Origin of the sequence: Gottfriedia sp. NPDC057991 (genome assembly GCF_042886615.1) — a bacterium.
GTDB lineage: Bacteria > Bacillota > Bacilli > Bacillales > Bacillaceae_G > Gottfriedia.
In genome coordinates this window covers 374,214-489,556 of sequence record NZ_JBHVQN010000003.1, presented here as the reverse complement: position 1 = coordinate 489,556, position 115,343 = coordinate 374,214, and the positions used below count along the sequence as shown (strand labels likewise).

The following is a 115,343-nucleotide window of genomic DNA, read 5'->3' as shown; positions in this document are numbered from 1 at the left end:
TTCATCGCCAACAACTGAAATTATCTTTGAAGAATGCCGTATCCCAGCTGAAAACCTATTAGGTGAAGAGGGTAAAGGATTTAAAGTTGCGATGCAAACTCTTGATGGTGGTAGAAATGGAATCGCTGCTCAAGCAGTAGGTATTGCACAAGGTGCTTTAGATGCGTCAGTTGATTATGCTAAAGAGCGTGTTCAATTTGGTAAACCAATTATTGCTCAACAAGGTATCTCATTTAAACTTGCTGATATGGCTACAAGTATCGAAGCTTCTCGTCTATTAACTTATCAAGCTGCATGGTTAGAATCTAATGGACTTCCATATGGTAAGGAATCTGCTATGTCTAAATTACTTGCAGGCGATACTGCAATGAAAGTTACAACAGAGGCAGTACAAGTATTCGGTGGCTATGGATATACGAAGGATTATCCAGTAGAACGCTTTATGAGAGATGCTAAAATTACTCAAATTTATGAGGGAACTCAAGAAATTCAAAAACTAGTAATCTCAAGAATGCTATAAAAATTAATATTTATTCTTCTTTTCGCTTTACGAATGATTAGGATCGCTTGGTACAAGGAATATGGATTGCCCTTTACCAAGTTTTCTTTTACAAAAAAAGGTAATTATAATTTCGGGGGATGATTAGTATGGTAGAAAAGTATCAAGCTAAGCACAAGATTCGTTTCGTAACTGCATCAAGCTTATTTGATGGCCATGACGTGTCAATCAATATGATTAGAAGATTATTGCAGGAAAATGGTGTTGAAGTTATTCATTTAGGCCATAACCGCTCTGTTGAAGAAATTATTAACGCGGCAATTCAAGAGGATGTACAAGGTATTTCAATTTCTTCCTACCAAGGTGGACATATGGAGTACTTTAAATATATGTACGATTTGCTTCAAGAAAGAGGAGCTGCTCACATCAAGTTATTTGGTGGCGGTGGTGGCGTAATTTTGCCTAAAGAGCAAGAGGAGCTAGAAGGATACGGAATCACTAAAATCTATTCACCTGAAGATGGCCGTATAATGGGTCTTCAAGGAATGATCAATCACATGTTACAAAGCACAGATTTTCTTCCACCTTTGAAGGACTTAGAAAACGTTCAAAAACTATCTGCTACAAATCATAAAGAAATTGCTAGATTTATTACTTTAGCTGAAAATAAAGGTTCTCTAGATTCAAGCTTAGAGATGGCTGCAACATTAGAAAAATCAGAAACTAGTAAAAGTGTAGTAATTGGTATGACTGGTACTGGTGGAGCGGGTAAGAGTTCATTAACAGATGAGCTAGTACGTCGTTTTATTCAAGAGTTTCCAGAAAAAACAATCGGTATTGTTTCAATTGATCCAACAAAACGTAAAACAGGTGGGGCACTATTAGGTGATCGTATTCGCATGAATTCAATTCACCATCCAAATGTTTATATGAGAAGTTTAGCTACTCGAGATAGTCAATCTGAAATCTCAAATGCATTAGAGGATACTATTTCAATCTTAAAATCAGCTGATTTTGATGTTATTTTTGTTGAGACAAGTGGTATAGGTCAAGGTGATGCTGCAATTACTCAGTACAGTGATATACATCTGTATGTTATGACAAGTGAATTTGGAGCACCTTCTCAATTAGAAAAAATTGATATGATTGATTTTGCAGATTTGATTGCAATTAATAAATTTGAACGTCAAGGCTCAGAAGATGCATTACGTCTTGTTCAAAAACAATATCAACGTAGTCGCCATCTTTTCCATGATGATATTGCTACAATGCCTGTATACGGAACAATAGCTAGCCAGTTCAACGATGCAGGAACTAATAATTTATTTTTAGCTTTAACAAAATCAATTGAAAAACACACTGCAAATGACTGGAATACGACATATATTAAGCCGGGTAATGTAGAGAAACAACATGTCATTATTCCAAGTAATCGTCGTTTTTATTTAAGAGAAATTGCAGAAACTGTAAGAAACTATCACGAAAACACTGAAGTTGAGGCAGCAAAAGCTTCAAAGCTTTATCAAATTGAAGGAACTCTGTCTGAAATAGAGTCACAAAATATTGAAGATGCAAAACCTACATTAGTAGATTTGAAAAATAAATTTGAAGCATCTCTTGCTCCATCTACAAAACAAGCTCTAAATCATTTTAAATTGATTAAAGAAGCATATTCACAAGATCAATTAATTCAAAAAATTAGAGATAAAGAAATTAAAGTTGAGTTAACAACTACAACTTTATCAGGCACAAAAATACCGAAAGTATCTGTACCTACTTATCGAGATTATGGAGATTTATTAAGATGGGTAGCGAAAGAAAATGTACCTGGATATTTCCCATTTACAGCTGGAGTTTTCCCATTCAAGCGTCAAGATGAAGATCCAAAGAGACAATTTGCTGGTGAGGGACCTCCAAGCAGAACAAATAAACGATTCCACTACCTATGTGAGAATGACCCGGCTAAACGATTAAGTACAGCATTTGATTCAGTAACTCTATACGGAGAAGACCCAGCAATCCGTCCTGACATTTTTGGGAAGATTGGTGAGAGTGGAGTAAATGTATGTACTTTAGATAATATGATTGAGCTTTACAATGGCTTTGATTTATGTAGTCCTTCAACATCTGTTTCTATGACAATTAATGGTCCAGCACCAATTATTTTAGCTATGTTCTTAAATACCGCTATCCATCAACAAGTTGAAATAAAAGAAAAAGAATTAGGAAGAATTTTAACAGTTGAAGAATTCACTGAATTAAAGCGAGTAACTTTACAAAAAGTTCGTGGTACTGTTCAAGCTGATATTTTAAAAGAGGATCAAGGGCAAAATACGTGTATTTTCTCAACAGAATTCGCTTTAAAAATGATGGGCGATATTCAACAGTATTTTATTGATAATAGTGTTCGTAATTATTATTCAGTTTCTATTTCTGGATACCATATTGCTGAAGCTGGAGCAAATCCAATTTCACAACTTGCATTCACTTTATCAAATGGATTCACTTACGTTGAATATTATTTAAGTCGAGGCATGAAAATTGATGATTTTGCACATAATTTATCGTTCTTCTTTAGTAATGGACTTGATGCAGAGTACTCTGTAATAGGACGTGTAGCGAGAAGAATTTGGGCTGTTACTATGAAAGAAAAATATGGTGCATCTGAACGTAGCCAAAAACTTAAATACCATGTTCAAACATCAGGTCGCTCATTACATGCTCAAGAGATGGCATTTAATGATATACGTACGACGTTACAAGCATTACTGGCTTTATATGATAACTGTAACTCACTTCATACAAATGCATATGATGAGGCTGTCACAACTCCTACTGAGGAATCTGTACGTCGTGCAATGGCGATTCAGCTTATTATTCAAAAGGAAAATGGTCTATCAAAAAATGAAAATCCAATCCAAGGATCATTTATCATTGAGCAGTTAACAGACTTAGTAGAAGAAGCAGTCTTAAAAGAGTTTGAGAGAATTAGTGACCGTGGTGGCGTATTAGGTGCGATGGAGCTTCAATATCAACGTAGTAAAATTCAAGAAGAGTCACTTTATTATGAAACACTTAAACATAATGGTGAACTTCCAATCATAGGTGTAAACTCTTACATCAATCCTAACGAACAAATGGAATCAATCAATACAATGGAAATCGCTAGATCAAGCTACGAAGAAAAACAATCGCAAATTGATCATGTAGAGCAATTCCAAGTAAAGCATAAATCAGATGCACAAGTTGCTCTAGAACAATTAAAAAAAGTTGCTCGTCAAAATGGCAATCTATTCGAGGAGCTAATGAATACTGTTCGCGTTGCTAGTTTAGGACAAATCACTCAAGCATTATATGAAGTAGGCGGACAATACCGTAGAAATATGTAAAAAAGGATTGCGAAAAGCCGCTTGTCTGCTTTAAGACAGCAAAAGGGGCATGTGACTGGAGCTAGGTAGAATGGGCGTCTTTTTAGACGCTCATTTTACTATTTTCGCGAAAAATTAGTCTAATATTGAAAAATATAGACAAGGTGCTAGCATATTTAACTTAGTTTTGTTTATAATGAAAGATATGTATTTTATAACTAACTAGTAAAATTTATACATAATGTTATTGAATTATGGTGAAAATATTATTTTTAAAGGAGTGCTTACCTTGAGTTTAAAGCAATACTCGGAAGAGCAATTAAAAGAATTATCGCTTATTGAATTAGCATATGAACTTTTTTCTGAAACAAAGGAACCTATTTCTTTTTATGATTTAGTTGACCAAATTGCAACAGTTTTAGGTGTAACTAGAGAGGCACTATTAGAAAAACTTCCTCAATTTTATACAGAATTAAATATTGATGGCCGTTTCGTATGTTTAGGTGAAAATCGTTGGGGATTACGTGCTTGGTATCCTTATGATCAAGCTGAAGAAGAAGTATTACCTGTTGCAAAACCTAAGAAGAAACGTAAACAAGTGGAAGAAGATGAGTTCGAAGATTATGACACATCTGAAGAAGATGAGTTTGAAGAGGAAGAACTTGAATTAGACGAGTTAGATGAAGATCTAGTTGATGATGAAGAAACTGATGAGTTTGATGACGAAGAAATCGATGAAGATGATGAAGACATTGAAATTGATGATGAAGATTTAGAGCTAGAAGATGAAGAAGATGAAGAAGATGAAGAATTAGATGAATTAGAAGAGGAAGAAAAACGATAAGTTCTTGACTTTTAAGTACTGAATGAGTAGAATTCTTATTGGGCTCTTTAAAAAGAACGAAATATATTTTGACGCTCCCTATTTTAAATAGGGGGCGTCTTTGTTTTTTTACAAATACTTAATGTAATAAAACAATAAATGAAATGTTTACTTTATATTCAAATGTTGAAAAATTGCATGAAAAAACCCAATTTTGGATGACAATAAAGCATGCATACAAAATGTTATTAAATAATTTTTTATAAAGGTTTAGCTTTGTAGTTTCTTGTAAGGAAAAATAAAATACGAATGCTAAAAATGAAAGGGGCTCAATTATGACAAAGTATATTTTTGTAACAGGTGGCGTAGTTTCTTCTCTTGGTAAAGGGATTGTAGCAGCATCTTTAGGACGACTACTAAAAAACAGAGGATTAAATGTAACAATTCAAAAGTTCGATCCTTACATTAACTTAGACCCAGGAACAATGAGTCCTTATCAACATGGTGAAGTTTTCGTAACAGATGACGGTGCAGAAACAGACTTAGACTTAGGACATTATGAAAGATTTGTTGATATTAATGTTACTAAATTCAACAATATAACTAGTGGTAAAGTTTATTCTACAGTTTTACAAAAAGAACGTCGTGGAGATTACTTAGGAGGAACTGTACAAGTTATCCCACATATTACAAATGAGATTAAAGATAAAGTTTTCCGTGCGGGTCGCGAAACGAATGCGGATGTTGTTATCACTGAAATCGGTGGAACTGTTGGTGATATCGAATCATTACCATTTATGGAAGCTATTCGTCAAATTAAAAGCGATGTAGGCCGCGACAACGTAATGTATGTTCACTGTACGCTTGTTCCTTATATTAAAGCAGCTGGTGAGTTAAAAACAAAACCAACTCAGCACAGTGTAAAAGAACTTCGAAGCATTGGTATTCAACCAAATGTGATCGTATTACGTTCAGAAACATCTGTACCTCAAGAAATGAAAGATAAAATTGCTCAATTCTGTGATGTGGATGCGAAAGACGTAATCGAATGTGTAGACGCAGACACTCTTTACGAAATCCCATTAGCTTTACAAGCACAAGGATTAGATAGCATCGCATGTAATCATTTAAAACTACAAACAAATGAAGCAGATATGACAGAGTGGATTGCTTTAGTAGATAAAGTTAAAAACCTAACTAAATCAACAAAAATCGCTCTAGTTGGTAAATATGTAGAATTACAAGATGCTTATATTTCAGTAGCAGAAGCATTAAAGCACGCAGGATTTGCTTTTGATAGTGAAATTGAAATTAAATGGATTAATGCAGAAGAAGTTACAACAGCTAATGTAAACGAACTTTTAAGCGACGTAGATGGAATTCTTGTACCAGGTGGATTCGGAGACCGTGGTGTAGAAGGCAAAATCTTAACTGCACAATTTGCTCGTGAAAATAACGTACCATTCTTAGGAATTTGTCTAGGTATGCAAATTGCGTCAATTGAATTTGCTAGAAATGTTTTAGGATTGAAAGGTGCTCACTCGGCTGAAATCGATCCTACTACTAACTATCCAATTATCGATTTATTACCAGAACAAAAAGATGTAGAAGATTTAGGTGGTACATTACGTTTAGGTTTATATCCATGTAAATTAGTTGAAGGTTCAAAAGCATTCGAAGCTTACGGAGAAGAAGTTGTTTACGAACGTCACCGTCATCGTTATGAGTTTAATAATGAATACCGTCAACAAATGGAACAAGAAGGATTTATCTTCTCAGGTACTAGCCCTGATGGACGTTTAGTAGAAATTATTGAGTTACCAAATCACCCTTGGTTTGTAGCTTCTCAATTCCACCCAGAGTTTATTTCTCGTCCAAATAGACCACAACCATTATTCAGAGATTTTGTAGGAGCATCACTACAAAACCGAGGCTAATGAAATAAAAAACACCCAACTGATTTTATTAAAATCATGTTGGGTGTTTTTGTTATTTTAGAATTATTTTTCAGTCGAAATCTGATAGGATTTCACTCATTGTAAGTAGTAGGCAATGATAAATAAATAATCCTGTGAGTAGGGTAGGTAAACAGATTCGGTCTCCCTCGTCAGTTGGAACAAGCTTTCTTGTTAATTCATAGTTAATAAATACATCAGCTAGTTCTGATAAATGGTCTTCTCCATTGATTGTGGTAGAGACAATCACTATTCCAATGTTTGAATCTGATAGTTTTTTAGCTAGAAGAATAGCTTCTTGATCATCCGTCTGTCTTGTAAATAAAAGTACTCGATCTACTGGTGATAATGACTGGATTTCGCCGTTAATCAATAAAGGTTTAATTGAGTTGTTTTGTTCTGCTCCATCAGTTATTTCGGATATAATACCAGCAAATTCTTTTGTGCCATGAACATAAACGCATCCTTCGCCAATAACTGCCTGTGCTAGGAACCGTGAAGCATCTTCAAATACTTCCTCTTGCTTAACTATTTTTTGAAAAACGCCATTCAATTGTGTCGAAAAAATTTTTAACATTAAGTAATACTCCCTCTTATAAAAGTATGGTCTAACCATTATACTGTAATTTAGATAGATACAAAAAATTTTAAAAAAGTAGTTTTTTGTAAAATTTTCAAACTAATGCAGGAAAAAAGGTTTTTAAGTAGAATGTAAAAATTTAGGGGAATTTGTGTTTTTTTAAGAACGCTATCTGGTTAAGAAAGGTGGTACTATTTTTGGGAAGTAAATTACTTATAGTAGACGATCAGTACGGAATTCGTTTGCTTTTACACGAAATTTTCAAAAAAGAAGGCTATGAGGTATTTCAGGCAGCTAATGGTTTTCAAGCAATTGATATTGTAGTGAAGGATTGTCCCGACTTAGTTATTCTTGATATGAAAATACCAGGTATGGACGGAGTGGAGATTCTAAAACGAATCAAAGAAATTAATAAAGATATTAAAGTTATATTGATGACGGCTTATGGTGAACTCGATATTATTGAAGAAGCTAAAAAATTAGGAGCACTACAATATTTTCCAAAACCATTTGATATTGATGAAATTAAAAAGGTTGTTAGAGAGCATACTTCACAACCACAATCTCAGCAGTAAAATAGCAGATGGGTAGCGGACCATCTGCTTTTATTTTTATCTATAAATTGAAAGCGTTTTCGGAAATACCGAATAAAGTCGGTTGAAATAGTGTTTAATTATCCAAAATGTGACGATAATACGAACATTAGATGATATTTGTTGTATTTTCATTTCATTTTTTGTATTCTTATGTTGTGATATAAAAACCTAATAATTTACATAATAAAGAACGATTTGTAGCATTCTATTCTTGTTAGTAAAATTATGGGTGCAGATTAATTTTCATAAAAGAGTATATAAGGAGGGCTTAAAATGCCTTTAGTATCTATGACTGAAATGCTTAATAAAGCAAAAGAAGGTAAATACGCTGTTGGTCAATACAATATTAATAACTTAGAGTGGACTTTTGCTATTCTTACTGCAGCTGAAAAAGAACAATCACCTGTAATTCTTGGTGTTTCTGAAGGTGCAGCTAAATACATGGGTGGATTTAATACTGTTGTAAAAATGGTAGAAGGTTTATTAATTGATTTAAAAATTACTGTACCTGTAGCAATTCACCTTGATCACGGTTCAAGCTTTGAAGCATGTAAAGCTGCAATTGACGCTGGATTTACTTCAGTTATGATTGATGCTTCTCATGATCCATTTGAACAAAACGTTGAAACAACTAAAAAAGTTGTAGACTACGCTCATTCTCATGGTGTATCTGTTGAAGCTGAGTTAGGAACTGTTGGTGGACAAGAAGATCACGTTGTTGGAGACATTATTTATGCTGATCCAGCAGAATGTAAAGAACTAGTTGAGCGTACTGGCATTGATTGCTTAGCTCCAGCTTTAGGTTCTGTTCATGGACCATACAAAGGTGAACCAAAATTAGGTTTCGACGAAATGGAACAAATCGGTAACGAAACTAATGTACCATTAGTTTTACACGGTGGAACTGGAATCCTAACTGAACAAATTCAAAAAGCAATCGCTCGTGGAACTGCAAAAATTAACGTAAACACTGAGAACCAAATTGCTTTCAATAAAGCTGTTCGTGAATTTGTTGCAAATGATGAAAAACAATACGACCCACGTAAAGTTCTTGGACCAGGTCGCGAAGCAATTATCGCAACAGTAGCTGGTAAGATCCGTGAGTTCGGTACTAGTAACAAAGCATAATATTTTAAGTTTTTTAGCTTAAAATATGATATATTATAATAAATTAAGCCGTCTAAATTATGTTTAGACGGTTTTCTTGTTTAACAAAGCTATTTTTAGCAATAAATTTATATGTTTTTTCATTTAGACTTGAAGATATAAGATAATAATGATTAGAATTAGTTTAGGTCTAGTTAAGAAATTACCAAATATCTAATTCTACTTTATTAACTAATCAAAATTTATTTAAAGGTTTTACTCAATATTTATTGAAATTCAAGATATTGTAATTAACCAAATTAAAAGCAAAAGTCTTTACATTAGACTGTAGCTCTCGTATAAACTAAGATTAGAGAAGTAGAATTTTGGAGAAAATAGGTAGAAACTATTCGACAGTTGAGAAGATTAAAAACTTTACTTCTCTACTATTTTCTTCTGCTCATTTAGAAGGGAGTATACTATGGAAAAGCTTGTATTAGAAGGCGGTATACCTTTAAAAGGGACAATTCGTGTTAGCGGTGCCAAAAATAGTGCAGTGGCCTTAATCCCAGCAACTATCTTAGCAAGCTCACCTGTAACACTTGAAGGAGTTCCTTCTATTTCAGATGTTCAAACACTATGTGACCTTTTAGAGGAAATAGGTGGTCAAGTAGAAGTATCTGATGAAAAAATAATGATTGATCCAACAAATATGGTTGCAATGCCACTTCCAAGTGGGAAGGTAAAAAAATTGCGAGCGTCCTATTATTTAATGGGTGCAATGTTAGGTAGATTTAAGCAAGCGGTTATAGGCTTACCAGGGGGATGTTATCTTGGACCAAGACCTATTGATCAACATATAAAAGGTTTTGAAGCATTGGGTGCAAAAGTAACAAATGAGCAAGGTGCAATCTATTTAAGGGCAGAAGAACTAAAAGGTGCACGTATATACTTAGATGTAGTTAGTGTTGGTGCAACGATTAATATCATGTTAGCAGCGGTTTTAGCAAATGGTAGAACTGTTATTGAAAACGCTGCAAAAGAGCCTGAGATTGTTGATGTAGCTACTTTATTAACAAGTATGGGTGCTAAAATTAAAGGTGCAGGTACTGATGTAATTCGAATTGATGGAGTAGAATCACTATCTGGCTGCACACATACAATTATCCCTGATCGCATTGAAGCAGGAACTTATACAATATTAGCTGCTGCAACTGTGCAAGAAGGGGACAAGGTTATTGTTGATAATGTTATTCCTCATCATTTGGAATCACTTATAGCAAAAATGAGAGAAATGAATATAGATATTGATACGAATGACGATCAAATTATCGTTTCAGGATCAAATAAAGAACTAAGATCAGTAGATATTAAAACTTTAGTTTATCCAGGCTTTCCGACTGACTTACAGCAGCCGTTTTCTGTGCTGTTAACGAAGGCGAATGGGACAGCCGTTATAACTGATACAATTTATGGTGCAAGATTTAAGCATATTGATGAGCTTAGAAGAATGAGTGCAACGATTAAAGTCGAAGGTAGTACAGCTATTATTTCCGGTCCTGCGCAGTTACAAGGCGGTCGTGTAAAAGCAAGTGATTTACGTGCTGGCGCAGCGTTGGTTATAGCAGGCCTAATTGCAGAAGGAAAAACAGAACTAACTGGTTTAGAACATGTTGACAGAGGATATGAGGATTTAGTTGAAAAGCTTTTAGGATTAGGAGCGAATGTATGGCGTGTTCAACTAACCAAGCAAGAAGTTGAACAATTAAAAAATGCGTAAGATTGGGTGTCTACATACTCATTAACATAATAAAGATAGTTTTCATTTACATCAAAGGGGGAGTTTTGAATGGAAAGAAGTTTATCAATGGAGTTAGTACGTGTTACTGAGGCAGCGGCACTAGCATCTGCAAAGTGGATGGGTTTAGGTAAAAAAGATGAAGCAGATGATGCTGCTACAACAGCAATGCGTGATGTATTTGATACGATTCCTATGAAGGGAACAGTTGTAATTGGAGAAGGCGAAATGGACGAGGCTCCAATGCTATATATCGGTGAGAAACTTGGTAATGGATATGGTCCAAGAGTGGACGTAGCAGTTGATCCACTTGAAGGTACAAATATCGTTGCATCTGGTGGATGGAATGCTTTAGCAGTTATTGCAATTGCTGACCATGGCAATTTATTACATGCTCCTGATATGTACATGGAGAAACTTGCAGTAGGGCCTGAAGCGGTTGGTAAAGTTGATATCAATGCATCTGTTCTTGAAAACTTAACTGCTGTAGCAAAAGCAAAAGGAAAAAATATTAATGAAGTCGTTGCAACAGTATTAAATAGAGAACGTCATGCGAAGTTAATTGAAGAAATTCGCTCAGCAGGTGCTCGAATTAAACTAATTAACGATGGTGATGTAGCGGGTGCGATTAACACAGCTTTTGATCACACAGGTGTTGATATTTTATTTGGAAGCGGTGGAGCGCCAGAAGGAGTTATCGCTGCAGTTGCTTTAAAATGCTTAGGTGGAGAACTTCAAGGAAAGTTATTACCTCAAAATGAAGAAGAGATTGAACGTTGCAAACGCATGGGCATAGAAGATCCAAACCGTATATTATATATGGACGATTTAGTTAAGGGTGACGACGCAATTTTTGCTGCTACTGGTGTAACTGATGGGGAATTATTAAAAGGTGTACAATACAAAGGGAATGTAGGATCTACGCAATCGTTAGTTATGCGTGCTAAATCAGGAACTGTTCGTTTTGTAGATGGACGTCACAGCCTAAACAAAAAACCAAACCTAGTTATTAAATAATCAAATCACTTAAAATCTTGGTTTTGATGAAGGATAATGATGAGTCAAAATTCTTTGTTAACGAAATCGGAATCTAGATATTAATTTAGTAGAATAATGACTCTTTCCTTTATTTACCAAGGGGAAGAGTCATTAAATAGTTTAGTCGAAAAATAGTTGGCATAAAAAACTCTTTCGAATTATAATCTCAATAGATAGTAAACCTATTAATTCTAATTACTTAGAATATTTTTAGGGGAAAAGGTTACACTAAAGAGTAATACTTTATGTAAGTTTCCTTCAAAAAACCTTCTAAATAACCTTCCGAATTAAGAAAACCCTAATTTGAACGAATAAAAGTAAAGAGTGGTGTTATATGAGTTTAACAATCTCTGCATTAGAAAACATGAAATTAAAAGATTTGTATGAACACGCGAAGGTAATGAAAATTTCGTATTACAGCAAATTATCGAAAAAAGAACTTATTTTTGCAATCCTTAAAGCGCAAGCGGAAAAAGACGGATTAATGTTCATGGAAGGTGTACTAGAAATTATCTCTTCAGAAGGATACGGATTCTTACGCCCAATTAATTATTCACCTAGTTCAGAAGATATTTATATTTCTGCATCTCAAATTCGTCGTTTTGATATGCGAAATGGTGATAAAGTTTCTGGAAAGGTACGTCCACCGAAGGAAAACGAAAGATACTTTGGTCTACTTCAAGTAGAGGCAGTCAATGGTGATGACCCTGAGAATGCTAAAGAACGAGTTCACTTCCCGGGATTAACTGCTTTATATCCTAATAGACAAATGAAGCTTGAAACATCTCCTGCTAAGTTTTCAACAAGAATTATTGATATGATTGCCCCAGTAGGATTTGGCCAACGTGGTTTAATCGTTGCCCCTCCAAAAGCCGGTAAGACAGAGTTATTAAAAGAAATTGCAAATAGCATCACGACAAATCACCCAGAAGCAGAACTAATTGTATTGCTAATTGATGAGCGACCAGAAGAGGTAACGGACATTGAACGTTCTGTAAAAGGAGATGTTGTAAGTTCGACTTTCGATGAAACTCCTGATAGTCATATAAAGGTTTCTGAATTAGTATTAGAGCGTGCTATGAGACTAGTAGAGCATAAGAAAGATGTCATTATTTTAATGGATAGTATTACTAGGCTTGCTCGTGCATACAATTTAGTTATTCCACCAAGTGGTCGTACGTTATCAGGTGGTATTGATCCTGCTGCATTCCATAGACCAAAACGATTCTTCGGTGCTGCACGTAACATCGAAGAAGGTGGAAGTTTAACGATTTTAGCAACGGCTCTAATCGACACTGGCTCACGTATGGATGATGTTATTTATGAGGAATTCAAAGGTACCGGTAATATGGAGCTTCACTTAGATCGTTCATTAGCTGAACGTCGTATCTTCCCAGCAATTGACATTCGTCGTTCTGGAACACGTAAAGAAGATCTATTAATACCAAAAGATCATCTGGACAAGCTATGGTTAATGAGAAAAACAATGTCAGATATTCCAGACTTTGTTGAACGTTATTTCAGAATGCTTCGTCAAACGAAAACAAATGAAGATTTCTTCAATACGATGACTGAAGAAAGTAGAAAAACGCCAGTCTCTCATAAATAGTTGGAAGATATAAGCAATCTGAAAGAGAAATAGTGGGTTGCATTCTCCCGGGTTAGTTGCTATAATTTCATTTGTATGTGAAATGTAAATTATGTGGTATACACATGGTTTCTTATAACTCTGATTTCAAGGATTTCAGGGCGGAAGGAGATGAAAGACATGAAAGCGAATATTCATCCTAATTACAAGAAAGTAGTGTTTATGGATATTAACACTGGTTTCAAATTCTTAAGCGGATCAACAAAATATTCTAACGAAACAATCGAATGGGAAGATGGCGAAACTTACCCTCTAATCAAAGTTGAGGTTTCTTCTGATTCACACCCATTCTACACTGGACGTCAGAAATTTGCTAACGCTGCAGGACGTGTTGAACGTTTCAACAAAAAATACGGCCTTAAGTAATATTGATGAAAAGCAGGCGAGTTATTGCTACTTTGCCTGCTTTTTTTACGCATTTATAGTCAAATAACATATAAGTTTAATTCAATTTAGTGAATTTTTATATAAATAATCAAGATACTTACACGAATTATAAATACTGATGAATTAACCGGCGTTTAAAATAAATAAATAAAATAGTCTTTGTACTGATATAGAAAGGTGAGACACATAATGTTCTTTATGATGAAAAAAAATGGTTGGATTGAAATGATTTGCGGAAGTATGTTTTCTGGAAAATCAGAGGAACTAATTCGCCGTGTTCGTCGTACACAGTTTGCTAAGCAAAGCTGTGTTACATTCAAGCCATCAATTGATAATCGATACAGTGAAGTAGAAGTGGTGTCTCACACAGGTATGAAAGTACCTGCTTATGCAGTAACACACTCATCACATATTCTTAAATATGTTACAGAAGAAGTTGAAGTAGTTGCAATTGACGAGATTCAATTCTTTGACGATGAAATAGTTATGGTAGTTCAACAACTTGCGAACTCTGGAAAACGTGTAATTTGTGCAGGTTTAGACCAGGATTTTAGAGGATTACCATTTGGTAAAGTACCTGAAATATTATCAATTGCAGAACATGTAACGAAATTAAACGCAGTTTGTGCTTCATGCGGATCACCTGCAAGTAGAACTCAAAGATTAATAAATGGTAAACCAGCTCTATTTGAAGACCCAATTATTTTAGTAGGTGCATCTGAATCGTATGAACCAAGATGTCGCCACTGTCACGAAGTACCAACAAAAACAATTCAACCAGTACTTCAAAGTCAGAACGATTAATTTTACAGTAGGTTGAAAATTAGCTATTAAGACCATATACTAAGAAATGTGGAGTAAGCTCGCACAGCTCTGAATGGAATATTATCGAAGAGCTAGCTTTCGGAACTGGACAATAATAATTGTGGATAAAGTGTTATAGGCGCTTTTACCTTAGAATTTAGAATTAAAGAAGCGATGTAGAATCGCTTCTTTCGATATATATTTAGAAACTATTTAAGACGAAAATGTCGAGGTGAAAATTATGTTTGATCGATTACAAGTTGTAGAGGATCGTTATGATAGATTAAACGATTTACTTAGTGACCCGGAAATTATAAACGATTCAAAAAAGTTACGTGAATACTCAAAAGAACAATCAGATATTCAAGAAACAGTTGATGCTTACCGTCAATACAAATCAGTTAAAGAGCAAATTAGAGATGCGAAAGCTATGCTTGAAGAGAAGCTTGATGCTGATATGCGCGAAATGGTTAAAGAAGAATTAAATGATTTAGAAAACGAATCAAAGGATTTAGAAGAACAATTAAAAATCCTTTTAATTCCAAAAGACCCTAACGATGATAAAAACGTTATTGTTGAGATTCGTGGTGCTGCGGGAGGAGACGAGGCTGCATTATTTGCTGCTACGTTATACCGTATGTACAGCCGTTTTGCTGAGGTTAACGGATGGAAAACAGAAATCATTGAAGGTAACTACACAGAGCTAGGTGGCTTTAAAGAGGTTATCTTTATGATAAATGGTAAAGGTGCATACTCAAAACTAAAATTTGAAAATGGTGCACACCGTGTTCAACGTGTTCCTGAAACTGAATCAGGTGGACGAATTCATACTTCAACTGCAACTGTAGCAGTTTTACCAGAAGCTGAAGAAGTTGAAATTGAAATTCATGAAAAAGATATTCGTGTAGATACATTTGCTTCAAGTGGTCCTGGTGGTCAATCAGTAAATACAACGATGTCTGCAGTGCGTTTAACTCATATTCCAACAAATACAGTTGTATCATGTCAGGATGAAAAATCACAAATTAAGAATAAAGAAAAAGCGATGAAGGTTCTTCGCGCTAGGGTTTATGATAAATTCCAAAGAGAAGTACAAGCAGAATATGATCAAAACCGTAAGCAAGCTGTAGGTACAGGTGACCGTTCTGAACGTATCCGTACTTATAACTACCCACAAAACCGTGTAACTGACCACCGAATTGGATTAACAATTCAAAAGCTTGATCAAATCGTTGAAGGTAAAATCGACGAAATTATTAATGCGTTAATTATGGATGATCAAGCAAAACGAATGGAACAAAGTCAATAATGACAACCAAGATATATGAAGCCCTAAAATGGGCTTCTTCTTTTTTACAAGAACACGGTCGTGATGAAAATGTGGGTGAAATTGTATTAAAACATCTTTTGAACTACAATCGAACAGAATTATTGCTAAATATGAGAGAAGATTTAGAAGAGAATGATTGGAAGCAGTTTCAAGAATTGGTTCATAAGCACATAGATGGCCAACCAATCCAATATTTAATAGGATATGAATACTTTTATGGCAGAAAGTTCTTCGTTAATGAAGAAGTATTAATTCCAAGACCAGAAACAGAGGAGTTAGTGGAAGGTGTTCTGCATCGTATTCAAAAGCATTGGAAAAATACAGAACAACTTGAACTAGTAGATGTAGGAACAGGTAGTGGGGCGATTGCAATCTCACTTGCGCTTGAAAATAAACAACTAACAGTTCATACAGTTGATATTGCAGCAGAATCTATTCAAGTTGCTGAACGAAATGCACAAGAGTTACAGGCAAATGTCCACTTTATACACAATGATTTACTGAATTACTTTATTGAAGAAAAGAAGAGAGTGGATATTGTTGTATCAAATCCGCCGTATATTCCGCATGAGGATTGGTTGGGTTTAGATGAAGTAGTTAAGGAACACGAACCATATCGTGCTTTAGTAGGTGGCGAAGATGGTCTAGATTTTTATCGTCGTTTTGCAAATGACTTACCTAAAGTATTAGAAGAAAAATCACTGGTTGCATTTGAAGTAGGAGTCAATCAAGGTGAACAGGTTGCAGACATTTTAAGGGAAGTTTACCCGAATTCGAATGTTGAAGTTGTTCTCGATATTAATGGCAAAGATCGTATGGTATATATGGTAAATGGCTAATTTAAATAGTGAATCGTAATGATATTGACTAGAAAAAGTCTATGTATTACGATTCTTTTTTTTGTGATACAGTTGTAAAAGATGAGGGGAATTTCAATCAAGAAAAAACAAAAACATTACGAAAGAAGATAGTTAGAATGAAAAAGTTTAAAGGTTGGATTGTATTTAATGGTCATATTACAGCTACAAAATTTACTGAACTTTTCGAATGGATACGTGATACAGCAATCACAAAAGGAATAGATGTTACTTTAGTTAAACATTATGAACTAATCCCAGTAATCGAAAAGGGTCAAGCGATTTTAAAAGGGAAATTCGCGAATGAGAAACCTGATTTTGTCATTTTTTGGGACAAAGATGTTCATTTAGCAAGGCATTTAGAGAATATGGGGCTAAAACTATATAATTCTGCGAGAACGATTGAAGTTTGTGATGATAAGGCTTTAACTTTTCAGGCATTATCGAACTACGATATTCCCATGCCAAAAACAATTACGGCTCCGCTGTTGTTCCCTAATTGTGATTTAACAAACTATGATTTTTACGATGAAGTTATACAGGAATTAGGTTTTCCTTTAATTATAAAAGAGTCATTCGGTTCATTTGGTAGACAAGTTTATTTAGTTGAGAATAGAGAAGATTTTTATAAAAAGGTAGACGAACTAAAGCACAAACCTCATATTTATCAAGAGTTTATAGAATCAAGCAGAGGGACTGATCTTCGCATCCAAGTAGTAGGTAAACAAGTAGTAACAGCAGTGTTAAGAAAATCAGAATCAGATTTTCGTGCAAATGTTACAAACGGTGGAAAGATGTATAAGTATGAGCCAACAGAAGAGCAGATCAATTTAGCGCTTAAATGTTCTGAAATATTGGGAGCCGATTTTGCAGGAATTGACTTATTGTTCGGAGAAGATGGAAAAACATATATATGCGAAGTTAACTCAAACGCACATTTCAAAAATATTTATTTATGTACAGACGTGGATACAACGAAATATATAATTGATTATATTGTCGAGGACTTGGAGAAAAACGTATGATTGGTTGGCTAATCTATTCCGAATCAGATGCAGAAAGAAACAGGACGTATATCGACTGGTTAGTAAGCGGAGCATTGGAAAATGGATTTGAGTTAAAGTTGCTATATACAGAAGATATTGTAATAGGTATTCGAAACGGTGTTAATATACTTTGTTATCAAGGTAAAGAGTTAAGTAAACCGGCCTTTGTAATCATGAGGACAATATCACAAATATTATCTTCCCACTTTGAAGAAATGGGAATCAGAACATTTAATAACCAGGCGATTTCAACAATGGCCAACCATAAGTTTCTAACACATCAGAAGCTTTCTAATCTAGGAATTCCAATGCTAGACACATTTTATTATAAAAAAAATACAATTACAAAATCTATAGATACAATTCATTTCCCTTGTGTGCTTAAAAACTGCACAGGAAGAGGCGGAAGTGAAGTATATTTTATAAATAATCAAGAAGAGTTACTTGAGACCGTACAGAACGTAAACTTTGATGAAATATTAATTCAAAACGTTGCAGAGCAATTAGGTAAGGACTTAAGAGTTTTCATTATCGGTAAAGAAATTGTTGCCGCCGTTTTAAGATATTCAGATAAAGACTTTCGAGCGAATTTTTCTCTAGGCGGAGGCGCAATACTATACGAACTTTCCAAAAATGAAAAAGAACTCATTCAAAAAATAGTAGATCATTTTGACTTTGACTTCGTCGGAATTGACTTCATGTTTGGTGCAAACAACCAACTAATCCTAAATGAAATCGAGGACGTAGTAGGAAGTAGAACACTATATACAGTATCAAACATTGATATTGTTTCGTTGTATATGGATTATATTAAAAAGCAGATAAAGTGTTAGAGAAAAAAGGAATTGTAAGATATCTAGGAAATAAAGAAAGTTTATTAAAGGTTTTTTCGGATTCTAAACCGTATATTTCACACTTTCCTTTTTAATAGATTGTTAATTAGTTAGGGTAAATCTATGAGTAAATCCGAAAGTAAGATGCTCAACGTCGATGGAGAAGGGGGCGGCTGGGATCCTGCGGTAAATGAACAGCTCAACATCTGCACAACGGAAAAAGGGCATCTTAAACTGGAAATCATCGTTTACTTCCTAATCCAAAAATGACACTATTAAAAAAATAGAATACTAGTGTTTAAGAAATAATCAAATTGTCTACACTGTTCCTAGAGGGATGGTGGAGAGAATGAAAACTAAAAATAAAACAAAAATAACATATAAAATTATTTCTTTATTTATCATATTATTAATTAGTTCATCAGTGTTATTGCCACTTCGAGATACAAATGCAAAAGGTAATGAAATGGTCGTAATTCCTAAGAAAGCTGTACGACTAAGAATTCTAGCAAATAGCGATTCTAGTGAAGATCAAGCTCTTAAACGTAAAGTTAGAGATGAAGTTAATGCTCAAATTAATACTTGGGTAAAAGATTTAACAACTTTTGAAGAGGGACAAAAGGTTATTAAAAGTCATATTCCAGATTTAAAAAAAACAGTTACACGTGTTATTCAAGAAGAAGGCTCAAATCAATCATTTACAATTACTTACTCTAAAAAAGTTAAATTCCCTACAAAATTATATGGTAGTTTCTTATATCCTGCTGGTGATTACGAAGCGGTTTTAATTAAACTTGGTGCAGGTCAAGGGGCAAACTGGTGGTGCGTATTGTTCCCACCATTATGTTTCCTAGATTTTTCAAACGGTGATGCAACTTTAAGTAAAGAGTCACTACAATCGCAACAAAAGGTTGATCATGAAACAAAAATCGAAAAAGAACCAAATAAAGAGTTTAAAAAACAAGCAGCATTACGTTTAAGCGATGATGATTCTAATGTTGCTACAAAACAAAACAATGAATCATCTTTACAGGATGATACTGATGTCAAGAGCAGTGAAGATGCGGTTGTAGCTTCTACTCTACCTAGTGATGATCCAAAAGATGATATTAAGGTAGAGAGCTTCTTTGTACAAATGTTAAAGCAATTATTTTAGTTCTAGCAATCTCCCTATGTGCATAAAGTATTACAAGCATACTAGGGAGGTTTTTTTTATGAAAATACGTTCAGCGATTCAGGAAGATTTTGAAACAATTTTTTCATTCTTGGGACAAGCAGGATTATCCACAAACGGACTTGAGGAGCAACAAGAATCTTTTTTCATAATGGAAGATGAGTTTGGGAAAGCACAAGCTGTAGTAGGATATGAGCAAGACGGAGAAGAAGCGTTATTAAGATCACTAGTAGTTGCACCTACCATTTACTCACAGCATATGGTACTCTTTTTACAAAGTGTTCTTGAAAAACTAAAAGAAGAAATGATTAGTAAAGTATATTTATTAACAAGACAGCATGTAGTTCAAGACTTATTCCTTTTACTAGGTTTTGGGCAAGTCGAACAGGAAAATGTTTCGAACAGTATCAAAGAAATGAAGCATTACCAAACTACTATTACGAATGAAGAAGTATTAGTTTATCAAATAGAACTATACACAAAGTTATCCACAAATTAGCAAGTTTTGTCCACAATTTGTGGATAAAACTTGCTTTTCATTCTTTGGATAATGTCTAAATTTGTAAAATATACACTATTATTCACTCTAGAGAGAGGTGCTACGTATGGAAACGAAAATATGGTATGTGGATAATCCTGTGAATAAAGAAGAAGTTTACCCACAGATTGTGGATGCAGCAAAAAATTTACAGTTAGGACAAGTTGTCGCTTTTCCAACAGAAACCGTTTATGGGTTAGGGGCAAATGCTCTTTCAGATGAAGCGGTACAACGAATCTTCCAAGCAAAAGGTAGACCAAGTGATAATCCCCTTATTGTACATATTGCCAACAAAGAACAGTTAGATAATCTAGTTGAAGAAATTCCATTAGATGCAAAAAAACTAATGGATGCTTTTTGGCCAGGACCATTAACGTTAATTTTAAAAAGTAAGAAAAATGTTTCAAAATATGTAACGGCAGGGTTATCTACTGTTGGAATTAGAATGCCTGATCATCCAGTTGCTCTAGCTTTAATTGAAGCTTGTAATTTGCCAATAGCAGCACCAAGTGCAAATACATCAGGGAAGCCTAGTCCAACGTCTGCTAAGCATGTATTTGAAGATTTAAATGGACGAATTGTAGGAATTGTAGATGGTGGTAGTACGGGTGTCGGGGTTGAATCGACAGTTATTGACTGTTCTCAAGCTATTTTTACAATATTAAGACCAGGTAGTATTACGCCAGAAATGATAAAAGAAATAATTCCTACTGTTGAAGTAGATCCAGCAACAATGAAGGAAAACGAAGCACCAAAATCACCGGGCATGAAATATAAACATTATGCACCAGATGCTCAAATGCATCTTGTAAATGGAAGTATTGAGTTTATGCACAAACTTATACACAATTCCAAAACAGAGGGAAAAAGAGTAGGGATATTAACAACGGAAGAAAATGCATCGCAATATGATGCAGATGTAATTCTTACATGTGGAAAACGTAGTGACCTATCAACCGTAGCTGCAGCATTATATGATTGTATTCGTAAATTTAACGAAGAACATGTTGATATCATTTATTGCGAAACCTTCCCTTATGAAGGTATTGGAATTGCCATTATGAATCGTCTGTGGAAAGCCTGTGGACATTCGGTGATTTCAGAATGTGAAATATAAAATAGTCAAATGTATCTTAAGGAACCTTATTGATCATATAATTCGGTTTTGATGATCTAAACATGATTTTAAATGTTAATATGATTGAGCAGATTTATAATATCAACAAACTCTAGTAATTGTTTATTCTTGAGAAGGTAAAAGTATTTAAGAGCTAATTTTTATTTTTATAATACGTTGATGTTCGATCTTAATTGACCTACAAACTGATTAATAAGCTGCTATGCTACTCTAAGTAAAAGGATATTAAATTAGGTTTTTAGTGTAATCTTTTATTGATGAATAAGTTGATTGGAACGGAAGGGTGCTCGACTCCTATGGGAAATGAGGGAAGGCTGAAGACCCCGCAGGCTTGCCGAGGAGGCTAAAGAATCTCGCCCCATGGAAAGCGAGATCCTGTAGTGGAAATCAACCTCATTAAACTCCTTTTACGAAAATTTGATAATTAATTGATAAGCTTGTTTTTCAACAGCGTATAATAGAAGCCCCGAATAGAGCTTCTATTATTTTTTTTAGGAAATGGCCCCTGCCCCTAATTTAAAATTAAATTTTATTAATTTCCCTCATATGATTTATAGGACGTGCATATCTTTTAATAGCAAGTCCTAGGGGGGAAAGCATGAGTAGCTCATTAATCAATGAACTAATTACATTAACTATTATGGGATCTGCGCTAGGTTTAGATGCATTCTCAGTTGGGTTAGGAATGGGAGTTATACAACTTAAATTTAAACAGATCATTAATATCGGTATTGTAATTGGACTCTTTCATGTAATAATGCCCTTATTAGGAATGATCATTGGATATGAGTTATCCGAGAATCTGGGACGATTTGCTGTATTACTCGGTGGATTCTTATTAATGGGAATAGGCTTTCACATGATCTATTCAACTTTATTTGGAAAAGAAGAAAACAAATATTCACCTACAGGAGTAGGTTTACTTCTTTTTGCATTTAGTGTAAGTGTGGACAGCTTTTCGGTTGGTATTAGTTTGGGAACATTCGGTGCTAAAACATGGCTAACAATTTTACTATTTGGTATTATCAGTACAATTTTAACTTGGGCTGGATTACTCTTAGGAAGAAGAGTAGAACAGGAACTTGGTAAATTCGGAGAACTATTAGGTGGTTCATTCTTATTGATTTTCGGAATAAAACTATTATTTTTTTCTTAACAGATACATATGGTGAATAAGAGCTAAGGATGGAGAAAATTGGAGACAATTGCCCCATCCTTTTATTTTTTAGTAAAATAGATTAAATAAAACGTTCAGATAAATGAGGGTGAGGTATTAAGATGAAAAATATATTATTTGTTTGTACCGGAAATACATGTAGAAGCCCAATGGCAGAAGCACTATTAAGATATCATGGTAATGAGTTCTATCAGGTCAAGTCTGCTGGAGTGTTTGCTATGTCAGGTGACCCTGCTTCTCAAAATGCAATATTGGCACTGAAAAATAAAGGGATAGAAACAAATCATTCCTCGCAGCAAATAAATGAAGATCTATTGGAATGGTCTTCGAAAGTCTTATCAATGACATTGAGCCATAAACAAATGTTAGTTTCTAAGTTTCCTCAGTACAAGGATAGAATATTTACATTTTATGAATATATAAACGGTCAAGCTAAAGATATTTCTGATCCTTATGGAGGGTCATTAACAACTTATGAAAATACTTTGAGTGAATTAGAAGAGTTGGTAAAACAGATTGTACAGAAACCAAACGTATATTAATTTAATCAGTGATTTGATGTTAATTAGATGCCCTAAATCTGAACAGAATAGTGTAAGATAGAAATTGAAGTCAATTCAATACGATAGAAAATTAATTCAAAGATATCAATACGGGGGTTATCTAATGAAAGTAGCAATAGCGTCTGATCATGGTGGATTAAATATACGACAAGAAATCATGAATTTAATGGATGAAATGGGCATTGAATACGAAGATTATGGTTGTGAGTGTGGGACATCTGTAGACTACCCAGATTATGCATTCCCAGTTGCACAAAAAGTTGCAAATGGAGAAGTAGACCGTGGAATATTAATTTGTGGAACAGGAATTGGTATGTCAATTGCCGCAAATAAAGTTGAAGGAATTCGATGTGCATTAGTGCATGATACTTTCAGTGCAAAAGCAACTCGTGAACATAATGATACGAATATTCTAGCTATGGGGGAACGAGTAATCGGACCTGGTTTAGCAAGAGACATTGCAAAAATATGGTTAACGACTGAGTTTGAAGGCGGTCGACATGAAAATCGAGTAAATAAAATTAAAGACTACGAAAAGAATCACCAATTATAAAAATTAAAGCCGCTAATCCAAAACATAATGTGAAGATTATCGGCTTTTTTAATAATGAGAAATGGAATGTTAGTCAATTTAAAGAATTATTCTACGAAAGGAGCAAAACAAATGAATGAAGAATTAAGGTTAGTAGCCGGGCAAATAAAATCATTATTAAACGAGCTAAATGATCATGTAAATTTCACAAGTGAGCATGTTTTAGTCATTGGATGTAGCACTAGTGAGGTTAGCGGACAAAGAATTGGAACTTCAGGAACAATCGAAGTAGCGGAAGTCTTATTTAATGAGATTAAGGCTTTTCAAGATGAAACAGGAGTACAATTAGCATTTCAATGCTGTGAACATTTGAACAGGGCATTAGTTGTTCAAAGAAAAACGGCAAAAAGTTTACAACTAGATGAGGTAACTGTGGTACCAGTTCGCACTGCAGGAGGAGCACTTGCCTCATTCGCATATAGACATTTAGATCATGCTGTAATTGTTGAACACATTAAAGCGGATGCAGGGATTGATATTGGCGATACTTTAATTGGTATGCATTTAAAGCACGTGGCAGTTCCTTTAAGAACAAGTATTAAACAAGTTGGACAAGCTCATATTACGGCGGCAAAAACTCGTCCAAAGTTAATTGGTGGAGCACGTGCAGTTTACGCAATAGATGAAGACGTTAAATAATGTGTTTTTTATTATAATAGAATAGTTAAATGTTAGTTAGTTGAAAGATATATCTTTCATTTTCAATACAAAACATGGTAAAATAGAAAGGAATTCGGTCGTTTTATCGAATAATATAGTAAATTTATACTAGTAATGTTCGTGTTTTACAAAAAGGGGGATATAACTGTGGAAAATTTAAAAAAGCAAGATCCATCATTGTATGAGGCAATACAGTTAGAGTTAGGTAGACAACGTACTAAAATCGAGTTAATTGCTTCTGAAAACTTTGTAAGCGAAGCAGTAATGGAAGCCCAAGGTTCAGTATTAACAAATAAATATGCTGAAGGGTATCCAAGCAAACGATACTATGGCGGTTGTGAATATGTTGATATCACAGAAAACATTGCAAGAGACCGTGCAAAAGAAATTTTCGGAGCAGAACACGTAAATGTTCAACCTCATTCAGGTGCTCAAGCGAATATGGCAGTTTATTTCACTATTTTAAAACATGGTGATACAGTATTAGGTATGAATTTATCACATGGTGGTCATTTAACTCACGGAAGTCCAGTAAACTTCAGTGGGGTACAATATAATTTCGTTGAGTATGGAGTAGATCCAGAAACTCAAGTAATTAACTATGAAGATGTATTAGAAAAGGCTAAAGCACATAAGCCTAAATTAATTGTAGCTGGTGCAAGTGCTTATCCAAGAGCAATTGACTTTAAAAAATTCAGAGAAATTGCAGATGAAGTTGGAGCTTACTTAATGGTTGATATGGCTCATATCGCTGGTTTAGTAGCAACAGGTCTTCATCAAAATCCAGTTCCATTTGCTGATTTTGTTACAACAACTACTCATAAAACATTACGTGGACCACGTGGTGGTATGATTTTATGTAAAGAAGAATTCGCAAAAGCGATTGATAAATCAATCTTCCCTGGAATTCAAGGTGGACCATTAATGCACGTAATTGCAGCAAAAGCTGTAGCATTTGGTGAAGCATTACAAGAAGATTTTAAAAAGTATGCACAAGCGATCATCGATAACGCTGCTCGTTTAGCAGAAGGCTTAAAATCTCACGGCTTAAATTTAGTATCTGGTGGCACAGATAATCACTTAATTTTAATTGATGTTCGATCATTAGAGTTAACTGGTAAAGTTGCTGAGCACGTATTAGATGAGGTTGGTGTTACATGTAACAAAAATACAATTCCATTTGATCCAGCAAGTCCGTTTGTAACAAGTGGTATCCGTATCGGTACAGCTGCTGTCACTTCAAGAGGATTTACTTTAGAAGATATGGATGAAATTGCATCAATCATTGCTGAGACATTAAAGAACCACGAAAATCAAGAAGTACTAGAAGCATCTCGTAATCGAGTTAATGCTTTATCAAGTAAATACGAATTATATCCAACATTTTAATAAATAAAGTATAAAGTAAGCTATCTTTAGAACAGTATTTTCAATTGCAAATAGCATCGAAGGTGCAGTTATTTTAAAGATAGCTTTATATTTTTAAAAGTTTGTGATAATGTTCACAAAAAGTTCGTTTAAACTTGTGAAAAGATTCACATTATCCATTGGAAATGGAGTACAATAACTCATGTAAACAGCAATTAAAAATTTATTCAAACGGAGGCAAAAAATTATGTTTATTAATTTTTTAAGAACTAATAAAATTGCATCTGGTTTCTTAACAATTATTCGTCTTTATTTAGGTTATGAGTGGATCCATGCAGGTTGGGGTAAGTTATCAGCTGGCAATTTCGATGCTTCAGGATTTTTAGGATTTGCAGTTAAAAATGCCACAGGTGAACACCCAGCAGTTCAAGGCTGGTGGGCAGACTTTCTAACAAACTTCGCAATACCAAACATCGATTTATTTAACTTTTTAGTTCCTATTGGAGAATTCGCAATCGGACTTGGACTTATTCTTGGATGTTTTACAAAAACAGCAATGTTCTTTGGTTTAATGATGAACTTCGCATTTATGTTTAGTGGTACAACTAGTACAAATCCACAAATGGTATTATTAGGAATCATTATTATAATTGCTGGTTCAAATGCAGGACGTATCGGATTAGATCACTATGTTAGCAAGTTTATTAATAGAAAAACTTCTTTCACTCCAAAAGTACCAGATCATAATTTAAGAAATGTATCTTAACTATACACACCAAAGAGGGAACCAATTGGTTCTCTCTTTGCGTATTAGATAAAAACTTCTCTGACTTATATTAATGATGAAGAGGAGTTTTTTATTCAAAATGGGTCAAAATAGCAATTAGATTAGTAAAAAAAGGAAATATTGAAGTTTATATGTAAAAAAGATCTAAATTAATTCTAAGTGATTGCATGATGTGGCTTGAATTATTTAACCGCTTTCGGTATTCTTTTTAAGAATAATAAATTACTAAGTATTTGCAAGGAGCGATAAAAGTGAGTAAAGTATACGTTTTTGATCATCCGTTAATTCAGCATAAAGTTTCTTTAATTCGTAAAAAAGACACTGGAACAAAAGAATTTCGTGCACTAGTTGATGAGGTTGCAGGTTTAATGGCATTCGAAATCACACGCGATCTACCACTACAAGAAGTGGAAATCGAAACACCAGTAGCAACTGCAAAGTCAAAAGTAATTGCTGGTAAAAAATTAGGGATTGTACCAATTTTACGTGCAGGTTTAGGAATGGTTGATGGATTCCTTCAATTAGTTCCTGCAGCTAAAGTTGGACATGTTGGATTATACCGCGATCCTGAGACATTAAAACCGGTTGAATATTACGTTAAACTTCCTACGGATGTAGAAGAGCGTGACTTCATTGTGATTGATCCAATGCTTGCGACAGGTGGATCAGCAGTTGAAGCAATCAACTCTTTAAAAACACGTGGTGCTAAAAATATTAAGTTTATGTGCTTAATTGCAGCTCCAGAAGGTGTTGAAGTTTTACAAAAAGCACACCCAGATGTGGACATTTACATAGCTGCCCTTGATGAAAAATTAAACGATCATGGTTATATTGTTCCTGGTCTTGGCGACGCTGGAGATCGTTTATTTGGTACAAAGTAATTACATTTAAAAAGCTTTCCTAGCATAGGAGAGCTTTTTTTAATTAATTAAAAGGGGTATAATAATTAAAAATTTGAACGTTAAATAAGGATTGGTAAGTTAAAGGGGATTAGGGAATGTCACTCGAAAAACAAAGGTTAATAATAGATGCTGCAAGACTATACTATGATTCTGACTTTAGTCAACAAGAGATCGCGACACAATTAGGAATCTCTCGTCCAACTGTCTCAAGATTACTCCAACAAGCAAAGGAATTGGGATATGTACGCATTCAAATTATTGACCCCCTAGAAGGCAATCAAGATTTAGCTCGAGAGTTAAAGAGGAAATATAATTTACAATCTGTTGAGGTTTGCTATTCACCAATTGATGACTACAATGAAGTTTTGCAAATAATCACTAAAAAAGCTGCAGATGTATTAGTAGATTTAGTCCATGATGGTGACGTTGTTGGAGTTACTTGGGGAACTACGATGTATCATATTGCAACGAAGTTAAGTAATAAACAAGTAAAGGGTGTAGAAGTAATTCAGCTAAACGGTGGAGTAAGTTACTCTAAAACGAATACTTATGCATCTGAAACGGTAAATTTGTTTGCTGAAGCATTTAACACCGTTCCAAGATATTTACCACTACCAGTTATATTTGATAATCCACAAGTAAAACAAATGGTCGAGGAAGATCGCCATATTGGTCGATTAATCGATTTGGGAAAACAATCAAATGTTGCAATTTTCACTGTAGGAACTGTTAAAAAAGATGCTTTACTATTCAGAGTTGGCTACTTAAACGAGAAGGAAGAGACGGATTTACAAACATTTGCTGTAGGAGACATTTGCTCACGCTTTTTTGATAAAGAAGGAAATATTTATTCTGAACTTCTTAATCGCCGAACGATTGGAATTGAGTTAGATGAGCTAAGAAGTAAAGAAAAGTCTATTTTAGTCGCAGGTGGAGAAAGAAAAATAAACGCTATTCACGGTGCTTTAATGGGTAAATATGCAAATATTTTAATAACCGATCAATTTACTGCAAAAAGATTGTTAGAGCAGGGATAAGAAAGGGAGAGGTAAAGTTATTAAAAGACTTTGCCCCTTCCCTCTGTCATGTTTTCTACTAGACAACCTTTAAAAAAAGGGTGTTCCAATAGTGGTTACCATAGAAATTAGATATTTTTACATTTAAAAAGGAGGCGTCTTTTGTGTCAGTTAACCTGACTTATGAGACAGCCTCTTTCTTTATAAAATAGGTAAAATTATCCTTGAACATAAGTTCAATTTGTATTTTACAAAATTTCATGGCGGTGTTATAGTAAAGACATATTCAAAGTAACATAGTAAACAAACATTATTTATAATAAAACCATTAAGGGAGCGACTATATATGAATTACGCAAGTTTAGTAGATCACACATTATTACGAGCTGACGCAAAAAGAGAGGAAATTGCAAAACTAGCTGAAGAAGCAAAAGAATTTAGCTTTGCATCAGTTTGTATCAATCCTACTTGGGTTTCTTATGCAAGTGAATTATTAAAGGGTTCTTCTGTAAAGGTTTGTACGGTAATTGGTTTCCCTCTAGGAGCAAACACTCCAGAAGTAAAAGCATTCGAAACTACAAACGCAATTGAAAATGGTGCTGAGGAAGTTGATATGGTTATCAATATTTCTGCATTAAAAGAAAAAAATGACGAGTTAGTTGAAAGAGATGTACGTGCAGTTGTTGAAGCTGCTAAAGGTAAAGCTTTAGTAAAAGTAATTATTGAGACTTGTCTTTTAACTGACGAAGAAAAAGTTAGAGCTTGTGAATTATCAGTTAAAGCTGGTGCTGACTTTGTAAAAACATCAACAGGATTTTCAACTGGTGGAGCAACAGTAGAAGACGTTGCATTAATGCGTAAAACTGTTGGCGAAAACGTAGGCGTTAAAGCTTCTGGTGGTGTTCGTAACTTAAAAGACGTAGAAAGTGTAGTAACTGCTGGTGCAAACCGTATCGGAACAAGTTCAGGTGTTAAAATCGTCCAAGGTGAAGAAGCAAACACAGCTTATTAATTTCAAAATAATTTTAAAATAAAAAAAAGTGAGTGAGTTATTGCTCTTTAGCTCTTACGTTGGTAATATGGTAAAGCGAAGACAAAACTCACACACTTTAATAAAGAATTACCTAACAATTCGTTAAAGGGTGATAAATATGAATACACAATCATTAATCAATGAAGCTTTAAAGGCTCGTGAAAACGCATACGCTCCTTACTCAAAATTTAAAGTAGGTGCAGCAATTTTATTAAATAACCAAACGGTCTACACAGGTTGTAACGTAGAAAATGCTTCTTATGGTCTAACAAATTGTGCAGAAAGAACTGCTATATTTAGTGCGGTAGCTGCGGGTAACGGTTTAGCAAAGATCGAATCAATCGCAATAGTGGGGGACACTGAAGGTCCAATTTCACCATGTGGTGCATGTAGACAAGTAATCGCAGAATTTAGTGATGAAAATACAAAAGTATACTTAACTAACTTAAAAGGTGACATCGCTGAAACAACTGTTAAGGAATTACTTCCTGGATCATTTAGTTCAAAAGATTTACAAGGTTAATCCTTGTCTGACATCTAACTTCTATATGATGTCTGACATCCAACAAATAAAAAGTTGTGTTCGTTTTGAAAGCGCTTATATTAAATAAAAATAAATTTATTGGATTTTCGGGGGAGAAACATGAAATATATTATAGCTCTTGTTGGACTACTAGTAGTTTTCGGTCTTGCTTTCATCGCTAGTAGTGATCGTAAAAACATTAAATATCGTCCAGTAGTAATTATGGTTGTTGTTCAAATCATATTAGCGTTCTTATTATTAAATACAGAAGTAGGTTTAATTTTAATTAAAGGAATTTCTAACGGATTTGGAAAGTTATTAGAATACGCTGGTGAAGGTGTTAATTTCGTTTTTGGTGGTATGGCAAATGAAGGTGCTTTCCCATTCTTCACAGGAGTATTATTACCAATCGTATTTATTTCTGCATTAATAGGTATTTTACAATTCACAAAGATTTTACCGTTTTTTATTAAATACATTGGTTTAATCTTAAGCAAAATCAATGGTATGGGTAAATTAGAGTCTTACAATGCAGTAGCATCTGCGATTTTAGGACAATCTGAAGTATTCATTTCAGTAAAAAAACAATTAGGTCACTTACCAAAAAATCGTTTATATACTCTTTGTGCATCAGCAATGTCAACAGTATCTATGTCAATCGTAGGTGCATATATGACAATGGTTGAACCAAAATATGTAGTAACGGCAATTGTATTAAACTTATTTGGTGGATTTATTATTTCTTCAATTATTAATCCTTACACTGTTACAGCTGAAGAAGATATCTTAACGGTACAAGAAGAAGAAAAACAATCATTCTTCGAGATGCTTGGAGAGTATATTTTAGATGGTTTCAAAGTAGCAATCATCGTTGCAGCAATGTTAATCGGTTTTGTTGCATTAATTGGTGGAATTAATAACATTTTTGATATGATTTTTGGAATCTCATTCCAAGGAATTTTAGGTTATGTTTTTGCTCCATTCGCATTCATTATGGGTGTACCATTTAAAGAAGCGGTGGATGCAGGTAGTATTATGGCAACAAAACTTGTTTCAAATGAGTTCGTTGCAATGATGGATTTAGCAAAACATGGTAAAGAGTTCTCAACTCGTACATTAGGAATTGTGTCAGTATTCCTTGTATCATTTGCTAACTTCTCATCAATTGGTATTATTGCAGGTGCAGTTAAAGGTTTACATGAAAAACAAGGTAATGTTGTAGCCCGTTTCGGCTTAAAATTATTATTTGGTGCAACATTAGTAAGTGTTTTAACGGCAATTATCGTAGGGATCGTTTTAAAATAATTTAATCCAAGCGTTTGACTTAGATCAGGCGCTTGTATTTTTTTTCTAATCTTAAAGTAGGAGGGTTGAGTTAAAAAGTGAATTTCTAACAATTTTCTTTTTAACAAGTCACTATGGGATCTGTTGGTTTACTTTTATCTGGTGCAACTCTGTTTTTAAATAGTCTTGTTTTATTAAATAAAGCGAATGCTAAAAGTGCAGCTTTATTAAACTTATTTGTAGGTACATTACAAATCGTTTTTCCTATCTATTTATTAATGCATTTAGGTGCAGGTAAGTGGGAATTATTTAATACGGCAAGCATTTTCTTTTTTGGTATTACTTATTTATATAATGGATTTACAAATCTTAAAGGTTTTAATGGAACTGGCTTAGGTTGGTTCTCACTTTGGGTATCAATCATGTCTGTACTTTGGGCTTTCGTGAACTTCGCTATTATTCATGATGTTGTCAATGGACTATTATGGGTTATGTGGGCATATTTATGGTATCTATTCTTTGCTGGCCTAGTATTAGGTAAGAAAATAGAACGATACACAGGAATTGTTGCAATGATACAATCTTGGACTACAATTACTCTTCCTGCATTTTTTATGCTTTTAGGGATTTGGCAGGAGACAGTAATTTCAAATGCATGGATCGTAGTTTTAGGTGCTTCGATTTTGTATTTTGTCATACATGAGGTTAAAGCGTATGTTACAAATAAAAGATTCCAGTTGTTTAACCAACCTGAATTAAAAAATTAATGATAATAAAAAAAGACTAACTTGTTAGGTAAGCTTAATGCTTTACCTAGAGTTAGTCTTTTTTTATTTTGAAAACTTTGTAGGTTCTAGAGAAAATTACCTTTTTATACATGAATGAACGATTAGTGAGAAAGCTAAAAAGAAAATATCTTATATAAAGGAGAACCTGCATTGAATGAAAAATTACTTTCTTAAAATAATTATTTGTTTAGTTTTTTTACTATTTCCATTTAAAGATGTTTATGTAAATGCACATGAACAACAAAAACAAGTAGCTTTAATTTCGGTTAAAGATGGAATGATTACACAGGCGATAAAATATATTGCTGAACGTTTCCCTAATGTAACCGTAAGACAACAATACACTGAGACGTACTATGGTTTTTCTGTATCGGGTTCTCTTGAAGAGTTATCACAGTTAGCTAAAATGCCGTTAGTAAAGGATATGCATTTTGTTACGACATATAGAGCTCATTTAGAAGATAGCATCCCTTTTATTGGAGCGGACGAAGCTCAATTATATAAGGATCAAAGGGGAAGAAAGATTACTGGTGAAGGCGTTAAGGTAGGAGTAATCGATACTGGTGTAGATTACAGGCATCCTGATTTGAAATCAAATTATGGTGGCGGTTACGATACGATTGATTTAGATAAAGATCCAATGGAAACTAAGCTTGAAGAAAAAAGTACATTTCATGGTACCCATGTAGCTGGAGTAATAGCAGCAAATGGAAAGAGAAAAGGTGTAGCCCCTAAAGCTACAATCTATGCATACCGTGCTCTTGGTCCTGGTGGCGTTGGTACATCTGAAACTGTTATGGCTGCAATTGAGCGAGCAGTGAAGGATAAAGTAGATATTATTAATTTATCATTAGGTAATGATGTGAACGGACCAGACTGGCCGACAAGTATTGCTTTAGATAAGGCAGTGGAGAAGGGGGTACTTGCAATTACAGCTGCAGGAAACTCTGGACCAGGATTATGGACTGTTGGTTCTCCAGCAACTGCATCAAAGGCTTTAACAGTTGGTGCGAGCTATCCACCTGTTCTTTTCCCATCTATACACGTAAAAAATAAAGAGACAATTATTAGTCCTATGATTGGATCTGCTAAATGGGGTAAAGGTTTAAAAGGGCGATTTGTATTTAAGAAATATGGAGAAAAGCGTGATTTAAAAAGAGTAAAAGACAAAATTGTCTTGCTTGAAAGGGGAAAAATCACATTCACTGATAAAGTAAAAAATGCTCAAGATGCTGGTGCAAAGGCGGTTATTGTCTTTAATAATATTGATGGAAATTTTATCGGACAAATTAAAGGGAAATTTACTGTTCCAGCTGCGACTATTTCAAGAAAAGAAGGCTTATTGATTAAGAAAATCATTGAAAAAAGTAAAGTGGAAGCTAAGACTGGACATGAGAAGAAGGTTGATATTCTTGCAGATTTCAGCTCTAGAGGGCCGGTAACAGGTACTTGGCAAATGAAGCCGGATTTATTAGCCCCAGGTGTACAAATAAAAAGTACAATTCCGGGTGGGTATTTAGCGCTTCAAGGAACGAGTATGGCAAGTCCACACGTTGCTGGAGCAGCTGCTCTAGTAAGACAGCTGCACCCAGATTGGAGTATGGATGATTTAAAAAGTGTGCTAGTCAACACAGCAACACCATTATATAAGAATAATAAAAAGATGTATCATGCGTACGAACAAGGGGCTGGAAGATTAGATATTGAAAAGGCACTTGAGACTGAGACAACATTATTCCCAACGTCTTTATCTTTAGGAGTAACTAGAAAATCAGATTTACAAGTAAAGAAAGATTTTGTCGTAAGAATATCCAATAAATCAAATATGCCAAAACAAGTTACAGCTATAAATAATCAGCCAGCCACTGGAATACAATGGGTATTACCTAAGCCTTTTACAATTCCGGCGCATACTAGCAAAAAGGTTAGTCTTACTGCAACGGTTGATACGAAAGTATTAAGAGATGGATTTTATGATGGGGCAATTACGTTCAGTACAAATGATGATGAAAATCTAAGAATGCCGTTTTTATTACTACAAGGAGAACCGAACTTTCCGTCGGTCATGGGATTTCACTTTGGAAGAGTAAAAGGTAAAAATCGCTATAAATATGAACTCTATTTACCAAGTAAGGTTGAGGAATACAAAATTGCTGTTTTTGAATCAGAAACATTCCGTTTGTTAGGTGTAATTGATGAACAGGAGAATAGTAAAAGGGGGATTATTAAGAAGGAACTAGTTTTAAAGGAATTTCCTAAAAGTGGAATTTATAAGTTTGTGATCTTTTATAAACGTAAACAATATGAAAGTGCAACGGAATCTTACGTCAATGTCGCTAAGATTTATGTTGAAGACTAAAAATTGGTAAGTAATTTTTAATAGTTTTTTAATTTAGGTAATTGACACATTTTTGCAACATATTGTATGCTTAACATGAATGTTTAAAAGGGTTTTCAATGTATGTAAATACTATGTTGTTAAAATTTTTTGAACGTTTTGTGAACAATTTGTGAACGTTTTCAATGTTTAGAGATTTTAGGAAACAATTGTTGTAGAATAAACCATGATAAGACTTTTGGCAATTTTTTGAGAATGAAAATTGACATGGAGGGATTTTGTATGAAAAAAAACAATCATCATCCTCTTAAAGCAATGACACTCATGTCTTCAATTTTAGCTCAACTTGTCGGTTCTATTCTCATAGGCATCTTTCTAGGAAGATGGATTGATTCATTTTTTAATTGGCCAGTACCAGTATTTATGATCATCTTTTTACTGTTAGGATTATTTACTGGAATCTACGGCACGCTTAAATTAGTTAAGCAATTCACACCAGGGGACTAGTTATGCAAAAAGAACAATTAAGACGCTTTGTACGAGATATGTTGTATATTATTGCTTTATCCGTTTTAGGTTGGGCCTTTACCGACTATAAAACGATTTTCACAGGTTATATTCTCGGAACCGTAACTAGCTTTTATTGTATATGGATTCTACACAGAAAGATAAATACCTTTTTTGACCGAGTTTTAAAGCAACAAAAAGTTCGATCTTTAGGTACTGTAATTTGTCTTTCAGCGGTGGCTCTAGCAATGGTCATCGCGCTTCGGTATGAAAATTTTGTGAGCATACCGGCACTAACTGCGGGACTAATGACAGGACATCTTGTCATTATGATACATTTTGCAATACATCAAACGTCTTTTGCAAGGAAGAGAGGTGAATAAATTGGAACACGGCACTTATGGTTTTAAATTTATTGGTTTAGATTTTACGTTAACAAATGTTCTAATGACAACCATTGCTGCATTAATCGTCTTTATCATCGCAGTTACATGCGCTAGAAGTCTACGAATACGTCCGTCAGGAAAGCAAAACTTTATTGAGTGGATTATAGACTTCGTTAAAGGCCTTATCAACAGTACAATGGATTGGGAAACTGGTGGTCGCTTCCTTACACTAGGTGTGACATTACTTATGTACATATTTGTTTCAAATATGTTAGGTCTACCATTCGATATCTCATTCGATGGAAACTCAGTTTGGAAATCACCTACATCAGACCCAGTCATTACTTTATCATTAGCAATCTTTATAGTTGGTTTATCACATTATTATGGTATCAAAATGAGAGGCTTTAAGGCTTATGGAAAAGGATTTTTCCAGCCGATGGGATTCTTATTTCCATTAAAAATTATTGAGGAATTAGCGAACACATTAACGCTAGGTCTTCGACTTTACGGTAACATATATGCAGGGGAAGTATTATTAGGTTTACTTGCAACAATGGGTACACATGCATATGCGACAAGCGTAGGGACAGGTGTGATTTGGTCTATCGCAGCAGCAATACCAATGATTGTTTGGCAGGGATTCTCTGTATTCGTTGGTTCAATCCAAGCGTTTATCTTCGTAATGTTAACAATGGTTTACCTGTCACATAAAGTGGCGGACGAGCATTAAACAGCTCACTGAATTTGGTAGTTTGATAAAAATTATAATAAAAATATATTTCTTAAGATTAAGAAGGAGGAAATTTAAAATGGCTTTAATCGCAGCGGCAATTGCAATAGGTTTAGGTGCACTAGGTGCAGGTATTGGTAACGGTTTAATTGTATCACGTACAGTAGAAGGTGTTGCTCGTCAACCAGAATTACGTTCAACTCTTCAAGCTTTAATGTTCATCGGGGTTGCATTAGTTGAGGCACTTCCAATCATCGCGGTAGTTATCGCATTCATGGCATTTGGTAAAGCTTAAGATCATACAAATCATTAAAAAATGGCGAAGTTTGTGTTCACATTTACTTCGCCATTCCTTTATGACACTTTGTGTTTGAAGGATTCCTTTTGAAAGTTAAGTCCAAGTCGGTAAGAGATTAGGGCTATGTTATAAAAAAATAATTAAATACAACCCTTGAAGGGAGTGAAAGCTTGTGTTAAACGGATCACTATTCGTATTAGCTGAGGCAGGACATGGTGTACCTTGGGGCAATGTCGTGTATCAATTAGTAATATTCCTAATTTTACTTGCTCTTCTGAAAAAGTATGCATTAGGACCAGTAATGGGAATTATGAAACAACGTGAAGATCACATCGCTAATCAATTAGATTCAGCTGAGAAAAACAACGCTGATGCAATGAAACTAGTTGAAGAGCAAAAGCAAGAGTTAGTTGCTGCTCGTACTGAAGCTCGTGAGCTTCTTGAGAAAGCTAGAAAGCAAGCTGATGTACAACGTGAAGAAATCGTTGCAGCAGCAAAAGCAGAAGCTGAAAACTTGAAAGAAAGCGCTAAGCGTGAAATTACTCGTGAAAAAGAGCTTGCAATACAATCAGTTCAACAACAAGTGGCCTCGTTATCTGTATTAATTGCTTCTAAAGTACTTGAAAAAGAAGTGAAGTCTGAAGACCAATCTGCTATTTTTGATCAATATCTTAAAGAAGTAGGCGAAGCTAAATGAGTAACGAATTAGTTGCAAAACGCTACGCAAACGCTCTTTTTGAATTAGCAACTGAACAAAATTTAGTAGAAACTGTTGAACATGACTTACAAGTAGTGAAAAAGGAGTATGTAGGAAACTTAGAATTAAATAAGTTTTTACAACACCCTGGTATCACTAAAGAAAGCAAAAAGTCTGTCTTAAATGACACGTTTGCTTCAATCTCTGAAACGGTATTAAATCTAGTATGCTTATTAGTTGATCGTGGGCGAATGAGCACTATCTCTAACTTAGTAACTGAATATGTAAAAATTGCGAATGAAACTCGTAATATTGCAGATGCAACAGTTTACTCTGTAACGGCAATGTCTTCTGAAGAACTAGATAAAATTGGAGCGTTATTCGCATCTAAATTAGGTAAAAACTCAATACGTTTGAAAAACGAAATTGATCCATCTTTAATTGGTGGTTATAAAGTTCGTGTTGGAAACCGTATTTTTGACGGCAGTTTAAAAAATAAACTTGTTCGAATTGAACGTGAATTAATCGCAAAATAGTTTGTAGATAGGGGTGAAATGCATGAGCATCAAAGCTGAAGAAATCAGTGCGCTGATTAAAAAGCAAATCGAAAATTACCAAACTGAAATAGAAGTTAGTGATGTTGGTACAGTTATCCAAGTTGGTGACGGTATCGCTCGTGCTCATGGTCTTGACCAATGTATGTCTGGAGAGCTAGTTGAGTTCTCTAACGGCGTTATGGGACTAGCACAAAACTTAGAAGAAAACAACGTAGGTATTATCATCTTAGGACCTTACACAGGCATTAAAGAAGGCGACGAAGTTCGTCGTACTGGACGCATCATGCAAGTTCCAGTTGGTGAAGCATTAGTAGGACGTGTAGTAAACTCATTAGGTCAACCAGTTGATGGTTTAGGCCCAATCGAAACGACAAAATCTCGTCCAATTGAAAACGCTGCTCCAGGCGTAATGGCACGTAAATCAGTACATGAGCCATTACAAACAGGTATCAAAGCGATCGACGCTCTTGTACCAATCGGACGTGGACAACGTGAGTTAATCATCGGTGACCGTCAAACTGGTAAAACAGCTGTTGCTATCGATACAATTCTTAACCAAGCTGACCAAAACATGATCTGTATCTATGTTGCAATCGGTCAAAAAGAATCAACAGTTCGTGGACTTGTTGAAACTTTACGTAAGCATGGCGCTTTAGATTACACAATCGTTGTAACAGCACCTGCTTCTTCTCCAGCTCCAATGTTATACTTAGCTCCTTTCGCTGGTGTAACTATGGGTGAAGAGTTTATGTACAATGGTAAACACGTATTAGTAGTATACGATGATTTATCAAAACAAGCGGTAGCTTACCGTGAGCTTTCATTACTATTAAAACGTCCTCCAGGTCGTGAAGCATATCCAGGGGATGTATTCTACTTACACTCTCGCTTATTAGAGCGTGCAGCTAAGTTAAATGATGAGTTAGGTGGCGGTTCATTAACTGCATTACCATTCATCGAAACACAAGCTGGTGATATCTCAGCTTATATTCCAACAAACGTAATCTCGATTACTGACGGACAAATCTTCTTACAGTCTGACTTATTCTTCTCTGGCGTACGTCCAGCGATCAATGCAGGTCTTTCTGTATCACGTGTTGGTGGTTCAGCGCAAACTAAGGCGATGAAATCAGTAGCAGGTACTCTACGTCTTGACTTAGCGTCATTCCGTGAGCTTGAAGCATTTGCTGCGTTCGGTTCTGACTTAGATAAAGCAACTCAAGCTAAACTTAACCGTGGTGCTCGTACAGTTGAAATCCTTAAACAAGGTTTACACAAACCGTTAAAAGTAGAAAAACAAGTAACATCTTTATATGCGTTAACACGTGGTCACTTAGACAGCGTAGCAGTTGAAGACATTACTCGTTTTGAAGAAGAAATGTTAGCTTGGATGGACGTTAACGCAAAAGGGCTTTTAGATGCTATTCGTGATACTGGTAAATTACCAAACGAAGCTGACCTTGACGCTGCAATCACAAGCTTTAAAAAGAACTTTATTGCTTCTAAATAAGAAGGCGATTTAAATATCTGGATTTGAAGGATCGGGCTTACAGCTCGTCCTTCATTTAACTGTTTACCAAAAGGTGGTGAAAACCTGTGGCATCATTACGCGATATAAAAACAAAAATTAATTCAACAAAAAAGACAAGCCAAATCACAAAAGCGATGGAGATGGTATCTGCTGCGAAATTAAACCGTGCTGAGCAAAACTCTAAGCAATTCGTTCCTTACATGGAAAAAATGCAAGAGGTAGTTGGTAGCGTGGCAAAAGGCGTAAACAGTAGACATCCGATGCTAGTAACTCGTACAGTTAAAAAGACTGGTTACATTGTCATCACTTCTGACCGTGGTTTAGCGGGTGCATTTAATAGTAACGTATTACGTGCGGTAACTAATACAATTAAAGAGCGTCATAAATCGAATGATGAATTTGCAATTATTGTACTAGGTCGAGTTGGACGTGACTACTTTAAGCGTTTAGGTTATCCAATCGTTGAAGAGGTTCTTGGACTTCCAGATCAACCTTCATTCGATGATATTCAAAAATTTGCTAATCGTACAGTTCAAATGTACACAGACGGCATTTTTGATGAGCTTTACTTATCATATAATCATTTCATAAGTAAGATTTCTCAAGAAGTTACTGAGAAAAAGCTATTACCTTTAACAGATATTGACACAGGTAAGGCAACAACTAATTACGAATTTGAACCATCTGATGATGAAATCTTAGAAGTTTTACTGCCTCAATATGCAGAAAGCTTAATCTTTGGTGCATTATTAGACAGTAAAGCTAGTGAACACGCTTCACGTATGACAGCGATGAAAAGTGCAACTGATAATGCGAAAGAAGTTATTAGTAAGCTTACTCTTCACTATAACCGTGCACGTCAAGCAGCAATTACACAAGAAATTACTGAAATCGTTGGTGGAGCAGCAGCACTGGGCTAATCTGCTTACAACGGCTATATAAATTGATCGGCTTTTAATGAAACAATGCTAGGAGGAAAAGCGATGAGCAATGGTATTATTACTCAGGTATTAGGTCCAGTAGTAGACGTAAAGTTCGAAAACGGCCAATTACCACAAATATATAATGCGTTACGTGTTCGTAAAGAAGCGGGCGATGCAAACGAAGTAAACATTGATTTAACATTAGAAGTTGCTCTTCACTTAGGTGACGATACTGTTCGTACAGTTGCAATGGCTTCAACTGATGGATTAGTACGTGGAATGGAAGCAGTTAACACAGGGAAACCAATTTCGGTTCCAGTTGGTGACGCTACATTAGGACGCGTATTCAATGTGTTAGGTGACAACATTGACTTAGAAGAAGAACTTGGAGAAGACGTACGTCGTGACCCAATTCACCGTCAAGCACCTAAATTTGAAGAATTAACTACAAAAGTAGAAATCCTTGAAACTGGTATCAAAGTAGTAGACTTATTAGCTCCTTACATCAAAGGTGGTAAAATCGGTCTATTCGGTGGTGCGGGTGTAGGTAAAACTGTATTAATTCAAGAATTAATTAACAACATCGCACAAGAGCACGGCGGTATCTCAGTATTCGCTGGTGTAGGTGAGCGTACTCGTGAAGGTAACGACTTATACCACGAAATGAGCGACTCTGGCGTTATCAAGAAAACAGCGATGGTATTCGGACAAATGAACGAGCCACCTGGTGCACGTCAACGTGTTGCCTTAACTGGTTTAACAATGGCTGAATATTTCCGTGATGAGCAAGGACAAGACGTGTTATTCTTCATCGATAACATCTTCCGTTTCACTCAAGCAGGTTCTGAGGTTTCTGCCCTATTAGGTCGTATGCCTTCTGCGGTAGGTTACCAACCAACTCTTGCTACTGAAATGGGTCAATTACAAGAGCGTATCACTTCAACAAACAAAGGTTCTGTAACTTCGATTCAAGCGATTTACGTTCCTGCCGATGACTATACGGATCCAGCACCAGCTACAGCGTTCGCTCACTTAGATGCAACAACTAACTTAGAGCGTCGTTTATCTGAGATGGGTATTTACCCAGCGGTAGATCCATTAGCATCTACATCTCGTGCATTAAACCCTGAAATCGTTGGTGAAGAGCACTATGAAGTAGCTCGTCAAGTACAATCAACTTTACAACGTTATAGAGAACTTCAAGATATCATCGCAATCTTAGGTATGGATGAGTTATCAGAAGAAGATAAATTAGTCGTAGCTCGTGCTCGTCGTATTCAATTCTTCTTATCTCAAAACTTCCACGTTGCGGAGCAATTCACAGGACAAAAAGGTTCTTACGTACCAGTTAAAGAAACTGTTAGTGGATTCAAAGAGATCTTAGAAGGTAAATACGATACTCTTCCTGAAGATGCATTCCGTCTAGTTGGACGCATTGAAGAAGTAGTAGAAAAAGCAAAAACATTAGTATAATAATTGTCTAATCGAAAGGCTTGTTCATCATTCTATTTGAATGAACTTGATTAGCTCACGAAGCTAGACAGGAGGAGTTCACTATGAAGACAATGAAAGTCAGTATCGTCACTCCTAATGGACCGGCTTATGAAGGCGAAACAGAATTCGTTAGCACGAAAGCAACTAGCGGTGAGCTAGGTATTTTACCTGGACACATTTCAACTGTGGCACCGTTAGCAACAGCACCTGTTAAAATTAAATCACCAGCTGGAACTGATCACGTTGCAGTTAGTGGAGGATTCATTGAAATTCGACCTGAAGCCGTTACAATATTGGCTCAATCTGCTGAAGCATCAACTGAAATCGATGTTGAGCGTGCAGTAGAAGCAAAAAAACGTGCAGAACAACGTTTAAATGAAAAACGTCCTGATACAGATATCAAACGTGCAGAACTTGCTTTACACAAAGCAATGAACCGTTTAAACGTAGCACAATATAAGTAATTAAAAAAAGAGCCCTTGCTGGGGCTCTTTTTTTGTTGGGTTATGTTGGGTGGAAATTTTAAGCAACTTATTCGATCAATTGATGGGAAAGAAGATTCATTTCCAAACCCCATTATTCAAGTTAATAGGCAAAAAAGACAACTTACACAGTGGCTACGAAAACATAATTTTATAAATTTAGATGTCATACCCTATGTGGTTGTAAGTAGTCCCAAAACAATAATAAAAGCTTCATCAAATCAATGTGAGATTGCAAAAAAAGTTTTTCATTCTGAGTTACTTTATAAAAAAGTTGAGGAGCTAGATTTGAAATTTAAAACCGATTTTTATACACATAAAGAAATAAGGAAATTAGCTAAACTATTAATAAAACAACATCAGCTTTTAGATCAAAATATTTTAGATAAGTACAATATCGGTAACAATGAACTACTAACTGGTGTAATTTGCATTAATTGTCATCAGTTTTCAATGGTACGAGATAAAGGGAATTGGATTTGCAAGAATTGTTTACATGTTTCAAAAGGAGCACATATAAGTGCTTTAGTTGATTACTTTCTGTTAATTGGAAACTCGATAAATAATAAACAAGTTAGAGACTTCCTCCATATACCCTCTATCTACAACGCTTCAAGACTCCTCCGCAAACTAAACCTACCATCCTCAGGAACAAAAAAAGACAAAACACACTATTTAGACGAGTTGTCACAGCAATCCTCTTTTTAGTTTAATTCCAAACCCGCTGTTGTTAATATTCCATTTCTTGAGATTTTTAAAAGGTATTCTGCCATGTGTTTTTTTGTGTATGGCATGTCATTTTCAACCCAAAATGAAATTACGCTGAGGGTTGAGCCTGAGATATAACTTACTAGTAGGTCACCTGGGACAAGGTATTTATTCTTTTTTGGCTGGATGAATGCAATACCTCTTTCGAACGTTGTTGATAATACTTCGTAAAGTCTTCTTCTAAAAATATTTGGTCCTTGTCGTTTTAGGAGGACTTTGTAGAAGTAACTGTTTTTTTCGATGTGTTCGAATAGATGGTAGTAGGATTGTAAGGCCATTCCATCGAGTGAGTTTGGGTTTCCATCATACATGCTAAAATCTACATTTTTCATGGCGCTGTCTAAATCAACTAGTTTTTCTTTAACGATTTGGCGGACCATTTGGTACTTATCTTCGTAGTGGCTATAAAAGGTTGCTCTGTTGACATTTGCCTTTTTAGTTATATCTTGTACACTGATCGCTTCGAATTCTTTATCTGCTAATAGCGTAATTAATGCATCTTGTAAAAGCTGTCTAGTTCGAATGACTCGAGGGTCAAGATTATTTTTTATGCTCATTTTAAAACTCCTTTATTAAATAACTTTAAGAAATTAAACAATTAATAATAGTAGTGTTGCTTAAACAACAAATTTTTAATTATTAACGGTTGAGTACGTTTATAAATCAATTATAATTAAAAACTATGAGAAGTAAAACGACAATGTGTTGTTTTACTTTTGTTACCTATATAGAGAAACGATTAAAAATTTAGGAGGAATTTTATTTATGGGGAACATGAAGAAAATGGTGTTTGTTAACATAATTACTTTAATCATATTAGTTGCTGGTGGATTTGCTGGTTATTACTATTATGATCAATCAACAAATTATATAAAAACGGATAATGCAAAAATAGATGGGCAACAAATTGTCATTTCATCTCCTGCTGCTGGTAAGCTTGAGTCATGGTCAGGAATATTCGGAAAAACATTTTCACCAAATGAATCAATTGGTAAAGTTTTAACTGCACCTCAAGCAGCTGGAGATACTGCACATGAAGTATCAGTATCAGTACCTACAAATGCTACGATTGTTCAAGCAAATGCAATTAAAGATCAATTGGTTGGAACAGGTTCAACTCTTGGTTATGCATATAACTTAGATAATCTTTGGGTTACTGCAAACATTAAAGAAACTGAAGTAGAAGATGTGAAAAAAGGTCAAGTGGTTGATGTGTATGTTGACGCGTATCCAGATACTACTTTAACAGGTACTGTAGAATTTGTTGGATTAACAACTGCAAATACATTTAGTTTATTACCTTCTGGAAACTCTAATGCAAACTATACGAAAGTAGAGCAGGTTGTACCTGTAAGAATTGCTTTAGATCATAACAAGTCATTTGAAATTGTTCCAGGAATGAATGCTTCTGTTCGTATCCATAAGTAAGGAGGAATTTCGATGTCTACAGGAATGATCATAGCATATGGAGGGTTTTGCTTAATTGTTTTCTTTATTATTAATCGAATTGTATTAAGAAATAAAGAAAATGACCTAAAAATAGATAAAAGAGAAGAAATGGTCCAATCGGAAGAATCAAGTAAAATAGAAAAAACTGAAGAAATTCAAAATAAATCAATTCCAGCTGAGTCAAGTGAAAAACAGAGCTTTAGCATGGGGAAAGTTTTGACAGTACTATTACTAGGTATGTTCGTGTCTATTTTAAATCAGACATTAATAAATGTTGCTTTACCGAAGTTAATGGCAGATTTTAATGTAACTACTTCGACTGCACAATGGTTATCTACTGGTTTTATGTTAGTGAATGGTATTTTAATTCCAGTCAGTGCTTATTTAGTTGATACATTTACGTATCGTAAATTATTTATCTTTTCGATGATTGCTTTTACGATTGGTTCAATTATTTGTGCTTTATCAGGTAACTTCCCAATTATGATGGTAGGACGTGTAGTCCAAGCCATCGGAGCTGGTATTTTAATGCCACTTGGTATGAATATCTTTATGACGATCTTCCCACCTGAAAAACGTGGGGCAGCAATGGGATTAATGGGGATCGCAATGATTCTAGCGCCAGCTATAGGTCCTACAATAACTGGTTATGTAGTTCAAGATTATTCTTGGCATTTCTTATTTTACGGAATGGCTGTGCTAGGTGTCATTTCAATCATTTTATCTAATGCTTGGTTTCATATTTCACGTAAACGTTCTTTCCCAACTTTAGATATTTTGGGAGTAATAAGTTCGTCGCTTGGATTCGGAAGTTTATTATATGGATTCAGTGAAGCCGGTAATAAAGGTTGGGGTAGCACTGAAGTAGTTCTTTCTTTAGTAATTGCATGTATCAGTTTAGGTTTATTTGTGTGGAGAGAATTAACTGCTAAACAACCATTAATAAATTTAAAAGTATTTAAATCTTTTTCGTTTACTTACACATTATTAATTAACTTAATCGTTACAACAGCATTATATGGGGGGATGATTTTACTACCTCTTTATTTACAAAACATTCGTGGGTTTACACCAATTAGAGCAGGATTATTATTACTTCCTGGTTCATTGATAATGGGTGCGCTCGGACCACTTACGGGTAAATTGTTCGATAAATATGGTATCCGTCCTTTAGCTATTTTTGGTCTACTTATTATGACTTTTACAACCTATGAGTTCACTAAGTTGTCTATTGATACACCATATTTAAAAATTATGTTTTTCTATACTTTACGTTCATTTGGTATGTCATTTATTATGATGCCAATTATGACGGCTGGTTTAAATAAGTTGCCAGTTAAGATGATTTCTCACGGTACAGCAACCCAAAATACACTACGACAAGTTGCAGGTTCGGTCGGTACAGCAGTTCTCGTTACAATTATGACGACTCAAACGACAAACCATTTGGCTGACTTTTCAAATGAAGTGACTTCAACGAATTCTTTCATTATGGATTGGGTTCATCAAACAGGCGCACAATTAGCTGGTGCAGCTGGAGTAACTCCTTCTCAAGGTGGAGCTTTAGCAGTTACAACGCTTTATAGTCAGGCGTCTAAATTAGCATCTATTAATGGAATCAATGATGCATTTATTTTTGCAACTGTATTATCAGGTATTGCATTAGTGCTTTCATTCTTTATGGGAAGTACAAAGAGCAGAAAGATTGCACAACCTAAATCTAAATCTAAAAATCAAAATAAGCAGCAATCTTCAGAAACGATTGCATCTTAAAAAAGAGCCAGTTCATGTATTGAACTGGTTTTTTTTCGACAATTATCACTATATTTTAACTTGTGGGAATTGTGAATAACTTTCTGTGGATTTGTGGATAACTCTTATACTAATATAAAGTTATAGTTAGGGATTACAATGATCAAAATATTAGAATTTTATTAGAACGACATACATATAAGATAAATAAAGAATAATGGAATTTATTTTCCAACTATATCATTCAATTTTCAGATTAATGGCAATAAATATCGACACGTTTTTGTCACATTTGTTATAATGGATACGATTACAAAACTGAATAGTAAAAATTAATGAAAAATACATTATATTTATAATAAGTATATAATGTAGAGCTCTGTAGTTAGAGGAGGGACAAGTTTCGTGAATGCTTATTTAAATAATTATGTGATCGTAGTTGTGTTCCTAGTTATAGGAATTGCGCTTCCAGTTGTCGCACTCTCGGTAATTGGTAAAATTTTAAGACCGAATGTACCAACTGAAGCAAAAGCAACGACCTATGAAAGTGGTATTGAACCATTTCATGATGCGAAGGTTCGTTTCCACGCTGGATATTACATTTTTGCACTATTATTCGTTATTTTCGATGTTGAAACTGTTTTCTTATATCCGTGGGCGGTTGCATATGATCAATTAGGGCTTTTTGCTTTTGTAGAGATGATTATTTTTATTTTTATGCTACTACTTGGACTTATTTATGCTTGGAAGAAGAAGGTGTTGAAATGGTTATGAAGTTAGATGGAATTTCTGTTGCTGAAATGGAAGAACTCCAAAAAAATATTTTTTTCACGACTTTGGAAGAAGTGAAGGCATGGGCAAGAAGTAACTCGTTATGGCCATTAACATTCGGGTTAGCTTGTTGTGCAATCGAAATGATGGGTGTAGGTTCTTCTCATTATGACTTAGACCGATTTGGATCATTTTTCCGTACTTCTCCTCGTCAATCTGACTGTATGATTGTTTCTGGAACTGTTACGAAAAAGATGGCGCCGATTGTTAAACGCTTATATGATCAAATGCCTGAACCAAAATGGGTAATTGCGATGGGCTCATGTGCCACTGCTGGTGGACCGTATGTTAACTCGTATGCAGTTGTTAAAGGAGTGGATCAGATCGTTCCTGTAGATGTGTATATCCCAGGATGTCCTCCGAATCCAGCAGCATTAATTTATGGAATTAACAAATTGAAAGAGAAGATTCGTTACGAAGCTAAAACTGGAAAGCAGGTGACGAATAAGTGAGTGAAGATAAGTCAAAAGAACAGTTAAAGAAAGAAGCAGCCGAGAGGGCAAAAGAAGCAGCTCAACGTAAGATGGAACAGTTGAAAGCTGAAAAGGAAGCTGTAAAAAATACTGAAGGTCAAAAAGAAGCAGCTCCTGTAGTTGAGGAACTAACTGTTGAAAATGAAGTTAAACAAGAGGAACCAGCTTCGGAAGATGAAAAAGCGAAAGCACTTGCACTAGCGAAAGCAAAGGCAGTAGCAGCAGCGAAGGCAAAGGCGGTAGCAATCGCAAAACAAAAAGCTGCAGAAGCAAGCCAACAGGCTCAAGCAGAAGAGCCAGAGCCGACTTCTGAAGATGATAAGGCAAAGGCCTTAGCAGCGGCGAAGGCAAAAGCAGTAGCGGCAGCAAAAGCAAAGGCAGCAGCAATCGCAAAACAAAAAGTAGCAGAAGCAAGTGAACAAGCTCAAGCAGAAGAGCCAGAGCCGACTTCTGATGATGATAAAGCAAAGGCCTTAGCAGCGGCGAAGGCAAAAGCAGTAGCGGCAGCAAAAGCAAAGGCAGCGGCATTGGCAAAACAAAAAGCAGCGGGTGGAGAAGATACTGCAACTGCTGGTTCGGACGATGAAGCGGCAAAAGCAAAAGCGAAGGCAATTGCAGTTGCGAAGGCGAAAGCAGCGGCAGCAGCAAAAGCGAAAGGTAAAACAGATGGTGGTAAAGAGGCTCCAGTTGAGGAAGTGAAAGCTTCTCACAATCAACCATTATTAGATGAGGTAAAGGCATTAATTGAAAAAGAGTTTGGAGCGGAAGTTATTGAGGAAGCATTTATTAATACGCTATCTAAACATGATCCAACTTTTACAATTAAAAGAGATGCTTATTTTAAAGTAGCACAGTTCTTAAAGAACAATGAACAGCTACAATTTACTTATTTATCTGGATTACATGGAACTGATTTTGTAGAGTACATGGAAGTTTACTCTTACATATATTCATATAAACGTAAACATGGAATCGCTTTAAAAGTGAGAGCGGACCGTGAACAACCTATTGTTGATAGTATTACTCCAATTTGGGAAGGTGCAAACTGGCCAGAGCGTGAGACTTACGACTTACTTGGTATTCAGTTTGAAGGACATCCAAAATTGGAGCGTATATTACTGCCAGATAATTGGGTTGGCTATCCACTAAGAAAAGATTACGTTCAATTTGACGAGGGGGTGTAGGATAAGCCATGATTCGTACGGAAGAAATGCTATTAAATGTCGGACCTCAGCATCCAAGTACACACGGTGTATTTCGTCTTGTGTTAAAGATTGATGGAGAGATCATTAAAGAGGCGACACCTGTCATCGGTTATCTACACCGTGGTACAGAGAAAATCGCTGAAAATCTTCAATATACACAGATTATTCCATATACAGACCGTATGGATTATCTATCAGCAATGACAAATAACTATGTTATCTGCCATGCTGTTGAAACAATGATGGATATTAAAATTCCAGATCGCGCAGAGTATTTACGCGTTATTTCAATGGAATTAGGGCGCGTTGCTAGTCACTTAGTTTGGTGGGGAACAAACCTTCTAGATATTGGGGCAGTGAGTCCATTCCTTTATGCTTTCCGTGAGCGTGAAATGATTATCAATCTATTAAACGAGCTTTGTGGAGCGAGATTGACTTTTAACTACATGCGTGTAGGTGGGGTTAAGTGGGATGCTCCTGAAGGATGGATTGAAAAAGTAAAAGAATTTATTCCTTATATGAGAGAGCAATTAAAAGGATATCACGATTTAGTTTCTGGTAATGAAATCTTTATCAATCGTGTAAAAGGTGTTGGTGCATATTCACAAGAAGATGCAATTAATTTTTCATTAAGTGGTGCAAATCTTCGTTGTACTGGTGTTAAATATGATCTACGAAAAGATGCTCCTTATTCTATTTACGATCGCTTTGATTTTGATGTACCAGTAGGGACAGTTGGCGATGCATGGGATCGTTATATGTGCAGAATGCTAGAAATTGAAGAGTCATTAAAGATTTTAGAACAAGCTGTTGAACAATTCCCTGCTGAAGGTGATATTTTAGCAAAAGTTCCTAAAATCATTAAAGCTCCTAAAGGGGAAGGCTACGTTAGAATCGAGTCACCGCGTGGAGAAATCGGTTGCTATATTGCAAGTGATGGAAAAAAAGAGCCGTATCGTTTGAAATTTAGACGACCATCGTTTTATAACCTGCAAATTCTTCCAAAGTTATTAAAAGGTGAAAACATCGCAAACTTAATTACTATTTTAGGTGGTATTGATATTGTACTTGGGGAGGTAGACGGATAATGATAGAAAATCTTCTACAAAGTACACCGTCTTGGATAAATTTTCTCATCTATTTAGGCTTAGGTGTTATTTTTCTATTTGTAGTTTTAGGTTTCGTTACGTTTGGAATCCTATCAGAACGTAAAGTAATGGGTTTCATGCAAGGTCGTATTGGACCCAACCAAGTTGGTGGACGTTATGGTCTACTTCAAACGGTTGCTGACGTATTAAAACTACTTTTAAAAGAAGATACAATTCCAAAAGCAGCAGATAAACCATTATTTATACTTGCACCGATCATTGCATTTGCACCAGCGTTTATGGTATTAGCAACTCTACCTTTTACGGAGAACTTACAGTTTGCTGATATAGGTGTTGGATTACTTTACTATATTGCTGTTTCAGGATTAACAACAGTTGGTGTTGTTACAGCGGGTTGGGCTTCAAATAACAAATACTCACTTATTGGTGGTATGCGTGCTGCAGCACAGATGATTTCATATGAAATTCCGTTAGTAATGAGCGTATTAGGTGTTATTTTATTAACTGGAAGCTTAAATTTAAATGATATTGTTAATGCACAAGATAATGTATGGTTCATTGTAACTCAGCCGATTGCTTTTATCGTTTTCTTAATCGCAGCTGTAGCAGAATTAAACCGTACACCTTTTGACTTACCTGAGGCTGAGTCAGAACTAGTAGCAGGTTATCATACAGAGTTTTCTGGGTTCCGTTGGGCATTCTTTATGCTTTCAGAGTATGTTTACTTTTTTGCAATGTGTTCGTTAATTACGATTCTATTTTTAGGCGGATGGAAACCAATTGCGGGTCTAGACTTTATTCCTGGAGCTGTATGGTTCTCTTTAAAATTTAGTGTAATTTTATATTTATTAATTTGGTTCCGTGTAACGTTCCCACGTTTACGTGCTGACCAATTAATGGAGTTCGGTTGGAAAGTATTGTTACCAGTTTCATTAGCTAACATTTTAATAACTGCATTAGTAAAAAGCTTGTTCTTCTAAACAAATAGACCAATCTAAAGGGGTGTGAGTCATGATTGGGTTAGTAAAAGGTTTAAAATATACTCTTCAAAATTTAACGCGCGAGAAAGTGACGTATGATTATCCAAATCAGCCGATTCCGTTACCAGATCGTTTTCGTGGAATTCAAAAGTTTTATCCAGAAAAATGTATTGTTTGTAATCAATGTTCAGCAATCTGTCCAACAGACTGCATTACATTAACTGGGAAAAAACATCCTGATCCTACGAAAAAAGGAAAAATTATCGACACATACGATATTAATTTTGAGATTTGTATTTTATGTGATTTATGTACAGAAGTTTGTCCAACAGAAGCGATTATTATGACAAATAACTTTGAACTTGCTGAATATTCACGTGATGAATTATTTAAAGACCTTCAATGGCTTGATGAAAATGACCAAAACATTCGAAAGGAGAATAAAGCATGAGTGGTTTTGTAGTTGCTTTTTTTCTTCTTTCTTTATCAGCCATTTTAGGTGGCGTAATGATGTTAAACTCAACGAAAGTTATGCATATGATGCTTTCACTTGTTTTAACATTCATTAGTATTGCTGGGATTTATGTCCTTCTATCAGCCGAATTCGTAGCTGTTGTTCAAATTCTTATTTATTCCGGTGCAGTAACAATCTTAATGATTTTTGGAATCATGTTAACGAAACATGATATTGAAAGTGAAAAGCCAAAAAGAAATTGGAGAAATATTGCTGCGTTAGTCGGTATTGTTGCATTTGGAGTCGTTATGTTTTTAGGTGTAAATGGACTTTCAATCGACGCATCAGATGTTGATTTAGCAACAAATAATACGAAAAATATCGGATTACAATTATTTACAAATCATATCGTGCCATTTGAAGTAATGTCTGTATTATTACTAATTGCTTTAGTGGGTGCGATCATTTTAGCAAAATCAGATGATTCAAAAGAGGAGGGTACGAAGGAATGAGTTCAGTTCCAATTAATGCTTATCTTCTTTTAGCGCTAATTTTATTTTGTATCGGATTATACGGTGCATTAACAAAACGAAACACAGTAATCGTGTTAATTTGTATTGAGTTAATGTTAAATGCCGCAAATATTAATTTAGTGGCATTTAGTAAGCTTGGTGTAGCACCGTCGTTAACAGGACAAATTTTTTCATTATTTACGATTTCAGTTGCAGCTGCTGAAGCTGCAGTGGGCGTGGCAATCTTAATTGCGTGGTATCGTCATCGTCAGACAGTCAATATCGATGAAGCTGATTCATTGAAAAGATAAATAGGAGGTGGAATTTGATGATGCAGTATGCTTGGCTTGTTCCGGTACTTCCGCTAATTTCCTTTCTAATCCTAATATTAGCTGGTACAAGAGGAAAGAAAGGTAGTGGGATTTTAGGAGCAACTTTAACAGGAATCTCATTCATCATCTCCTTGTTCGTCTTATTTGACCGTCTACAAGGGGATACAGTGCAGAAATTATACACTTGGTTAACAATTGGAAATATCGATATTCATGTTGGATATGTAGTAAATGCACTAAATTCTTTAATGCTAGTAATCGTTACGTTCGTTAGTACATTAGTACATATTTATTCAACAGCATATATGGAAGAGGATGACCGAATTACAGTGTTCTTCGCATATTTAGGCTTATTTACATTTGCGATGTTAGCGCTTGTCATTTCACCTAGCATTCTACAACTTTATATATTCTGGGAGTTAGTAGGTTTAGGTTCATTTTTACTTGTTGGTTTCTACTTTTATAAAGAGGAAGCAAAAGCAGCGGCTAAAAAAGCGTTCATTATGACTAGAATAGGGGACGTTGGTTTATTTATCGGGATGGTACTTTTATTTTGGAAAACAAAGAGCTTTGATTTCGATCAAATTTTCAATGTAATCCAAGGTGGACAGGTGAGTACTGGGATGTTAACACTTATTGCGATCTTGATTTTCGTAGGAGCAATGGGTAAATCAGGTCAGTTCCCACTTCATACATGGCTTCCTGATGCGATGGAAGGTCCAACACCTGTTTCAGCATTAATTCACGCAGCAACAATGGTAGCAGCCGGTGTTTACTTAGTAGCAACGACTTATCCAATCTTTATTGCTAGTGGAACTGCTTTAACTGTAGTTGCGATTGTCGGAGGATTTACTGCGATCTTTGCAGCAAGTATTGGTCTTGTGCAAAGAGATATTAAACGAGTACTAGCATACTCCACAGTCAGTCAATTGGGCTATATGATGCTTGCATTAGGTGTAGGTGGTTATACAGCAAGTATTTTCCACTTAACAACTCATGCGTTTTTTAAAGCATTGTTATTCTTAGCTGCAGGTAGTGTTATTCATGCCGTACACACTCAAGACATCTTTAAAATGGGTGGATTACGTAAGAAAATGAAATGGACATCTACACTATTCTTAATTGGTACATTAGCTATTACAGGTGTACCATTACTATCTGGTTTCTTTAGTAAGGATGAGATTTTAGCTGCAACTTGGGAAAACGGAAATTACGTTTTATTCGTAGTTGCTTTAACTGCAGCTTTCTTTACTTCATTCTATATGTTCCGATTATTTTTCTTAGTTTTCACTGGAGAAGAAAAGACAAAAGGTGCGCACGAATCACCGATGTCAATGGTTCTTCCAATGTCGTTATTAGGGATCCTTGCTATATTTGCAGGTTATATTAATACACCATTCTTTGGTCGTCACTTAAATGATTTTTTATTAGACGGAGCTCCATTTACAATTGCTGAGCATAGTCATGAGCCGGTTTGGATTATGATCGTAGCAACGCTTGTTTCTTTAGCTGGAATTACGCTTGCTTACAATATGTATGGCAGAAAAGTGAAGCAAACTAAACAAGAAGAAAATGGATTATTCTATGAAATTCTTCTTAATAAATACTATATTGACGAAATATATAACGGTTCAATCGTAAAAGGTATGTTTGCAATCGGACATGTAATGTTTGCAATTGAGCGTTTTGTAATTGAAGGGCTTGCAGTTCTAGTAAAAGGTATTGTTAGTAGTATCGGTGGAATTGGTTCAAGGCTTCAAAGTGGTCAAGTCCAAACTTATGGATTTATTACATTACTTGGTCTTGCACTAATCTTATTAGCAATCGTTGTGACAGGGGGGTACAACTTATGATGTCTCATTTCTTATTATGGGTTGTTTTCTCACCTTTATTGGGATTATTACTAGTTTCTTTTGCTCCAAAGAATTCTTATAAGCTTTGGGCATTATTGACTTCAGTTTTATCATTTGCAGTTACTATACTAGCTTATATAGCAGGTCAAAATCATTCTAGTTTTAAAGATTGGAATATTTCATATGATTGGTTTTCATTTGGAAAATTTTTCGCTGGATCAACTAGATTGTTTCAAGTTAAGTTTGAACTTGGAGTAGATGGTCTATCATTAGTGATGATTTTACTTACTGGTATTATCTCATTAATCGCTGTAATAGCAGGTTACTCAATTAATAAAGGTTCAAAGGGCTTCTATCAACTATTATTTATTTTACAAGTAGGTATGTTCGGTGTATTTGCAGCTCAGAACTTAGTGTTATTCTTCTTATTCTTTGAATTAACACTAATTCCAATGTTCTTCTTAATTGGTAAATGGGGCCGATTTGATAGTGAACGTGCTGGGTACCAATTCTTAATTTATAATGGATTAGGATCAGCATTCTTATTATTTGTTATTGCTGTCCTATTTGCTCGCACAGGCACAACAAATTATGAAATTTTAGCAAACATCATTCCAACGGGACAACAAACAGTTAGTCCAATTTCAGAGCATTTAAAAATGGTTCTATTAATTTGTTTATTAATTGCATTTGCAATTAAACTACCATTATTTCCGTTCCATCGATGGATGGTGAATGTTCATACACAAGCAAATCCTGCTGTAGTGATCATTCACGCTGGTATCCTATTAAAAATTGGAACTTACGGTTTAATTCGTTTTGCTTTAGGTATTTTCCCAGAGCAATTTGAAAAAATGTCGGTAGCTCTTGCGATTATTGGTGTAATTAATTTACTTTACGGAGCTTATATTGCGTTAATTCAAAAGGAATTACGTTCTGTATTGGCATATTCAAGTTTCTCACACATGGGGATTGTTATTATTGGATTAGCAGCAATGAATAGCGCTGGAATTCAAGGAGCAATTTTACAATCAGTATCTCACGGTTTAATTGCAGCACTTCTATTTTTAATAGTTGGCATGTTGGAAAACCGAGGTGATACTACTAGCTTTGACCGCATTTCTGGTCTTTCAAAATCAACTCCAAGACTAGCCGGCTTATTACTTTTTGGCGGTATGGCATCGTTAGGTTTACCAGGTCTATCAGGGTTCGTAGGAGAATGGCTATCATTTGTTGGTCTTTTCCAATCTCATAAAGCAATTGCAACTGTCGGTACGTTAGGAATCATCTTAACTGCAGCTTATATTTTAAGAGCAATTTTACAATTAAGCTTCGGTAAAAGTAGTGAATTTATTTCATCATTCACTGATTTATCAAAACGCGAAGCAATCGCTTCAGTTATTTTAGTATTTGCGATTGTCCTGCTTGGTGTATACCCAGCTTTCGTAAATGACATGATTGTGTCATCAGTGGATTTTATCATTCAAGGGATTAGAGGTGTATAGAAGATGACTTGGAAAGCATTATCTGAATTTCAATGGGGAACAATGGGTCCTGAGATCATTCTAGTAGTTGCTGCGCTTCTTCTATTAACTCTTGAACTCTTATTACCTAAAAATGTGAGTCGTAAAATAGTCGGTTGGATTGGCTTGTTAAGTGTAGTTGGATCGCTTGTATGGTTAATCACACTTTATTCACATAAACCAATAAGTCTATTAGCGGGATCGTTTAAATTTGATTCGTTTGGGTTTTTATTTAAACTGATTTTATTAATTGGAGCAATCTTAGTTTTACTAGTTGCACTAGGAGATAAAACAATCGCAGAGCGCTCAGAATACTACACATTGTTTATTACTGCATTAATTGGAGCAATGTATATGGCTTCAAGTAGTGATTTAATTACCTTATTTGTTGGATTAGAACTACTTTCGATTTCATCTTATATTCTAGTTGGAATTCAAAAGAGAAGAGAAGGCTCTTCTGAGGCCGCACTTAAGTATGTAATTAACGGTGGTATTTCAACCGCAATAACATTATTCGGATTAAGCTATACTTATGGCTTAACAGGTACAACAAACATTACTGAAATGAATTTGGCACTTCAACAAGGAATACCAAGCAGTAATGAATTTCTAATGATCCTAGCATTTGTACTAGTATTTGTTGGATTATCATTTAAACTTGCATCTGTTCCGTTCCATATGTGGGCTCCAGATGTATATGAAGGTGCTCCAACACCTGTAACAGCATTCTTAGCAACAGTTTCAAAAACAGGTGGGTTTATTATCGTACTTCGCATCTTCTTAGCAATTTTCACTGGTGCATTATTGATGAAAGAACAAAAATCTGTCTTTGAAGTAATGCAACCAGTTGTTGCCACATTGGCCGCGTTATCGATGATTATAGGTAATACAATTGCTTTAAAACAAAACAGTCTAAAGCGCATACTTGCATACTCAGGGATTGCACACGGAGGTTATGTTCTAGTTGCATTTGTAAGTATTTCACCATTCATGTTTGAGGGGATCTGGTTCTACTTATTAGCTTATACATTCATGACAATCGGTCTTTTGACAATTGTCTACAATGTACAACAACAAAGGGGATCTGATTCATTATCATCATTTGCAGGGCTAATTAAAACGAATCCATTTTTAGCGATTACAATGACAATATTTGTTTTATCACTAGCAGGTATTCCATTAACTGCAGGGTTTATCGGAAAGTTAAACATTTTCTTGGGAGCTTTCGTCCAAGTTAAAGGATATTATGTATTAGGTGGAATTCTACTTTTAACTACAGTAGTATCTTATTTTTACTATTTCGGCATCCTTCAAAATATTTTCTTTAGAAGTGGTGAAGAGCGTAAAATTGTACTTCCTAAGACACATGTATTCGTTGTATTGGTTTGTGCTGTCTTAACAATTGTATTAGGTATTAAACCATCTTTAGCATTAGATGTATTTCATAAGCTAGACATTGTGAAAGACTTCTTTATGGCGTAAAATATATTTAAATTAAAAGTGTAGGATGATTCCTACACTTTTTAATTTGTAGAGAAAGTATAATATTTGATTTTCAAACTGTTTGAAATTGCATGGACTAAGAACAGCAGTCTGAAATTTTTATCTATAAAAATCGAGCGAAAAGAGGACGTTAAAAATGGAAGCTTTAGTTGGGACAGAAGCGTTATTAGCAATAATTGTCCATTTATTTTTCATTATTTTAACTTGGTGGGCTTTAACAGCAATTAAGTGGGAGAGTATTATGAAAAAAGGTCATGTCGCCCAAATTCGACTTTTTATGGTGCTATTGACGATTACAATTTCTTCTGCTGTAAGTAGTTTTTTCTTAGACTATCTACAATATACAAAAAACATTACATATTTATTGAAATAATTTGTCAAAAAGTATGTTACGATGTATCGTATAAACCCCTCTCTACCTGTGAAAAATGGAAGTAAGAGAGGGGTTTATTTATGAAAAAAACTGTGTACTTATTTTTAATTACTATTACTTTTGCTTCTGCACTATTTTATAATTGGGGTAAAATCGGTATGGCTGACACAGGTGTAGGCCAATTGAATCGTTTTGCAGACGTATTAAATAAAAAAGACATTTCGGTTACAAGTTGGAATTTATACGCAAGAGAAGCTAAAATGAATACTTCGGTGTCCAAAATAGTCGGTAAATATAAAGCGGATTTTAAAAATTTTAAGTGGACGAAAACTGATAATGGTAATAAAATAATTGGTACATTTAACCATAATTTGGTCACAGAAAGAATCGTTGTTACATCTACTGGCAATAACAGTAGCTATGTAATTTATGAACTTAGTGGGACTAAATGGGACCAGCAGGCTGAAAAAGAAACAAATAAGCTTATTAAGAATTCACTGGAAAATATTTTTAGTAAAGAACCTACTTTTTTTACTTGTATAAAGGGGACAATGGGTGGTAAACTTGAAGGTGTTTTGCAGGGTATAAAAAATGATTTTTTGGGGACTTTTAAAGCAACAAAAATTGAAGAAATAAAAGAAGGGGCATTCGTCTCTGTTTCAGCATATACTGAACAGTGGAATGACGCTCTGGTTGCAAATGGCAAAAAAATTAATTTACAAATTGCAATACGTGAAAACAATGTTGATAAATCAACGACAATTATTATTGGCACACCGATTATAACAGTAGAATATTGATAGATCTATTTTAGGACACGGAGGGGAAAAGTTTGGATAAAATCATTGTCCGTGGCGGGAAACAGCTTCAAGGCACAGTTCGTGTAGAGGGTGCAAAAAATGCTGTCTTACCAGTTCTTGCTGCAGCGCTACTAGCTAGTGAAGGAAAAAATATAATTCATGACGTACCAACTCTATCTGACGTTTACACGATTAACGAAGTTCTTCGTAATTTAAATACAGAGGTTGGGTTCAAAAATAATACAGTAACAGTTGACGCTTCAAAGGATTTACATGTTGAAGCACCATTTGAATATGTTCGTAAAATGCGAGCATCTATTCTTGTAATGGGGCCACTTTTAGCAAGAAATGGTCATGCACGTGTAGCGTTACCAGGTGGATGTGCGATTGGATCTAGACCAATTGAACAACACTTAAAAGGATTTGAAGCAATGGGGGCTCAAATTACGGTTGGTAATGGTTTTGTAGAAGCAAAATCAAACGGTCGTTTAAAAGGGGCAAAAATCTATTTAGATTTCCCAAGCGTAGGAGCAACAGAAAATATTATGTCTGCAGCAGCACTTGCAGAAGGAACAACAATTCTTGAAAATGCTGCAAAAGAACCTGAAATTGTTGACTTAGCAAACTTCATTAATGCAATGGGTGGTAAAGTTCGTGGTGCTGGAACAGGCACTATTCGAATTGAAGGTGTACCAACATTATTTGGTACAACTCATCACATTATTCCAGACCGTATTGAAGCTGGAACATTTATGGTAGCAGCAGCGATTACGAATGGTAACGTATTAATTGAAAATGCAGTTCCAGAGCACTTAAGCTCAGTTGTAGCGAAAATGCGTGAAATGGGAGTAACAATTATCGAAGAGGAAGAAGGACTTCGTGTAATTGGTACAGACAATTTAAAACCTGTAGACATCAAAACAATGCCTCACCCAGGCTTCCCAACAGATATGCAATCACAAATGATGGCACTTCTATTAAAAGCTAATGGAACAGGCATGATTACTGAAACAGTCTTCGAAAATCGTTTTATGCACGTGGAAGAATTCCGTCGCATGAATTCAAATATTAAAATTGAAGGTCGATCAACTATTATTCATGGACCAAATGATCTTCAAGGAGCAGAAGTAGCTGCTACGGATTTACGTGCTGCTGCATCACTTATTCTTGCTGGTCTAGTTGTTGATGGTTATACTCGTGTTACTGAATTAAAACATTTAGATCGTGGTTATGTAAATTTCCATGAAAAGCTTGCTGCACTTGGAGCGGACATTGAACGTGTAAACGAACCAAGCACAGCTGTAGAGGAAGAAACACTAAAAGATTTACAAGCGTAAACTAAAAACTCATTCAAATGCCTGGCACTTTGTGTTACCCCACATAGAGTCGGGCATTTTTGCATTTTCATGCAACTTTCTACTATCAGTTATAGACAGAAACCTTATAAAATATTCTAAAAATAATAAAAAATAATACAATTTGTTTAAAGAATCTAATATGAAATCAATCTATATTTGTTCTAAATGCTTGTCCATATACATAAATTATCTTTAGAAAGGGCAATTAGTTGAAAATTGTCATTTAAAGTTGTTTTGAAATGGATAGGAGGAAAATATGAAGTCATTTAAAACATTAATCACTGCAGGATTAACTACTTGCTCAGTCGTTATTATTATCCCTACATTGCTTGTTCTACCATTTCATAGCCATACAGATGGTAGATTGGTTGATCAGCTACAGAAAAAAGCAAACCAGGTCGCAGCAGCGAACAAAAATGACAATCTAAGTATTGAAGTTTTTAGAACAAAAACACAAAAAGTTGAAAAGCTACCAATTGAGGAATACGTATTAGGAGTAGTCGCATCAGAAATGCCAGCAAAATTTGAAACAGAAGCACTAAAAGCACAAAGTTTAAGTGCAAGAACATTTATCATCAAACGATTGAAAGAAGGTAAACCACTTGATGAAGGTGGAATTGTCGATGATTCAGTTAATTTTCAAGTCTTTCAGGATCGCGACGACCTCAAGAAAAGATATGGTGCTGAATACGATAAAAATATAGCCAAAATTGAAAAAGCTGTAAAAGCTACTGAAGGACAAATATTAACTTACAATGGACAACCTATAACTGCTTCATTCTTCTCTACAAGCAATGGATACACAGAAAACTCCGAGGAATATTGGAAAAATAGTGTACCATATTTGAAAAGTGTACCGAGTCCATGGGATTCCGTAGCTCCAGACTATATCTCAACAAAAGCATTTACAATAAGTGATTTCGAAAAAAAACTTAATGTAAAAATTAATAAGTCAGACATAGGGAAAGTCACGTCGAGAACAAAAGGTAAACGTGTAGAACAAGTGACGTTTGGTAAAAAAACTCTCTCAGGCAAAGAAATTAGAGAAAAACTAAACCTACGTTCAACAGATTTTTCATGGGAGCGTAAAGGGAATGAAATTATCATTACAACAAAAGGTTTTGGCCATGGAGTAGGTATGAGTCAATACGGAGCAAACGAGCTTGCTAAGCAAGGAAAAACATACGATGAGATTGTTAAGTATTATTATAAGGGAATCGACATAAAGAAGCTTAGTAAGAAGGATTATGATGTATTGGAGAAGCTTTGAGAAAGGTACATTAAGACAGACCACATAAAGGTCTGTTTTTTTGTATAAACGCTAAGATCGTTTTTTTTATGAAAAGAAGAAAATAACTTAAAAAACACTCTAAATCGAACTAGAATTCGTCCATTTAGAGTGTTTTTTGATTAATAGAGTATTTACTTTGGGAAATCAAGAAGTTTAATTACAGGGATTCTAGTGTTATTTAAATTACTTTGGTTCAATTTCAGTTAAGAAAGTCAGTTCCTTACGTTACATAAGATTACTCTACAACTCTACTTCTTGTCTCGGCTCTTACTGCTTTTGAGCATATTTATAATAAAAATATCCAACAAATGGACGTACTTTTATGTTTTTTACATTTGATTTTTGCAAGTACACATATCCAGCTTGGTAAACTGGAGCAATCGCAGCATCATCTAGTAAAAGGTCTTCAGCATTATGAAGGAGCTGAGTACGTTCTGATTCGTTTTGTAAGCTGATTGTATTTGCTTTTTGTACAAATTCGTCATATTGAGCGTTTTTATAATTTAATACATTTAAAGCTGATTTAGATGTAAATAGCTCTAAATAAGTCGTTGGATCTGGATAATCTGCACCCCATGTATCTAGAGAGAGATCATAGTTTCCTTGCTGACGCAATTCGAATTTTTGTTGTGCAGGTTGTACGACAATATTAACTGTTAGACCTTTTAAATTTGTTTCTAATTGTGATTTTAAATATTCACCGATTTTACGCGATGTATTATTATCACTTACTAATAGTGAAATTGTAGCTTTTGATTTACCACTCTCAGATAAAGCTTCTTTAAATAGTGATTTAGCCTTTTCTAAACTTACTGTAGAAGGATGAGATGTTGAGCTAACAAAGTCCACACCTTTAGAGTTTTTTACTAAACCTTTAGGAATAATTCGATCAGTAGGAATAGAACCATCGTTTAATAGGGTTGTACTAATGTCCTCTTTATTAAAGCCATTTGCGATTGCCTTACGCACTTTTAGATTTGCTAAAAATGGATTTTTTTGATTAAAGCTGATGTAAGAGATAATTGGCATAGCTAATTTGTTTAATTCTTTATTCCCTTTATAACGATCGATAACATTAGAATCAATAATCGCTTGGTCAAGTTCACCAGTTTCATAGAGATTAACCGCAGTTGTTGTTTCTTTCATGATTTTAACGTCAATTTTATTTACATGAACATTCTTTTTATCATAGTATTGTGGATTTTTTTTCATTGTGAATCCAGCTTCATGATCCCATTTACTTACAACATAAGGACCATTATATAAAGTTGTATTTGCCTCTAAACCATATTTGCTACCTTGCTCCTTAACGAATTTTTCATTTAACGGGAAGAACATTGGTAAACTAGTCAGTTGAATGAAATATGGAATAGGGCGTTCAAGTTTAATTTGTAATGTTTTATCGTCTAGTGCAGTTACCCCGAGTTTATCCACAGATAACTTTCCTTGGTTAATTTCTTTCGCATTTTCTATATCATATAAATCGTATGCAAACTGAGCTTTAGTATTTGGATCAACTGCGCGTTTCATTGCAAAAACAAAATCTTTTGCTGTTACTGGATCTCCATTTGAATAGTTAGCATCTCTTAAAGTAAATGTATAAATCTTACCATCCGTACTAACTTTATGTGATAAAGCAGCAGCGGGAACGTATTCTCCTTTTTCATTTGGCATATAGAGACCTTCCATTACGCTATTAAGTGCGTTTAATGATGGTCCATCTAAAGCTAGTGAACTATCAAGACTTACAATATCTGAAGTATCCATTAAATGTAGCGTGTGATCATTTGATTTCGAAGCTGTCTGATTTGATTGTTGTCCACAGCCTGCTAGTGCCAATGTGAGTAATAAAGTAATTGATACGAATTTTTTCTTAGTAAATATCATTTTATTTTTTCTCTCCTTATTTTTGGGTACAAAAAAAGAGTCCCCGCCTTATAAAAAGGACGAGGACTCCCGTGGTGCCACCTTAATTAGCCTAAAACCGTTTAGACTCACTTTGCAGTATCAAAACAAATGAATTGAACTACCTTGTGACAAAAAGCAGTATCGAAACATGAGTTTGAATACCTGTCTCTTTTATCGGTGAGACGTCCGCCAAAGCCTACTGCATAAATAAATGGTTCGGTTTGGGTGCTCAGAAGCCCATTCAAAAATATGTCCGTACTGACTTGCACCAACCGTCAGCTCTCTGAAACTTTCATATAATCTACTCTTCTTCATCATCGCAAAAAATATATAATGACTGAAATAATTTTTAAGTTTAAGTTTTTAATACATCGTACAAGCTTGTAGTGTGATTATATTTTGTAAAATAGAAAAATGCAAGAAAAATATTTTATTAACTTCATAATGAGAATTATTAACTTATCCACAAATATTGTGTATAAATACTGTGGGATTGTGGATAAATCGCTTTCATTTGTTAATATTTTTCTAGTTTTTTGTGGATTAATGTGAATTAGTTTGAAATTGTGTGGAAAAATAAGAATTTTGTCGAACTAAAATTTTCTAAATTGCGTATATAATTCCAGAAATCTGTTGACAATGATTGCAGAGGTGATAAGGATGAGAGAGGAACAAAACAAAAAAACTTCTCAAAAAGTTATTAAAATGTTAAGAAAGCGTTGGGTAGTCCCAGCAATTTATTTAGTGAGTGCGGCAGTAATTTTGACAGGTGCGTTATGGTATCAATACAGTAATGCTCCAACTCCAACAAAAACTGGAACTACAGTTGATACGAGAGAGCCTGAAGCAATTCCAGCTTCACAGCCAGAAGAAAAATTAACTTACCCAGTTTCAAAGGATGCAACAGTTCAAGTTAAAAGTCATTATTATGATGACACTGCTTCAAAAGATGAGCAACAAGCATCATTAATTCAAATGGATAATAATACTTTCACGATCAATACTGGTATGGATTTAGTTGATAAAGGTGGAAAAGAATTTGATGTAACTGCAGCTCTTAGTGGTACTGTTACAAAGGCTCAAAAAGATGCTGAGCTAGGATATGTAGTTGTAGTAGAAAGTGGTAACGGATTAGTTTCATATTACCAAAGCTTAAAATCTGTAAGTGTTGAACCAGGAACAAAAGTTTCACAAGGACAAGTTCTTGGTGTAGCTGGAACAGGTTTAATTGGTAAAGAAAATGGCATTCATGTTCATTATGAATTACGTAAAGATGGTGTAGCAATTAATCCAGAGAAATACCAAGGACAAGATGTTTCATCAATTATTAGTTCTGAAAATTCTAAAAGCGAAACAAAAGAATCTAATACAATGAATACTTCTGGTAATGTATCAGATGACAAAAAAGAAGGTTCTTCTAATACCGATTCAGATGGAAATAAAATTCAACAATAATAATTAAACAATTCACAAAGTGCCTAACACGTGGGAATCATACCCCATATGTGTTGGGCACTTGTTTTTTTCTGATAATTGTGCATAGTTAGACACCTTTGCTAATACAATGTTATAAACCCATCAAAGAGGTGTTTGAGGTGAGGAATCGTGGATTTTCTACCTAGTCAAAATAAATGTACCTCAGCAGGTCAGTCAGAGCAGGAAAAAGAGCAGCTTAGTCAGTCAAAACGAGTCTCATTTCACGCTTCTCACATCCATTTAGAGGAGGAGAGTAGTGTGCACGATTACATCAAAGAGAGAACGATCAAGATTGGGAAATATATCGTGGAGACGAAGAAAACAGTACGCGTAATAGCTAAAGAGTTTGGAGTGTCAAAAAGTACAGTACACAAAGATTTAACAGAACGTCTACCGGAAATCAATCCAGATTTGGCAAATGAAGTAAAAGAAATTTTGGATTATCACAAATCAATTCGTCACTTACGCGGTGGAGAGGCTACTAAGCAAAAGTATCAAAAAGAAGACGTTGAGAAAGTAACTAAGTAGGGTTTCTGAGCCTTGAAAACAAAATTAGAAATATTTAACCTCCTGTTCACAAATATTAATTACTAAAAGTAGTTCTTTATGGTAAAATTATATTTTGGTATGGAACGTATTCGGGGAACTGCTCATGAGTATAGTGAATAAGGAGGAGCCAAAAGGAATGTTTTCTAAGGATATCGGAATAGATCTTGGTACAGCCAATGTCTTAATACATGTTAAAGGTAAGGGAATCGTATTAAACGAACCTTCTGTAGTTGCAATAGAGCGTAGTAGCGGTAAAGTTTTAGCAGTAGGGGAAGAAGCAAGCCGCATGGTAGGTCGTACACCTGGTAATATCGTAGCAATTCGTCCACTTAAAGACGGTGTAATTGCTGACTTTGATATTACTGAGGCAATGCTACGTCATTTTATAAATAAATTAGATGTAAAGGGATTCATGTCAAAGCCGCGTATTTTGATTTGTTGTCCAACAAACATCACATCTGTTGAACAAAAAGCAATTCGTGAAGCTGCTGAAAAGAGCGGCGGTAAACAAGTTTATCTTGAAGAAGAGCCAAAGGTTGCTGCAATCGGTGCTGGAATGGATATATTCCAACCAAGTGGTAACATGGTAATTGATATTGGCGGTGGGACAACCGATGTCGCAGTCTTATCGATGGGAGATATCGTCACCGCCTCTTCAATTAAAATGGCAGGGGACAAGTTTGATATGGAGATTCTAAACTATATCAAGCGTGAATACAAACTGCTAATTGGAGAGCGTACTGCAGAGCAAATTAAAATTGAAGTAGGTACTGTTTTCCCTGGTGCAAGAAATGAATCAATCGATATCCGTGGCCGTGATATGGTAACTGGATTACCTCGTACAATTACTGTACAATCTGATGAAATTCAAAGAGCATTAAGCGAACCAGTTTACTTAATCGTACAAGCTGCAAAAACAGTATTAGAGCGTACACCACCTGAATTATCAGCTGATATTATTGATCGTGGCGTTATTCTAACTGGTGGCGGAGCATTACTTCATGGAATAGATATTTTACTTGCTGAAGAATTAAAAGTACCTGTTTTCATTGCTGAAGATCCAATGCAATGTGTTGCAGTAGGTACTGGAATTATGTTAGAAAACATTGATAAGATTCCAAGTCGCTATTTAAAATAAAAATCTCAAGCTTTGTAGCTTGACTACACACTGAAATCTCAAGCATAGAGCTTGGGATTTTTTTGTTTGGAATTTATTAGGAGCAGTTATCTTTGTAAGAAAAGTGTTTAGGTTTTGTAAAATTAAGATGAACAAGAAGGTAGTCAAAGTTGGAAAAGAGAAAAGGAAAGTATCAAAGTTTAAAAGGCTCCATTTAAAGTTTAAATTAAGTAATTGTAAAACGAGGATTATCTAGGTAACCAGTACATATGATTTATTACTTAAAACTCTGCCAATTTAAAAATTATGTGAAACCGCTCTTCTAGCTTAATTTCGGATTTGATCCTAAAGAAAATAGGAAAAGGAGTGATGGGTAGAGTTTTAATTTAACCGGTGTAAATGTTGAACGAACTTTAAGAAAGTAGAGATTTTATTATTACTTATCTCTTTTAAAAAGCAGTAGACCTATTGAAATCAAAACTGAATTTGCAATTAAATAGTAAATTTTAAAACTTAAATTATTCTGCACTTTAGGCATTGAGAAAGAGTTCTTTATCTTTACTGATTAATTGTATAGGATGGGGATGAACCATGACACATATAGTTGTTGCTGGTACGGGATATGTTGGTCTTACTACAGGAGTTTCATTTGCTACAGTTGGTTACAATGTAACGTGTGTTGACATTGATGTTGAAAAAATTGAATTACTACAAAAAGGAATTTGCCCTATTTTTGAACCGGGTTTGAAAGAATCTTTATTAGAAAATGTTTTCCTTAATAAAATTGAGTTTACAACAAATTACAAAGCAGCTTATAGCCAGGCAGATATCATATTCATTGCAGTCGGAACACCAGAACTTCCAGATGGAACAGCAAATTTGCAATATTTAAAAGCTGTTGCGAAAGAGATCGCAATTCATGCTAAAAAAAATCTAACAGTTGTCATTAAAAGCACTGTTCCAGTCGGAACGAATGAGGCTGTTAAAAAGATCGTGTTGGAAAATGCCCCTCGACATTTAACGATTGAAATAGTATCAAATCCTGAATTTTTAAGGGAAGGTTCTGCGCTATACGATCTATTTAATAGTGATCGAATTGTCATTGGTTCCGAAAGTCAAAATGCAACGTATTTAATAAAGGAATTATATAAACCTTTTAATACGCCTATTTATACAACAGATGCAAGAAGTGCGGAAATGATTAAGTATGCTTCTAATGCTTTTTTAGCTACTAAAATAAGTTTTATTAACGAAATTGCCATGATCTGTGAAAAATTGGATGCTGATGTTGATCATGTTGCTCATGGTATTGGGCTAGACCATAGAATCGGTTCAAAGTTTTTAAAAGCTGGGATTGGATTTGGAGGGTCTTGTTTCCCAAAAGATACGACTGCTTTAGTAAAAGAAGCTGAGCTAGTAGGTATAGACTTAAAATTATTAAAATCCGTTATTACAATTAATAATCAACAGAAAATAAAACTATTCGAATTAACAAAATCCCTTTTTGGAAATTTAAAAAATAAAGAAATTGCAATTCTAGGAGCTAGCTTTAAACCAAATACAAATGATATTCGACATGCACCATCTATCGATTTAATTAATCAGTTCATAAGAGAAGGTACCAAAATTACAGTATATGATCCATATGCCTTACCTGAATTAAGAAAAGTATTCGGAGATTCCATAAATTATTCGGTTAATGTAAAGGATGCTATTCATGAGAAAGAGGCCACATTTATTTTGACTGAATGGAGAGAAATTGTAGAAACTGACCTCCAATTGTATGTGGAGCTAATGAAGGTTCCGTTAGTAATTGATGGACGTAATTGTTTTGAATTAACTAAAATGCAAAAGAAGAACATCCACTATTACTCAATCGGTCGAAAGCCAGTGAATCCAATCCCACAGCTTATTAATAAATAATTAGACTCATATGAATGGAAATTCTGTGAATCTTTCATAGGATTTTGACCCTAAGTTGTGAGGATAAGAAACGCCACCGCGAAGACCGGGGACCATGGGGGGAAAATAAACGATTCTTATAATACAAGTGAAATGGGATGTCTCTATGAGACAGCCTTTTTTTGTGTGCAAAATAAATTACTTAGAAAACAATACATTAAATGAAATATTTTGGAAAAAGTATAAGGATAATAAGCCATGATTATGGGGTGGTGGAAAAAAGTGTTTAACTACAAAGAAACCAATAGTGCAGCTACAAATAAAAAAATTCCATTTCAAAATAATATATCGCGTTCTTTAAGTAAGGACATTTTAGAGAATATAAAAAGAATAAAAGATGATTTTGGAGATAGCTCTGACCTTGTGATCCGACATGAAACACTTGGGGAAGGTATGCAGTATTCTTTTGCAGTCATTCATATTGACGGAATATCAAATGAGAAATTAGTGAATGATGGAATCATTAATAAAATCGTTCAAATTAATACAGAAAAAGAAACAACGCTGTCATTGACAGATTTAGAGAATGGCTTAAAAAGTGTTATCGCAGTTTCAAGTTTAAAATCACAATCAAGCTATACAAATCTCCTATCAGCATTACTAATTGGAGATACCGTTGTTCTTTTAGATCATGATAGTAATTTCTTAGTTGCATGTACAAAAATGGTGCAATCTAGAAGTATATCAGAGCCTTCAACGCAAACTGTAATCAGAGGACCAAAGGATAGCTTTACAGAAAGCTTACGTACAAATACTTCTCTAATTCGTAATAGAATTCAACACCCAGCGTTGCGGATCGAGTCAATGAAAATAGGAGAAGTAACGAGAACTGATGTAGAAATAATGTATATAAAAGGAGTTGTAGATGAAGAGTTATTAAGGGAAGTAAAACACCGTTTAGAAGCTATTAATGCAGATGAAATCTTAGAATCCAGCTATATTGAAAACTATATTCAAAACGACCAAAAGACCATTTTTCCTACAATGATTAACACGGAGAGACCTGATGCTGTAGTAGGTAACTTACTGGAAGGACGTGTTGCAATTTTTGTAGCTGGTACACCATTTGTCTTAATTTTACCAGCTACATTTACGCAGTTTTTTCAATCTCCAGAGGATTATTATCAAAGCTCATACATAGGCACTTTTATAAGATTGCTACGTTATATGTCCTTTTGGACCGCCTTATTTGCACCTGGAATTTTCATTGCAATTACATCATTTCATCAGGCTGTAGTTCCAACGGTTTTATTAGTAAGCTTAGCTGCCCAACGTGAAGGTGTGCCTTTGCCAGCAATTGTTGAGGCTCTTGGTATGGAACTAATTTTTGAAGTATTACGTGAAGCTGGAATTCGAATGCCAAGAGCGGTTGGGCAGGCGCTTTCAATTGTTGGAGCCTTAATCTTGGGGCAAGCAGCTGTACAAGCAGGATTTGTATCTGCGTCAATGGTAATCATCGTATCGATTACTGCGATTGCTAGCTTTACGATCCCTTATTATAATATGTCAATTGCCGCAAGGATTCTTAGGTTTATATTATTATTGGCAGCAGCTTATATTGGTTTATTCGGAATGTTGATTGGGGGTTTAATTATATTAATACATATGTGTAGCTTACGATCTTTTGGAGAACCATATTTTGCACCATTTGCACCATTCCGTATAAAAAGTCAAAAAGATACTATTTTAGTTGTACCTAGTCAAGGAAACACAAAAACCGTTAAAGAACAAAGATCTGGAGAATAAGTATGAAAAGAAAATGTATGATCTTAATTCTAATTACAAGTTTACTTTTGGTGAGCTGTTCTAATTATAAAGAATTAAATAGTGTATCGATCGTGGTAGCTATGGGTGTTGATTATATACCTAAAGATAATCAATACAATATGGTTCTACAAATCATTAATCCGAGTGCAATTGCTAGCGTGACTGGTTCAATAGGTACACCAATTATTTCCCTAGAAGAAAAAGGTAGAACGATTTCGGAGGCGGCTCGAAATATTACCAAAAGTGTATCGCGATCAAATATATATTCTCATGTAGCACTCGTTATCATTGGTGAAAAGTTAGCAAAGGAAAAAACGTTGAATTATATATTTGATGTGTTTGAGAGGGATTCCAAAATACGTGTTAATATTCCGGTCATTGTTGCAAGGAACGATAGTGTTTATCGAGTGATGAATAACTTGCCAGCACTAGATAAATTACCGGCTAAGTCGATGGTAGGAAAAATTAAAAATACGTCATCTCTTTTAGGAGAAAATCAAGAAATACAAATGCGCCAAGTAATATCAGCCCTTTCCAGTAGTGGTAGAGAACCGGTCATTAATGGTGCAGTTTTAGAACATGAAACTAAGACTTCTGAATCACTTGATAATTTTTCAAATGTGAAATCATCCTATAACAAGATTGAGGGGTTAGGCGTTTTTAAAAAAGGAAAGCTAGTGGGCTGGTTAGATGGCTCACCGGCAAAATCGGTACAAATAGTTGATAATGCAATAAAAGAAACAAATATACAAATAAAATGCAGCAAAAAAGAATATGATTCGATGGAGCTCACACGTGTGAAAACGGACACGAAGATTAAAATGAAAAATAAAATACCAATAATTCACATAAAGGTAAAATCGATAGCCATTATTGATGAAGTACTTTGTAATGACAATTTTGATAAAGCAAACACGCTAAAAAAATATGAATTATTAAGTGAGAAAGAGATCAAGAAAACCATAGATGAAGGAATTAAAAAAGCACAAGGATATGGGGCAGATATTTTTGGGTTTGGCGATAAACTACATTTATCAGATCCAAAGGTTTTCAAAAAATATGAGAAAAATTGGGATGAACAATTTCAAAAAGCTAAAGTGAAAATTGATGTTGATGTCCAAATAAATAATGTAGGTATGAGAAAAAAAGCTTATCCATTTTAGAAAAGAAGGGAATGCTAATGAATCGAAAATTATCAATTGGTGCCTACCAATTCTTTAGTATTATATTTTTATTTGAAATGGGGAGCGCTACATTAGTAGGACTTGCATCTGGTGCAATGCAGGATGCTTGGATTAGTGTTTTAATTGCTTTGGTTACTGGATGCTTACTATTATGTGTTTATATTAAATTATTTGATCTGTATCCCGAGTTACCATTTACGAGATATGTTCAATCTATTTTAGGCAAGTTTGCAGGCAAAATACTAGCAATGGTTTATATACTCTATTTTATTTATATTGGAGCACGGGTTCTTAGAGACTTTGAAGAATTACTAGTGATTACACTTTACAACGCGTCCTCACTTATTTCAATCGGTATTTTATTTATGTTTTTATGTATGTATGCAATCTTTAAAGGCTTTGAAGTATTCGGTCGAGTATGTGAGTTTTTGTTTATTGTAATCATCTTCATAACGGTATCTATTATTGGTTTTGAAGTAATTGCTGGTTTAATAAAAACTGATAATATAAGACCCGTATTAGAGACTGGGTGGAAGACTGTAATAAAAGAAGCTTACCCATTGACCGTTACATTCCCATTTGGTGAAATGATTGTATTTACAATGATTTTACCTTATTTAAAGAAACCAGAATATGCATGGAAAGTCGGCATTCCTGGATTAATTTTTGCAGGTCTGGTTTTAACGTTAGAAACAATGCTTAATATTTGCATTTTAGGAGTTAACACGTTGGTGAGAGCTACTTATCCGATCTTAACTGCAATTAGTTATATCAATATTGCTGATTTTATTCAAAGACTTGATTCAGTCATTGTCATTATTATCGCTGTAGGAGGATTTATTAAGATAACGGTTTTTTTCTTTTGTGCGATCATCGGAGCGGCGGATTTATTTAAAGTGAAAAAATCCGATACACTTACTTATCCAATTGCAGTAATTATATTAATTTGTTCCGTCTGGATGGCACCTGACTACTTAGAGCATTATAAGGAAGGCTTCGACATAGTACCTTACTATTTACATATACCTTTACAAATCGTTATTCCTACTGTTCTGTTGGTCATTGCAATCATCCAAAAAAAAGCAAAAACAAAAGAGAATGCAGCATAGAAACTCTAACTGCATTCTCTTTCGTTTTAATTAGATGTCTTTTGATTTTGTTCTTGATTTCGTTTCTTTTTTAGTTTTTTCATATACGATAGGACGATTTTGGCAACGCCGAATGGTACAGTAAAAAAGAAAATTAATACATAATCTTCACCTACTAGTTCTGTTTTGCTAAGTTTTATATTCGTTAGCAGATGAGGGAATTCATCACCATTATATAAGTCGATTCCTTCCAATAAGCACATCTCTAGTATAAATAAACATAGAAATACCCAAAACACCTTCAAAACTCGCACCCCACTTAAAATGACTAATTACAATTATTTTGGTATATGATGGCAGTGATTATACGGAAAGTTAGGGAAACTTCAACAAAAGTCTACGATAATTTATCTGAAAATTCGGTATATAATAGAAGAAGTGGAAAAGGCGGTATCAAAATGATACAAATATTTAAAAACAAGAACTTTTCCTGGTTATTTTTAGCGAATTTTACTTCTCAGCTTGGTTCTGTAGTAGGGATGATAGCATTTATGTTGTACTTATTAAGAAAATTTTCAAGTCAGCCATACTATGCAACTAGAACCGAGAGCTTACCGTTTTAGCTCTCATAGAGTAATTGGAGTAATACTGGTATGCAACTGAGCGGTTTCATTATTGGTTTGCGTTAACTTACAAAATAAGATAGTATTATATTTATAGCGCATAGAAGCTGGTCTTAAGACTTGCTTCTTTTTTATTAACATATTGAATCTTTTCAATTGGAGGACTACATAGAATGTTAGATATTAAAGCAATTAAAGAAATTCTCCCTCATCGTTACCCATTTTTATTAGTAGATCGTATCATTGAGCATGAAGAAGGTAAACGTGCGATTGGTATTAAAAATGTTACAGCTAACGAAGAGTTTTTTAATGGTCATTTCCCTGACTATCCTGTAATGCCGGGAGTACTAATTGTAGAAGCCCTAGCACAAGTTGGTGGAGTTGCAGCATTAAGCTTAGAGCAAAACAAAGGAAAGCTAGCATTATTTGCTGGTATCGATAACTGCCGTTTTAAAAGACAAGTAGTACCAGGTGACCAGCTAAGACTAGAGGTTGAACTAGTGAAAATGCGTGGACCAATCGGTAAAGGTAAAGCAGTAGCAACTGTAGACGGACAAATAGCTTGTGAAGCTGAACTTACATTTGCACTTAAATAAATTGAATTAAATTAGAAAAAATCCTATTTTGAAAAAAATAGGATTTTTTTATTATTGAATATTGTGAAGCTACCAGTGAGATGACTGAGCTGTAAATTAAAATGGTAAAACTGCAAACTAGAAGACTTATAAGCAATACTGAAATCGTTAGTTCCTTACGATTTCCTCTCGAAGCGTCTCTAAGTATGCTTCTTTATCGTCCCTGTAAAATAAATTATATGTATCAAATGGAATCATCTTATCATCAGTCGTAACAAAATGAACACATGATTTTTTTACGCTACGGACATCTAAATCATAATTATCTTGGAATTTCATAATTAATACTCGAAATACATTTTCATAACCCATCCCATTTGGTAGAATCACTTTTGGCAAACAACATAGAAGGTCTTTTAAGCCTTGAAATCCACTTTGAGGGGAATGATTTAAACTAAATAACTTGAAAACTTTGTTACGTAATTCTTCATCACTCTCGAAAACAATTGTATTTCTTTCCCCTTCAAGCAATACATTCTTATCAATGATGCTAGTTAAAGGAGTTATTTTACCGCCCATTTTTAAAGCATAGCCCATTGCTAAACTATCAGGGTGACATGGCACTGGAATAATATCGTCTTCTGAATAGAATTCACTTTGTTTAATAATCTCTTGGCGAACTTCACTAAGTGTTAGGCGTTCGGTTGATGGGTCATAATTTTCTGTTCGTCCGGCATGTTGAATAGGCTGGAATGTTACACCACGTACGCATTTTTGTTCCGTGCCCCATTTAATAATCTTGCCGATTTCATGATCGTTTAAGCCCTTTTTTAGGACAGCTACCAGTGTCGTACTAATATTATATTTATTTAAATTATTAATCGCTTTTTGTCGGATCTCTCGCAAATCACGCCCCCTTAACTCAAGAAGTGTTTCCTCTTCAAAACTATCAAATTGGAGGTAGATTTCAAAGCCAGGTTTGTAGCTTGCGAGTCTTTTTACGAAGGCTTCGTCAGTAGCAATTCTAATTCCGTTCGTATTGACCATGAGGTGTTTAATACTTCGCTTCTTTGCCTCATCTAGTATGTCAAAAAACTGAGGGTGGATGGTAGGTTCACCTCCAGAGATTTGAACTACATCTGCTTCTTTTTCATTTTTTATAATCGTATCAAACATTCGTTTGATTGTATCTAAATCTTTCCAAGTAGTTCGTTTTGGAGAACTCTCTGCATAACAAATTGGACATTGCAAATTACATACATCTGTTATTTCAACAATACTCAAACAACTATGTTGTTCATGATCTGGGCAAAGTCCACAATCATATGGACAGCCGTATTTAATTGGAGTGTTCCATCGATGAGGCATTTCACTAGGTTTAATAAATTCTCTACATAATTGATAATACGGGATATCTGTAGAAATTAGGACTTTCTCCATACCGTGATGCTTGCAGCGTTTTAACATATAGACGCAATCATTTTCATATATAATTTTTGCTTCTACTTTTCGTAAACATTTACTACAAACAGAAAGTGTAAAGTCAGTGTACGTATACGGACGATTTGGCACGATAATTTCTCCTTCTCTGGTAGATAAAATAGATAGCGTAATATAATACGCCTAATAAACAGGTTATTTGGATACTACTCATTTCCCCATAAGGCTTGATTGTTGGTTTTAGCCACTCAATGAAAAACCTATAAAGAAAGTATGAGGCTGAAAACAGAGCAAAGTGAAAACCTTCATAAGGTTTTTGTCTAAAGATGTATTTTATAACGAACAGTAAACAGCATAAAAAAGCAATATCATAAAGCGAAGTTGGATGACGTTTTATTCCATCGCCAAAATCAATACCAAATACATTTGACGTAGGTATTCCATATGTATCATCAGTTAATCCAGTTAAAAAGCAACCGATTCTTCCAATACACATTGCCAGACAAAGTGGGAGGACCATATCATCACCGGTTGAGCTTGTTTGGTTACAAAGTTTTTTACTTAACTCAACTCCAATGATACCGCCTAGCAATCCGCCGACAATGGTTTTTCCTTGAAATATTCCAAAAAGACCATGACTATGAACGGTGAGCAACAATTTTGGGATGTCCTGAAGTGAAGCGACAATCAGACTGCCAAAAAGGGAACCAAGAATTGCTCCAATTAGTACATATACGGTTTTTTCTTCACTAATTGTTCCTTTTCGGCGGAACTTAATATATACTCTAAATCCAATAAAAAAGGCTAAGCTTTCAAAAACTCTATGTGGATGAAGTTCCATGCCAAAAAGCGGGATCATTACAGGGGTGTTTATAGTATCACTTCCTTTTTTATTTCAAAAAATTTATTGTCATGATGCTAACCCTATGATACTATTTTTCTGAATATTCTACTATCCTATATTTATAGGAAGTTCAAATTAGGGAGGGGGGATGAGGTTGCCAGATAATCGCGATCATCATCCAGTTGCAAATTTTTTTAAAGGGCTTTTTCTCGGAACTCTCACTTCATTCAGCGGAATCATTGTTACACTACTAGGAATCGATTCACTAAAATTTCCTATTGCGGCAGGAATTGTTGTTGCTATACCACTTCTAATAGGCATTTCTCTTTTAGTAGTCTCAAAAAGAAAGTTCTTGGCAATTGGGTTTTTCATGTCTCTCCCGATTGTATTCTTTATATTCTATTCGATTTGTGGGACTTTTTTTTATGATATTTGATAAAGTGTCTCCTTTACGGAGGAAGCATCCCTATTATCCAGCAGACTGCAATTTAATATTGAAACCAAAACAAAAAACATGCATATTCCCATCGCATGTTTTTTATTGTTTTATTTGTCGTTTTAATTAAATCATTTTTCTCCACTCAATAGCTTTTCGCTCTATTTCCTTCACAAAAGCATCTTTCCCATCCATGTATCCATAAATATCATTTGGAAATTTTTTAGCAAGTTGTGCTTTTAATTCTCCATATGCTTTCATCTCATCCTCATGTGCCCTTAAATAAGCAGGAACTGCTAGATGACGCTCAATTTCTTTTTCATTATCAAACTGATACATATGCATTTGATGGGTACGATTTTCGCCACCTTTTCGGAAGTATCTTCTACCTGGTAGACCGAACTCACCAAGCCCCTCATAACCAATCTCAGCTAATTGATCGTTATACTTGTCTATGTTTTCTATGTTTTTAACGACTGGCAACATATCGATAATCGGTTTAGCTTTTAAATTTGGCACAGATGTACTGCCAATGTGATGAATTTCAATAAGCTCATCTTTTAAGATTTCATGAATACGGTTAGCTTCTACTTGAAATATGTTTTTCCAATTTTCATCATGGTTTTTGACAATTACATTCATTCCACTTTTTGTGCCCATATTAAAACCTCCATTTAAAAGAAAATGGGATTATCTAAAATACAATAATCCCATTTTCCTTGCATATTAAACACCTAACAAATCAACAAGCTCATCCATAGACAATTCTGTTATCCATTGTTCGCTCGTTATGATTGTATCGTTAAGTGATTGTTTCCGTTGTAGCATTTCATCAATTTTTTCTTCTAGTGTCCCAATCGTTACAAATTTATGGACTTGAACGAATTTTGTTTGTCCGATTCGGTATGCTCGGTCAGTTGCTTGATTTTCAACAGCTGGGTTCCACCAACGGTCAAAGTGCATAACGTGATTTGCTGCTGTTAAGTTTAGTCCTGTTCCTCCAGCCTTGAGTGAAAGAATAAACACTTTTACCTCACCGTTTTGAAAGCGAGAGATCATATTATCACGGGCTGTTTTAGGAACGCTACCGTTTAAGAATAATACTTCTTCACCAAATTTTGCTTGGATTGCCTCTTTAAGCATATCGCCCATTCTCACATATTGAGTAAAGATTAGACAGCTTTCGCTTTGTTCAAGGATTGGGTCTATTAATTCGAATAGTCGTTCAACTTTGCTTGATCTCTCTTCGAATTCAACAAGCTGTGATTCCTTTAAGAATAAAGAAGGGTGATCACAGATTTGTTTTAATTTATTTAGCATCCATAGAATACGGCCTCGACGTTCGATACCAGTTAATGTATCGATTTGTTTTAAACTGTCTTGAACAACTTGTTCGTATAATGCTGCTTGTTCAACTGATAAAGGACAAAGCATCTTTTGTTCTTGTTTTGGTGGGAGATTTAATGCCACGTCTTCGTCTTGCTTTGTACGTCTTAGTAAAAAAGGCGAAATTAAACGATGAACAGCATTTATCTTTTCTTCATCTCGGTCCTTCTCAATAGGATTTACATAATTACTAGCGAAACGGTTTAGAGAACCAAGATATCCTCTATTTATAAAATCAAATATTGTCCAAAGCTCCGTTAAGCGGTTTTCCATTGGAGTACCGGTAAGAGCAATGCGGTGCTCAGATTTTAATCCACGAACTGCACGAGACTGCTTTGTCGTTGGGTTTTTTATGTTTTGCGCTTCATCAAGAATGATACTTTTCCAAACATATTGTTTTAGGTCTTCATAATCTAATACGCTTAAAGCATAAGAGGTGATGACAATATCGACATCTCTCATTATTGAAAATAAGTCTTCGCCTTTTAAACGATTCCCCCCATAGTGAACATGAACAGTTAAATCGGGATAAAACAATTCAATTTCTCGTTTCCAGTTGTTGATAACAGAAGTAGGGCAGACAATCAATGATGCCCCTTGTTTTTCTTCGTTTTCTTTACGATAAGCTAAATAAGAGATCGATTGGATTGTTTTACCAAGCCCCATATCGTCAGCAAGTAGTGCACCAAATCCCATATTTTTTAAATGAACTAACCATTCAAATCCTTTTTGCTGATATGCACGCAAAGTTGCTTGCAGACCATGAGGAACAGTAAGCTCAGGAACTTCTGAAATGGATGTTAATCGTTTAGTTAGTTCTCGGAATACATCATCTACTTCGATTTCAACTTCGGCAAAAGGTGATTGATCGTCCTCGGGTTTTTCAGTCCCCTGTAGTAGCTCATGTTGAAGAACTTCGTGAAATCTAAGTCCTTGCTTCTCAGCCTTTGCCATCATTTTCTTCATACGTGCAATAAAAGCAGGGTCAAGTGCAATCCATTGACCGTTAAATTGAATTAAACGTCTTTGATTTTCAACGAATTGCTGGAATTGTTGTTCTGAAAGTTCCATCCCATTTGTAGAAATTCGCCAGTTGAAGTCAACCAATGTTTCCATATTGAAAAATGAATTTCCAGTAGGTTTACCTTTTACACTTGCTTTTAAAGTCATCTTATTTTGTTTTAAAGCTTGCCACCAGCTTGGTAAAAGAACCTGAATATTTGCGGAAAGTACTTTTTCACTATCTTCTGTTAAAAATGTCCAAGCTTCTTGTTCACTTAAAACTTCTTTTGGCTTATGATCGTCGATTAAGTTTGGTGCTAATAATCCTACACCTTGGAACGTTCGATCTAGATACTCAGCATAAGATGAATGCTTTTTATGTAATGATTCATGTCCGTTATATTCATAAGGTTTTATAGTTTTTCGTTCATCAATTAAATATGTACGTAAATTCCAGTCATCATGTTCACTCATTGGTTCTTCAAGTACTAATCGAATTGAAAATGGAACATCATCGTCTCTTAGCCCGATTTTTACATGCCAATCGTCTTCATCAATACTATGTGTAAGTTGCTGTTTTATATAACTTGGATTGTGATACAAGCCCCTAGCAATATCCCAGCGTTTAGACTGTAATGTTTCGATTTCAAACTGCTGTTTAATTGCAGAAGAAACCAATTCCTGTATAGTTGGTTCTAATTGTTCAAATCCATCAATTTTCCATAGCTCTTCCCCAGTCTGATAATGAGCAAAACTTGGCGAAACGTGGCCTTCGTTAAAATCATCGTATAACCGTGAGATTACCGAATGAAACTCATTTGCTTCATCTAAATAAGTAATCTCTACTAATGAGTTTTCTTGATGTTCTCTAAAAAAAGTAAGTGCTTCGATTGGAGTTAAAAGAATTCCTTCAATCTGACCGACTCGGGTCGGCTGCAATAATGTCCCATAATATGAAGGTTCATGCCATTGAAACACTAGATGCTTCCATGCGGTTACCGGTAAAATGACACCGTGACTTTGCATTCCATAAATGAGTAAGCCTTTTCGCTCGACCCATTTTACGGCAATACTAAGATTTGCTAGTCGCTTCATTGACTAATTTTCCTTTCTTTAATTCCTCTTGAAGTGCACGTAAACGAATAAATTGAGATTCAACATACTGAATATAGTCTTCCCACTCATTCATACGCTTTAATTTTTTATAATTTGTTCTTAGTTTTTTTAAATATCGTACAGCTATTTTATAGTTTACTCGGCCTTTTAACTCAATGTAATAAAGAACCAAGTGATGGTATATAGGTAATACTGATTGAGGTGAGTTCTTATGTACTTCCTGAAGGTCATGTTTATCAATGTAATCAGGATTATAAGAATATAAGTGCATTTGCAGCTCAGCCCATCGTTTGTATTCACGATTATGCATTAAATAATCTGTGTACTGCATCACACTATATGGAAGTAATGCTTGATAAACTACTTCTAGCCCGGCCGTTTCATTAGTGTAAAAACTATTGTACTCATAATTAGTAAGGAAATGTTTCGCAAAAGTAGTTTTTGCATACTCATCATCGCCATTTTTTAAAAAGTGTAAAAGCATCTCGTAATATAATGGCAAAAATAATGTTAGCCGATCTGTTTCATTGTTTTTTCGAAGACTTTCGATCCAGTAAGTAAAGCAATAGAGAGTACGTTCATTATTGTTGTATTGCTTTATGATGGACAGCATTGTTTCATCTTCTTTTAATAAAAAATATAGATGAGCTTTTCCTAAATCTGCATAATAATTGTCTTCAACCTTTGATAAAGTTTCTAAATCCTTATATAAAATCTTTGGACTATTTAATAGCTCTTTATATACATGACGAAAAGAGTTATATCGAGGAACTAAACAAAGGCTTCTTTCTAATAAAAGAGATTGCAACTGCTCACTAAGAACCTCTTCGTACTGAGTAGAAACAGAACCTCCAGTTAAATTATGTAATTGCCTACTAACTGCATCAATTTGATTTTCTAACATTGTCATTTCGCGCGGTAAATGCGCATTGTCGTAAACTGTACTTTGAATTTCTATTTGTCCGACCATTTTATTCATTGTAAATATTGACGCAAGTAACTGATATTGTAGCTTTTCCTTTTCTTGACGTGGTTGTTGATTCAATAATCCATGATAAAACCGTTCATATAATGGATAAACAAAATAAACATCTTGGTAAAATGACGTTCTTTGCTGTTCTATATACTCCTTATACTTTTGCTCAAACAACGCCACTGTCTCTTTTGGTCGATCCTGCTCAAACATATTCATTTGATCCAGCAGTTGGCGACCAGTCATGATATTCGGGATACTTTTTAAAGAAGACTGTTTAAACTTCCTCATAATATCTCCGACTAAAGAAAATGAAGCGGCAGCATAGCAAAGTAGTGCAATTTGATGTTGGCATGGAGGAGCTTCGTAGCAATCACATCCATTTTGATCATGGTTTTCAATATGTAGAATTGGTAAATGAATTTGATCGCCTTCTTCAACAACACCAACTAGGCGACCTTCGCGAACCGATACATTGTATACTTGACCTAGTCGATACAACTGCAGACCAGTTTCAACAAGCTCTGCGTCCCTCGTATTTTGAGGAGAAAGCTTTGAAAAAAGTGAATATGAAAGTTCATAAATAATATCTTTACTTAAATCACGCTGAAGCATTCGATGCCTCCTTACTCGAAACATTCTTATTGGTAATTATACCCTAAACAAATACGATACACATAGCCGAAAAGGGAAAAAATGAAAGTTGATATAGATTGTTAATATTAAGCCGTAATTAAAATTTAGGAATCATAAATAAAAAGGTGAATCGCAATTAAGATTCAGGAATCATAAATAAAGAGGTGAATCGCAATTTAGATTCAGGAATCACAAATAAAAAGGTGAATCGCAATTAAGATTCAGGAATCGCAAATAAAAAGTGTGAGTCGCAATTAAAATTTAGGAATCGCAATTAAAAAATGTAAATCACAATTAAAATCCAGGAATCGCAAATAAAAGTGTGAATCGCAATTAAAATCCAGGAATCGCAAATAAAAACCATCAAATCAAATAAATTCAAAAATAAATCGTACTTATATGTAAAATCCTCATAGTTTCAACTAAAATCTATAAAAACATACCTATTTTAAAGTAAAAAACGTAACAGGAATAGGCAGGTGTGTAATAAAATTTTAATATGCAATGAAAATGCTAATATTATAAACTAATAATATATTAGACAATTAAAATAAGCTCCCTGAATAGGGGGCTTTTCGTCTGTTATGAGATTTTTAAATAAAAAACAATTACTTACATATACACAATTGTTTTTGATTAACTAGAGAGGTGAAGGATTTGAAAAAAAGTTTTATTAGTTTAGTTGTTTTAGTACTTATATTTAGTATGTTTAAAGATGTATTTGCAGAATCAATAACAAAAGCAAATACAGAAAAATGGGTTGTAACTCTAAAACCTACAGATTTGACGATTCAGAATACTGAAACTGGAGGAACAACCGGCGGAGGAACAACTGGAGGAACAACTGGAGCGACAACTGGAGGAACAACTGGAGCGACAACTGGAGGAACAACTGGAGCGACAACTGGAGCAACAACTGGAGGAACAACTGGAGCGACAACTGGAGGAACAACTGGAGCGACAACTGGAGGAACAACTGGAGGAACAACTGGAGAGACAACTGGAGGAACAACTGGGGCGACAACTGGTGAAGCAACTGGAGGAACAACTGGTGAAGCAACTGGAGGAACAACCGGAGGAACAACTGGTGAAGCAACTGGTGAAGTAAAAAACGCAACAACAACAACTACAACTATAACAATACCAGCAAACGTTAAGTTAAAAGTAGATAAAGAAGAGAATGACCTTTATTATGTTACTTATAATGGGAATGCTGGGACTATTTTGAAAAGTGCGGTCCGAAATGCAACTCCATGGGAAATCTACCCAACGGCGAAAGTCTTTAAAGTAACCAATGATACACCTCTATTATTAAATGAAAATGGTAAATTAGTGAATAGAGGAACAGTTAAAGCAAATACGATTTTTAGTAAAATAGGTACGAAGGATCAGTATTTAATGATCCAATATTCTAATCAAACTGCTTATATTGATAAAAATAAAACAATCCCTTTACCAAATGAGACCTTGCCTGTAATCAGTATTGTGACGCAGCCTGTTAAAATTACGGCGGGTGTTGCAGTACGAAATACTAAAATTGTTTTCCCGCGGGATCCGAAACCAACAATGGTTACCATACCTGCTAAACAAAAAATAGTAATTGATTCAGCCTATTCATCTTATTATGTCGTTAAAGTTGGAGGGCTTAAGGGGCTAATCCCTAAAGCAGATATTTCGTTAAAAACTTATAACTACGTTGACCCAAATGGTGACTACTCATATGACAAGTTGACAGCGGATTTACAGGAACTGAATGCTTGGTACCCTGGATTTACTAAAGTTGAAACAATTGGTAAATCGGTAGATGGTAGAAATTTATATGCGATTAAGTTAGGGACTGGTAAATCTGAAATTAGTATAAACGGTTCGCATCATGCACGTGAGCACATGACGACAAATGTCATAATGGAAATGCTTGATCAATATGCTAGTGCGTATGAAAAAAATACAAAAATTGCTGGTTTTGATGTAAGAAAATCATTATCACAAACGTCTATTTATTTTGTACCAATGGTTAATCCTGATGGTGTTATGCTTGTACAAAAAGGTGCGAGCAGTGCAAAGAATCCAAATCAGGTCATTAAATTAAATAAAGGTAGCAAGAATTTTAAAGCTTGGAAGGCAAATGTACGTGGTGTAGATTTAAATCGTCAATATCCAGCTGGGTGGAATACAATTTCTGGTAATAAGTCAAAGCCTGGCCCTGATAACTATAAAGGTACAAAGGCTCTAAGTGAACCAGAAGCTAAAGCTTTATATGATTTCACTAATAAACATTCATTCAAAAATACAGTTGCATACCACTCATCAGGAAATATTATTTTCTGGCATTATAATCAATCAGGAACTCAAATGGCTAGAGATAAGGCAATTGCTACAAAATTATCAAAACAAACAGGCTATAGTTTGGTCGCTCCTGCAAAAGGTGGAGGCGGTGGATATAAAGACTGGTATGTTGCTGCAAAAAAACGACCTGGATTTACGATTGAAATTTCTCCTTATGTAGGGAACAAACCAGTTCCAAATAGTTACTTTAGTAGTATTATGAAGAAGAACTTACCAGTTGGTTTAATACTTGCTAACGAAAAGTAAATAATGAGGTCATTTTTTATATTAAAATTATTAAATTTAATTATTCTTCGTGCACAATTTGTTTTTCGTTTCATTTTATGTTACTATAGGTACATACTTAATAAGAAATTGGTTAATTCAATTCATGTGTTAAAAGGGACGAATTTTCATCCTGTTCTAATGTGTGTATTTTTTCTTAACAATACTCATTAAGTGTAAAAAAACAGGTATATATGGAGGTTCGTACAATGAACACAGGTACAGTTAAATGGTTTAACGCAGAAAAAGGTTTCGGATTCATCGCTGTTGAAGGTGGAGACGATGTATTCGTACATTTCTCAGCTATCCAAGGCGACGGTTTCAAATCACTTGAAGAAGGCCAAAAAGTAAGCTTTGAGATCACTCAAGGTAACCGTGGCGCTCAAGCTGAAAACGTAGTTAAATTATAATTTTCGCTTCTGAGTGAATAAAAGGCTGCTAGCATTTTTGTTAGCAGTCTTTTTTATTTTGTTTGGAGAAGTGAAGAGGTAATGGCGACAACTGCAAATAAAATGTCTACAACCGTAAATAAAACAGCCAAATCTGCAAATTAAAAAAAGTAAATTTTAAAAAATTACCAAAACTGCAAATATCTGCTGGTGTTTTTATTATAATTGTATTAAATCAACTAAAAATGTTTTAAAAAACTGATGAAAGTAAATTTTACCAAAAAAACACAAAAGGTGGACTCGTGACTTACATTCATACCTTTTTTAATCAATTACTTCTCCTAGGTATTCTTGAAAGTAACTAATAAGTTTAAAAATCAACAAAAAAAAGAGCTTTTGGTAAGCTCCTTTTCTTAAATAAATCTTTATTTTAATGCAGAATCAATTAATTCGGTTGCTTCAAGTTGAGATATGCCTTTAATTAAGCTAAGTTCACCAACAAACATGCGTTTGGCCATGTCTAGCATTTCTCTTTCGCTTGGATTTAAAGGTTTCTCCCTACTTTGAAGTGTTAGATCACGTACAACTTGAGCACCAGCGAGTAATTCGCCAGACTTTAATTTTTTCATGTTTAGATCATATTTTTGTTTCCAAGATAAGGAATCGTCGGGAAGACCGTTTGAAAAGTCATCTAATACATTACTTAAATGGTCTTTGTCTTCGACTAAACGAATTTTCGTGTTTGACACATTCCCTTGAGGGACCATCAATTTTAAATTGCTGGATGGTATGTTGATTATGTAGTACTGTTGTGTTACACCTTGTATAACTTTCTCTTCGATGGAATCAATTACTGCAGCTCCCTGCATTGGGTAAATAATTTGATCGCCAATTTTGAACAATGTACCCACCTCCGAAAATTCTTATAACTTAAGTATAACATTAATAAATGAAATAACAAAATTTATATGATAACATTTGTAAAATAAAACTGTCAATAATTTTATGTATATATTTTTGCTTTTTTGGGGAAAAGATGAACATGTCATATGGTCGTGGACATAATATGAAGAAAGAGACTGTCGAAAGGAGGTTAGGTTACTAATGAATTTTCGTGTAGTTATTTTTATCGTTACAGTACTTACTTTTTTTACAACGACCACTGGATGTAGCCAACAAGAGCAAAGAGAGCTAGAGAAGCTTCCCAATGGCGTATTACTAGCAGCATCTGAGCTTTCTTATGAAGCATTTCTAGATAAAGAATTAGGCAAAAGCTTAAGAGAACATAAAGGGATTGCTGATCCATTACTTACTCAAGTTCATAAGAATCTTAGCGATTATCGGCTTGTTTCCATTACATCTGGTAATATTGGATTTTCAGCAATAGCATTAAAAAACAATAAAGATAATAGTTTGCTATTTGCATTTAGTGGATTAAAGAAAATTAATTTACAAGATATTTATCAAAGACTGGTTGAATTTGAAACTCCAGAGAACGGTTCACCAGTTGTTGTAGATCAACAAGCTCAGCAAGCATATAGCTGGGTTAAATCAATATTAAATAAAAAAGAGAATAATCATTCAAGTGTATATGTTACAGGTCATTCCTTTGGAGGTTATTTGGCTCAATTTGTAGGTTACCAGCTTAAAAATGATAAAAAATTGAAAAATCATCTATTTGTACAGGGGGTTACATTTAACTCATTAGGTGTACTATTAGATGATGGTTCGAAAAAACTTCATGCAAAGTCACAAAGAGTCCAAAAAACATTTAAACCGCTGTTTACAAATTACATTGTAAATGGTGACCCATTGGACTACGCCAATAAAACCTTCTTTAAACAAATAACTGGGTACTCACTCCAGCATCTCGGTAATGTAAAATATATTACAGTTGATGAGAATTATAAAGCGTCTTTAACTGCTTTAGAAAAAACAACAGATTTATGGACAAAAGCAAGATTATTGAAACCTTTGTACCCATATCACGATTTAGTTGAGTTTGAGGGTGTGTTTTGGAAATAATATGGAGAAGTTGAAAAAAGAATTTGTCAATTAAATTGTTGGATTGATCATTGATAAGTAAGTTGTGTGTTATGATTTCCACTACAGTGTGCTCGCTTTCCATGGGTCGAGATTCTTTAGCTCCTCGGCGCCGCCTGCTCGGTCTCAGCCTTCCCGCTAATCCCATAGGAGTCGAGCACCCTTTCGTTCCAATCGAGTTCTTTATAAAAAAGGAATATTCTTAAAAACAATAGAATAGTCAGGTGAACGAATGAATTACCCCTTTATTCATCAAATTATGCTGACGACTTACACATCTCTAAAAATATTGATCGTCTAAAAGAAGATAGTTTAATTTTTGCAAGTTAGCTAAAACATTTATAGATCAACCAAAATCACATGTTAATTAATAAGAAACAATAATAAATATTCTACTTTTTCATAGAAATTCATTTAATGATTATTTATCACTATTGACTACAATATATTTCAACACTCTGAAAAGCTACTATCAATAGATAGTAGCTTTTATTGAATTATTTATTTTGTATGTCATCTCTTAGTGATTCTACCTTTGTTAGGGCTTGATCAATGTCTGACTCGCTTACCCCAAAGTGAGCTAGGGCATCATGGAGATGGGTAGCAATTGCATTAAAATGTTCGGGTTGAATATTCATTCCTTCATGAGCTTTTGACATGGATTTACCCGTATACTTGTTAGGTCCACCTAAAGCGAAGCTAATAAATTTCGTTTGATGACGGCGTTGTTTGTCCATATCTGTTTTATCAAAGAAATGATTAACTGTTTCATCTTTTAGTACTAATTCATCATAAAAATAATCAACTACTTTTCCTACTGTTTCTTCTCCACCATATTTTTCATAAAGAGTTTGTTCCATTGAGTAGCTTCCTTTCAATATAAGATATAAGTAGAATCCCCGAAATTAGATGGAAATATTATAATTTATAACTGATTATTTAACGATTAGGTCATGATCTGAAAAAACATTTGCTAAACAATTATGTTTCTTATAATTAAGCTTTTATATGTAGGCCTAATTAATCCGTGTAAACAAGTTGATTAGGCCATTATAGATTCAACCACATATGCATAACTGGTACTTACTTGGTAGAAAGTTTTAAACTGTGTACGAAGTAATTTGTGTAATCGATAGAATGAATATTTTTGTATATTGATATAAGATAAATTAATGGTAGTTGAATTTTATTTTAATGAATAATTAACGATCCTATTGCGGCTTAGCTCATACTGTTTCAACTATTTCTTTTAAGTGACTGTATTGTTTTTATTAATATCTTTAGATGTTAATGCAAGTGTATTATTGATTAATGTGTTGTCTTCAATATCATAAGGAGGCGCACCGATGCCACCGTTAGTTGTGTCAATTCCAACCCTTTTTATTTTGGATGTTATTTTGTTTCCTTTAATTACTGCTCCTTTAACTTGAGTAGGAGAATCTTTCCATGCGTCACGGCCGATTTGAATTATTGGATGATCCGCAGAAGTTGTTACACTATCATTTATTGTATTATTAAGAAAGGCAAAACTTGTTGCATTATTTACTAAAATAATGTTACCAGATACAGATTTATCAAAGTCGAATGTTGAACTTGATATAGTAACATTTGGATATCCATTGTCGTTATCAAGTATAACAGTACTATTTTTAAACTGTCCTTGGTTAATAGTTACTTTTCCAGGATAGAAATTTATCTTTCCATTTGTAACAATTAGATTGTTATAGTTTCCAGAAGCCAATCGAGATTCAGTAGTATTATTAAATGTAACATTCGAGTATACATTCGAAGCGAGTCCATTGCCACTTAGACCATTGTTTCCTTCTAGATAAATAGTGCTCAACGTTATTGGTTTGTCTCCCCATATAGCAAAACCATGCAATTCTGAATCTTGTCCAGAAGATGTAAGAGAAATATTGGATACGTTTATGCCGTTTTCAACAGTCTGGGTAAAGCTGATATCTGAATCAACGCCAAAAAGACCATCTACAATTATATTTTCTCCACCGTCAAAAACTGCTCCACTTTTTGTTAGTTTGTTATTTGTAAAAGTAATATTAGAAGAACCGTCAGAACTTACAAACGAAGAATTATCAAAGGTGTTATTAGAAGCAGAAACGCCACCCCAGCTAGTTGAAGCAAAAGCTGCATTAGGACCAAAGTAGTTATTTTTTGCTATCGCATGACCGCCATAAGAGAGTACCATATGAATTTTATTATTTAAAAAGTCATTACCGCTTATTTCCGTATTTATACCCGGGTAAAATCCAGGCTCTAAATCAACTCCACTTCCAGGAGCGACTCCACTTATATCGTGAATTTTATTATTTAGTATTTTGACGCCATCTGTACCTACTAAACTGATGCCTTGTCTACGATTATTGCCTATATTGCAATTTTGTATCAATAAATTTTCTGTAACTGCAACAGACATCATTTGAACACCAACATTTGCTGTACTAGTAGCATTAAAAACAGCACGCCATTTAACTGCGTCATCTGGAATCTTAGAATATCCAAAAGATGAATTGAAATCTTGATCTTTATCAGATTTAACTAAACTTCCATCTGAGCGGTAATAATATAAATCGTATTTTCCGGTTACTCCATCAGGATTCCACATCATAATATTTCTAAAATGAGGATTTTGATACGCTGGGTCACTTAGGGTATAAGGTTTAGTGCGAATTTTACCTGATTGGCTAATTGGGTTTCCATTTGCATCTAATCCACCTAATTCTAGGTTGGCTGAATCAATCCACTCGCCTGTGACTGTTGTACCACCAGCTTGAACACCATCACCAGTAAAATCTGTAAAATTAACACCATCAATAATGACATTACTTGCTCCCTCTGTAATGATTCCAAATCCCCACTCATGTGTACCTGAAGTGTAAGGACCAACATAAGTGTAATCGTGAGTATACCGGTCACCTTTCAAGGCACCACCTTTTATAGTCACATTTACAATGTCTTTACTTAACGAAATAATAGCGTATTGTTCCCATTTATTTGTTTCCTTTTGAAGTACCGTATCACTATCCATTAAAAATGTCATATTACTTACCATATTAATTTGAGCATTATTATCTCTATCTTCTACGCCCTTAGCAATTAAGTAAGTACCACCTAATACATGAAAGGTAGTGTACCCGTTGCTAGTTGCCCACTGTAATGCCTGGTTAAATCCATTCGTTGTTTCAATAGGATGAGAATTATCATTATAAATTCCCCATTTAGTTCTTTCTTGTGAAGTTAGTTCATATACTCCTCCTGGAGGAGAAACAACCGTAGTATCTTTAGTGACAACTGAGGAACTCGTGGATTGATTACCATACTGATCATTCGAGACAGCAGTGATTGTAATACTTCCGTTATTTAATGAACTCATATTAAATACCACTGAAAAATTGCCATTTGAATCAGATGTAGTTACTTTAGATAGTGGACTATGAATACCATCACTTACAGTTACTGTTACTTTTTGGTTTGCTTCCACTTTTCCAGTTACTGGATAAGCACTTTGATTTTGTAATGTAACATTCGAGACACTTAAAAGAATCGCTGGTCCAATTGTGTCTTTTAAAACAGTCTTATTAACCTTTCCACTTGTATTACCTTTTGCGTCCTTTTGATAAGCTTCCAAGTTTAACTGGCCGTCTTTTAAAGTAGTGAGATTTAATTTTGTAGAAAAGGTACCGCTTGAATTTGCTTTAACGGTAGTAGAAGTCGTATTTTTATTAGAATCTTTAAACGTTAAATAAATAGTAGCATTTGCAATCCCGCTACCACTTACGGTATAAGAGTTTGCATTTATACTTGTAACAACAGGTAAACTATTAATCTTTGGACTACTAATTGCCAAATAACATGACACTCCTTATAAATTAGTATATTTATAGGAGTAGTATATTTATTTCAGTCCAAATTGCTTGTGCAAATTAATATAAAGCAAAAAAGATGGTGAAACTATCTAGTAAATAAATGGGAAATTATTAAAAAAACTTAATCTTTCCTAGTAATTAAGTATGGTATATGTTCGTTTAAAAGAACACCTTTCTTCTTGTGTTTAGTACTGAATATAATTTATTAACAATAAATTTACTAGGAATTTATAATTAATTTACTAGAATCTACTATTATTAAAGCATAGTAAAATAGGTATAAATTGGAGCGAAAATGTTATTGACTAGTTCATTATAAAGAATTAAAATTAAGTTCATAATTACCCTAATTTTCAGAATTTACTCAGTCATAAGAGTAGTTATTATGCATAATTATATGCGTACACAATATTTTGATAGCTTATTAAAATGTTGTTCGTTATATAGAATCTTTAGTCATGGTTTTATATCCAGTAAAAAATACTAAAAAATGAAGGTGAATGGATGAATAGTGTAAGGCCTAAGGAAATTGATATAAAGGAATATTTTGATGTAATTAAAAGTCGATTTTGGATTATTATTGTTTTTACTATATTAACTACATCAGCTGGTTACCTATATCAGAAATTTTATAACAATTATGTTCCTGTGTATGAGTCTTCTACGAGAATAATGCTTAATACAAAGGAAGACTTGAGTACGTTAGCGGTTATGATTGATGATCCAACTGTTTTGGCAAAAGTAATTAATAATTTACAACTTAATATTTCTAAAGACACTTTAGCAAAAAAATTAAATGTGGAAAGAATAGGTGATTCAACTATTTTTAGTATTACAGTGCAAGATACCGATTCAACTATTGCTAAGAATATTGCGAATGAAACTGCAAAGTCATTTAAAGATGAAGTTAGTAATCTATTAGATTTTAAAAATGTACAATTATTAACTCCAGCAGAGGCAGCTTCAATGCCAATTAATCAGCAGAGTAATAAAGTTATTATTTTGGCATTTGTGATGGGAATAGTAATTAGTATTGCATTAATATTTTTACTAGATTCTTTAGATCAAACAATTAAAAGACGAAGCGAAGTTGAAGAAATCTTAGGGGTACCTGTAATTGGCATTGTTCCAAATATGAATAAGAAAAAGTTATTAAATGAGAAGAAGAAATATAAATTATTAAAAATTGAAGGTGAGAATGATGTTGATATTTAATAAAAGAAGACAATCTGCAGCCTTTAAAAAAAGAAATCTCGTGACGTTTACAAATCCCAATTCTTTTATATCTGACCAATTTCGAACAATACGTACAAATTTACATTTTTTAACTGAGGAAACAAAGAATAAGATCCTCTTAATTACTTCAACTGGTAAAGGTGAAGGAAATTCAACAATTAGCGCTAATTTAGCTGTATCGATGGCTCAGCAGAAAGAAAAAGTCTTATTGATAGATGCTAATTTAAGGGAAGCTTCAATACATACAATTTTTAAATTACAGAACAATGTAGGATTAACAGATTTGTTAACAAAACGTATAGAGCTTAAAGATGTAGTAACAAGTACAGATTTTGAAAATTTGGATGTATTGACTAGTGGGACAATTAATTTTAATCCTGTAGAACTTTTGGCGAATTCAGCGGTTAAAGAGTTATTTAAAAAATTGATTACCTCTTATGATAGTGTACTAATTGATTCGCCATCAATATTAGACTATACAGAGACAAGAGTGCTGGCGAATCAATGTGATGGTGTAGTTCTAGTACTTAATCGTGGTAAAACTGAAATAGAGAAGACGATTGAGGCTAGTAGAGTTATTGAGCTGTCACATGGAAGATTGATCGGTGCAATTATAAATGAAAAGTAAGTAAAATTTTTATTATTATGTTCTTAATTAAGAATAACGTTTAATAGAATAGTTTAGGTAATGTCTACTTTCCTTTATCAATGTAGGCACTCGATCATGCTGTGGGTTGAAATATGCCTTAGACGCAAGTCGTCAAGAGTGTGGTGTGAGGGTGGGTTGAATGCCCGTTTTTTATATAAAGTGTTTATTTATGTGCTTTTTAAAAAGAGTGCAAAAATAAGCACTTTATTACTACAGTATGGAGATGTGAATATGAAAAATAAGGATCGGCCACCTAAAACACTAAAGAATAAAAATAGATTTATTCAACAATTTGAACGGCTAAATGAAGCTAATTGGTTACCAAATAATAAAATAAAAGACGACGATGGAAGAAAAAAGCTTGAATTATATAACGCAGGATGGTTTACGAGAGGAGCATTCAAGTGACTTATAGGCAAAGATTATCTCTATTTATAATTATTGATTCATGTATTGTACTCACATCCATTTTTATTAGTCGATTTTTGGTAGACGCAACAATTGATATTTTTATTAAACCTGTTTTTATTAGTTCACTTTTTCTTTTATTAAGCCATCATATTTTTTCATTCATTTTTAAACTTTATAAAAAGGCATGGGAATATGCAAGTATAGGTGAAATAATGATTATCTTTAATATTGTAACGTCTTCAATACTTACATCATTAATTATCCAGCAAATGATTATGGAAAAAACGTATTTCAGGTTATTTGCGGTCGCTTGGTTACTTCATATGTTATTAATAGGTGGTTCAAGATTTACTTGGAGGTTATATCGAGATTCATTCGTTAGAAAAAATATTATTAAGAAGAGAACCTTAATTATTGGTGCTGGCGCAGCAGGCACTATGGTTGCGAGACAACTTTTAAAGAGTAACGATAATTATAGTCATCTCCATCCTGTTGCTTTTATAGATGATAACGTAAAAAAACATCATTTAGATATACTGGGTATTCCCGTCTTAGGAGGGGTTGAAAAAATAGAAAGTGTTGTAAATAAGTATTCAATTGAAAATATTATTATTGCAATTCCTTCTTTACGTAAAAAGGAGTTAAATATTATCTTTCAAGAATGCTCTAAAACAAACGCTAGTACTAAAATATTACCTATGTTAGAAGATCTAATTACTGGTAAGGTTTCAGTCAATCAGTTCCGTGATGTTCAAGTAGAGGATTTATTAGGAAGAGATCCTGTTGTAATGGATATGGGCAGTATTTCTGAATCGATTACAAATAATGTTGTATTAGTTACAGGAGCGGGAGGATCAATCGGTTCGGAAATATCGCGACAAATTTCTAACTTTAATCCGAAACAATTAATTTTACTTGGTCATGGTGAAAATAGTATTTATTCAATTGAAATGGAATTAAAGAATAGTTTTAAGGATTCAAGTGTTGAATTTATTACAGAGATTGCTGATTTACAAGACGAAAAGAAAATGATGTCAATTATGGAACAATATAGTCCGGATGTTGTCTACCATGCCGCAGCACACAAGCACGTACCTTTAATGGAGCGAAATCCGGAGGCAGCAATTAAAAATAATGTAATTGGTACGATGAATGTTGCAAAAGCAGCTAGCTGGCATTGTGTAAAAACATTTGTCATGATTTCAACTGATAAAGCTGTCAATCCAACAAGTGTAATGGGTTCAACTAAAAAACTTGCAGAAATGATTATTCAAGATATGGATAAAAGTAGTGATACAAAATTTGTAGCAGTTCGATTTGGAAATGTGTTAGGTAGTAGAGGGAGTGTTATTCCACTATTTAAAAAGCAAATCGAAAATGGGGGCCCTGTCACTGTTACTCACCCAGAAATGGTGCGTTATTTCATGACCATTCCCGAGGCATCTAGGCTAGTGATACAAGCAGGGGCATTAGCAAAAGGTGGGGAAATCTTCGTATTAGACATGGGCGAGCCGGTAAAAATAGTAGATCTTGCTAGAAATTTAATTTTATTATCAGGTCATTCACTTGATGATATAGAGATTGAATTCTCAGGAATGAGACCGGGAGAGAAGCTATTTGAGGAATTGCTAAAAGAAGAAGAAATTCATGAGGAACAAATTTATCCGAAGATTTATATTGGAAAAACGACTGATTTGCGCATAAGTGAAATACATGAAATTATTGATAACTTTTCAGATTTAGAGAAGGATGATCTTAGAGAAAGATTATTGAATTTAGCTAATAATAGAGTTATTTCTCAAACGAACGCCACAATGCCAATTTTAAAATAAGGGAGAAAAAAATGAAAATTAAAAAAGCCATAATACCTGCTGCTGGATTAGGAACTAGATTTCTTCCAGCAACAAAAGCAATGCCAAAAGAGATGTTGCCAATTGTAGATAAACCTACTATTCAGTATATAGTTGAAGAAGCTATTGAATCAGGAATAGAGGATATTATTATTGTAACCGGAAAAGGAAAAAGAGCGATTGAAGATCATTTTGATAATTCATTTGAATTGGAACAAAACCTATTGGAAAAAGGTAAATTTGAATTATTATCAGAGGTTCAGAAATCATCAAAGATGGTAGATATTCATTATATTCGTCAAAAAGAACCAAGGGGTTTAGGTCATGCAATTTGGTGTGCACGTAAATTTATAGGTGATGAACCATTTGCAGTGTTATTGGGCGACGATATTGTTAAAGCCGATACACCGTGTTTAAAGCAGATGATTGGGCAATTTAATCAATATAATGCTTCTATATTAGGGGTACAAACTGTAAATGAAGCTGAGGTTTCTAGATACGGAATTGTTGACGGAAGTTTAATAGATAATCATTTTTATAATGTTCATAGTTTGGTAGAAAAACCAAAGCAAGAAGAAGCTCCTTCAAATTTAGCGATTTTAGGCCGCTATATACTAACGCCGAGAATATTTGATATTTTAAGTAATCAGAAGCCAGGGGCTGGAAATGAAATTCAACTGACTGATGCAATTGCTGAACTTAACAAACAAGAAGCTGTTTATGCTTATGAATTTGAAGGAACAAGATACGATGTAGGCGAGAAATTAGGGTTTATTAAAACTACTCTTGAGTTTGCTCTTAAAAGAGAGGACTTGAGAAAAAATGTTCTAGATTATTTAACGGAACTAATGAAAAAAGAATTAATTAGCGGGTCAAATGATTAGAAAATAATGTTGATAGGTGAAAAAAATGAAAAAAAAGGTGCTTTTTTGTGCAACTGTGGATTATCATTTTACGGCATTTCATATGCCGTATATAAAGTGGTTCAAGGATAATGGCTGGGAAGTACATATCGCTGCTAATGGGGAAAACAATATTCATTATGTGGACAAAAAGTTTAATCTACCTATCCAAAGATCGCCATTTAATTTTAAAAATATGAAGGCACTAAAAGACCTTAAAAATATAATAGATGAAAATAATTATGAGATTATACATTGCCATACACCTATGGGGGGAATACTTGCTCGCCTTGCGGCTCGTAAGTCCAGGGTTAAAGGAACAACAAAATTGATCTACACAGCACACGGATTCCATTTTTGTAAGGGTGCCCCTCTATTAAACTGGCTATTATATTATCCAATTGAAAAAATCATGGCTCCCCTATCAGATTGTTTAATCACGATTAATAAAGAAGATTATGAGTTATCAAATAGTAGTTTTAATGTTAAAAGAATCGTACATATTCATGGGGTTGGAATAGATACAGAGGATTTTAAGCCAATTGATGAATTAAATAAAAAAGTAGTAAGAGAGTCATTTGGATATCAACCAGATGACTTTTTGCTTTTTTATGCAGCAGAATTTAATAAAAACAAAAATCAACAATTTCTACTTAATTCATTGGCCTTAATAAAAGATGAATTGTCGAATGTAAAACTTCTACTTGCAGGTGAAGGTGCTTTACTTAATGAATGTAAACAGTTAGCAAATCAACTTGGAATTTCACATATGGTAGATTTTTTAGGTTTTAGAAAAGATATTAAAGAAATTCTACCTATGTGTGACGTTGCAGTTGGATCGAGTCTACGTGAAGGGTTGCCGGTCAATATAATGGAAGCAATGTCTTGTGGCTTACCGATTATAGCAGTAGATAACCGGGGGCATAGAGAGCTTGTAACTAATAATAAAAATGGATGGCTTGTTGAGAGTATTGACTCCATTGGTTTTTCAAGCGCCATAAAAGACCTTGTCGAAAGTGAGGGTCTCAAAGAGAGGCTTGGGTCTAATAGTAGAAAGATCATTATGAGAAAATATAGCATTGATAAAGTAATATTGGAAAAAAGTGAGGTATATAAGAGCTATATGAACGAAATGGAGGATACAATGTGGGCGACCCTTTAAGAATCTTACATACCGTTGTTAATATGAACAGAGGTGGCGCGGAAACATTAATAATGAATTTATATCGTAATATTGATCGAACGAAAATACAGTTCGATTTTTTAACGTGTAAAGAGGGGGCATATGACTCTGAAATAATTGCCATGGGTGGAAAGATTCATAGAATTCCATATGTAACGGATGTTGGTCATTTAGGTTATATAAGAAAACTAGATAAGTTTTTTAGGCTAAATCCTAATTATAAAATCGTACATTCTCATATGGATAAAATGAGTGGCTTAGTTTTAAGAGCAGCAAAAAAAGCTAATATTCCCACAAGAATTGCCCATAGCCATAATACAAAAAGTGAAGGTGGATTGGCTTCACAGGTTTATAAATGGTATACGGGTAAATACATTGAACCTAATGCTACTCATTTATTTGCTTGCTCGGAGTCTGCAAGTAGGTGGTTATTTACTAAACGTTCTAGTGAATCTCTAATCCTAAAAAATGGAATTGAAAGTGAGAGGTTTCAATTTTCATTAAATTTAAGAAAACAAATTAGGGATCAGTTAAATATCTCAGACAAAGCATTCGTACTTGGCCATGTTGGGAGATTTAATCAACAAAAAAATCATCTGTTTTTACTAGAAATTTTTGCTTCACTATTAAAAAAAATGCCGAATGCAGTTCTAATCTTAGTTGGAGGAGGTTCCCTTCAAGCTAAAATAGAATCGAAAATAAAAGAACTTCAAATAGAGAAAAATGTAAAGTTACTTGGTATTAGAGATGATATTCATAAACTTTTACAAGCAATGGATGTATTTGTTTTCCCATCTTTGCATGAAGGTTTACCTGTAACGTTAATAGAAGCACAAGGTGCAGGTTTATCTTGTATTATCTCAGATGCGATTACAACAGAAGTAGATATGGAGATGGGACTAATCCAATACTGTTCTTTAAATGACAGTGAAAAATGGGTTGAGAAAATCTTGAAAGAAGCAAAAAGAAATTTTAATAGAGGAAATGCGGAGAGTGCATTGATCCAAAAAGGATATGATATTCGCAAAACAGCGGAGAATACCCAGAAGACATATATCTCGTTAGGGAGGTAGGATATGAAGAAGTTAACTATATTTACTCCAACATTCAATCGAGCATACTGCCTTCACAAATGTTACGAGAGTTTAAAGAATCAAACATGCAAAGAATTTATCTGGTTAATCATTGACGATGGTTCAACTGACAATACTAAAGAATTAGTTGAAGGTTGGATCGAAGAAAATAAAATTGAAGTTATGTATTATTGGCAGAAAAACCAAGGAATGCATGGTGCCCATAATACCGCTTACCAGAAAATTGTCACAGAACTTAATGTCTGTATTGATTCAGATGATTATATGCCTTTAGAAGCGGTTGAAAAAATTATTGAGTACTGGAATCAATTTGGTAACGATAATGTGAGTGGAATTATTGGGCTAGATGCATATACAAATGGAAAAATTATTGGTACAAAGTTGCCGGTTAATAGAAAACAGTCAAGATTATTTGATTTATATAATAGATTTGGCGTTACTGGTGATAAAAAGCTTGTATATCGAACAGAGTTAACAAAAGAATTTCCATATCCACTATTTAAAAATGAACGGTATGTTGGTCTAGCATACAAATATCACATGCTTGATAAACAATACGAAATGCTATTAATGAATGAAATTTTATGCTATGTAGAGTACCTTGCAGATGGATCATCGTTAAATATGTTCAGTCAATATATTAAAAATCCGAATGGGTTTGCGTTCTATCGAAAAGAAATGATGAAATTGCCCTTTGCAAGTCAATTGTTTAAATTCAGACAAGCCATTCATTATGTTTCTAGTAGCATTATGAGTAGAAACTGGAGTTTTTTAGACGAGACGCCTAAAAAAGGTTTAACAATCTTAGCGATTCCATTTGGAATAACTTTATATATTTATATTACGACAAAAACAAAAGCCGCCTAAAAAGTGGTTTTGTTTTTTGGAAGGATATTGGTATGACTATATTTTGGTTTAATTTAGCAATTGTATTTGTTTTTTCATTCATGGCGCGAGTAGCCTCAAGGGACAGCATATCTAGCACCGCAACTTTATCATCAGTCTATTTAAAACCTAATAAAACGTTGGCATTTATTGTATTAGTAACGCTAGTTTGCGTATCGGGACTTAGATCAAATATCGGGGACACATATGCATATGTGGATATCTATAAAAGACATGACTTTACATGGAACTATATTTTAGAGTCGAAGGATATTGGATTCGGCGTTCTGCAAATGATTTTAAAATATTTTTCTTCAAATCCTCAAATATTGTTAATTACAACAGCGATTATCACAAATGTATTGGTTATTTTTACATTGTATAATTACTCAAGAATTTTTGAATTGAGCGTTTATGTGTATATCACTGGTGGTTTGTTTCTGGTCTCCATGAATGGAATTAGACAAGTACTTGCTGCTTCCATTGCTTTTGCAGGCATACGACTTTTGCTAGAAGGTAGTTTTAAACGCTATCTACTCGTTATTTTACTTGCTTCATTATTCCATCAAACTGCACTTATTTTAATTCCAATTTATTTTCTTGTGCGCTTTAAAGCATGGTCAAAAGTAACAATCGCTCTATTATTATTTTCAATCGTATTTATAATTGGATTTAATCAACTTTCAACTTATTTGTTTAACGCCATTCAAGATACCCAGTATGCAGTCTATAAAAACTTTCAAGAAGGTGGAGCTAGCGTTATAAGAGTTGCAGTAACAGCAATTCCACTATTAATTGCTTTTATGGGAAGAGAGAAGTTAAGAGAAATGAATCCAAAGAGTGATATTGTTGTCAATATGGCTTTACTTGGATTTGTCTTTATGCTTATTTCAACGCAAAATTGGATATTTGCAAGAATTTCAATTTATTTTAGCTTTTATCAGCTAATTTTAATTTCATGGATTGTGAAATTATTTAGAGTAAGAGATCAAAAGTTAATCTATTATGGCATATTAATTTGCTACTTTTTTTATTATTACTATGAAAATGTAATAAGTCTGCAAATACAATATTTCAGCGATTATATTAACTTAAACTGGTAAAAGTGATCGTTTTTTAGTCTTTTATAGGAGGAAAAATAAATGGCAATTCTTGTAACTGGAGGAGCAGGATATATAGGGAGTCACACTATCGTAGAGCTGCTACAAAGTGGCAATGAAATTATTGTTCTAGATAATTTTTCAAATAGTAAGCCACAGGCATTAAAAAGAGTGTCAGAGATAACGGGTAAGTCATTTAAAACATATAATATTGACCTATTAAATAGAGATGAGTTAGATAATGTATTTTCTCAGAATAAAATATCGGCTGTTATCCATTTTGCCGGGCTTAAAGCTGTAGGTGAATCAGTCCAAACTCCTATTGAATACTATTATAACAATATTACAGGAACGATTAACCTTTGCGAAATGATGAGAAAATACGAAGTAAAAAAGCTTGTTTTTAGTTCTTCTGCCACAGTCTATGGTTCAACAAATGAATCACCGATATCAGAAAGTAGTATACTAGGTGCTTCTAATCCATACGGACGAACTAAACTTATGATTGAGGAATTCCTTAGGGACTTATACGAATCAGACCATACTTGGAGAATAGCATTATTGAGATATTTTAATCCAATCGGTGCACATCATAGTGGTTTAATTGGTGAAGATCCAAATGGCATTCCGAATAACTTAATGCCGTTCATATCACAAGTAGCAGTAGGTAAATTGGAGCAATTAAATATTTTTGGAAACGACTATCCAACAAAAGACGGCACAGGTGTGAGGGATTACATCCATGTGGTAGATTTAGCAATTGGTCATATTAAAGCACTTAAGAAATTAGAAAGAAACACTGGAATTGAAGCATATAACATTGGTACAGGCACTGGCTATAGTGTTCTAGAAATGATTGAAGCTTTTGAAATAGCATCTGGTAAAAAGATTCCTTATAGAATTAAAGAAAGACGTCCTGGTGATGCGGCAGTTTGTTATGCTAATCCAACAAAGGCTATGCAAAAACTTGGCTTTACAGTTACTAAGGGAATTCATTTAATGTGTGAAGATACATGGAGATGGCAAAAAAATAATCCGAACGGATATACTGAAGAGATTGAACATGTTACAGTGCAATAATGCAGTGTTTTTTTGTTTGGGAGGAAAAAATGGAATCAATTAATTTATCACAACAACAATTAATAGATATTCTAAAACTCTTTTATTATAGAGGAAGCCATTCGAATGAATTAAATACGATTGATTTTATTAATGATATGAAAAAAACGATCTTAATGATTAGTACAAACAATTTAGTAGAAACGAAGTAATTAATTTTTAGGAGTAAACTAAAAATGAAGAGAGTAATAGATTTAGTATTTTCAGTGATAATATTGCTGTTGCTATCGCTACCTCTAATAGTTGTAGCAATTTTTGTTAGATTAAAAATGGGTTCTCCTATATTATTTACTCAACAGCGCCCTGGTTTAAATGGTAAACCATTTTACTTGTATAAATTCCGGACAATGAGTGATTTGCATGATGCAGAGGGAAACCTTTTATCAGATGAATTACGTTTAACTGCCTTCGGGAAGTTTTTAAGAAAGTATAGTATTGATGAGTTTCCACAACTAATAAACGTGGTTAAAGGGGAAATGAGTTTAGTTGGACCTAGACCATTTTTAATGGAATATTTAGCTTTATATACAGAAGAACAGATGCTAAGACATAATGTAAAACCCGGGATTACAGGTTGGGCCCAAGTAAATGGACGCAATTCACTTGCATGGGAGGAGAAATTTAAAATGGACGTATGGTATGTGAAAAATAATAATCTCCTTTTAGATTTGAAAATCCTCATTAAAACAGCCATTAAGGTTATAAAGAAAGAAGGAATTTCACAGGAGGGGCAAGTAACAATGGGAAAATTCACTGGATCTAATGAAGTGATGTAATATGAGGGTAATTATTTTAGGTAATGGGGGACATAGCAAAGTTATCCAAGACATTATTTACTCAATAAAGGGAATTGAGATTATTGCTATATTAGATGACAAATATAAGGTTGAAAAACGTGAGAATGGGATTATATATGCTCCATTTGTTTCTTTAAAAAAATTTCTAGATCAAGACGCTAAAGTAGTCATTGCAATAGGAGATAACAAGCATAGAAAAAATTTAGTTACTTCAATAGATATTAAAAAAGAACAGTATTTAACAGTTGTTCATCCTTCAGCAATTGTTAGCACTTCGACTAGAATTGGATACGGAACAGTGGTCATGCCGAATGTAGTTATTAATGCACAAGCGCAAATTGGCGACCATTGTGTAATTAATACTGGGGCAATCATTGAACATGATAATCAAATCGGAGACTATACGCATGTCTCTCCGAATGCTACTTTAACGGGAAGTGTTTTAGTTGGAGAAGGTGCACATATCGGAGCATCGGCGACAATTATTCCTGGAATTAAAGTAGGGTGTTGGTCAATTGTAGGAGCGGGTTCAACGGTTATTCATAATATTCCATCGCTTAGTACAGTAGTAGGCTGCCCAGCTAGAATTATTAAAAATTTAAATTTATAGATATAATTTTTCGAAAAGGTGGTAAGTGAATTGACCTTATCAAGAATTTATTTATCTCCCCCGCATATGAGCGGAGAGGAGACAAAGTATGTACAGGAAGCATTTAATACGAATTGGATCGCACCACTTGGACCCAATGTCGATGGATTTGAAAAAGATATTATTCATTATGTAGGAGCCAATGAGGCGTTAGTTGTTAGTTCAGGAACAGCTGCAATTCATTTGGCTCTTTCTTTATTAAATGTCACAAAAGGCGATAAAGTATTTTGTTCCAGTCTTACCTTTGTGGCTAGTGCTAACCCAATAATTTATCAAGGAGCTGAACCAATATTTATAGACTCGGAGCCCGAAACATGGAATATGTCACCAAAAGCACTTGAAAGAGCATTGCATGACTCATATTTAGAAGGAACTCTTCCAAAAGCTGTTATCGTTGTTAATCTATATGGACAAGTTGCAAAAATGGATGAAATTCAATCTTTATGCTCTCAATATAATATACCTATTATTGAAGACGCGGCTGAATCACTTGGTTCTACTTATAAAGGAAGAGTTAGTGGTACTTTTGGTCATTTTAGTATTTTTTCCTTTAATGGAAATAAAATTATCACGACATCTGGTGGCGGAGCACTTGTCTCAAATAATACTGAGTTAATACAAAGAGCAAGATTTTTAGCCACTCAAGCTAGGGATGAAGCGCGACATTATCAACATAGTGTAGCTGGTTACAATTATAGGATGAGTAATATTTTGGCAGGGGTTGGCAGGGCTCAATTGCAAGTATTAGAGGAGCGAATTGAAGCTAGAAGAAGGATTTTTCAACGCTATTTTGAGGAGCTAAAGGATTTACCCGGTCTAACTTTTATGCCAGAGTTAGCAAATACACGCAGTAACCGATGGCTTACAGCGTTAACGATTAAAGAAGAAGAATCTAAGCTATCAGTAAATAATCTATTAGATGCATTAGAGGAGGAAAATATTGAAGCAAGACCAGTATGGAAGCCATTACATATGCAACCTCTATTCAAAGGAGTTCGTTATTATCCTCACGAAGAAAATAACCATGTTGCAGAGAGGCTGTTCGAAACTGGAATTTGTTTACCTTCAGGATCAAATCTATCGTTTGTCGATCAAAGTAGAGTGATAAGCTGTATCAAAAAAGTATTTTATAAAGTAGCTTGTAGGGAGGGCATTCTATGACAGAACAGCTGAGGTGCCAAAAATGATAGGAAAAAACATTCAAGACATTCGTATCAAAAAGGGACTTACTTTATCAGAACTTGCAGAAAAAGCTAATATTTCTAAGTCTTATTTAAGCAATATTGAGCGTGAATTAAACGATAATCCGTCTATTCAAGTTGTAGAAAAGATTTCGAAAGTATTAGGTGTTGAATTTAGAACATTACTGGGGACTAATACAGAAAATAATAAACTCGAAAATGACTATATTGATCTTATAAAGGAATTAGTTGAAATTGGAATTGGAAGAGAAGAATTAAGAGAATATAAAAAGGTATTTGAATTCGTAAAATGGAAGAATTCTAAAAATTATTGATAAGAAATGCTAAAGGGAGTTATGTATGGATAAAACAAAGCCCTTAAAGGTCCTTCATGTTGTTGGTGCAATGAATAGAGCAGGGACCGAAACAATGCTAATGAATATATATCGAAATATAGATCGAAACAAAATTCAATTTGATTTTATTTCTTATAGTCAAAAAGAAGCACACTATGATCAAGAAATAGAAAGATTAGGCGGACGCATTATAAGATTGGTAAAAACATACTCAGTAAAAGAAATTTATGCTGCGATTAAAAAGTACGGTCCGTATGATGTAGTTCACGCACATACATTATTTAATTGTGGTATAGCCAATTTAGCGGCTCAATTAGCAGGTGTAGAGATTAGAATATCACATGCACATACAACCTTAGATGCTAATCAATCTTTAGTTAGAACAATCTATAAACGAATAATGCGAAAACTCATCAATGTAACTTCAACAAAATTATTGGCATGTAGTAATGGTGCTGGACGATATTTATTTGGAAAGAAAGAATTAGTAAAAACAAGATATTCCTATTATCCGAATGTAATAGATTATACAAAATTTCTAGAACCGCCATTAAAAGAAGTGAAGAAATTCAAAGAGGAAGCGGATTTAGAAAATAGTTTTGTAATTGGACATATCGGTAGGTTTATGGATGCAAAAAATCATTTATTCTTAATTGAGATAATGAAGAACATTTTAAAAAAGCAAAAAAGCATTACCCTGTTATTAGTTGGAGATGGGGAGTTACGGGCAGGTATTGAAGAAGAAGTTAAAAAGTTTGGAATCGATGAGAATATTAAATTTGTAGGTGTTAGGGAAGACATACCAACGCTATTACATAGTATGGATTTATTTGTTTTTCCATCTTTGTACGAGGGATTAGGACTTGTTCTTTTAGAAGCTCAAGCAAGTGGTATACCTTGTATTGTATCTGAAGCAATACAGCCTGAGGCAGACTTAAATATCGGACTAGTAAAACAGCTCATGTTAAGCGAAGGCCCAGAACTTTGGGCAAATACAATATTAATGAATTCACGGAATAAAGAAGGAAATATTAACCGAATAATTAATGGATTCGAAACTCAGGGATATTCGGTTTCTAAAGGAATATCAAATTTATTGGCTATTTACCAATATTCGACAGGTGAACTAAATGAAGAAGAATATATTAGTGGCATCCTTTGATCTAGAGATTGGAGGAGTTGAGAGAAGCCTAATCAGTATGTTAAATAACTTTGATTTTAAGAGTTACACAGTTGATTTAATGCTTTATAGTCATACAGGTGAATTTATGAAGCTTTTGCCGAATAAGGCAAATCTACTCGCAGAAAGTAAGGCATATAAGACATTTCGAATGCCAGTCCTAGATGTAATAAAAAGTGGGCAAATAAGTCTTGCGCTTTCTAGACTGTTAGCAAAGTATTTGGCAAATAAAAATCACTCTTCCGAAAATGGATATAAACAAATGCAATATATGTGGAAATATTCAGTCCCTTTATTACCAAAGCAAAGTAAGAAATATGATGTAGCAATTAGCTACTTATGGCCACACTATTTTGTCGCGGAGAAAGTAGATGCTGAGATCAAAATTGCATGGATTCATACAGATTTTTCAACAGTCGAAACAGACATTGCATTGGATGTAAAAATGTGGAGTAAGTTCAATTATATCGTAGCAGTCTCAGATGAATGCAAAAATGCATTCATAAGTAAATATTCAGCATTAGGGGACCGAGTCATCGTAATGGAAAACATTACAACTCCTGAATTGATTAACACATTAGCAAATGAAGAAGCCGATAATCCAATGGTGGAAGATGCTAGATTTAAAATTATAACTGTGGCCAGACTATCATACGCAAAAGGGATTGATTCCGCGGTTAAAGCATTGAAAATGTTAAATGATCGAGGATACAAAAACATATGTTGGTATGTTGTTGGTTACGGGGGCGATGAACAACAAATTAAAGATTTAATAGAGGAAAATAATTTAACAGATCAGTTTATTCTTTTAGGAAAAAAAATAAATCCCTACCCATTTATAAAAGAAGCTGATTTATACGTACAACCATCTAGGTATGAGGGAAAAGCAGTTACAGTGGTCGAAGCGCAAGTTCTTTCGAAGCCGGTCCTTATAACAAATTATCCAACAGCTAAAAGCCAAGTAAAAGATGGATTTGATGGTTCAATCTGTGAGCTCTCAGTTAAAGGTATTGCAGATGGCATTGAAAAACTTTACTTGGATTCCCAAATGAGAGAGCAATTAGTAAATAATTGTAAAGGCACAGTTTTTAGTAATTTAAATGAACTAAACAAACTATATAGTTTAATATAATTTGCAATAGCTTTTGCCTAAATATAAAACTGTAAAGGAGGTTTTTCTAGTGAAAAAAAATATACTCTTTGTAATTGATTCCTTACACATAGCAGGAGCGGAAAAAAGTTTAACAACACTATTGAATTTATTGAATCTAGAAGAATACTCCATTGATCTAATATTATTTGCACACGGAGGTGAATTCGAGAAGCTGGTTCCAAAAGATGTTAATATTTTACCCCCGCTTAAATACACCAAATTTACTGAGCTAAGTATGACTGACTCAGTTATCTACTCATTAAAGAAATTTAAATTTGATATGCTATTTTCAAGGCTAAAGTATTCCTTTGAAATAAGAAGAAAAAATTATAGTATAGCGGAAGAAGCAAGAATATTTTGGGAAAGTGTTTCCAATGTGATCGAGAAAAATGAAAAAGTATATGATATTGCAATAAGCTATGCGCAAGGTATTCCTACTTTTTATGTCGCTGATAAAGTTATAGCTAAGGAAAAATATGCATGGGTAAACGTAAGCTATCATTTAACTGATCATGAAAGGAATTATCAAGAACCGTTTTATGATCAATATAAAAAAATTGTAGCTGTATCAAATTCTACACGTGAAATCTTCATAGAGACCTTTCCTAGTTATTCCAGTAAAGTGGAGGTTATTTTTGATATAAATAATCCAGAATTTATTAACGAAATGGCATTAAGTGGAGATAGTTATCAAGATAATTTTAATGGCATTAAAATTTTAACGATTGGAAGGTTAGCCCACCAAAAAGGTTATGATCTTGCTTTAGAAGCATGCAAAAATCTGAAAGAACAGGGCATTGACTTTAGATGGTATGTATTAGGAATGGGCCCGTTACAACAAGAAATTGAAAAGTATATTGAGGATCATCAGTTACATACAAACTTTATATTGTTAGGAGTAAAATCAAACCCTTATCCATATATAAAAGGTGCAGATCTTTATGTTCAAACATCGAAGTTTGAAGGATTTGGTCTTGCAATTGCTGAAGCTCGTATGCTAAATATTCCTGTAGTTACAACAAGGTTTGACGCAGTTTATAGTCAAATGATTGATGGGAAGAATGGTTTAGTTGTAGATATGACGGCCGAAGGTGTAACAAACGGGATTTTGAAATTAATCACGGATAATGAACTGAAAGAGAATATAGTAAAATTCTTACAAGTTGAGAAAAAAGGCAATGTCGAAGAATTAGCAAAATTTTATGAGTTAATAGGTTAATGTAAGAAGAGAGAGTGAAGCCTATGAAAATAAAGATATTATTTATGATAATTAATATGAATATTGGTGGAACTGAAAAAGCACTACTAAATATGTTATCTGAGATGAATGAAGATGAATACGAAATTACTGTACTTATGCTAGAAGAGTTTGGTGGTTTTTTAAATGAATTACCAAGTAATATTCGAGTTGAATATGTAAAAGATTATGACAAAATAAAAGATTTATTAAATAATCCACCATTATTCGAAGCAATCAAAATATTAAAAGAAGATAAACCAGTTCACGCTATTAATTTAATCTTTCATCACTTACTTTCAAAGATTATGAAAGATCGAAGTTCATACTTTAAATATGTATTAAAAGATTATCGCAAATTAAAAGAATATGATATAGCGGTAGCTTATGCAGGTCCAATGGATTTAATAAGCTATTTTGTTATGCACAAAATAAACGCCAAAAAGAAAGTTCAGTGGATTCATTTTGATGTAACTAAGATTTCCTTTAATAACAGGTTTGCTATTAATCTATATAAGAAGTTTGATCAAATTTTCGTTGTATCAAATGAAGGAAAAGAAAAACTTATAGAGAAGTTATCTGGAATAAAAAACAAAATAGATACATTCGGTAATATTATTTCTTCAAGTTTAATTGAAAAGATGGCGGAAAGAGAGTCAGGATTTGATGAAAATTTTAATGGAATAAAAATTCTAACGGTTGGAAGACTTTCAATTGAAAAGGGTCAGGATTTAGCAATTAGAGTATTATCGAAACTAAAGAAAGCCGGATACGACGTTAAATGGTATTGCATTGGAGATGGAGAAGGTAAAGCAGAGTATCTCAAATTAATAGATGAGTATGATGTTTCGGAAGACTTTATTTTATTAGGCACCAAATCAAATCCATATCCTTATATGAAGCAATGCGATCTGTATGTTCAGCCATCGCGACACGAAGGATATTGCATTACCCTTTCTGAGGCAAGATGCTTTAATAATCCAATCGTTACAACAAATTTTACCGGTGCAAACGAACAGCTCATTAATCGGGAAACGGGCTTAATTGTTGATTTTGATGAAGAGGAAATGTATAAGGCAGTGAAAGAATTACTGGATAATGAGATTTTAAGAAATGAAATAAAAATAAATTTACAAAAAGAATCTGTAGATACTACAAAGGAAATAGAGAAATGGAATTTACTCATTGTATAGAAAATTTACCTCATTTAGTCATCTAGATAGATATTCTGTTTTTTTAATACTCATTTTTGGGGTGAAATATGAAGAAAAAAGTTTTATTTATGCTTAGTAGTATGAATATAGGCGGTGTGGAGAAATCATTTCTATCATTATTATCAGTAATTCCAAAAGATAAATATGATATAACGCTCCTACTTTTAGAGAAAAAAGGCGAATTTTTCGGGAATATCCCAGATTGGGTTAAAGTAGTAGAAGCTACATGGTTTACTACAATTAAAGATATTATATTACAACCTCCACACAAAACTTTGAAAGAGTACTTTGATAATAAGCAATACGTAAAAATGCTATCTTTTTTGAGTAAATACTTAATTTCCAAAAAAACTACAGATCGAAATATTTATTATCATCATATTTTTAAAGATGTTCCAAAAGATTTTACTTTGTATGATGTAGCTATAGCATATCAAGGTCCTACTGACATCATTGATTATTATATCGCCAACAGAGTAACTGCTAAAAAAAAGGTGTCATGGGTTCACTTCGATGTTTCAAAACATCTAATAAATACGAAATTATATAAAAAGCTTCATAAAAAGTTCGATAAGATCTTTGTCGTTTCAGAGGAAGCAAAGAAAAGGCTAATTGAAAAATTACCACAAGATGTAAGTAAAACAGAAGTATTTAAAAATATACTTTCATCAAAGGTAATTAATAATATGTCTTTAGCCGAGGTTGACTTTGATAATAGTTTCATAGGAAAGAAAATTTTGACAGTTGGAAGGCTTTCGATAGAAAAAGGTCAAGATATGGCTATAAAAGTATTATCAAAATTAATTGAAAATGGATATAACGTGAGATGGTATTGCATTGGTGAGGGTGAGGATCGTAAGGAATACGAGGCGTTAATTCATAAACTTGGGTTAGAATCCAAATTTATTTTATTAGGTGCAAAACAAAATCCATATCCTTATGTAGCAAATGCCGATCTTTATGTTCAAACTTCTAGACACGAAGGTTTCTGTCTTACTTTAGCTGAAGCTAGGTGTTTGCATAAACCAATCGTCACTACAAATTTTACAGGAGCATATGAGCAAATCACTGATAATTATGATGGGTTAATTGTCAAATTTGACCAAGATGAGTTATTTGAAAAAATAACATATTTAATTAACAATCCTGGAAAAAGCGAGGATTTATCTAGAAATCTATTAAACGATATTGTAGATACTACTTCTGAAATAGATAAGTTATATCAATATATTGGATAAGATGGAGTGAAATTAATGAATCCAAAAATCAGTATTATTGTTCCTGTATATAAAGTAGAACCCTATCTTCATAAGTGTATAAATTCACTATTGGATCAGACGTTTGCTGATTTCGAATTAATTCTAGTTAATGATGGATCACCAGATAAAAGTGGGGAAATTTGTGACCATTATGCCTCTATAGATTCTAGAATTAAAGTAATTCATAAAGAAAACGGCGGGCAGGCTAGTGCAAGAAATATGGGATTGGATATAGCAAAGGGAGATTATATAGGATTTGTTGATAGTGACGATTATGTTGAAAATGATATGTTCGAAGTATTAATTGAGAATGCATTGAAATTTGAGGCAGATGTTGTTGAGTGCGGCATGAAAATTGTAAATGGAAACAAGGTAGACCAAATTCAAGATAATAACCAAGTTGAAATTGGCGATAATATATTCGCTCTAAAAGGTCTATTAAACAATGGATACAGGAATTCAGTTTGTAATAAGTTGTATAAAAAAGAAATCTTTGAAGCTCTTAGGTTTCCAAATAAGTTATATGAAGATGGTTTTTTAGCATTTAAAATATATTATTTGGTAAAGAAATACGTATTTATTGGTGTAAGTAAATATTTTTATGTACAAAGAAACGAGAGTACAATGTCAGAACAAGAAAATTTTACTTTAAGGAACTTAGATGGCTTAGAGTGTGATGAAGAGAGATTTCATTTTATACGTGACCGGGTTAATGAACAATCATTACTTAATTTATCAGAGTCTTATTTTTTTTCCCGTATCTTATTTTTTTATCAAAAACTACTTAACAATAAAGAAATCGATCCAAATAAGAAATACAGAAATGATTTAAAAAACAAAATCCTAAAAAGTTACAGTGACTTTTTAGTAAATCCAAATTTAAAGAAATTTTATCCTATAGTAAAAACTTCGAAGCTAAATATTAACAAGTTTAACTTTATATTTGCGAATTATATGTGGGGATTAAATTACCTTTTAAGAACATACTCTAACATTCGTAAAATATTAATAATGGAAAGGATAGTGAACAAATGAATCCAAAAATTAGTATTATTGTTCCTGTGTATAAAGTAGAGCCATATATACATAAATGTGTGGATTCTATCTTAGCTCAAACGCTAACTGACTTTGAACTTATACTTGTCGATGATGGATCACCCGATCAATGCGGAATAATATGTGATGAGTATGCTAAAAAGGATGATCGAATAAAAGTAATCCATAAGAAGAATGGTGGGCAAGCAAGCGCTAGAAATACTGCTTTAAACATAGCCAGGGGAGATTATATAGGATTTGTTGATAGTGATGATTGGGTTGAACCGGATATGTACGAAATACTTTATAACGCTTGTATTGAGAATGACTGCGATATTGCAAACTGTACGAGTATAGTTCATTATGATGACAAAACAATCGTAAATGGATCACAGCCATTAACGATTCATACTAGAAGTCAAGCAATGAAAGCATTATTTGAAGGTGCATTATACGATGAAGTTGTTTGGTCAAAATTAATAAAAAGCGAGCTTTTGGAACATCTTAGATTTCCGGAAGGGATTATGTATGAGGATACAGCATTTACTTATAAAGTAATTAATGAGAGTGAAAAAGTTTGTTATATTGGTGAACCAAAGTATCATTATATTAAGCGTGAAAATAGTACAATGGATCTGGCAGTTAAAAATAAAAGTATCGATGCAGTACTAATATACGACGAAATCTATAGATATGTAAGTGAGTATTATCCTGAACTAAAACCAATTGTAACACTAAAACTGGCTAATAATGCAATGGCCATTTTAAACACCATTTCACTCGATCCAAATCATATTTTATATCAAAAAGAATATAAACGAGTAACCACGATTCTAAACAATTACTTTACGGAAACAATTAAACTTAGAGAGTTTGTTACAAATGTTAAAATATTATTAGTTGCAACAAAAATTCACCCTATTTTTTATAAGTTAATAATTAATTTCCTATCAAGGAGAAATAGAGGATGAACTTTTACCGAAGAATGTATGTGTTAGGTTCAAAAATTAAAATAAGAAGTATTGAACTGATTACCACTCTATTGAATAGAATGGTTTTTTTATTTTCTAGCCAACCTTTCGTAAAATCAACAGATGAAAGTTTAAATTTAATCGTTCAAAATAAATGTTCCATCAGTAGATATGGTGATGGAGAGTTTAATTTAATGAATGGTAAGAGTTTACGATTTCAGCCCTATTCAAAAGAGTTAAGTCTTAGACTGAGAGAAATCATTAAAAGTAATCAAGAAAATCACGAAGTATTTATTCCTAATATTTTTAATAATGTTGATTGGTGTACAGACCGGTCAAGGAGTTATTGGAAAAGTTACTTAAATTTAAATCTTTATAAGATATACAAACTACTCCAAAGAGACAAAATCTATTATGATTCGTTGGTTACGCGTCTTTATATAGACTATAAGGATAAGAGTCAGGCTGAATTTAGGTTTAAGACTTTTAAAAAACTTTGGGATAAAAAGGATGTCATCATTGTCGAAGGAGACCAAAGTAGGTTAGGGATTGGTAATAATTTGTTTGATAATACCAAATCAATAAAAAGAATTTTATGTCCAGCTATTAATGCATTTGTAAAGTACGATCAAATATTAGAAGAAGTAAAAAAACATGATAAGTCAAAACTAATTTTAATTGCTCTTGGACCTACAGCTACCGTATTAGCTTATGATTTAGCTAATTTTGGCTATCATGCGGTTGATATTGGTCATATCGATATTGAATATGAATGGTTTTTAAATAAAGCTGTAGAAAAAGAAGCGATTAAAAATAAATATGTTGGAGAAGTTCTAGAAGGTACTGATGTTCACAGAATTAACGACATTAAATATGATGAAGAAATCATTACTAGAATATCGTAAATTTAGAATAGGGGGACTTGAATGGCTTGTGAAATTTCTATAATCGTTCCTGCATATAAGGTAGAAAATTATCTTAATAAATGTATCGATTCAATACTTGGGCAAACATTTAAGGATTTTGAACTAATACTAGTAAATGATGGATCTCCTGATCATTGTCGGGAAATTTGTGATGAATATGCGACCATGGATCAACGGGTAAAAGTAATTCATAAAGAAAATGGTGGTTTATCATCAGCGAGAAATGCTGGTCTTAAAATAGCAAAAGGAAAATATATTGCATTTGTGGATAGTGATGATTACATTCATTTTAAAATGTATGAAGTCTTGTATAGTAGTGCAAAGCAAAATTCATCAGATATTGTGATTTGTGACTATTTAAAAGTGAAAGAAGGCGAAGTAATTAATTCAAATGAATCTAATCTTAGATATAAAGAAGAACATTATACAAACATCGAAGCATTGAACGAATTATATGGAAATAAAGGAGTCAAATTTGTCGTTGTTTGGAATAAATTGTTCAAAAGACACTTATTTGACAATCTGGAATTTGAAGAAAATAAAATCCACGAAGATGAATTTATCGCTCATCAATTACTTTATAAAAGCTCGAAGGTAACATACATACCTATTCAATTACATTTTTATCTACAAAGAAAAAATAGTATTACACAGGCCGGATTTTGTATTAAGCAACTCGATTTTATTATAGCCTATAAAGAAAGAGTCAAATTTTTTATGAAAATAAATCAGTATGATCTACAAAAAAAAGCCGAATATTGTTATATACCATTATTTTTTAAGTATTATTACAAAGCAAAAAATGAAGTACCTAATAGTAACAAAGAGTTAAAAAGATTAAAATCAGAATTCTGTCTTAGTCTATTTTCATTTTTAAAAAATCCATATTTTATAAAAAAAGAAAAAATAGGTTGGTTTATTTTTACGATTAATTCGAGCTTGTTTGAAAATTTAGTTCAAAAAAGACTTAGTAATCCCTCATAAGTGGAGAGTTACTAGTCTTATTTTATTTTTAAAAGGGTGATAAATTTGAAGTCTTCATTAAGTAAGTTGCTAATGCTTTTTAATAAAAAAGAAAAGAAAAAATTAATCTTTCTATTAATGATGATGATCGTTGCAGCAGTATTTGAAACGATAGGAATTGGAGCAATTTTCCCTTTTGTAGGGATTTTGACTGACCCATCAGTAATTAAAGAACAAGCTATACTTTCATTTGTTTATGAATTTTTTCACTTTCAATCAATTAATGGATTTATCGTATTTGCAGGTATAGCATTGCTTGGAGTCTTTTTTATTAAAAACATATATTTATTATTTTTTAATCATTTACAGGTACGTGTCATCTTAAATCAACAAGTTAGATTATCTAGAAGCTTGTTTAAAGAATATTTAACAAAGCCTTATGTTTTTCATTTATCAAGAAATACGTCAGAATTACTTCGCAATATAAATACAGAAATTACGAAAGTTTTCCAAGGGATTATCATTTCTGGTTTTCAATTATTGACAGAAGTTCTAGTAACTTCATTTATATTAGTTTTATTAATAGTTACGGCACCTTTAGCAACAATTGTCGCTTCGACATTATTAGGTGGAAGTGTATTCTTATTTTTTAGGTTTTTTCGCAAGAAGATTAGTCATTTAGGTGCTGAACAACAAGTAGTAAATGCTGCAATGATTAAATGGGTAAATCAAGGATTAGGTGCGAGTAAAGAAGTTAAGGTATCAGGTAAAGAAGACTTCTTTGTTAATGCTTTTACCAATCAAAGCCAAATAAGTGCAAGAAACAGTCGACAATTAAATATATTAAATCAAGTTCCAAGATATTTTATTGAAACAATTATGGTAACAATTGTGCTAATTACGATGTTAATTATCGTTTTTAAAGGTAGTAATACGACTAGTCTAGTTTCAACAATGGCACTCTTTGCTATGGCGGCATTTCGACTAATGCCTTCAATTACTCGTATCGTAGGATTTATAACTGCAATTCGTTATTCACAGCCTGCGTTATCGACTATATATGAAGATTTATTCTTAAATAAAGATCACCACGTAATTAGTGATAATTCTATTTCGAAGGAAAATTCAATAGTGTTTGACCAAAATAAGAGAGTTTTTAATGAAACAATTAAATTAAATGATATATCGTTTAAATATCCTAATCAGAAAGATTTTTCAGTTAGAGACGTATCTTTAACGATTCCAATCGGGCAGTCTGTTGCTTTTATTGGTGAGTCTGGTGCTGGAAAAACAACTCTAGTTGATATCATTCTTGGTTTATTTCACCCAGAAAATGGTGAGATCTTAATTGATGGAAAAGATTTAAATGTTCAAAGGGCGCTTTGGAAACAAAAAATTGGTTACATTCCACAAACGATTTTCTTATCGGATGATACCATTAGAGGAAATATTGCCTTTGGATTAGATGAGAATCAAATCGATGAAGAAGACGTATGGAAGGCGCTTGAACAAGCACAACTAAAGGAGTTTGTTGAATCGCTACCTGACCAATTAAATACGACAGTAGGTGAAAGAGGAGTAAGGCTTTCGGGCGGTCAACGTCAACGTATAGGAATTGCTAGGGCACTTTATAATAATCCGGAAATAATCTTCATGGATGAAGCAACTTCCGCATTAGATAATGAAACAGAAAAAGAAATTATGAAAGCAATCGACGGGTTAAAAGGAGAAAAAACTTTAATTATTATTGCGCATCGTCTAAGTACGATTGAAAACTGTGATATTGTTTTCAAAATGAATAAAGGTAGATTAGTTGCAGTTGACCATAAATTAAAGCACTCAGTTATTTAATAGTGGAAAATATCTAATTTAAATTATTCTTAAAGGAGGTACGTAATGCTTAGGAGAGGATTAGAAAAAATAAAAAATAAAGCAGCAGCAACTTGGTACTGGCGTGGATTTTACGGAAATTTAATTAAGGAAATGGAAAAGAAAATAAAACCAAGAAACGAAGAGAATGAAGTTCCTTTCGTAAACAAACCTGGCATTGCATTTTCATTTGATGACAGTTTTAGAGTCGAGCAATGGTATAAATATGGAATGGATTTATTTGGATATTATGATATTAAAGTAACCTTTAATATTAATGCATTTCACCATTTTGAAGGTGAAAGAGAGCATAATCAAAAGGAAATCGATCTGTTACTTGAATTACAAGCAAATGGTCATGAACTCGCTCACCATGGCTTAAAACACCAAAATGCTAAATCATATATTAATCA

At 34.0% G+C, this 115,343-nt stretch carries 109 protein-coding genes and 1 other annotated feature (2 of these 110 cut by a window edge); of the genes, 97 read left to right on the top strand and 12 right to left on the bottom strand.

Annotated features, from left to right (window positions below; translation table 11 throughout):
• The 4 genes from ACFVR2_RS13785 to ACFVR2_RS13770 all read left to right on the top strand — a co-directional run.
• A protein-coding gene (locus ACFVR2_RS13785; RefSeq protein ID WP_387362533.1) for an acyl-CoA dehydrogenase crosses the window boundary here: on the top strand, positions 1-520 show its end. It extends 611 nt beyond the left edge of the window; 520 of the gene's 1,131 nt are visible here — the last part of the coding sequence; the start codon falls outside the window, past its left edge; it ends in the stop codon at positions 518-520.
• A gap of 128 nt (positions 521-648) precedes the next feature.
• Positions 649-3,888 carry a fused isobutyryl-CoA mutase/GTPase IcmF gene (gene icmF, locus ACFVR2_RS13780; RefSeq protein WP_387362531.1) on the top strand — a complete coding sequence of 1,080 codons (3,240 nt, stop codon included), beginning with the start codon at positions 649-651 and terminating at the stop codon, positions 3,886-3,888.
• A 268-nt stretch (positions 3,889-4,156) separates the two neighbouring features.
• The gene (gene rpoE / locus ACFVR2_RS13775; RefSeq protein ID WP_387362529.1) at positions 4,157-4,711 is read left to right on the top strand and encodes a DNA-directed RNA polymerase subunit delta; all 555 of its coding nucleotides are present in this window, start codon (positions 4,157-4,159) and stop codon (positions 4,709-4,711) included.
• 314 nt (positions 4,712-5,025) lie between these two features.
• Positions 5,026-6,627: a CTP synthase gene (locus ACFVR2_RS13770; RefSeq protein WP_387362527.1), complete on the top strand. Its 1,602-nt coding sequence runs from the start codon at positions 5,026-5,028 to the stop codon at positions 6,625-6,627.
• 70 nt (positions 6,628-6,697) lie between these two features.
• Here ACFVR2_RS13770 and ACFVR2_RS13765 read toward each other — a convergent pair whose 3' ends face one another.
• Entirely contained in the window at positions 6,698-7,222 is a 525-nt protein-coding gene (locus tag ACFVR2_RS13765) for a DUF2529 family protein (RefSeq protein WP_387362525.1), read from the bottom strand.
• 200 nt (positions 7,223-7,422) lie between these two features.
• On the opposite strand from ACFVR2_RS13765, the gene ACFVR2_RS13760 reads away from it, so the two are divergent.
• The 38 genes from ACFVR2_RS13760 (at position 7,423) to ACFVR2_RS13575 (ending at position 42,845) form a co-directional block, all read left to right on the top strand.
• Complete coding sequence (locus ACFVR2_RS13760) at positions 7,423-7,800, top strand: response regulator (protein WP_025671030.1); 378 nt, start codon at positions 7,423-7,425, stop codon at positions 7,798-7,800.
• A 294-nt stretch (positions 7,801-8,094) separates the two neighbouring features.
• Complete coding sequence (locus tag ACFVR2_RS13755; protein ID WP_387362523.1) at positions 8,095-8,949, top strand: class II fructose-bisphosphate aldolase; 855 nt, start codon at positions 8,095-8,097, stop codon at positions 8,947-8,949.
• A 439-nt stretch (positions 8,950-9,388) separates the two neighbouring features.
• The gene (locus ACFVR2_RS13750; protein ID WP_387362521.1) at positions 9,389-10,687 is read left to right on the top strand and encodes a UDP-N-acetylglucosamine 1-carboxyvinyltransferase; all 1,299 of its coding nucleotides are present in this window, start codon (positions 9,389-9,391) and stop codon (positions 10,685-10,687) included.
• 69 nt (positions 10,688-10,756) lie between these two features.
• The gene (gene glpX, locus ACFVR2_RS13745) at positions 10,757-11,722 is read left to right on the top strand and encodes a class II fructose-bisphosphatase (protein WP_056469239.1); all 966 of its coding nucleotides are present in this window, start codon (positions 10,757-10,759) and stop codon (positions 11,720-11,722) included.
• Positions 11,723-12,077: 355 nt separating this feature from the next.
• Positions 12,078-13,352 (top strand): transcription termination factor Rho, encoded by a 1,275-nt coding sequence (gene rho, locus ACFVR2_RS13740; RefSeq protein WP_387362519.1) that lies wholly within the window; start codon positions 12,078-12,080, stop codon positions 13,350-13,352.
• Between the two features lie 159 nt (positions 13,353-13,511).
• Positions 13,512-13,757: a type B 50S ribosomal protein L31 gene (locus ACFVR2_RS13735; RefSeq protein WP_025671035.1), complete on the top strand. Its 246-nt coding sequence runs from the start codon at positions 13,512-13,514 to the stop codon at positions 13,755-13,757.
• A 210-nt stretch (positions 13,758-13,967) separates the two neighbouring features.
• The gene (locus tag ACFVR2_RS13730; RefSeq protein ID WP_098232141.1) at positions 13,968-14,582 is read left to right on the top strand and encodes a thymidine kinase; all 615 of its coding nucleotides are present in this window, start codon (positions 13,968-13,970) and stop codon (positions 14,580-14,582) included.
• 241 nt (positions 14,583-14,823) lie between these two features.
• A complete protein-coding gene (prfA, locus tag ACFVR2_RS13725; protein ID WP_387362516.1) occupies positions 14,824-15,891 on the top strand; it encodes a peptide chain release factor 1 in 1,068 nt (355 codons plus the stop codon).
• The gene (prmC, locus tag ACFVR2_RS13720; protein WP_387362514.1) at positions 15,891-16,751 is read left to right on the top strand and encodes a peptide chain release factor N(5)-glutamine methyltransferase; all 861 of its coding nucleotides are present in this window, start codon (positions 15,891-15,893) and stop codon (positions 16,749-16,751) included. The genes prfA and prmC overlap by 1 nt, the downstream gene beginning before the upstream one ends.
• Positions 16,752-16,888: 137 nt before the next feature.
• Positions 16,889-17,794, top strand: coding sequence for an ATP-grasp domain-containing protein (locus ACFVR2_RS13715; RefSeq protein WP_387362512.1), 906 nt, complete (start codon positions 16,889-16,891; stop codon positions 17,792-17,794).
• Entirely contained in the window at positions 17,791-18,648 is an 858-nt protein-coding gene (locus tag ACFVR2_RS13710) for an ATP-grasp domain-containing protein (RefSeq protein WP_387362510.1), read from the top strand. The genes ACFVR2_RS13715 and ACFVR2_RS13710 overlap by 4 nt, the downstream gene beginning before the upstream one ends.
• Positions 18,649-18,997: 349 nt before the next feature.
• Positions 18,998-19,804, top strand: a complete 807-nt coding sequence (spoIIR, locus tag ACFVR2_RS13705) for a stage II sporulation protein R (RefSeq protein WP_387362508.1) — start codon at positions 18,998-19,000, stop codon at positions 19,802-19,804.
• Positions 19,805-19,862: 58 nt separating this feature from the next.
• Entirely contained in the window at positions 19,863-20,321 is a 459-nt protein-coding gene (locus ACFVR2_RS13700) for a GNAT family N-acetyltransferase (protein WP_387362506.1), read from the top strand.
• Positions 20,322-20,427: 106 nt separating this feature from the next.
• Entirely contained in the window at positions 20,428-21,477 is a 1,050-nt protein-coding gene (locus ACFVR2_RS13695; protein WP_387362504.1) for an L-threonylcarbamoyladenylate synthase, read from the top strand.
• A gap of 619 nt (positions 21,478-22,096) precedes the next feature.
• On the top strand, positions 22,097-22,654 hold the full coding sequence (locus ACFVR2_RS13690; protein WP_098426249.1) for a manganese efflux pump MntP: 558 nt from the start codon (positions 22,097-22,099) through the stop codon (positions 22,652-22,654).
• A 122-nt stretch (positions 22,655-22,776) separates the two neighbouring features.
• On the top strand, positions 22,777-23,217 hold the full coding sequence (locus ACFVR2_RS13685) for a low molecular weight protein arginine phosphatase (RefSeq protein WP_387362501.1): 441 nt from the start codon (positions 22,777-22,779) through the stop codon (positions 23,215-23,217).
• A gap of 124 nt (positions 23,218-23,341) precedes the next feature.
• Complete coding sequence (gene rpiB / locus ACFVR2_RS13680; protein WP_025568584.1) at positions 23,342-23,791, top strand: ribose 5-phosphate isomerase B; 450 nt, start codon at positions 23,342-23,344, stop codon at positions 23,789-23,791.
• A 111-nt stretch (positions 23,792-23,902) separates the two neighbouring features.
• A complete protein-coding gene (locus tag ACFVR2_RS13675; RefSeq protein WP_387362499.1) occupies positions 23,903-24,469 on the top strand; it encodes a TIGR01440 family protein in 567 nt (188 codons plus the stop codon).
• A 168-nt stretch (positions 24,470-24,637) separates the two neighbouring features.
• Complete coding sequence (gene glyA / locus ACFVR2_RS13670) at positions 24,638-25,879, top strand: serine hydroxymethyltransferase (protein ID WP_387362497.1); 1,242 nt, start codon at positions 24,638-24,640, stop codon at positions 25,877-25,879.
• 226 nt (positions 25,880-26,105) lie between these two features.
• Positions 26,106-26,624, top strand: coding sequence for a DoxX family protein (locus tag ACFVR2_RS13665; protein WP_387362495.1), 519 nt, complete (start codon positions 26,106-26,108; stop codon positions 26,622-26,624).
• Positions 26,625-26,896: 272 nt separating this feature from the next.
• Positions 26,897-27,526 carry a uracil phosphoribosyltransferase gene (gene upp / locus ACFVR2_RS13660; RefSeq protein ID WP_097974886.1) on the top strand — a complete coding sequence of 210 codons (630 nt, stop codon included), beginning with the start codon at positions 26,897-26,899 and terminating at the stop codon, positions 27,524-27,526.
• A 116-nt stretch (positions 27,527-27,642) separates the two neighbouring features.
• Positions 27,643-28,584, top strand: coding sequence for a DNA-binding transcriptional repressor DeoR (locus tag ACFVR2_RS13655; RefSeq protein ID WP_387362493.1), 942 nt, complete (start codon positions 27,643-27,645; stop codon positions 28,582-28,584).
• Positions 28,585-28,909: 325 nt separating this feature from the next.
• Entirely contained in the window at positions 28,910-29,575 is a 666-nt protein-coding gene (gene deoC / locus ACFVR2_RS13650) for a deoxyribose-phosphate aldolase (protein WP_387362491.1), read from the top strand.
• A 139-nt stretch (positions 29,576-29,714) separates the two neighbouring features.
• Positions 29,715-30,119 (top strand): cytidine deaminase, encoded by a 405-nt coding sequence (locus ACFVR2_RS13645; protein WP_387362489.1) that lies wholly within the window; start codon positions 29,715-29,717, stop codon positions 30,117-30,119.
• Positions 30,120-30,239: 120 nt separating this feature from the next.
• The gene (locus tag ACFVR2_RS13640) at positions 30,240-31,424 is read left to right on the top strand and encodes a NupC/NupG family nucleoside CNT transporter (protein WP_387362487.1); all 1,185 of its coding nucleotides are present in this window, start codon (positions 30,240-30,242) and stop codon (positions 31,422-31,424) included.
• Between the two features lie 113 nt (positions 31,425-31,537).
• Complete coding sequence (locus tag ACFVR2_RS13635; RefSeq protein WP_387362485.1) at positions 31,538-32,170, top strand: AmiS/UreI family transporter; 633 nt, start codon at positions 31,538-31,540, stop codon at positions 32,168-32,170.
• A gap of 175 nt (positions 32,171-32,345) precedes the next feature.
• Positions 32,346-34,550 carry a S8 family serine peptidase gene (locus tag ACFVR2_RS13630; protein WP_387362483.1) on the top strand — a complete coding sequence of 735 codons (2,205 nt, stop codon included), beginning with the start codon at positions 32,346-32,348 and terminating at the stop codon, positions 34,548-34,550.
• A gap of 261 nt (positions 34,551-34,811) precedes the next feature.
• Positions 34,812-35,036 carry an AtpZ/AtpI family protein gene (locus tag ACFVR2_RS13625; RefSeq protein WP_387362481.1) on the top strand — a complete coding sequence of 75 codons (225 nt, stop codon included), beginning with the start codon at positions 34,812-34,814 and terminating at the stop codon, positions 35,034-35,036.
• 2 nt (positions 35,037-35,038) lie between these two features.
• Positions 35,039-35,419 carry an ATP synthase subunit I gene (locus tag ACFVR2_RS13620; RefSeq protein WP_387362479.1) on the top strand — a complete coding sequence of 127 codons (381 nt, stop codon included), beginning with the start codon at positions 35,039-35,041 and terminating at the stop codon, positions 35,417-35,419.
• A gap of 64 nt (positions 35,420-35,483) precedes the next feature.
• Positions 35,484-36,155, top strand: coding sequence for a F0F1 ATP synthase subunit A (gene atpB, locus ACFVR2_RS13615; RefSeq protein WP_387362809.1), 672 nt, complete (start codon positions 35,484-35,486; stop codon positions 36,153-36,155).
• Positions 36,156-36,234: 79 nt separating this feature from the next.
• Positions 36,235-36,450 (top strand): F0F1 ATP synthase subunit C, encoded by a 216-nt coding sequence (gene atpE / locus ACFVR2_RS13610; RefSeq protein ID WP_098118931.1) that lies wholly within the window; start codon positions 36,235-36,237, stop codon positions 36,448-36,450.
• 175 nt (positions 36,451-36,625) lie between these two features.
• Entirely contained in the window at positions 36,626-37,150 is a 525-nt protein-coding gene (gene atpF / locus ACFVR2_RS13605) for a F0F1 ATP synthase subunit B (RefSeq protein WP_387362477.1), read from the top strand.
• A complete protein-coding gene (locus ACFVR2_RS13600; protein WP_248267416.1) occupies positions 37,147-37,686 on the top strand; it encodes a F0F1 ATP synthase subunit delta in 540 nt (179 codons plus the stop codon). The genes atpF and ACFVR2_RS13600 overlap by 4 nt, the downstream gene beginning before the upstream one ends.
• 22 nt (positions 37,687-37,708) lie before the next feature.
• Positions 37,709-39,217 carry a F0F1 ATP synthase subunit alpha gene (gene atpA / locus ACFVR2_RS13595; protein ID WP_097974902.1) on the top strand — a complete coding sequence of 503 codons (1,509 nt, stop codon included), beginning with the start codon at positions 37,709-37,711 and terminating at the stop codon, positions 39,215-39,217.
• Positions 39,218-39,303: 86 nt separating this feature from the next.
• Positions 39,304-40,158 (top strand): ATP synthase F1 subunit gamma, encoded by an 855-nt coding sequence (atpG, locus tag ACFVR2_RS13590; RefSeq protein ID WP_387362474.1) that lies wholly within the window; start codon positions 39,304-39,306, stop codon positions 40,156-40,158.
• A gap of 63 nt (positions 40,159-40,221) precedes the next feature.
• Positions 40,222-41,634 (top strand): F0F1 ATP synthase subunit beta, encoded by a 1,413-nt coding sequence (atpD, locus tag ACFVR2_RS13585; protein ID WP_387362472.1) that lies wholly within the window; start codon positions 40,222-40,224, stop codon positions 41,632-41,634.
• Positions 41,635-41,717: 83 nt separating this feature from the next.
• Positions 41,718-42,119, top strand: a complete 402-nt coding sequence (locus ACFVR2_RS13580) for a F0F1 ATP synthase subunit epsilon (protein ID WP_387362470.1) — start codon at positions 41,718-41,720, stop codon at positions 42,117-42,119.
• 45 nt (positions 42,120-42,164) lie between these two features.
• The gene (locus ACFVR2_RS13575) at positions 42,165-42,845 is read left to right on the top strand and encodes a nuclease-related domain-containing protein (RefSeq protein WP_387362468.1); all 681 of its coding nucleotides are present in this window, start codon (positions 42,165-42,167) and stop codon (positions 42,843-42,845) included.
• Here the strand turns inward: ACFVR2_RS13575 and ACFVR2_RS13570 are convergent.
• On the bottom strand, positions 42,842-43,462 hold the full coding sequence (locus tag ACFVR2_RS13570) for a TetR/AcrR family transcriptional regulator (RefSeq protein WP_387362466.1): 621 nt from the start codon (positions 43,460-43,462) through the stop codon (positions 42,842-42,844). The genes ACFVR2_RS13575 and ACFVR2_RS13570 overlap by 4 nt on opposite strands.
• 226 nt (positions 43,463-43,688) lie before the next feature.
• On the opposite strand from ACFVR2_RS13570, the gene ACFVR2_RS13565 reads away from it, so the two are divergent.
• From ACFVR2_RS13565 to spoIID, 17 genes are all read left to right on the top strand, one after another.
• The gene (locus ACFVR2_RS13565; protein WP_387362807.1) at positions 43,689-44,333 is read left to right on the top strand and encodes an HlyD family secretion protein; all 645 of its coding nucleotides are present in this window, start codon (positions 43,689-43,691) and stop codon (positions 44,331-44,333) included.
• Positions 44,334-44,345: 12 nt separating this feature from the next.
• The gene (locus tag ACFVR2_RS13560; protein WP_387362464.1) at positions 44,346-46,127 is read left to right on the top strand and encodes a DHA2 family efflux MFS transporter permease subunit; all 1,782 of its coding nucleotides are present in this window, start codon (positions 44,346-44,348) and stop codon (positions 46,125-46,127) included.
• Between the two features lie 384 nt (positions 46,128-46,511).
• Positions 46,512-46,880 (top strand): NADH-quinone oxidoreductase subunit A, encoded by a 369-nt coding sequence (locus ACFVR2_RS13555; RefSeq protein ID WP_088012521.1) that lies wholly within the window; start codon positions 46,512-46,514, stop codon positions 46,878-46,880.
• The gene (locus ACFVR2_RS13550) at positions 46,871-47,389 is read left to right on the top strand and encodes a NuoB/complex I 20 kDa subunit family protein (RefSeq protein ID WP_056469321.1); all 519 of its coding nucleotides are present in this window, start codon (positions 46,871-46,873) and stop codon (positions 47,387-47,389) included. The genes ACFVR2_RS13555 and ACFVR2_RS13550 overlap by 10 nt, the downstream gene beginning before the upstream one ends.
• Positions 47,386-48,594 carry an NADH-quinone oxidoreductase subunit C gene (locus ACFVR2_RS13545; RefSeq protein ID WP_387362461.1) on the top strand — a complete coding sequence of 403 codons (1,209 nt, stop codon included), beginning with the start codon at positions 47,386-47,388 and terminating at the stop codon, positions 48,592-48,594. The genes ACFVR2_RS13550 and ACFVR2_RS13545 overlap by 4 nt, the downstream gene beginning before the upstream one ends.
• 8 nt (positions 48,595-48,602) lie before the next feature.
• Positions 48,603-49,703, top strand: coding sequence for an NADH-quinone oxidoreductase subunit D (locus ACFVR2_RS13540; protein WP_387362459.1), 1,101 nt, complete (start codon positions 48,603-48,605; stop codon positions 49,701-49,703).
• The gene (gene nuoH / locus ACFVR2_RS13535; protein ID WP_025671809.1) at positions 49,703-50,704 is read left to right on the top strand and encodes an NADH-quinone oxidoreductase subunit NuoH; all 1,002 of its coding nucleotides are present in this window, start codon (positions 49,703-49,705) and stop codon (positions 50,702-50,704) included. Before ACFVR2_RS13540 ends, nuoH begins: the two co-directional genes overlap by 1 nt.
• Before the next feature lie 31 nt (positions 50,705-50,735).
• A complete protein-coding gene (gene nuoI / locus ACFVR2_RS13530; RefSeq protein WP_025568978.1) occupies positions 50,736-51,155 on the top strand; it encodes an NADH-quinone oxidoreductase subunit NuoI in 420 nt (139 codons plus the stop codon).
• Entirely contained in the window at positions 51,152-51,670 is a 519-nt protein-coding gene (locus ACFVR2_RS13525; RefSeq protein WP_387362457.1) for an NADH-quinone oxidoreductase subunit J, read from the top strand. The genes nuoI and ACFVR2_RS13525 overlap by 4 nt, the downstream gene beginning before the upstream one ends.
• The gene (nuoK, locus tag ACFVR2_RS13520) at positions 51,667-51,981 is read left to right on the top strand and encodes an NADH-quinone oxidoreductase subunit NuoK (protein ID WP_025568976.1); all 315 of its coding nucleotides are present in this window, start codon (positions 51,667-51,669) and stop codon (positions 51,979-51,981) included. Before ACFVR2_RS13525 ends, nuoK begins: the two co-directional genes overlap by 4 nt.
• Positions 51,982-51,998: 17 nt before the next feature.
• Positions 51,999-53,855, top strand: coding sequence for an NADH-quinone oxidoreductase subunit L (gene nuoL / locus ACFVR2_RS13515; RefSeq protein WP_387362455.1), 1,857 nt, complete (start codon positions 51,999-52,001; stop codon positions 53,853-53,855).
• On the top strand, positions 53,852-55,360 hold the full coding sequence (locus ACFVR2_RS13510; protein ID WP_387362453.1) for a complex I subunit 4 family protein: 1,509 nt from the start codon (positions 53,852-53,854) through the stop codon (positions 55,358-55,360). The genes nuoL and ACFVR2_RS13510 overlap by 4 nt, the downstream gene beginning before the upstream one ends.
• A gap of 3 nt (positions 55,361-55,363) precedes the next feature.
• Positions 55,364-56,860: an NADH-quinone oxidoreductase subunit NuoN gene (gene nuoN / locus ACFVR2_RS13505; protein ID WP_387362451.1), complete on the top strand. Its 1,497-nt coding sequence runs from the start codon at positions 55,364-55,366 to the stop codon at positions 56,858-56,860.
• 157 nt (positions 56,861-57,017) lie between these two features.
• Complete coding sequence (locus ACFVR2_RS13500) at positions 57,018-57,254, top strand: DUF1146 family protein (protein ID WP_025568971.1); 237 nt, start codon at positions 57,018-57,020, stop codon at positions 57,252-57,254.
• 80 nt (positions 57,255-57,334) lie between these two features.
• Positions 57,335-58,054 (top strand): YwmB family TATA-box binding protein, encoded by a 720-nt coding sequence (locus ACFVR2_RS13495; protein WP_387362449.1) that lies wholly within the window; start codon positions 57,335-57,337, stop codon positions 58,052-58,054.
• A gap of 32 nt (positions 58,055-58,086) precedes the next feature.
• Positions 58,087-59,391: a UDP-N-acetylglucosamine 1-carboxyvinyltransferase gene (gene murA / locus ACFVR2_RS13490; protein ID WP_387362447.1), complete on the top strand. Its 1,305-nt coding sequence runs from the start codon at positions 58,087-58,089 to the stop codon at positions 59,389-59,391.
• 277 nt (positions 59,392-59,668) lie between these two features.
• Positions 59,669-60,682 carry a stage II sporulation protein D gene (gene spoIID, locus ACFVR2_RS13485; RefSeq protein ID WP_387362445.1) on the top strand — a complete coding sequence of 338 codons (1,014 nt, stop codon included), beginning with the start codon at positions 59,669-59,671 and terminating at the stop codon, positions 60,680-60,682.
• A 288-nt stretch (positions 60,683-60,970) separates the two neighbouring features.
• Here the strand turns inward: spoIID and ACFVR2_RS13480 are convergent, their stop codons facing one another.
• Positions 60,971-62,590 carry a peptide ABC transporter substrate-binding protein gene (locus ACFVR2_RS13480; RefSeq protein WP_387362443.1) on the bottom strand — a complete coding sequence of 540 codons (1,620 nt, stop codon included), beginning with the start codon at positions 62,588-62,590 and terminating at the stop codon, positions 60,971-60,973.
• Between the two features lie 52 nt (positions 62,591-62,642).
• Positions 62,643-62,938, bottom strand: a binding site (T-box leader).
• 333 nt (positions 62,939-63,271) lie between these two features.
• Here ACFVR2_RS13480 and spoIIQ point away from each other — a divergent pair.
• From spoIIQ to ACFVR2_RS13445, 7 genes are all read left to right on the top strand, one after another.
• Positions 63,272-64,066: a stage II sporulation protein SpoIIQ gene (gene spoIIQ, locus ACFVR2_RS13475; RefSeq protein WP_387362441.1), complete on the top strand. Its 795-nt coding sequence runs from the start codon at positions 63,272-63,274 to the stop codon at positions 64,064-64,066.
• 279 nt (positions 64,067-64,345) lie between these two features.
• Positions 64,346-64,615 carry a sporulation transcriptional regulator SpoIIID gene (spoIIID, locus tag ACFVR2_RS13470; protein WP_025569002.1) on the top strand — a complete coding sequence of 90 codons (270 nt, stop codon included), beginning with the start codon at positions 64,346-64,348 and terminating at the stop codon, positions 64,613-64,615.
• 157 nt (positions 64,616-64,772) lie between these two features.
• Positions 64,773-65,774 carry a rod shape-determining protein gene (gene mreB / locus ACFVR2_RS13465; protein WP_025569003.1) on the top strand — a complete coding sequence of 334 codons (1,002 nt, stop codon included), beginning with the start codon at positions 64,773-64,775 and terminating at the stop codon, positions 65,772-65,774.
• 570 nt (positions 65,775-66,344) lie between these two features.
• Positions 66,345-67,676: a UDP-glucose dehydrogenase family protein gene (locus ACFVR2_RS13460; protein WP_387362439.1), complete on the top strand. Its 1,332-nt coding sequence runs from the start codon at positions 66,345-66,347 to the stop codon at positions 67,674-67,676.
• Positions 67,677-67,937: 261 nt separating this feature from the next.
• Entirely contained in the window at positions 67,938-69,461 is a 1,524-nt protein-coding gene (locus ACFVR2_RS13455; RefSeq protein ID WP_387362437.1) for a spore germination protein, read from the top strand.
• Between the two features lie 2 nt (positions 69,462-69,463).
• On the top strand, positions 69,464-70,645 hold the full coding sequence (locus tag ACFVR2_RS13450; RefSeq protein ID WP_387362435.1) for a Ger(x)C family spore germination protein: 1,182 nt from the start codon (positions 69,464-69,466) through the stop codon (positions 70,643-70,645).
• A gap of 17 nt (positions 70,646-70,662) precedes the next feature.
• A complete protein-coding gene (locus tag ACFVR2_RS13445) occupies positions 70,663-71,775 on the top strand; it encodes a GerAB/ArcD/ProY family transporter (protein WP_387362433.1) in 1,113 nt (370 codons plus the stop codon).
• 26 nt (positions 71,776-71,801) lie between these two features.
• Here ACFVR2_RS13445 and ACFVR2_RS13440 read toward each other — a convergent pair whose 3' ends face one another.
• Positions 71,802-72,059, bottom strand: coding sequence for a hypothetical protein (locus ACFVR2_RS13440; protein WP_387362431.1), 258 nt, complete (start codon positions 72,057-72,059; stop codon positions 71,802-71,804).
• Between the two features lie 491 nt (positions 72,060-72,550).
• Here ACFVR2_RS13440 and fabZ point away from each other — a divergent pair, with 491 nt between their 5' ends.
• On the top strand, positions 72,551-72,973 hold the full coding sequence (gene fabZ / locus ACFVR2_RS13435; RefSeq protein ID WP_056469377.1) for a 3-hydroxyacyl-ACP dehydratase FabZ: 423 nt from the start codon (positions 72,551-72,553) through the stop codon (positions 72,971-72,973).
• 147 nt (positions 72,974-73,120) lie between these two features.
• On the opposite strand, the gene ACFVR2_RS13430 is transcribed toward fabZ, so the two are convergent.
• Positions 73,121-74,524, bottom strand: coding sequence for a radical SAM protein (locus ACFVR2_RS13430; RefSeq protein ID WP_387362429.1), 1,404 nt, complete (start codon positions 74,522-74,524; stop codon positions 73,121-73,123).
• Positions 74,496-75,251: a prolipoprotein diacylglyceryl transferase gene (locus ACFVR2_RS13425; protein WP_387362427.1), complete on the bottom strand. Its 756-nt coding sequence runs from the start codon at positions 75,249-75,251 to the stop codon at positions 74,496-74,498. Before ACFVR2_RS13425 ends, ACFVR2_RS13430 begins: the two co-directional genes overlap by 29 nt.
• 139 nt (positions 75,252-75,390) lie before the next feature.
• On the opposite strand from ACFVR2_RS13425, the gene ACFVR2_RS13420 reads away from it, so the two are divergent.
• Entirely contained in the window at positions 75,391-75,672 is a 282-nt protein-coding gene (locus ACFVR2_RS13420; RefSeq protein ID WP_387362425.1) for a hypothetical protein, read from the top strand.
• Between the two features lie 126 nt (positions 75,673-75,798).
• Here ACFVR2_RS13420 and ACFVR2_RS13415 read toward each other — a convergent pair whose 3' ends face one another.
• From ACFVR2_RS13415 to ACFVR2_RS13405, 3 genes are all read right to left on the bottom strand, one after another.
• Positions 75,799-76,332 carry a GrpB family protein gene (locus tag ACFVR2_RS13415; RefSeq protein WP_387362423.1) on the bottom strand — a complete coding sequence of 178 codons (534 nt, stop codon included), beginning with the start codon at positions 76,330-76,332 and terminating at the stop codon, positions 75,799-75,801.
• 66 nt (positions 76,333-76,398) lie between these two features.
• Positions 76,399-79,155, bottom strand: coding sequence for a DEAD/DEAH box helicase (locus tag ACFVR2_RS13410; protein WP_387362421.1), 2,757 nt, complete (start codon positions 79,153-79,155; stop codon positions 76,399-76,401).
• On the bottom strand, positions 79,133-80,764 hold the full coding sequence (locus ACFVR2_RS13405) for a hypothetical protein (protein ID WP_387362419.1): 1,632 nt from the start codon (positions 80,762-80,764) through the stop codon (positions 79,133-79,135). Before ACFVR2_RS13405 ends, ACFVR2_RS13410 begins: the two co-directional genes overlap by 23 nt.
• A 678-nt stretch (positions 80,765-81,442) precedes the next feature.
• Here ACFVR2_RS13405 and ACFVR2_RS13400 point away from each other — a divergent pair.
• Together ACFVR2_RS13400 and cspD are read left to right on the top strand one after the other, a co-directional pair.
• Positions 81,443-83,377, top strand: a complete 1,935-nt coding sequence (locus tag ACFVR2_RS13400) for a M14 family metallopeptidase (RefSeq protein ID WP_387362417.1) — start codon at positions 81,443-81,445, stop codon at positions 83,375-83,377.
• 227 nt (positions 83,378-83,604) lie between these two features.
• A complete protein-coding gene (gene cspD / locus ACFVR2_RS13395) occupies positions 83,605-83,805 on the top strand; it encodes a cold-shock protein CspD (protein WP_025568675.1) in 201 nt (66 codons plus the stop codon).
• A 404-nt stretch (positions 83,806-84,209) separates the two neighbouring features.
• Here cspD and ACFVR2_RS13390 read toward each other — a convergent pair whose 3' ends face one another.
• Positions 84,210-84,695 (bottom strand): CarD family transcriptional regulator, encoded by a 486-nt coding sequence (locus ACFVR2_RS13390; RefSeq protein WP_387362415.1) that lies wholly within the window; start codon positions 84,693-84,695, stop codon positions 84,210-84,212.
• A gap of 193 nt (positions 84,696-84,888) precedes the next feature.
• On the opposite strand from ACFVR2_RS13390, the gene ACFVR2_RS13385 reads away from it, so the two are divergent.
• Positions 84,889-85,809 (top strand): lipase family protein, encoded by a 921-nt coding sequence (locus tag ACFVR2_RS13385; protein WP_387362413.1) that lies wholly within the window; start codon positions 84,889-84,891, stop codon positions 85,807-85,809.
• A 515-nt stretch (positions 85,810-86,324) separates the two neighbouring features.
• Here ACFVR2_RS13385 and ACFVR2_RS13380 read toward each other — a convergent pair.
• Positions 86,325-86,687 (bottom strand): group I truncated hemoglobin, encoded by a 363-nt coding sequence (locus ACFVR2_RS13380; RefSeq protein ID WP_387362411.1) that lies wholly within the window; start codon positions 86,685-86,687, stop codon positions 86,325-86,327.
• 389 nt (positions 86,688-87,076) lie between these two features.
• Positions 87,077-89,692 carry an Ig-like domain-containing protein gene (locus tag ACFVR2_RS13375; RefSeq protein WP_387362409.1) on the bottom strand — a complete coding sequence of 872 codons (2,616 nt, stop codon included), beginning with the start codon at positions 89,690-89,692 and terminating at the stop codon, positions 87,077-87,079.
• A 523-nt stretch (positions 89,693-90,215) separates the two neighbouring features.
• Between ACFVR2_RS13375 and ACFVR2_RS13370 the strand changes: the two genes are divergently transcribed.
• The 26 genes from ACFVR2_RS13370 to ACFVR2_RS13245 form a co-directional block, all read left to right on the top strand.
• Positions 90,216-90,926 (top strand): YveK family protein, encoded by a 711-nt coding sequence (locus ACFVR2_RS13370; RefSeq protein WP_387362407.1) that lies wholly within the window; start codon positions 90,216-90,218, stop codon positions 90,924-90,926.
• Positions 90,913-91,575, top strand: a complete 663-nt coding sequence (locus ACFVR2_RS13365) for a CpsD/CapB family tyrosine-protein kinase (protein WP_387362405.1) — start codon at positions 90,913-90,915, stop codon at positions 91,573-91,575. The genes ACFVR2_RS13370 and ACFVR2_RS13365 overlap by 14 nt, the downstream gene beginning before the upstream one ends.
• Positions 91,576-91,827: 252 nt before the next feature.
• Complete coding sequence (locus tag ACFVR2_RS13360; RefSeq protein WP_387362403.1) at positions 91,828-92,004, top strand: hypothetical protein; 177 nt, start codon at positions 91,828-91,830, stop codon at positions 92,002-92,004.
• Positions 92,001-93,839 (top strand): polysaccharide biosynthesis protein, encoded by a 1,839-nt coding sequence (locus tag ACFVR2_RS13355; protein ID WP_387362401.1) that lies wholly within the window; start codon positions 92,001-92,003, stop codon positions 93,837-93,839. The genes ACFVR2_RS13360 and ACFVR2_RS13355 overlap by 4 nt, the downstream gene beginning before the upstream one ends.
• Before the next feature lie 11 nt (positions 93,840-93,850).
• Positions 93,851-94,741: a UTP--glucose-1-phosphate uridylyltransferase GalU gene (gene galU / locus ACFVR2_RS13350; protein WP_387362399.1), complete on the top strand. Its 891-nt coding sequence runs from the start codon at positions 93,851-93,853 to the stop codon at positions 94,739-94,741.
• A 25-nt stretch (positions 94,742-94,766) separates the two neighbouring features.
• Positions 94,767-95,921: a glycosyltransferase family 4 protein gene (locus ACFVR2_RS13345; RefSeq protein ID WP_387362397.1), complete on the top strand. Its 1,155-nt coding sequence runs from the start codon at positions 94,767-94,769 to the stop codon at positions 95,919-95,921.
• Positions 95,906-97,015 carry a glycosyltransferase family 1 protein gene (locus ACFVR2_RS13340; RefSeq protein ID WP_387362395.1) on the top strand — a complete coding sequence of 370 codons (1,110 nt, stop codon included), beginning with the start codon at positions 95,906-95,908 and terminating at the stop codon, positions 97,013-97,015. Before ACFVR2_RS13345 ends, ACFVR2_RS13340 begins: the two co-directional genes overlap by 16 nt.
• Positions 97,016-97,018: 3 nt before the next feature.
• Positions 97,019-97,903, top strand: a complete 885-nt coding sequence (locus tag ACFVR2_RS13335) for a glycosyltransferase family 2 protein (RefSeq protein WP_387362393.1) — start codon at positions 97,019-97,021, stop codon at positions 97,901-97,903.
• 32 nt (positions 97,904-97,935) lie between these two features.
• Complete coding sequence (locus ACFVR2_RS13330; RefSeq protein WP_387362391.1) at positions 97,936-99,024, top strand: EpsG family protein; 1,089 nt, start codon at positions 97,936-97,938, stop codon at positions 99,022-99,024.
• 39 nt (positions 99,025-99,063) lie between these two features.
• Positions 99,064-100,101, top strand: a complete 1,038-nt coding sequence (gene galE / locus ACFVR2_RS13325) for a UDP-glucose 4-epimerase GalE (RefSeq protein WP_387362389.1) — start codon at positions 99,064-99,066, stop codon at positions 100,099-100,101.
• A 29-nt stretch (positions 100,102-100,130) separates the two neighbouring features.
• Positions 100,131-100,292, top strand: a complete 162-nt coding sequence (locus tag ACFVR2_RS13320) for a YwzD family small protein (RefSeq protein WP_179887114.1) — start codon at positions 100,131-100,133, stop codon at positions 100,290-100,292.
• Between the two features lie 24 nt (positions 100,293-100,316).
• Positions 100,317-100,916, top strand: coding sequence for a sugar transferase (locus tag ACFVR2_RS13315; protein ID WP_387362386.1), 600 nt, complete (start codon positions 100,317-100,319; stop codon positions 100,914-100,916).
• A 1-nt stretch (position 100,917) separates the two neighbouring features.
• Entirely contained in the window at positions 100,918-101,547 is a 630-nt protein-coding gene (locus ACFVR2_RS13310; protein ID WP_387362384.1) for an acetyltransferase, read from the top strand.
• A gap of 18 nt (positions 101,548-101,565) precedes the next feature.
• A complete protein-coding gene (locus ACFVR2_RS13305; protein ID WP_387362382.1) occupies positions 101,566-102,747 on the top strand; it encodes a DegT/DnrJ/EryC1/StrS family aminotransferase in 1,182 nt (393 codons plus the stop codon).
• A gap of 22 nt (positions 102,748-102,769) precedes the next feature.
• Positions 102,770-103,102 carry a helix-turn-helix domain-containing protein gene (locus ACFVR2_RS13300; protein WP_387362380.1) on the top strand — a complete coding sequence of 111 codons (333 nt, stop codon included), beginning with the start codon at positions 102,770-102,772 and terminating at the stop codon, positions 103,100-103,102.
• Positions 103,103-103,127: 25 nt separating this feature from the next.
• Positions 103,128-104,285 carry a glycosyltransferase family 1 protein gene (locus ACFVR2_RS13295; protein ID WP_387362378.1) on the top strand — a complete coding sequence of 386 codons (1,158 nt, stop codon included), beginning with the start codon at positions 103,128-103,130 and terminating at the stop codon, positions 104,283-104,285.
• The gene (locus tag ACFVR2_RS13290; RefSeq protein WP_387362376.1) at positions 104,254-105,435 is read left to right on the top strand and encodes a glycosyltransferase; all 1,182 of its coding nucleotides are present in this window, start codon (positions 104,254-104,256) and stop codon (positions 105,433-105,435) included. The genes ACFVR2_RS13295 and ACFVR2_RS13290 overlap by 32 nt, the downstream gene beginning before the upstream one ends.
• 49 nt (positions 105,436-105,484) lie before the next feature.
• Positions 105,485-106,675, top strand: a complete 1,191-nt coding sequence (locus ACFVR2_RS13285; protein WP_387362374.1) for a glycosyltransferase — start codon at positions 105,485-105,487, stop codon at positions 106,673-106,675.
• Between the two features lie 23 nt (positions 106,676-106,698).
• The gene (locus ACFVR2_RS13280; RefSeq protein ID WP_387362372.1) at positions 106,699-107,886 is read left to right on the top strand and encodes a glycosyltransferase; all 1,188 of its coding nucleotides are present in this window, start codon (positions 106,699-106,701) and stop codon (positions 107,884-107,886) included.
• Positions 107,887-107,954: 68 nt separating this feature from the next.
• Positions 107,955-109,145, top strand: a complete 1,191-nt coding sequence (locus ACFVR2_RS13275) for a glycosyltransferase (protein WP_387362370.1) — start codon at positions 107,955-107,957, stop codon at positions 109,143-109,145.
• 15 nt (positions 109,146-109,160) lie between these two features.
• On the top strand, positions 109,161-110,201 hold the full coding sequence (locus ACFVR2_RS13270) for a glycosyltransferase family 2 protein (protein WP_387362368.1): 1,041 nt from the start codon (positions 109,161-109,163) through the stop codon (positions 110,199-110,201).
• A complete protein-coding gene (locus ACFVR2_RS13265; protein WP_387362366.1) occupies positions 110,198-111,172 on the top strand; it encodes a glycosyltransferase family 2 protein in 975 nt (324 codons plus the stop codon). The genes ACFVR2_RS13270 and ACFVR2_RS13265 overlap by 4 nt, the downstream gene beginning before the upstream one ends.
• Positions 111,169-112,077 carry an SP_1767 family glycosyltransferase gene (locus ACFVR2_RS13260; protein ID WP_387362364.1) on the top strand — a complete coding sequence of 303 codons (909 nt, stop codon included), beginning with the start codon at positions 111,169-111,171 and terminating at the stop codon, positions 112,075-112,077. The genes ACFVR2_RS13265 and ACFVR2_RS13260 overlap by 4 nt, the downstream gene beginning before the upstream one ends.
• 21 nt (positions 112,078-112,098) lie before the next feature.
• Positions 112,099-113,082, top strand: coding sequence for a glycosyltransferase family 2 protein (locus tag ACFVR2_RS13255; RefSeq protein WP_387362362.1), 984 nt, complete (start codon positions 112,099-112,101; stop codon positions 113,080-113,082).
• 36 nt (positions 113,083-113,118) lie between these two features.
• A complete protein-coding gene (locus tag ACFVR2_RS13250) occupies positions 113,119-114,912 on the top strand; it encodes an ABC transporter ATP-binding protein (RefSeq protein ID WP_387362360.1) in 1,794 nt (597 codons plus the stop codon).
• Positions 114,913-114,957: 45 nt separating this feature from the next.
• Positions 114,958-115,343: the 5' portion of a polysaccharide deacetylase family protein gene (locus ACFVR2_RS13245; RefSeq protein ID WP_387362358.1), read on the top strand. 778 nt of this gene lie beyond the right edge of the window; 386 of the gene's 1,164 nt are visible here — the first part of the coding sequence; the start codon lies at positions 114,958-114,960; the stop codon falls past the right edge of the window.

Excerpts from the sequence above, each read along its gene's own strand:
- icmF (WP_387362531.1), top strand. The coding sequence starts at position 649 with ATGGTAGAAAAGTATCAAGCTAAGCACAAGATTCGTTTCGTAACTGCA.
- ACFVR2_RS13770 (WP_387362527.1), top strand. The coding sequence starts at position 5,026 with ATGACAAAGTATATTTTTGTAACAGGTGGCGTAGTTTCTTCTCTTGGT.
- ACFVR2_RS13765 (WP_387362525.1), bottom strand. The coding sequence starts at position 7,222 with ATGTTAAAAATTTTTTCGACACAATTGAATGGCGTTTTTCAAAAAATA.
- ACFVR2_RS13755 (WP_387362523.1), top strand. The coding sequence starts at position 8,095 with ATGCCTTTAGTATCTATGACTGAAATGCTTAATAAAGCAAAAGAAGGT.
- ACFVR2_RS13750 (WP_387362521.1), top strand. The coding sequence starts at position 9,389 with ATGGAAAAGCTTGTATTAGAAGGCGGTATACCTTTAAAAGGGACAATT.
- glpX (WP_056469239.1), top strand. The coding sequence starts at position 10,757 with ATGGAAAGAAGTTTATCAATGGAGTTAGTACGTGTTACTGAGGCAGCG.
- rho (WP_387362519.1), top strand. The coding sequence starts at position 12,078 with ATGAGTTTAACAATCTCTGCATTAGAAAACATGAAATTAAAAGATTTG.
- ACFVR2_RS13735 (WP_025671035.1), top strand. The coding sequence starts at position 13,512 with ATGAAAGCGAATATTCATCCTAATTACAAGAAAGTAGTGTTTATGGAT.
- ACFVR2_RS13730 (WP_098232141.1), top strand. The coding sequence starts at position 13,968 with ATGTTCTTTATGATGAAAAAAAATGGTTGGATTGAAATGATTTGCGGA.
- prfA (WP_387362516.1), top strand. The coding sequence starts at position 14,824 with ATGTTTGATCGATTACAAGTTGTAGAGGATCGTTATGATAGATTAAAC.
- prmC (WP_387362514.1), top strand. The coding sequence starts at position 15,891 with ATGACAACCAAGATATATGAAGCCCTAAAATGGGCTTCTTCTTTTTTA.
- ACFVR2_RS13715 (WP_387362512.1), top strand. The coding sequence starts at position 16,889 with ATGAAAAAGTTTAAAGGTTGGATTGTATTTAATGGTCATATTACAGCT.
- ACFVR2_RS13710 (WP_387362510.1), top strand. The coding sequence starts at position 17,791 with ATGATTGGTTGGCTAATCTATTCCGAATCAGATGCAGAAAGAAACAGG.
- spoIIR (WP_387362508.1), top strand. The coding sequence starts at position 18,998 with ATGAAAACTAAAAATAAAACAAAAATAACATATAAAATTATTTCTTTA.
- ACFVR2_RS13700 (WP_387362506.1), top strand. The coding sequence starts at position 19,863 with ATGAAAATACGTTCAGCGATTCAGGAAGATTTTGAAACAATTTTTTCA.
- ACFVR2_RS13695 (WP_387362504.1), top strand. The coding sequence starts at position 20,428 with ATGGAAACGAAAATATGGTATGTGGATAATCCTGTGAATAAAGAAGAA.
- ACFVR2_RS13690 (WP_098426249.1), top strand. The coding sequence starts at position 22,097 with ATGAGTAGCTCATTAATCAATGAACTAATTACATTAACTATTATGGGA.
- ACFVR2_RS13685 (WP_387362501.1), top strand. The coding sequence starts at position 22,777 with ATGAAAAATATATTATTTGTTTGTACCGGAAATACATGTAGAAGCCCA.
- rpiB (WP_025568584.1), top strand. The coding sequence starts at position 23,342 with ATGAAAGTAGCAATAGCGTCTGATCATGGTGGATTAAATATACGACAA.
- ACFVR2_RS13675 (WP_387362499.1), top strand. The coding sequence starts at position 23,903 with ATGAATGAAGAATTAAGGTTAGTAGCCGGGCAAATAAAATCATTATTA.
- ACFVR2_RS13665 (WP_387362495.1), top strand. The coding sequence starts at position 26,106 with ATGTTTATTAATTTTTTAAGAACTAATAAAATTGCATCTGGTTTCTTA.
- ACFVR2_RS13655 (WP_387362493.1), top strand. The coding sequence starts at position 27,643 with ATGTCACTCGAAAAACAAAGGTTAATAATAGATGCTGCAAGACTATAC.
- deoC (WP_387362491.1), top strand. The coding sequence starts at position 28,910 with ATGAATTACGCAAGTTTAGTAGATCACACATTATTACGAGCTGACGCA.
- ACFVR2_RS13645 (WP_387362489.1), top strand. The coding sequence starts at position 29,715 with ATGAATACACAATCATTAATCAATGAAGCTTTAAAGGCTCGTGAAAAC.
- ACFVR2_RS13640 (WP_387362487.1), top strand. The coding sequence starts at position 30,240 with ATGAAATATATTATAGCTCTTGTTGGACTACTAGTAGTTTTCGGTCTT.
- ACFVR2_RS13635 (WP_387362485.1), top strand. The coding sequence starts at position 31,538 with ATGGGATCTGTTGGTTTACTTTTATCTGGTGCAACTCTGTTTTTAAAT.
- ACFVR2_RS13630 (WP_387362483.1), top strand. The coding sequence starts at position 32,346 with ATGAAAAATTACTTTCTTAAAATAATTATTTGTTTAGTTTTTTTACTA.
- ACFVR2_RS13625 (WP_387362481.1), top strand. The coding sequence starts at position 34,812 with ATGAAAAAAAACAATCATCATCCTCTTAAAGCAATGACACTCATGTCT.
- ACFVR2_RS13620 (WP_387362479.1), top strand. The coding sequence starts at position 35,039 with ATGCAAAAAGAACAATTAAGACGCTTTGTACGAGATATGTTGTATATT.
- atpB (WP_387362809.1), top strand. The coding sequence starts at position 35,484 with ATGACAACCATTGCTGCATTAATCGTCTTTATCATCGCAGTTACATGC.
- atpE (WP_098118931.1), top strand. The coding sequence starts at position 36,235 with ATGGCTTTAATCGCAGCGGCAATTGCAATAGGTTTAGGTGCACTAGGT.
- ACFVR2_RS13600 (WP_248267416.1), top strand. The coding sequence starts at position 37,147 with ATGAGTAACGAATTAGTTGCAAAACGCTACGCAAACGCTCTTTTTGAA.
- atpA (WP_097974902.1), top strand. The coding sequence starts at position 37,709 with ATGAGCATCAAAGCTGAAGAAATCAGTGCGCTGATTAAAAAGCAAATC.
- atpD (WP_387362472.1), top strand. The coding sequence starts at position 40,222 with ATGAGCAATGGTATTATTACTCAGGTATTAGGTCCAGTAGTAGACGTA.
- ACFVR2_RS13580 (WP_387362470.1), top strand. The coding sequence starts at position 41,718 with ATGAAGACAATGAAAGTCAGTATCGTCACTCCTAATGGACCGGCTTAT.
- ACFVR2_RS13570 (WP_387362466.1), bottom strand. The coding sequence starts at position 43,462 with ATGAGCATAAAAAATAATCTTGACCCTCGAGTCATTCGAACTAGACAG.
- ACFVR2_RS13565 (WP_387362807.1), top strand. The coding sequence starts at position 43,689 with ATGGTGTTTGTTAACATAATTACTTTAATCATATTAGTTGCTGGTGGA.
- ACFVR2_RS13560 (WP_387362464.1), top strand. The coding sequence starts at position 44,346 with ATGTCTACAGGAATGATCATAGCATATGGAGGGTTTTGCTTAATTGTT.
- ACFVR2_RS13550 (WP_056469321.1), top strand. The coding sequence starts at position 46,871 with ATGGTTATGAAGTTAGATGGAATTTCTGTTGCTGAAATGGAAGAACTC.
- ACFVR2_RS13540 (WP_387362459.1), top strand. The coding sequence starts at position 48,603 with ATGATTCGTACGGAAGAAATGCTATTAAATGTCGGACCTCAGCATCCA.
- nuoH (WP_025671809.1), top strand. The coding sequence starts at position 49,703 with ATGATAGAAAATCTTCTACAAAGTACACCGTCTTGGATAAATTTTCTC.
- nuoI (WP_025568978.1), top strand. The coding sequence starts at position 50,736 with ATGATTGGGTTAGTAAAAGGTTTAAAATATACTCTTCAAAATTTAACG.
- ACFVR2_RS13525 (WP_387362457.1), top strand. The coding sequence starts at position 51,152 with ATGAGTGGTTTTGTAGTTGCTTTTTTTCTTCTTTCTTTATCAGCCATT.
- nuoK (WP_025568976.1), top strand. The coding sequence starts at position 51,667 with ATGAGTTCAGTTCCAATTAATGCTTATCTTCTTTTAGCGCTAATTTTA.
- nuoL (WP_387362455.1), top strand. The coding sequence starts at position 51,999 with ATGATGCAGTATGCTTGGCTTGTTCCGGTACTTCCGCTAATTTCCTTT.
- ACFVR2_RS13510 (WP_387362453.1), top strand. The coding sequence starts at position 53,852 with ATGATGTCTCATTTCTTATTATGGGTTGTTTTCTCACCTTTATTGGGA.
- nuoN (WP_387362451.1), top strand. The coding sequence starts at position 55,364 with ATGACTTGGAAAGCATTATCTGAATTTCAATGGGGAACAATGGGTCCT.
- ACFVR2_RS13500 (WP_025568971.1), top strand. The coding sequence starts at position 57,018 with ATGGAAGCTTTAGTTGGGACAGAAGCGTTATTAGCAATAATTGTCCAT.
- ACFVR2_RS13495 (WP_387362449.1), top strand. The coding sequence starts at position 57,335 with ATGAAAAAAACTGTGTACTTATTTTTAATTACTATTACTTTTGCTTCT.
- spoIID (WP_387362445.1), top strand. The coding sequence starts at position 59,669 with ATGAAGTCATTTAAAACATTAATCACTGCAGGATTAACTACTTGCTCA.
- ACFVR2_RS13480 (WP_387362443.1), bottom strand. The coding sequence starts at position 62,590 with ATGATATTTACTAAGAAAAAATTCGTATCAATTACTTTATTACTCACA.
- spoIIQ (WP_387362441.1), top strand. The coding sequence starts at position 63,272 with ATGAGAGAGGAACAAAACAAAAAAACTTCTCAAAAAGTTATTAAAATG.
- mreB (WP_025569003.1), top strand. The coding sequence starts at position 64,773 with ATGTTTTCTAAGGATATCGGAATAGATCTTGGTACAGCCAATGTCTTA.
- ACFVR2_RS13460 (WP_387362439.1), top strand. The coding sequence starts at position 66,345 with ATGACACATATAGTTGTTGCTGGTACGGGATATGTTGGTCTTACTACA.
- ACFVR2_RS13450 (WP_387362435.1), top strand. The coding sequence starts at position 69,464 with ATGAAAAGAAAATGTATGATCTTAATTCTAATTACAAGTTTACTTTTG.
- ACFVR2_RS13445 (WP_387362433.1), top strand. The coding sequence starts at position 70,663 with ATGAATCGAAAATTATCAATTGGTGCCTACCAATTCTTTAGTATTATA.
- fabZ (WP_056469377.1), top strand. The coding sequence starts at position 72,551 with ATGTTAGATATTAAAGCAATTAAAGAAATTCTCCCTCATCGTTACCCA.
- ACFVR2_RS13425 (WP_387362427.1), bottom strand. The coding sequence starts at position 75,251 with ATGATCCCGCTTTTTGGCATGGAACTTCATCCACATAGAGTTTTTGAA.
- ACFVR2_RS13415 (WP_387362423.1), bottom strand. The coding sequence starts at position 76,332 with ATGGGCACAAAAAGTGGAATGAATGTAATTGTCAAAAACCATGATGAA.
- ACFVR2_RS13410 (WP_387362421.1), bottom strand. The coding sequence starts at position 79,155 with ATGAAGCGACTAGCAAATCTTAGTATTGCCGTAAAATGGGTCGAGCGA.
- ACFVR2_RS13405 (WP_387362419.1), bottom strand. The coding sequence starts at position 80,764 with ATGCTTCAGCGTGATTTAAGTAAAGATATTATTTATGAACTTTCATAT.
- cspD (WP_025568675.1), top strand. The coding sequence starts at position 83,605 with ATGAACACAGGTACAGTTAAATGGTTTAACGCAGAAAAAGGTTTCGGA.
- ACFVR2_RS13385 (WP_387362413.1), top strand. The coding sequence starts at position 84,889 with ATGAATTTTCGTGTAGTTATTTTTATCGTTACAGTACTTACTTTTTTT.
- ACFVR2_RS13380 (WP_387362411.1), bottom strand. The coding sequence starts at position 86,687 with ATGGAACAAACTCTTTATGAAAAATATGGTGGAGAAGAAACAGTAGGA.
- ACFVR2_RS13370 (WP_387362407.1), top strand. The coding sequence starts at position 90,216 with ATGAATAGTGTAAGGCCTAAGGAAATTGATATAAAGGAATATTTTGAT.
- ACFVR2_RS13365 (WP_387362405.1), top strand. The coding sequence starts at position 90,913 with ATGTTGATATTTAATAAAAGAAGACAATCTGCAGCCTTTAAAAAAAGA.
- ACFVR2_RS13360 (WP_387362403.1), top strand. The coding sequence starts at position 91,828 with ATGAAAAATAAGGATCGGCCACCTAAAACACTAAAGAATAAAAATAGA.
- galU (WP_387362399.1), top strand. The coding sequence starts at position 93,851 with ATGAAAATTAAAAAAGCCATAATACCTGCTGCTGGATTAGGAACTAGA.
- ACFVR2_RS13345 (WP_387362397.1), top strand. The coding sequence starts at position 94,767 with ATGAAAAAAAAGGTGCTTTTTTGTGCAACTGTGGATTATCATTTTACG.
- ACFVR2_RS13335 (WP_387362393.1), top strand. The coding sequence starts at position 97,019 with ATGAAGAAGTTAACTATATTTACTCCAACATTCAATCGAGCATACTGC.
- ACFVR2_RS13330 (WP_387362391.1), top strand. The coding sequence starts at position 97,936 with ATGACTATATTTTGGTTTAATTTAGCAATTGTATTTGTTTTTTCATTC.
- galE (WP_387362389.1), top strand. The coding sequence starts at position 99,064 with ATGGCAATTCTTGTAACTGGAGGAGCAGGATATATAGGGAGTCACACT.
- ACFVR2_RS13320 (WP_179887114.1), top strand. The coding sequence starts at position 100,131 with ATGGAATCAATTAATTTATCACAACAACAATTAATAGATATTCTAAAA.
- ACFVR2_RS13315 (WP_387362386.1), top strand. The coding sequence starts at position 100,317 with ATGAAGAGAGTAATAGATTTAGTATTTTCAGTGATAATATTGCTGTTG.
- ACFVR2_RS13310 (WP_387362384.1), top strand. The coding sequence starts at position 100,918 with ATGAGGGTAATTATTTTAGGTAATGGGGGACATAGCAAAGTTATCCAA.
- ACFVR2_RS13300 (WP_387362380.1), top strand. The coding sequence starts at position 102,770 with ATGATAGGAAAAAACATTCAAGACATTCGTATCAAAAAGGGACTTACT.
- ACFVR2_RS13295 (WP_387362378.1), top strand. The coding sequence starts at position 103,128 with ATGGATAAAACAAAGCCCTTAAAGGTCCTTCATGTTGTTGGTGCAATG.
- ACFVR2_RS13290 (WP_387362376.1), top strand. The coding sequence starts at position 104,254 with ATGAAGAAGAATATATTAGTGGCATCCTTTGATCTAGAGATTGGAGGA.
- ACFVR2_RS13280 (WP_387362372.1), top strand. The coding sequence starts at position 106,699 with ATGAAAATAAAGATATTATTTATGATAATTAATATGAATATTGGTGGA.
- ACFVR2_RS13275 (WP_387362370.1), top strand. The coding sequence starts at position 107,955 with ATGAAGAAAAAAGTTTTATTTATGCTTAGTAGTATGAATATAGGCGGT.
- ACFVR2_RS13270 (WP_387362368.1), top strand. The coding sequence starts at position 109,161 with ATGAATCCAAAAATCAGTATTATTGTTCCTGTATATAAAGTAGAACCC.
- ACFVR2_RS13265 (WP_387362366.1), top strand. The coding sequence starts at position 110,198 with ATGAATCCAAAAATTAGTATTATTGTTCCTGTGTATAAAGTAGAGCCA.
- ACFVR2_RS13260 (WP_387362364.1), top strand. The coding sequence starts at position 111,169 with ATGAACTTTTACCGAAGAATGTATGTGTTAGGTTCAAAAATTAAAATA.
- ACFVR2_RS13255 (WP_387362362.1), top strand. The coding sequence starts at position 112,099 with ATGGCTTGTGAAATTTCTATAATCGTTCCTGCATATAAGGTAGAAAAT.